Source organism: Niallia sp. Marseille-Q9988, from assembly GCF_976954375.1.
This window is the reverse complement of record NZ_CDRJSZ010000003.1, coordinates 230,685-346,027: the sequence shown is the minus strand read 5'-3', so window position 1 is coordinate 346,027 and position 115,343 is coordinate 230,685. Positions and strand designations below refer to the sequence as shown.

Below are 115,343 nucleotides of genomic sequence, written 5' to 3'. Positions count from 1 at the left end.
CCTTCAAAATACTCCGTAACATCTACTCGTCCCTCTAAATATTGTACCGGAAATAAAGATGGGCTAAGTTCTTTATTTTTATTAAAGTCTGTTGAGTAACTTACGCAAAAACCATGATGATTATTGGAATAATGCGCCCACATTGGTAAATTACTAATCCCTGACTTTGAAAAGGATGCCAATCTTGTATATTTTATTTTATCTTCTACAAAACTTTCATCAAAGAAAAATCCAAATTTGTATTTTTTCAATCTCCCAACATCATAATAATAGGATCGATTATCAAAAGGGTCATTAAAATCACTTGCATATGATAGGTATACTTCTCTGTTTTCTAATGTTGTAAACTTCATATTATTAAGTTCCTCATTGTTAGTTAACGAGTAATATTTATAAACCTCATCAGGAACATGTAATTTTATTATTTTATAAATCGTATTAAAAGCATCGTTCGGGAAACGATTTAGGACTTCTAAAGCTTTTAAATAATCCATTGGATTTTCTTTAATATATTTTTCTCTTTCTTCATTTATATCCATAAGAATCCTCCAACATGTAAAATAGCATTAGGTTAAGACCCTAGAGTTAATCAGAATGCAGTAATAGACAATCATAAACATTTTATTTCCTTTTTCCCTCTTTCATTAAGCGTCCACTTTCATTTAGTTGGATTTTCTTGCTTCGTATATGGAAAGTATAAATTATTAGATTGAATTATGAAAGAGAGTTTTGCTAGCTCGGGCTTTCTCTCTTCTTGTATTAAGTGACCCTGTTTATTAGTTATATGCTGCAATAGTCTAATGAAAGTAAGAGAATAAATTGTAATAGCAAGATTCAACAACTTTTCTTCAAGTACCGGATCAGTTCTTGATAAATCCAAAATAAAAGCAACTGTATTAGGAAGATTCTCAATTGGATTTCAATAAACTTCTAATGAGGAAAAATCTGAATGCTCGTATTTGCTTCCCTCTCTATAAAACATCATGTAGTGAGCAAATAAGAGTTCATCAGTTAAAGCCATTCCCTTTATGTTTAACAGTTTTGTGTCAATACCATCTTGAAGTTTACCTCTAGTTTTCTTTTTTGTTGTAAAGCCTTCATTTTTAAGAAGCTCCTCATATTCTTTTATTCTCTTATCTAACTCTGGAGGGGCTTCCTTAAGCCAGCCATTTTTCAATGCCTTCTTAATATCGTAAAAGAATGAAAGCTCAGCTTTAGTAGGTTGTATCATGTAATTTTTATATCTTTCTCCATCATCATCATTACATAAGTAATCAATTAACATTGCGTTGTTTAGCATTGACCTTACTAATACATAAGCTTCCTCAGCATGGTTATTTTCAATTAATAGCAAAGTACTTTCCAATAAGTTTGATTGTTTTGCATAAAGTGTAATCACTTCACGAAAATACTCATAGCCTTCCATTATGATATATGGATTATCTTTTTGAAGAAACTTTGTAGTAATTTCATCAATTAAATAATTGGCATACTGGATTTTTTCATCCTTATTCATAGAATGGCCTCCACCAATATTTTTACAGGTTTCTACCAAATATGCAGGTGAATTAGTTTTCACCTGCATATACATTACAAATATTTTATTTATTCAATTTAAAGTTTACCCATAATATCAAGCAAACTTTGGTAGCTATCTACATCAAATTCACAACTACTCTCTGTGAGTTTAAATATTCCGATTCCAAACGATACAGTAATCATTTCAAAGGTAGAGCTTCAGGAACTGAAAAAGCTGCAATTAACAGGGGTCTATTGGTCTATGAAAGATCTTGAAAAGAGAGTTAATAGAAAAAGTGAGTGGATAAAGGAAAATATCCTATATCCGACAAGATTCCGAAAGATACTTGACGTTGAAAATGGAGGTTTTGTTTTCTACCCGAAAAGCAAAGGTCAAACATGGTCCTTTCAAGCATCACAAATGGCAAAGTTTTTAGACGAAAATTTTGACCGGATTTTTGCTTAAAACCTATCATTCTACCATATTACCGAGCGCAGCACCTTACTGCGCCTGTTTACCCCAACTATCAATAGTGAGGTGACATCATAGAATGGCAAGTATACAAAAACGGGGTAAAACCTATCAATTTACTGTAAGTCATATGGTAAACGGAGTATCAAAGCTGATAAGGAAAGGTGGATTCAAAACCAAAAAGGAGGCACAAATTGCAGCAGCAGAAATAGAAGCGCAATTAAGTAAAGGAATTTTACCACATCTAAAGCCAATGCCGTTTGATGAGTATTTCGAAAAATGGGTGAATCTTTATAAATCCAATTTAACAAAAACAACAAAGCTTCATTACGATTATACATCCAAAGCAATTAAAGAATATTTTGGCGGTAGGCCTTTACAGGAAATTAAGCGCCATGACTATCAATTATTTTTAAATAAATTTGGCGCGGATAAGGCACGAGAAACAGTAGAAAAAGTAAATACGCATATCCGGGGGTGTGTTCAGGATGCAATTGAGGAGCAAATTATCCAGAATGATTTTACTAGGAAAGCCGTATTAACTTGGACAAATCCTGCAAAGAAACCAGAAGAAAAACATTTAAATTATTTAGAAACTAAAAGATTGCGTCAAGCGATTTACAAGCTGTTAGACCAAGGGTTAGGGTATTATTTAATATTACTAGGCTTGACTTCTGGTGCACGTTTTGGAGAGTTAGTCGGACTAACAAGAAAGGATTTCGACTTTAAACATAACACAATAAAAATTGATAAAACATGGGGTTATGCAAAAAGGCATCCCGAAGGTTTTGGTCCGACAAAAAATGAAGCATCCATTCGTACGATCAAATTAGATATAAAAACAATGGCCACATTTAATAGACTCTTTGAGATATTACCGCCAAATATGTATGGGTTAGTTTTTTATAGCCCTGAGTCAAAATACAAAGTAATCAGTAACACAAATGCCAACAAGCTCCTTCGTAAAACCTTAGAAGGCCTCGGGATTGATCCGATTACAATGCACGGACTGAGGCACACACATGCAAGTGTCCTACTATATAAAAAAGTCTCCATAAATTATGTAAGTGAGCGATTGGGGCATAGTGATATCGAAACCACTTATAAGTACTATTCCCATGTGATTAAAGAACTTCGTGAAGAAGAAGAAAAACAAACGATTAGTACTTTTGAAAATTTGTAAGCTCAGAGACTTAGCTCTGAGCTTTTACTACTCTATAGCTAATTCCATTAAAGTACCCGTATGTACAAGTTGAGTTTAATACTTAAAAGTGTATAAACCCGTCCAAAAATAGAACAGGGTTAACACTTCATGTGACACTTTTTTCCATCCCGGTTATTGGTCACATGATAGCAAATATCATATAGAAGAGGAACACCACGACTCTTTATAAAAAATAGTTAATCCCAATAACAATCACTTCGATTGCCACGATAGCCAAGAGGAAATTCAGTTTCCATTTACTTTTTTTCTCTACATTTTCTAAATCTTCTTTGCTGGACATCCTACTTGAAATCAACCCTAGTATGTCATTACTTTTTTTATTAAGAGCTTCCATATGTTCGTGCCACTGTTGGAGTTCCCGTTTCATATTCTCATGATGTTCAAAATGTTTTGCGTCCGAGTATTCTATTTGCTGGGTAATTTTATTGATGAGTGCTTCTTCTCGAACCGTCAAAATAGTTTTGATCGAATCTGAATGTCTTTGAAACATTTCTTCGTATCGCTTATGCATCTGTTTCAGCTGATTTTCCATATCTTGAAGGGCCGCCATATGAGAAGCAATTTTTCCTTCTGTTAAGGCTAGCTTTTCTTTTGTTAGCGTGACATAGGCCTCGTTTTGCTTTAGAAATTGTATATTTCTCTCGTCTGAATTCGATAGTTTCTTTGTAAATTCGGTTACCTCGCTAGAAACATTTCCAATAGCTTGTAACGTGTGACCCAGCAAATCCTTGGTCCTATTCTCAACAGTTTGCTGCAATTCTAACGTTCTTTCGTTAAATAACTGAATGCTCTTTTGCAGCTCTTCATAAACAAATAATAGCTGAGTCCTTTCTAACTCTAGGAAATCCTGGTTTTTTTGAATGATATGGTTTTGCTTTTCTTCCAAATAGCCTTTTATTTCCTTTTGTTGCGATTCCATCTGACGAAATAACATACTCGCTCGGCTACTTATATTTTCGGCTTCTTTTTTAAAATCGTTTGAATGGCTTACGGTTATTTCAATGAAACTTTTTTCTAGTTTTTCGATTTTGTCTTTAAAATCATCATAAAAAACATCTTCATTTAACTTTTTTAATTCATCGACTGCCCTATCGTATTCACTCTTCGTTGGTAAATGTGTTTTCACCATATGATTTTTCGCCTCAGTTTAAAGATTCAATTATTTTCTTCCCGTCCTGTAATAAAAGCTGCAGATACTGCGATGCAAGCCAGCGTTCCTTCTCATCTCCGTATAGAAAATGATACTGCAGCTCCGCTTTATAATTCATCCAATGCTTAATAAAATAGCTTTGTAACTGTGTCGCATGTTCCCGGTCTTGATTCCACATTTCTAAGATTTCTTGATAGTGGCTTTCAAACCTTCCCTTTTCCTCCTGGTACATTACAAACAGCTTCTCTCGTTTTTTCTTTCTCTCCTCGCTTACAAACTTTAAATCTAAAACCTGTTTCTCCAAAAGTTCTACCTGATTTTTCACTTTATTATAGATGGGCTTAATGAGGTGATTAAAATTTTGATACATCACATTTACCCAATCAAATGCATAGTCCGTCGTCTCATAAAAAGCCTTCTTATAGGTTTTCTCAAACCTAAAAGCATCAAACATTTTTTCAACTTTCGGAATCGGATAAAGATAAGGCAGCTCTAACTGATGGGTACCTGATATTTTTAAGATGCTCGCTTCTTGTTTAATTGCCCTTAGTTTAGCATCCAATTCCTTTTCCAATCCAAGCTGTAATTTGGATGCCGCTTCATTAATAGCACTTGCTTTCCGATCACTATCCGTGTAACGAATATTTTGATGAATCCGGTGCATAATCGCATCAGGATTTACATCTTGAAACCTAATTCTATTCATGAAGTCTTGATAGAGGTCTAACTCCTTACGTATATGCTCGTATTGTTGAACGTCCGCTTCCTGTTCCTGCTCAAACATAAAAGTTTGTCGTTCTATGAATTTCTTATATTTATCTATTTTATCTTGCTGCTGTTCCAACTCTTGTTTACTTGCTTCTTCCGCTTCTTTGTACAATCCCATTAAACGATTGAAAGATAGTTCATTGACTTCCACATTCTCTAAATCCTCTTGCAAATTCTCCAAAATCTCTGCTATGATATATTTCATTTTTTCGTATAAAAAAGGTTCTTTTTCCCGAATCACATTCCAAGAATTACCCAAATCAATCGGATAAATGGTTTTAGAAAGGTCGAGATCCATCTTCAAAACACGATTTAAAACCTTTGCATAATCAGCAATTAAGTCGTCTGCTGAGACAATCAGGCCGTTCTGGATTTTTCTTCGAATGTTATCCAAAGATAATGCCCGTGTAGGGATGACACGAAAATTACTAAGTTGCTCATACCAGTTTTTGATCCCTTTTAAGGTATATTGCGTAAAGGCAGTTAGTTGTGTCGCATCGTCCACCAGTAAACAAACTTCACTTAACGGAAGCCAGTGTTTTATACATTGTTTTACGTGCTCTACTTCTTTTAATTCGGCAGACTCTATTCCCGGTAAATCTACAATATTAATATGAACATCTCTTTCCTCGAAAAAATAGAAAGGAATCTCAACCGTAACCGGTTCTACAGAATAAGCTCCTTCCTGTTCTACATTGAAACGAAGGGAGTGCAATTCTGCTTCTAATTGCTCTCCCGTTAGTCCGACTCTCTCATAATGATTTGGCAGTCGTAAATGGAAATATTCATCTTGCGACCGTTCATAGCGCATCACCGTTACCGTAGAGGACTCGCCTAATTTTCTCCTGCCCCTAAGCCACGTGGATAACTGCTCAAGCTTGTCCTGCTTAATCCCTAACAAATAGAGTATTACCGTCGTCTTCCCTACTTGGGTGGGTCCGTAAACTGATATCAACAGCTCTTTTGAATAAGTGGACTCCGAAATCTCTACATCCAACCTTACGAAATGGTCGATGAATTCCTTTTTCGCTTGAAAGGCCCATTCAAGTCGATTTTGATGAAATTTAGTGAATGTAGGATTCATTTCTAAAAGCCAACTCCTGCATCTCACCGCACAGATTTTGTAAGCGACTGATGCGATGGTCCAATTCATCCAGTAATCCGAAGTTTTTATCCGTGCCTTTTCTCGCGTGGTAGGTATCGATTAATTTCTCTTCCATTTTGTCTAGGATGTTATTAATCGTTGCAATAATAGATTCTTCTTGTGCGTTAGCAAACAAATGAAAGATTTCTTTCGATAGTTGGCTTCGCTCAAATTTATATTTTTCAATTCGTTCTGATCCTTTATTAATTGCAAGGCCGCTACCAACTGCGCCAACAATGAGTAATCCAATTGGTGCAGCCGCTGCTGATGATACGCCTAATGATGTTAACAAACCTGTCAAGGCACCAAATGTATTGACCGTTCCATCCAATGCATCAATTCCAAAAAAGATGGCAGCACCTTTTACCACAGTAGACGTAGATACAGCTAAATCCTGAAACTCCGCAATCAACTTGTTGGATTTATCCAAGATTTCGTTTTTTACATCTTGATCTAACCGATCAAATTTTTCATGTTCTAAAATGAGGCTGGCAACTACCATCTCTTGTGCAATCCCTACCGCCACAATTGGCAAAACTTTTAAATCGTCCCGAGTTAGTGTTATCGATAAGTCACTTACCCCTAAATTCATGTAACGGTCCATATTAGTTAACGCCGTCTCAATCACACTATTAGTATCCACTGCTGCATTGCTTTTTTCCAAAAGGTTTACAGGAGCAAGCAACGGGTTGACGGGTTTTTCGAGTTTTGTCTGAGTGGTTTGCGTTTGTAAGGAACGGGTTTCATTCGCAACAAAAGACTCTAAAGCATTAATTAGTCTTCTTTCTGCCTCCACCTCGTTTTTGCCTTTCCACTTTTCTTTAATCTCATTTTTAAATAGAAGCTGTTCTTCAAAAGTTCTCTGCTTGATAAATGCAGATTTAAACTTATCTAGAGGACTATATTTCTCTGATTTGATTGACTCATCCATTTGAACTGAACATTCGTTCACGTGCGCGGTAAGTGTTCTGTTTACGACATTCCTAACCTCTTTGGTTACCTTTTCGCGATATTGACGGAAGGCATCGCGAATTTCATATAAACCGAGTTGGCTGCTATTCTTCTCATTTTGCAGATGTTTTTTTAGGGTATCTGCTTTAATCGAGTTGATCTCCTCTTCGAATGATGATGATAACATAATGAGTTCACTCGTTAGAGAAGTCAGCATATGCATCTGCATTGCATATCCGCTAGCATTGGTTAAGGAATACTGACGAATCGCATGTATGATTTTTTCCGGATAGTCCTTTAGATCCTCACTTGTCCCGGTAAAAACAAGCCGATCAGCTTCATTGAAAGGGATATTGTACTTACGAGATAAATCGTTTATTAAGTGCTCTCTCTGCTCAGGATTTAGTTCCTCCGCAAAAGATAGAGCAAAGACTGGGGCACTTTCTCTATAATCCAATGCTATTTTTTCAATCAATAATTGTTGATCCAACTGTGCCAGTTTTTTATGGTTAAAAACAAGCACAACTGACGTGGAAAGTTTTAAAAATGTCTCTAAGTACCTTTGAGATTTTTGATTTCGCTCTTTTTCAAATCCAGGTAAAAGAACTAAAGAAATTTCAGTATTGAAATATCGCTGTGGGAGGCGAACTTCAAGCCATAGCTCATCCATCTCATTATCTGCCGCAATCTGATTAAACTCTGATAACGTTACTTCGATATCATGTAGTTCAAACATGTTAGCATGGTTCCGAATGGCACGACGGACGAAATATTTAGGAAAACTGATCCCTTTTGTCTCGGTAAAGAGTACAGGTAATACTTCTCCACGTCCTGCATCGGATGGAAGTAATGTATCGTCTAATTCATATAAATGGCGAAGAATTTTTGTTTTTCCGACGCCTTGTAAACCGGTAATCGATAGGATAGTTTTGTCAATTGTTAACTTGGCCATGTTTAATTTAAAGAATAATTCTTTCATTTTCGTAAGTATGGCATCTAGTTCTGTTGTTTGTTTCACGCGATGTGCTTTTGCAATAATTTCATTTAAGGTTAAACGCATTTGGTCAATGACAATATCAGGGCTAGTACCCAAATGTGAAATGAATTTTACTGTCATAATCAATCCCTCTTTTAGATTAGTTTGTTAGTAAACACATAATTTTAATAGTAAAAGATACCATAACAATATTTTACCATTTCAGTCCCCTTTAGATGGAATAAACCTATTCATTTATTTTTAAACTTTAAAACTGTATAAGAGGGTGTCCCACTAAAGCCGTCATTCAACGACCTGTTGGGACACCCTCTTACCTGTTTATATATTCGCACAATTTTTTAATCGATAAGTACTTGGCACTTATCAATAAGGTTTGCTTTAGAGAAGTTGATTAGGAAGAAATGGCGAAACAGAATATGCAGCATATGTACGTGTGGTTTTATTAAAAAACAGACAAATACTGTATCCGAATTATACTGAGCACTTACTTGTAAAGCCTGAAGAAGACGGTAGAAGAGATTTTGATAATGTTATTGATAAAATCAAGTTTTTATGAAAGAACCACCTTAAGTAACATGTTACTATTAAGATAAAACAATAAATAAAGGATGATCTAAATGGAAGTCAGCCTTTCAGCAACTGGAACTTGGAAAATAGACAACTCAGAAAAAGAGTATTATGGTGACTTGTACCTAAATAAGGATGAAGGAGGAATAGCTCTTTATATTCGAATACCTAACAGTGGACCAATTATGAGTTTTTTAGAACTTCCACTTGAAATACCTTTTATTAAAGGCTCCACAATGAATGGAGCAAAAATAACTTTATTAGACTGTATAAGAATAAAAACTGAGAGTAGAGTTGGTTCAGAAGAAGTTTTTGGATATCAGGCAAATTATATGCTTGATGGCGTTGACTTTGAAACTACGGATGATATTAGATTTTCAAAAATGAGAATAAGCATACCTGGAATAATAGAATGGGGAGATATTTCCAATTATTTAAGGCCAAAATACGATGGTAAAAGTGACATTTTAATAGAGCTAGACATAACTGAACCAATAGAAATTTATTCTAACGATGAATATTCCTTATCATATTTTTTAGATTTCTCCTCTCCAGGTTTTAATCTTACTCAGGAAGAGATTACTTTAAAACAAACTCCTTATCTGATAGTTGAATCTAAGTCTCTTCAGCGATTGAAGTGGTTTATGAGTAAGGCCAAACAAATGAAAAGACTTATTGAAATAGCGATGGCGGAACCTTTTAGTTTTGATAAAGTGATACTAGAATCGCCTGAGATTTATTATGAATTTGATGATGATGTAAAACATAGTAGACCAATAGAGGTTATTCACGCTTTTAAAGAAAGCATCAGCAAAAATAAAAATAAGCGACGCAGACTTAGACATGATTTTCTTTTTAGTTTAAATGAGCTAAGAAATGCTAACTTCTCAAAATGGCAAGAAATATCATCAATCATGGAACCAATAATAGAGTTGTATATAGACAGTATATATAACGAGAAATTATCTATTAGTCGCCATTTTCAAAACATGGTACAAGCACTAGAAACATACCACTCACGTAGAATATGCAATACTTTACCTGATTTTAAGAAAAGGGTTGAACAGTTAATCTCTATTAGGCCTAAAGGCTTTAGGGATGAAGATAGAAAATTTTTACTAAATGGTAGTCATAAGTACGTAACTTTAAGAAGTCGTTTAGCTGATTTATTAATAGCAGACTATACTTTCTATTTTTATACTGTTGATATAAACCATCTTGACTTTCCCAAAGTAATTGCAGACACAAGAAATTATTATACTCATTATGATAAAAAGCTTGAAGATAGAGCTCTTAAAGGTGAAGACTTAATAAATGGTTTCTATATCCTCCGAAATATTTTAGAGTTTTATCTACTAAAAGAATTCGGTTTTGAAGAAGAATTTATTCACGAAAGAATTAGAGAAAGAATCAAGCCTATAATAATAAGTAACGATGTAAAGAAAGCCGATAAAAATAAACAATATTAGTAAATATGCTTTAAAAGCGCTCCTTTTGTCGGAGTGCCTGGTATTTTTTATGTAATCTTTCTAGGAAGTTATTTAGTGGTTGTAGACTGTGGCGAACTGCAACCTTTTTAATCTCTTGATTTTTCTCTCTGTGTAACACCAGAGATATTAGATGGCCACCCTTTAATCAACAAGTGCCTGTCATTAATCAAATTACTTTCCTAATATTGTCAAAGTGGGGAAAAGAACGGTATCAGACAGCAAACGGTCTAGTAAGTTTATTTCTTGGTTACCTCATTTTCCACCATGAAGAATTCTGGGAGTAACGAAGTTTGTATCTTTTGCAATGACAACCACGCGTTTCTCCCCTTTATTCTTCAGCTAATTCAACTTCCCAATCGTCACCAAAATCTTCTCCAAGAAGTTGAGCTATTTCACCCTCAGTATCATCATTTTCTCTTTGCTCCTTGAGATACTCAAACTCTTCAGCTGGAATGAACCATTTCCCACGATTGGATAATTGCTTACCTGAAATCTTTCCGTCCTTAATCCAATTGCGAACAGTTTCTGTTGATACGCCATAATAATCGGCCACGGTTTTGGTATCTATATACCTTACACCATTTTCATCTATTGTTTCCTCTGAAAGTCCAATAACAACTGGTTTTACAGCATGAGATGTGATTGGGTGATAACTGGCTTCAGAATCACTTACAACATCATCTGCATTTTCTGCTAAAAATGTAATAGTGGTGTCTTTTAACCTTACTGTAACAGAATGTTCCTTAAGCGTATTAATGGCCTTTTGCAAACGTAGGCTCTGCTCTTTTTCTTTCGTCCCCTTCAAAACTTCCTCCAAGTCGTGAATGACATCAGCAATTCTTGATTCTCCTTCATTAATCATTTGGCTAGCACCTCCTTATCCCTAGTATAACCAACCAACCAAATAAGCAAAATAAACCAAAAGATTAAAGCCACTCAAATTATATAGTCAATGCCTTTCCTCTCACAAAATCCCTTAGCTATTTCCTTATATTCCAGATCCCGGTAATCATCCCATGTATAAGTCATTCCCAAACGATGGATATTGTCCTTAAATCGTCTGAATGCTCCCTTTCCACGAATTGAGTTGAGTAATACATCCTGCATTTTAACATCCGAAAGGCTATAACAAAAACTTTCCATCATATCATACTCATAAATATCAAATTGAGAAGGAAGTGCAGCATACTTTCCAAAACTCTCTACTATATCCAAGGCTATTTTCACTTCATCTTGTTGCCATTCAGATAAGTGTTCATAGTCCTCACTATCTTCAGCAATTAATAGAGCCTCTTGTGAGACATGGACGATTTCACCAGTATCTAGATTAAGAAATGATCGGTTATCATCCGATTGCATTTCCATTCCCTCAACTATATCTTCAAGCTTCACCCTCATAGACATTTATCCCTTCTAAAAAATAGTTTCGATTAAATCCTTCATTCCAATTTTCTTATCTAACATTTTGAATTCCAATATTCCACAAAAGCTTGATAACCTTTTTCAGTTATAAAATATGGAATCAACTGCTCTCCCTTTAGCTTATATGAATAAATGGAGGGTTTACCCAACCGAAATGCTTTTTCTATTCTGTGATTGCCATCTATGATAGAAAATATTCCAGGACGGATTTCAGCTTGGACTATAATACTATCTATATTAACTGTAGGTAAATGGTCTTCATTTAAAGATGAATGATGTCCATGCCACTTAAACCATTCATTAATATCTACGTATTCTTTATCAACAACTAGTTTCCCACAATGAATGTCTTCCAATATTCTAGATATATTAAAATGAAATACTCCATTTCGAAATATTTCATCGTTTTCCTTAGCAGGACAAGGAACATATAATTTCTTTAGACGAATTTTTCTTGATTGAGTCATCAATTCTATCCCCTTCCAACTATCAAGAACTCCTTCAAATGATGAATCGATGATATTACTTCAAGAAACTGTCTGCGTTTCTTTGAAATTTCTACATACTCCTCGTATATCAATTCTTCATAATCAAAACTTTGGTTGCTATCCATTGTATCGTAGTATTTTTTGTATAAAACGTCCATTACAGCTTCATTCTTTTGTAGTTTTTCTGATACAAGGAATTTTTGCTCCTTGTCTCCCTGATACACATAGATTTCTGAGCTAAGTTCATCTCCTCCTCCAATAATATACCGGGAAAGTTGATATTCAAATAAAAAGTAACTTTCATGCTCCATATAAATAATCATACAGTTTCTAACAGCTTTAGATAAACGATGAAAATCCCGATCATAATCGGAATTTGACTTAGTATTTATTACTATACCTGCTTTTTTACACTCTTTACAAAGATGTTCACGGTGACCTCTACCACTAAATTTTTCATTAGGCAGAAAGTCCCCACATCCTTTGCAGAAATGGCCTCGTTTCTTACTTCTCACTCATAAAACTCCCCATTAATAGTTATTCAAACCTTACCTACTTAATATTTTATCACCTTCGTAAAACCAATACGCTATTAAGCATATTCATTCAGGAACATAGTTGATAAAGTAGATGAGGGAGAAATAAGTATGATTGTCCCTTGGCACTCTGCAGACTGCCTTTTCGATTCATTCGTTTGCGCCGCGGTCCCAAATTCTTGTTCTTATTTTCCTTCTTCTTCCCCATTACTAATAACCTCAAATCTTTATTCACTATTGCAGCATTGTTCAAACAGATTATCTTTTTCTAGCAAAAGCGAAACTCACTTTTTCCAGTTCATCTATAAATGCCGGACGCCTTTTATTTTTTAGTTTTAGCTCATCAATGATGTCAGTTGGCTGTCCTAGACTACAAGCCTTTCTATATTGTTTTATTATGGAAGCAACGCTTTGATATTGCTTCCGATTAGAAGCAGCTTCTGCTTCCTTTCGGATATATTCAATAAAAAGATTGTTCACCTCATCAGGGTATCTTTCTTCTAAATAGGGATAAAGTTCTGTGATCGTGGATGCCTTGGCTTTACAATATTCAAGAATATGCTCCGTTAAATTTTCTTCTTTTATAATAGAAAGGTATGTGTAAGAACGATTCTTTTGGCTTTGGAACCAGGCAATTATATTTTTTAATTTTACTTGCCATTCATCCGGTGAGTAAAGTCCTTTTAATTCTGCATAATAGTTAAAATCGTCGTGTTGTAAAAACTCTAGTGCTAGTCTTTTTTGTTTATCAATGTCACCCATCAGTTTATACGCTTGATAACGATATTCTTTAAACTTTTTAACAGATCCATTACACTGGTTTGCTGCCTCTCTTTCCCCATCTAATGCAAGCTGAATGGCTTTGTTATATTCTCCTTTTTGCATTGCTTTTGTAATTGCCTGTTCACGAAAATAGGGGTGAACAATATTTTCTTCAATAAATCGTTCCGCTTTTTCATCCTCATCAAAATTTTCAATTATCTTTAGCTGAAGTTTTTTCAATTCAATTATTTCATAACTCGAACGCCAAGAATCTGTAGATACGGTTTTCATCATTCTTGATAACCGTTCTTCTAATGTTCTGCGCAATTCCTCTGCTGCACAAAAGTGCACACATACCCTTAATAAATCAATACGCCACTCACACCAATCGTCATATCTTTCGTTCATAGCTTCTTTAATCAGCGTCTCAAAAAGCTCTGCTTTTTCATGTAATGGGAATTCATCTATTCCCTCACAAATAGCCCGATCAATCGTTTCAATACTCCAAGATATGACCATTCCAATTGAACCACTTGAATCATCTGCGTATTCTAACATTTCAACCGCATTCGCTAAGACGGTTATTCCTAATAAAACAGCTGTTTTGTAATTTCCTTCATCCGCTTTCGTTCGGGCTTTTTCCAAGACCATATCAGCCCCCTCAAGGGCGTAATCAACCTGATTCCATTCGATATAGCCCTTTCTACTAGCTCGACGTATATATTCTTTAATTAATCGATCACTCGATAAAAGTTCATTTTCACTTTTTGAATAGATAAATAATAGCCTTTTTTCAATATCCGGGCGTTCATCCGCGATTTCAAGAAGGATACGTATAAGTTCCTCTTTATCTAGACTTTGTAGCAGTGAGGGCAAGTCCTGCTTTATTTCCCCTGGTATAGGAACACCCTTCTGCTCGCGAATAGCAAAAAGGACTGCTGCCATATGTTTGCATAATTGATCGTAGTCGTAAGGACAGTCGCACGAAATTTCAGTAACATCCTCATTCTCACTTATAACCACATGTACATTATACATTTCCGTACCGTCGACACTTGCGACGTAATGATGTCCATCATCTGTTTCAAGACTAGTAATCAATTTACTGTGATAATAATCCAGGCCACGCCCAAGAATATGCTCCTGAAAGTAATTTTCAAAATTTGATAAATGCATCTCATTACACCCCTAGTGAAGATTTATTTCGTTTTTTTCAAACTCTTTGAATCATCGTTTATCATTAAAGAGTTCACAGGCACCAAAGTACCCATGTAATTAAGGAACCGTGGGAAGAGATGAGAAAAGACAATTGATACCTATGAAAATTTACAGGCTTATTTGAAGTTAAGATCATTGTGGTTTATGATATATGAAGGTTCCGATGCACGAACATCGACGTCAGCATCAGTTATTCGCGGTGCTGGTGGCTAATTTAATACTTGCAAGAAATAAGTAACTCACATTACTTTGCGGCCAGGTTATGTTACTTTTTTATAAGTAGATAGAAGTTCTAAGTCGCTTTGTAATAGTCTTATTATAATAATTGGTTACTCTAAGCGTAACTGTTCACAAACTTAACTTCCTGAATTTATATTTACAACAAAATAAGCCCAGTTAACTTTAGCTGGACCATGATAACAGTTATTTGAATTTCACCAGTAAATTATATGCTGCTGACATTTCTGTGTGATGACCATTTAATTTTCTCCAACTTCCATTAGTAACTGGCTAATTAGCTTTTCGGATATCCGAAACTTTTTCGAAACTAACAATTCTATCAGTGGTTTAATTTCATTAATCATTTCTTTTTGTTTCGCAAGTTTTAAAATACCAAAAAGACCTAATGGTTTTAGCATTAATGTTTCAGCAAAATTCCTTGCAGACTTTTCATCAATAATAACAATACTCACACCTAGTTCCTTGGCTCCAACGATTACTTCTAGCTCTCCTTTAATGCAAACGTCCATAAGACTTTACTACAAAACCTTGATCTTTTACTTCATGGACTTTTATTAACCCCTTAGCCACAGCATCTCTTAATTCTTGTTTCCCGATTGCTTGTTCACTACCTTGTTTCACAACTTCATTATAAACTTCTTGTGGAATATAGATATCAAACAGTTCCCACAGAAGATCAAGACGACCAATGATAGATAGCCCAATAATAGGACTAGTATTACAAATCGCTTTCATCTTGTTTTCCTTTACCATCTTCTTTTAGAATAAAATCAATCGTTTCATCATCTTGCTTTTTATGTTCCTCTGTATACTCTGCCCAATGAATATTATGATTAATTAAGATTTGAATAAAATCTGATATGCTTTTACCACCCAGTTCAGCTGCTCGTGCAAGTGTTATTTTCTCGCAGTAAACAAATACAAGGCTAGTGATATATTAACATCTTCATCAATTGAATTTACATGTGCCCCTTTTAGAAAAGGTATGAATTCAGGATTAATTCCAACTTTTGCTTTTGATTCATCCATAGCCAATGGTACATTCCTCCCTTGAACTCCTTCTATCATTACATTATAACAATTAATGAATACTAACAGAAGAAATCTATTCGTAAAAGTCATAAAGTTACAAAAAAAACAATTAACCATGTTCAAAATAAGACCCATTTAGTTGAAATAACATCTCCGAATTGTATTTCAGGTCGGATTTCAGCTTGGACTAAAATACTATCTATATTAGATAGACGATGAAAATCCCGATCATAATTGGAATTTGACTTAGTATTTCTTACTATACCTGCTTTTTTACACTCTTTACAAAGATGTTCACGGTGACCTCTACCGCTAAATTTTTCATTAGACAGAAAAACCCCACATCCTTTGCAGAAATGGCCTTGTTTCCTACTTTTCACTCATAAAACTGCCCATTAATAGTTATTCAAACCTTACCTAATTATATTTTATCACCTTCGTAAAACCCATACGCTATTAAGCATTACTAATTTTTCTTGTGTAAAATTTGTGTAAAATGATTTAAAAACCTACCTTAGTCAGCCGTCTTCCCACAAAACAAAAAACACCCACAAACATTGATATATCAACATTTGTGAGTGTTTTATCGTTTCTTAAATTAACTCGCTTTTACTTGGAGATACCGGTGGTCGGGGTCGAACCGACACTCCAGAAGGAACACGATTTTGAGTCGTGCGCGTCTGCCAATTCCGCCACACCGGCGCGCTTATAAGTTTTGGTAATGCCGAGGACCGGAATCGAACCGGTACGGTAGTCACCTACCGCAGGATTTTAAGTCCTGTGCGTCTGCCAGTTCCGCCACCCCGGCGTAATATAATTAGGAAACTTAATAAGCATTATGGAGGCGGCAACCGGATTCGAACCGGTGGTAAAGGTTTTGCAGACCTCTGCCTTACCACTTGGCTATGCCGCCATAATATTCTTGGAGCGGAAGACGGGATTCGAACCCGCGACCCCCACCTTGGCAAGGTGGTGTTCTACCACTGAACTACTTCCGCAAATGGCTGGGCTAGCTGGATTCGAACCAACGAGTGACGGAGTCAAAGTCCGTTGCCTTACCGCTTGGCTATAGCCCAATACTATTTATATGCAATAAAATAAAAAAAGTGTCAAAAAAAATGGGGCGAATAATGGGAATCGAACCCACGAGTGTCGGAGCCACAATCCGATGCGTTAACCACTTCGCCATATCCGCCATAATAATTAATAAAAATTGGCAGGGGTAGTAGGAATTGAACCCACACCAAAGGTTTTGGAGACCTTCGTTCTACCTTTAAACTATACCCCTGTATAGATGGTGGAGGGGGACGGATTCGAACCGCCGAACCCGAAGGAGCGGATTTACAGTCCGCCGCGTTTAGCCACTTCGCTACCCCTCCGACATAAATGGTGGCTCAGGACGGAATCGAACCGCCGACACAAGGATTTTCAGTCCTTTGCTCTACCGACTGAGCTACTGAGCCATAATTTATTGCTATTGATTTTTTTAAAAATGGCGGTCCGGACGGGACTCGAACCCGCGACCTCCTGCGTGACAGGCAGGCATTCTAACCAACTGAACTACCGGACCAGATTGCGGGGACAGGATTTGAACCTGCGACCTTCGGGTTATGAGCCCGACGAGCTACCAGACTGCTCCACCCCGCGATAATAGTAATGGTGGAGGATGACGGGATCGAACCGCCGACCCTCTGCTTGTAAGGCAGATGCTCTCCCAGCTGAGCTAATCCTCCATAAATATAATGATATGTATTGGTGACCCATACGGGATTCGAACCCGTGTTACCGCCGTGAAAGGGCGGTGTCTTAACCGCTTGACCAATGGGCCATATGAAAAATTAATGGCGGAGAGCAAGGGATTTGAACCCTTGAGACAGGGTTACCCGCCTACACGATTTCCAATCGTGCTCCTTCGGCCACTCGGACAGCTCTCCAATATGGCTCCGCAGGTAGGACTCGAACCTACGACCGTTCGGTTAACAGCCGAATGCTCTACCACTGAGCTACTGCGGAATAATATGGTATGCCTGGCGACGTCCTACTCTCACAGGGGGAGAACCCCCAACTACCATCGGCGCTGAGAAACTTAACTTCCGTGTTCGATATGGGAACGGGTGTGACCTTCTCGCTATCGCCACCAGACTTTTCTCAAGACATATTTTATTATACATGTTTTTGAGATTTTTTCAAGTATAATTTTGAAAAATTATTCCCTGAAAACTAGATTATGAAGTAAAAGAAAGAAATGAGTAATCATTATTGTCCAGCTCCAACGCCGATAAACAGGCGTTGGAGCTTTTCATTTTAGTTAAGTCCTCGATCTATTAGTATCAGTCAGCTCCACATGTCGCCACGCTTCCACCTCTGACCTATCAACCTGATCATCTTTCAGGGATCTTACTAGCTTACGCTATGGGAAATCTCATCTTGAGGGGGGCTTCATGCTTAGATGCTTTCAGCACTTATCCCTTCCGCACATAGCTACCCAGCGATGCCTTTGGCAAGACAACTGGTACACCAGCGGTGCGTCCATCCCGGTCCTCTCGTACTAAGGACAGCTCCTCTCAAATTTCCTACGCCCACGACGGATAGGGACCGAACTGTCTCACGACGTTCTGAACCCAGCTCGCGTACCGCTTTAATGGGCGAACAGCCCAACCCTTGGGACCGACTACAGCCCCAGGATGCGATGAGCCGACATCGAGGTGCCAAACCTCCCCGTCGATGTGGACTCTTGGGGGAGATAAGCCTGTTATCCCCGGGGTAGCTTTTATCCGTTGAGCGATGGCCCTTCCATGCGGAACCACCGGATCACTAAGCCCGACTTTCGTCCCTGCTCGACTTGTAGGTCTCGCAGTCAAGCTCCCTTGTGCCTTTACACTCTACGAATGATTTCCAACCATTCTGAGGGAACCTTTGGGCGCCTCCGTTACTTTTTAGGAGGCGACCGCCCCAGTCAAACTGCCCACCTGACACTGTCTCCCACCCCGATAAGGGGTGCGGGTTAGAATGTCAATACAGCCAGGGTAGTATCCCACCAATGCCTCCACCGAAGCTAGCGCTCCGGCTTCCAAGGCTCCTACCTATCCTGTACAAGCTGTACCAAAATTCAATATCAGGCTGCAGTAAAGCTCCACGGGGTCTTTCCGTCCTGTCGCGGGTAACCTGCATCTTCACAGGTACTATAATTTCACCGAGTCTCTCGTTGAGACAGTGCCCAGATCGTTACACCTTTCGTGCGGGTCGGAACTTACCCGACAAGGAATTTCGCTACCTTAGGACCGTTATAGTTACGGCCGCCGTTTACTGGGGCTTCAATTCAGAGCTTCGCGCGAACGCTAACCCCTCCTCTTAACCTTCCAGCACCGGGCAGGTGTCAGCCCCTATACTTCGCCTTGCGGCTTCGCAGAGACCTGTGTTTTTGCTAAACAGTCGCCTGGGCCTATTCACTGCGGCTCTCGCAGGCTTGCACCCGCAAGAGCACCCCTTCTCCCGAAGTTACGGGGTCATTTTGCCGAGTTCCTTAACGAGAGTTCTCTCGCTCACCTTAGGATTCTCTCCTCGCCTACCTGTGTCGGTTTGCGGTACGGGCACCATCAATCTCGCTAGAGGCTTTTCTTGGCAGTGTGGAATCAGGAACTTCGGTACTATATTTCCCTCGCCGTCACAGCTCCGCTTATGTGGTAATGGGATTTGCCTCATTACCGGCCTAACTGCTTGGACGTGCTAATCCAACAGCACGCTTACCCTATCCTCCTGCGTCCCCCCATTGCTCAAATGATTGAAAGGTGGTACAGGAATATCAACCTGTTGTCCATCGCCTACGCTTTTCAGCCTCGGCTTAGGTCCCGACTAACCCTGAGCGGACGAGCCTTCCTCAGGAAACCTTAGGCATTCGGTGGATGAGATTCTCACTCATCTTTCGCTACTCATACCGGCATTCTCACTTCTAAGCGCTCCACCAGTCCTTACGGTCTAGCTTCAACGCCCTTAGAACGCTCTCCTACCACTGACATCATTAGATGTCAATCCACAGCTTCGGTGATACGTTTAGCCCCGGTACATTTTCGGCGCAGAGTCACTCGACCAGTGAGCTATTACGCACTCTTTAAATGGTGGCTGCTTCTAAGCCAACATCCTGGTTGTCTAAGCAACTCCACATCCTTTTCCACTTAACGTATACTTTGGGACCTTAGCTGGTGGTCTGGGCTGTTTCCCTCTTGACCACGGATCTTATCACTCGTAGTCTGACTCCCAAGAATAAGTATTTGGCATTCGGAGTTTGTCTGAATTCGGTAACCCGATGGGGGCCCCTAGTCCAAACAGTGCTCTACCTCCAATACTCTAAATCTTGAGGCTAGCCCTAAAGCTATTTCGGAGAGAACCAGCTATCTCCAAGTTCGATTGGAATTTCTCCGCTACCCACACCTCATCCCCGCACTTTTCAACGTGCGTGGGTTCGGGCCTCCATCCAGTGTTACCTGGACTTCACCCTGGACATGGGTAGATCACCTGGTTTCGGGTCTACAACCACATACTATTTCGCCCTATTCAGACTCGCTTTCGCTGCGGCTCCGTCTTATCAACTTAACCTCGCATGTAATCGTAACTCGCCGGTTCATTCTACAAAAGGCACGCTATCACCCATAAATGGGCTCTAACTACTTGTAGGCACACGGTTTCAGGATCTATTTCACTCCCCTTCCGGGGTGCTTTTCACCTTTCCCTCACGGTACTGGTTCACTATCGGTCACTAGGGAGTATTTAGCCTTGGGAGATGGTCCTCCCTGCTTCCGACGGGATTTCTCGTGTCCCGCCGTACTCAGGATACACTCTGGAGGGAACGAAGTTTCGACTACAGGGTTTTTACCTTCTACGACTGACCTTTCCAGATCGATTCGTCTACCCCGTTCCTTTGTAACTCCATATAGAGTGTCCTACAACCCCAAGAGGCAAGCCTCTTGGTTTGGGCTAATCCCGTTTCGCTCGCCGCTACTCAGGGAATCGCGTTTGCTTTCTCTTCCTCCGGGTACTTAGATGTTTCAGTTCCCCGGGTCTGCCTTCAGTACCCTATGTATTCAGGTAAAGATTCTATCCCATTACGGATAGAGGGTTTCCCCATTCGGAAATCTCTGGATCAAAGCTTACTTACAGCTCCCCAAAGCATATCGGTGTTAATCCCGTCCTTCATCGGCTCCTAGTGCCAAGGCATCCACCGTGCGCCCTTTCTAACTTAACTTAGTTTCGACCAAAGATAAGCGGCGTATCTCTTCGTCAGCTTCCTTACTCTGCTCCTCACGTACTAGCGTACGCTCCGGTGCTCGCTCGGTCGCTTCCTTGACCTACTTGCTTCTCTTTGCTCTCAAATCTTTGAAAGAGTATTCGATTGATACGATTACTTTTCAAAGAAATAATTCTCTAAAATAGAGAATCTAAGATGGCGATTACTCGGTTTCTTTCTTGTTTTTACTATTCATAATCTAGTTTTCAAGGAACAATTTCGGCTAAAGATAAACTTCGCATCTCTTCGTCAGCTTCTTCGCTCTGCTCCTCACGTACTGTTGTACGCTCCGGTGCTCGCGCGTTTGCTTCCTTGATCTACTCGTTTCTCTTTACCCTCAAACTTATTACTGTTTTTGAGGAATTGCTCCCTCAAAACTGAACAACAAATCGTCAACAATCTTTGATGGAATGTACATTCCATTTTCCTTAGAAAGGAGGTGATCCAGCCGCACCTTCCGATACGGCTACCTTGTTACGACTTCACCCCAATCATCTATCCCACCTTAGGCGGCTGGCTCCAAATGGTTACCCCACCGACTTCGGGTGTTACAAACTCTCGTGGTGTGACGGGCGGTGTGTACAAGGCCCGGGAACGTATTCACCGCGGCATGCTGATCCGCGATTACTAGCGATTCCAGCTTCATGTAGGCGAGTTGCAGCCTACAATCCGAACTGAGAATGGTTTTATGGGATTTGCTAGGCGTCACCGCTTTGCTGCCCTTTGTACCATCCATTGTAGCACGTGTGTAGCCCAGGTCATAAGGGGCATGATGATTTGACGTCATCCCCACCTTCCTCCGGTTTGTCACCGGCAGTCACCTTAGAGTGCCCAACTAAATGCTGGCAACTAAGATCAAGGGTTGCGCTCGTTGCGGGACTTAACCCAACATCTCACGACACGAGCTGACGACAACCATGCACCACCTGTCACTCTGTCCCCCGAAGGGGAACGTCCTATCTCTAGGAGTGTCAGAGGATGTCAAGACCTGGTAAGGTTCTTCGCGTTGCTTCGAATTAAACCACATGCTCCACCGCTTGTGCGGGCCCCCGTCAATTCCTTTGAGTTTCAGCCTTGCGGCCGTACTCCCCAGGCGGAGTGCTTAATGCGTTTGCTGCAGCACTAAAGGGCGGAAACCCTCTAACACTTAGCACTCATCGTTTACGGCGTGGACTACCAGGGTATCTAATCCTGTTTGCTCCCCACGCTTTCGCGCCTCAGCGTCAGTTACAGACCAAAGAGTCGCCTTCGCCACTGGTGTTCCTCCACATCTCTACGCATTTCACCGCTACACGTGGAATTCCACTCTTCTCTTCTGCACTCAAGTCCCCCAGTTTCCAATGACCCTCCACGGTTGAGCCGTGGGCTTTCACATCAGACTTAAAGGACCGCCTGCGCGCGCTTTACGCCCAATAATTCCGGACAACGCTTGCCACCTACGTATTACCGCGGCTGCTGGCACGTAGTTAGCCGTGGCTTTCTGGTTAGGTACCGTCAAGGTACAAGCAGTTACTCTTGTACTTGTTCTTCCCTAACAACAGAGTTTTACGATCCGAAAACCTTCATCACTCACGCGGCGTTGCTCCGTCAGACTTTCGTCCATTGCGGAAGATTCCCTACTGCTGCCTCCCGTAGGAGTCTGGGCCGTGTCTCAGTCCCAGTGTGGCCGATCACCCTCTCAGGTCGGCTACGCATCGTTGCCTTGGTGAGCCGTTACCTCACCAACTAGCTAATGCGCCGCGGGCCCATCTGTAAGTGACAGCGTAAACCGTCTTTCAGCTTTTCTACATGTGTAGAAAAGGATTATCCGGTATTAGCTCCGGTTTCCCGAAGTTATCCCAGTCTTACAGGCAGGTTGCCCACGTGTTACTCACCCGTCCGCCGCTAACTTTAAAAGCAAGCTTTTAAAGTCCGCTCGACTTGCATGTATTAGGCACGCCGCCAGCGTTCGTCCTGAGCCAGGATCAAACTCTCCAATAAAGAGTTGATTAGCTCATTGCTAAACTCTAGCTTTTTATTACTTGTTGTCATTCTATAACATTCGTTATAAAACGATTATTGTTGACGTTTGTTTGTTCAGTTTTCAAAGAGCAATTTAGTTAGTCACTCAAGAAGCGACTTTCCTAATATAACATCTATCAACATTCACTGTCAATAGTTTTTCAAAAAAACTTTTCCCGTCGTTTACTTCAACATTTCGTGTTGTTTCAGCGACGGATATAAATATAACATTATTCCAACATAATGGTCAATACTTTTTTAAAACTTTTTTAGTTTTTTTCTAAAACCTTATAATATCGATGATAAACTCCGGGACTTTTCGTTGAAACATTAACTACCTCTATTAAATGTTTATCGATCAAATATTCTAAAAGCATCCCTAGATCAACTGCATAAATAAAAAGTTCTTCTTTTTCTAATAGCTCATTAAATGTCCAAGTTTCCTTTTCTTTTAATATATCTAGAATATGGCTTGTACTTGATCTCATTCTGGAATGAATTAAGAATTCACTTGCTAAGAATAATAACTCAAGCCTTTTTTCAATCGGCTCATCACTATTTACTAGCTCTACATATAATTTATAGATTTCTGGCTCTATTTGTTTTACTTGGCTCCAAACGGTTACCTCTGGATGGAATCCATTTTCAATCACAGCTAAACGTGCTAAGTGATGTAGGGAGTGAACAATATCATTATAAGCGTCAAGATAATGCTTATTTTCAAAGAAAGCTTTCCCGTCCATATATCGTTTAATAAGCTTAGCGAATTCTAACGCCATCTTTTGTTTTCGTTCGTTAACGGGAAATTCCTTTAACTCATTTTTGAGTTGATAGATATATTCGTTTCGATCGAAAACAACTCTTCCATTGTATATCCATTCAAATATTCTTTTATTATTCCCCAATAAAATCCAATTTCTTAATTGTTGTTCTGTGACAATATGCAAAGCTGCTTTCTTTTCCGCATAAGTATAGTGCTTTATAAAAACAGGGTGTTCTGCTTCTTTTACAATAATTAGCATCACCGTATCAAAAGTATCTGTCACGGTCATTTCATTTTGTTTTTTATCAATGATTAATACGCCCAATGTATTTGTCTGGCTAGCTCTTTCTTGATATATAGGACGAAGAATATCTTCCATCGTTATTCCTCCATCTCCATGAATAAATTTTATTCGTTTCGTATTATTTCGACATTTTCTATTAAAATCCTGCCCTATTTCCATGGCATACATGAAATCTTACTACAACTTCTAAAAAAATAGTATTACTTTTTTTCTTTATATTCCCCATCTATTATTTCCGTATAATGAAGAACCTTCTTTAGGAAAACAGAAAAAAGAGGTATCTTTTTAAGATTAACCTTCGCATGCATTTATACGAAAGCTAATCTTAAAAAGACAACCTCTTCTATTTCTTACATTAGTGCGCTTCTTTTTTAGCACAATCAGGACAAGTACCGTAAATTTCTAGACGGTGGTGACTGATTTTAAATCCTGAAACATGGCTGGCAAATTGTTCGACCTCATCCAGTCCTGGATAATGGAAATCAACTATTTTGCCACACTCTTTACAGATAATATGATAATGGTGAGAAGTAATGAAATCAAACCGACTAGAAGAATCTCCATATGTCAGTTCCTTTACTAAATTTACTTCACGAAAAACTCTTAAATTATTATAAACAGTGGCTACACTCATATTTGGGAATTTACCTTCAAGTGCTTTATAAATTTCATCGGCAGTCGGATGTGACATTGAGCTTATTAAATATTCAAGTATCGCATGACGCTGCGGGGTAATGCGCACTCCTGTTTCTTTCAGCTTGTCAAGAGCTTCCTGTAACTCATTATGCTCGCTATGCTCATTATGTTCCACGGACATGCACCCCATTTCTAAAAGATATTCTTATTTTATAATGTTTATAAATAGTGTACTAATAATAGGTGGGTTTTGTCAATACAGTTACTGTAATAACGCCGTTTATAGATGAATAAACCGTTTAAAATAACAACGATAATGATTATTTAACAATACAAACTATTAGATAATAGCAGTTGCCTGATTGCTATTGATAATACACTTTCATTATATGCATGTCACGCGCTACTTTTCACCAGAATTTTTATCCAATTCTCTTTTTATTCTAAAAAAAGACCAACGAACGCTTCGTTGGCCACCGACATATATATGAGGAGGTATATGCTCACTATACAATATGCTTATCGCTCCCTAATGAGTGGACAAAAGTCCCTAGCTTTAAAATTAGGCTTCGATTTTTTCTAATGCTTGTTTTATTTCGTCTACATGGCCAGCCACTTTCACTTTACGCCATTCCTTAACGAGCTTGCCTTCTTTATCAATCAAGAAGGTTGATCTTTCAATCCCCATATATTCTTTTCCAAAATTCTTTTTCCATTTCCATACATCGAAGCTTTCTGCAACTTCATGATTTTCGTCGGATAGTAATGGAAATGGCAACTCGTGCTTTTCGATAAACTTCTTGTGCCTTGAAATCGGATCAGGGCTAACGCCAAGTACCACTGTATGAAAGCCTTTAAAATCTGCATGGTTATCGCGGAAGTCACAAGCTTCTGTTGTACATCCAGGTGTCATATCTTTTGGATAAAAGTATAAGACTACATTCTTTCCTCGAAAATCTGACAGTTTTATTTTTTCTCCATTATCTGCTTGTAGTTCAAAATCTGGTACTGTATCTCCCAATTGAATCGACATCGTATCCCGCCTTTCTTTTCCTATACCAAGCGTACCGAATTTACTTGGATGAAGCAAGAAAAGGAGTTTGCTAATGATTCAAATCTAGGACGGCTCTTGTGACAAAGGCGGCTGGAATCGTGTAGCCTATTAATGCCTCGATAAGAACGATCATTCTTCCGATTCCAATAGGCATTAAATCACCAAACCCTACAGAGAATAAGGTGACACCACTAAAATAGATGCTAGTGTGTAACGTATGAAAGAAATCATAGTTTAGAGAAGGAGTCTGTCCATCATTATATACAGGGATTCCATTCATTTGAAACAACGTATAGATTAAGCCAAAGCCAATCATAATGGTGATATAAACAAAAATTAAGTACATAAAATTTTCAAAGGATACCCATTTTTCTTTTACGCGGTAAGGAACAAACAATGTTCTTAAGCTCATCGCAATAAAAAAAAGGATTAAAGCTAATAAGACATAAAACATCTCCTTACCCCCTTACTTTATTGCTGCACGTCCTTAAATACTCCATCATTAATATTTATGCTTGTCTAAGGTAATTATGCGTTTATCCAGTTACACCTATTGGGATCGTATGAAAGTTGCCTGTTGTTTAAAAGCTGTTTCCCTTTATCTTCTTTCAAAAAGTGCTAAAATGAGGGAAGGTATTCTATACAGAATGTTACGATTTATAGGAGGTTTATATGTTACATACCAATTCAGAACGATTACATGAAGAAGCTTTAGAGATTATTGTCGGAGGTGTCAACAGTCCTTCTCGCTCTTACAAAGCCGTTGGTGGCGGATCACCGATAGTGATGGAAAAAGGGCAAGGTGCATACTTCTTTGATGTAGACGGAAATCAATATATCGATTATTTAGCTGCATATGGTCCTATTGTGACTGGACATGCTCACCCACATATCACAAAGGCAGTCACTCGTGCAGCAGAAACAGGACTACTATTCGGTACTCCAACACCCCATGAAGTAAAATTTGCAAAAATGCTTCAGGAAGCAATCCCTTCCATGGAAAAAATCCGTTTTATGAATTCTGGAACAGAAGCCGTGATGACAACGATTCGTGTTGCGCGTGCTTATACTGGCAGAAACAAAGTCATTAAATTTGCGGGCTGCTACCATGGTCACTCTGATCCAATGCTAGTTGCAGCAGGTTCTGGACCTTCTACACTTGGCACTCCAGACTCTGCGGGTGTTCCTGCGGTAATTGCAGCTGATGTCATTACTGTTCCTTTCAATGATTTAGATGCCTATAAAGATGCCTTGGATAAATGGGGAGATCAAGTAGCAGCTGTTCTTGTGGAGCCAATCGTTGGAAACTTCGGTATCGTGGAACCTGTGGAAGGATTTTTACAAGGAATCAATGAGCTAACACATGAAGCTGGCGCACTTGTTATTTATGATGAGGTAATCACCGCTTTCCGCTTCACTTACGGTGGAGCACAGGATTTATTAGGCGTTTACCCCGACTTAACTGCCTTAGGAAAAGTAATTGGCGGCGGTCTACCAATTGGCGCTTATGGTGGTAAAAAAGAAATTATGGATCAAGTTGCACCAGTTGGACCAGCATACCAAGCAGGAACTCATGCCGGAAACCCAGCATCCATCCAAGCGGGCATTGCATGTCTCGAAGTATTAAAACAAGAAGGCGTATACGATTATCTAGATAAACTAGGCGCATTATTAGAAAAAGGTATTTTAGAAGCAGCTACTAAGTACAATGTTCCAATTACACTCAACCGTCTAAAAGGAGCACTTACTGTCTTCTTTACGACGGAAAAAGTATACAACTACAAGCAAGCAGAAAGCACAGATAGCGAAATGTTCGGCCGCTTCTTTAAACTATTAGTAGAACAAGGAATTATGCTAGCACCATCCAAATACGAAGCATGGTTCCTCACCATCGCACACACAGAAGAAGACATCGAAGCAACCCTACACGCTGTAGATCAAGCATTCGCTTCATTACAAGAAGAGTATAAATTTTAAATAGTTGTAAGGAAAAAGGTTCAGAGGAATTCTGGACCTTTTTTTATTTTCACAAAGGGGATCTTCCTCTTATAAATTAAAAAGATTAGAAGCTTTTTCTAATTTCCAACCACAGATAAATGAAGCGAACGCCTGTAGCGGAAATCAGCATCCCATTAAAACGTTTCACACCTCGAATATCGTTTAAATCCATTTCAATTTTAACAACAATATGTCCATTTTTTTAAAATCCATCGAAAAAAGAAAAAATCCGGCATTAGTCTATTGAAGTTAGCATCTAATCACTGTATAGTACATTATTGTGTTTACTTTTCGTGTTTTCCGCAAAAAGTAAGGGGTATAAGAAAATATGTTATTACGTTAAAGAAAGGAACACTTATTTATGACATTAGGAGCGCGTATTCTGAAAACAGGAATCGCCATCGTTTTAGCTTTATTTCTAGCACAACTATTAAATGCACCAACTCCTGTTTTCGCAGGAATTTCTGCCATTTTCGCCATACAACCAACCGTCTATCGTTCTTATTTATCTATCATTGAACAAGTGCAAGGGAATATCATCGGCGCCATTATAGCAGTAATATTTGTATTAAGCTTTGGAAACAACGTCTTTATTATCGGACTTGCTGCCATTATTGTTATTACTATTAACTTAAAATTAGGCTTAGAAAAGACGATTACCTTATCTGTTGTTACATTAATTGCGATTATGGAATCACCTACAGATGATTTCATCACATTTGCGATTATTCGTTTCTCTACCGTAATGCTAGGGATTCTGTCTTCATCAATCGTCAATCTGATTTTTCTACCACCTAAGTATGAAAATAAATTGTACAACCAAATTTCCGATATGAGTGAGGAAATAACAAAATGGATTCGCTTGAACATTAGACATGCATCCGAGCACAGTCTTTTAAAAAATGATATTGATAAAATGTCCGACCGGTTAATGAAAATAGACCAGTTATATATACTGTACAAAGAAGAACGGAATTACTTCAAAAAAACAACCTTATTAAAAACGAGAAAGTTAGTGATTTATCGGCAAATGATTGCAACATTAAAAAAATCATTTCAAACATTGAAAAAGATTCATCGCTATGAAAATGAGTTATTGAGTTTACCTGAATATTTTCAAAATATTATTCAGCAACAACTCGATTGTCTGATTCACCACCACGAACATGTGATGCTAAAATTTATTGGAAAGGTAAAGCCACATGTTATTTTTGAAGAAGGTAGCATTTCCCTTGACCGAAACATGCTATTCCAAGAATTGATGCAGTACTACAAGGAGACAGAGTCACTTGTCCACGAAAATGAAGAAGAACTAAAGCAATATCATATGATGCAAATCGTTTCAGCCATTATTGAGTATGATGAGAATGTGGAGCATCTTGATACATTGATTACCTCTATCCAGGTTCATCATAACCATGAAGCAGAGGTAACAATTGAAGAATAAAAAAACGATCCAGAGCGAAAATGCTTCTGGATCGTTTTTTCAATTCCCCAATTGCTGTATTTGAAATAGATCATGATAATGACCTTGTAATTTCATCAGCTCATTATGTGTGCCATCTTCCATGATTTTTCCGTGTTCGATTAAAACAATTCGATCTGCATGGGTAATCGTGGAGAGTCGATGGGCAACAATCAAGGTTGTTCTATCTTTTGCCAGTTCTTCAAGGGATTCTTGAATTGATTGTTCACTTTCCAAGTCTAAAGCAGAGGTTGCCTCGTCCAAAATTAAGATAGGTGGATTTTTCAAGAAAACGCGAGCTATCGCTACTCTTTGTTTCTGTCCTCCACTTAATTTCACTCCTCTTTCTCCAACTTTCGTTTCATAACCTTCTGGCAGCTGCATAATAAAGTCATGGGCATTCGCAGCTTTTGCGGCGGCAATCACTTCCTCTTCCGTCGCATTTGGTCTCCCAATCATAATATTTTCTCTAATGGATTCACTAAAGAGAATATTTTCTTGAAGAACCATTCCAATATGATCCCTTAAGGAACGAGCTTGTAAATCTCTTATATCTTTTCCATCTAAGAGAATCCTTCCACCTGTCACATCATAGAATCTTGGTATAAGACTAATTAACGAAGATTTTCCGCCCCCACTCATTCCAACAAATGCGATAGTCTCCCCTGGCTTAATATGTAAAGAAACATTATCTAATACTTTCGGATCCTTTGTATCATAGGCAAAATCAACCGCTTCAAATGCAATGTCACCTTTTACATTTGCACAAGGAATGGCATTTGGCTTATCCTGAATATCATATTTTTCATCAATCAAATCAAATACTCGATCCATTGAGGCAATCGATTGGGTTAATGTTGTCGAAGAATTCACTAATCTTCTTAATGGATTATACAATCTTTCAATATAGGCAAAAAATGCAATCATAGCCCCTAAAGTTAGATCACCATTTAATACTTGATAGCCAGAATAGGCAATCACAAACAATGGAGAAATATCGGTAATCGTATTAACAACCGCAAATGCTTTAGCATTCCACTTCGTATGATTGACCGCTTTTTCTAAGAAGGCATTATTATATTTTTGAAAATGCTTTTGTTCATGATTTTCCGTAGCAAAGCTCTTAATAACAGAAATTCCTTGTACCCTTTCATGCAAAAAGCTTTGTACTCCTGCTAGCGCCTGTGACCTTTCTCTTGTCAGCGTCCGTAAATTTCCAAAGAAATAACTCACGGAGAAAGCATAGAAAGGCAATAAAATGATGGAAACAAAGGTTAGCTTTATATTCATCGTGAACATGATAGCTATTGTAATCAATATTGTTACGGCATCTAACCATAAATTCATTAATCCTGTTAAAATAAAGTTTTTCGTTTGTTCGACATCATTTATTACACGGGAAATAACTTCTCCTGCCCGGGTATTAGAATAATATTTTAAACTTAATTTTTGAAGATGCATAAATAGCTGGTCTCTAATATCATATAGAATTTTATTAGAAGTCCATTGTGCGAAATATTGACGATAATACTCGATTGGTGGCCTTACTACGATAAAAATAATCGTCATGATGATCATAATCGTCCATAAATTGCTCATTTTAGTTGCCTGTGCTAAGTCTGGATTATTGATTATGTCATCGATTACGTACTTTAATAGCAATGGTATTAATAGCGGGATGGCAAATTTAACAATGCCGATGATAATGGTGCCAATGATTTGCCACCGATATGGCTTTACAAAAGCCATATATCTTTTAATACTGTCCACATATACTCCCCTCTCTATGTTGCCTTTGTTCTATTTCCTTTTTGGTAGTTTTGAAAACTTGTTTTGTGTTTGGCTTTGTTTACAGCTGTTAGGAAAACTTAGTGATTTCCTCTGTTACTTTTTCATTTTTCATGCTGGAATGGGCATGAAAATGTTGGCTTCAGTTACCTTTTGCTGTTTTTACCAGATGAATCGGGCACTGAAATGTTCTCTCTCAGGTTACCTTCCAAACTATCCCAACCACAATGCAAGCATTGATAATAAATCACACAATCTCTTCCATAACTAACTCTTTGATAACAATGAATCATTTTATCATTATTCGAAGCATATGCATAAGAAAAAAGCCTGCTGAATACCAACATGCTTTTTTCAGTCATCCATATTAACTTCTGTACGTTAAGTATCTTTCATACCACAAATCAACAAAATCTGGTGCAAAGGGACCTTTTCTTTGTCTTATCCATTGTATTAATTGATTTACTTGCGACTTTAAAATATGATCGATGACATCTGGATATTTCATTTCTTCACGGTGACGTTCATATTCATCCTCATCTAATAAATTGAATGTCATATCCGGGAAAATTTTGATGTCCAAATCATAATCAATATATTTAAGTGCCTCTCCATCGTATATAAATGGTGAGCTTAGGTTGCAATAATAATGAATGCCATCTTCTCTAAGCATGCCAATGACATTAAACCATTGTTGTGAATGAAAATAACAGATTGCAGGTTCACGCGTTACCCACGTTCTTCCATCTGATTCTGTAACAATTGTACGATCATTACCACCTATAATTAAGTTTTGCGTCCCTTTAAGTATCGTTGTTTCGTCCCAGATTCGATGGATGTGCCCATTATGCTTATAACTGTGAATTTGTATTGGTTCACCCTCGATAGGTACGCCCATTTTTATTTCTCCCCTACTTTCTATTTACGGACGCTTTGTAACCTGTTACATACTAAAAGCGATTCATTATTTCATTTAAGGCAACAAAGTACGATTCCTCTTTTTTCTTATTATAACGGTTATCTGGTAAATTTAAAACAAAAGAACCATTGAAATTACACAATGGTTTCAAATATTCCATATTTTTTTTATGAACTCGATGATAGTTTTAGCTCATTTTCTTGATAGACTCGAATGACTTTTTCTGTTTGCAATTCAAAAATTTGTTGTATTTGCTTAAGTTCTACTTTCATTTTGCCAATTTCTATTTGCACTTCTTTTAATTCGGTTTCTTTTTGCAGCATTTGTAATTGTGCTTCAATTTCTTCGCACCGCTCTAATTCTCCTTGTAAATATAGTAGTTTTTCCATTATTCGCATTTGCTCTCCAACTAAACCGTTAAATACATCCATGAAAAAACACATCCTACTCTTTATTTTTAGGTTCGGTAATACTTTATTTATCATCTTTCTTTAACTATTTCTGTGTATGTATGATTATTCCTTTGACTACTTCTGTAGACAAAGAAGAAGTTTTGTCGAACTATTTTTATTGTAAGCGGCACCGTATATTAAAAAAATTAATAATAGCTATTTCCATAAAAAGCAAAGGGCACTCTCCCGTAAGTGAAGTGCCCTTTGTTTGCATTATTTGCTTGTGTTTTGAGATTTTTTAGCTTCAGCTTGTTGGTTAGCTTTTCTTACTTCTGAAGCGTTTGTTTCGCTTGCAAATTCAGTACCAAATTGACCTTGGCCTGCTTGAGCGTTTTGTTGTTTTACTTCTTGGATGTTAGTTCCTGATTGAGTTACACCAGATTTTTTAGCCATGAATATCACCTCCACGCCTATTAATTTGTCCCAGACATTTCGGTTCTATCCAAAGTTTTTATTTTCCAATAAAATCCAATTTTTTCTCTAAAGAGAAAAAAGAGAATCTTCCTCAGAAGGAAAATTCCCTTTTCTTACTTACACTAATAACGAAATACCACCATCCACAATAATCGTTTGCCCTCTTATCATACTAGCGTCATCGCTTACTAAAAACATAACTGCGTTCACTAGGTCTTCCATTTCCACCATTCTTCCCGCTGGCGTTTTATCTGCTGCCGCTTGAAGCAATTCTTCTCTATTTGGGAAATGTGTTAATGCTTCTGTATCAACAGCTCCACCAGAAACAGCATTAACCACAATATTTTTTGGAGCTAATTCTACTGCTAAATATCTAGTCAACGCTTCTACTGCCGCTTTACTTACCCCAACAGTCGTATAGTTTTCTAAATAGCGAATCGCTCCTAATGAACTGATGCTGACAATCTTGCCGCCTTTATCCATTAATTTCGCCGCTTCTTGCGCACAGAATAATAACGCTTTACTGTTAATATTCATTGTCCAATTCCAATGAGACTCTTCTAATTCCATAATTGGTCGTAACACACCAGATGCTGCGTTATTAACGAAAACATCCAAACGCCCGAATTCTTCTTTCACTTCTGCGAACATTGCTTTAATTTTATCAACATCCCCAACATTCGCTTTTACTAAAAGAACTTTTCTTCCTAATGCCGTTATTTCATCGGCTGTTTCTTGGGCAGCCTTTCTGCTTCTTGCATAGTTAATAACGATATCATAGCCCTCTTTTGCTAATCGAATCGCTGTTGCTTTTCCTATTCCTCTACTGCTTCCTGTAATTAATGCTACTTTGTTTGTCATTCTTTTAATTCCTTTCCCATCCATTTACTTTTCATTTTACCTCTATTAATGCATAGTTCGCAAACAACATTCGCACAATAGATATAGATATGCTTAAGGTAAAGGAAGGTATTGGATAATGTATGTTGGTAGAGATATGACTGAATTAGCAATGATCGCTAAAGGCGAATGGAAGGATAACGAGCTTGCCTACTTCCATCATTCCTTACAGCAAATGACTCCCTATTTAAATAGCGAAGGAGCAAGTATTCATCGTGAAATTATCGTGGAGATTGAAAATAGAGGCGGCTTAAAAAGAAACGAAGCAGATTATACACATGGAACAGAAGTGAACGATGATTAAAAAACAAGGGGACCAACTGTGGTCACCCCTCGTTAATTTGCTCTGATAAAAACTTCAGCATCTTTTGATGAGACACTGGGAATGGGAATGGCTCTATCTCTTCGGAATTCACTTTTCGTAGATCTTCCCTTTCCTCTTTCAAATCAATCAATTTTCCACTATAGACATTGATATTCCAAATCAAATGGGAAAAGACATGTTCAATTCTTGTAATCATTTCGCCAACTTCTACTGTTGCTTGAAAGTCTTCCAAAAGCCTTTCCTCTAGCTGCGCTTTCTCGCTTTTTAACACTTGAACGATTTCCATATTAGGAAATTCCCATAGATTTGCAAGCAATCCTGTGCTAGGTCGCTTATGAATCAATGTTCTTCCATCTTCATCTGTCAAAACGACAGCAGCAAGCTGGATTGACTTTTGCTTCTTGCTTTTCGTCTTAACCGGCAGTTCCGTTACTGTTCCTTCATCAAATGCATGACAATGCTCTCTAACAGGACAAAGCAAACAAGACGGCGAAGTAGGTGTACAAATTAAGGCACCTAGCTCCATTAAGGCTTGATTAAAATAGGATGGATTCTCATGTGAAATCAGGACGCGCACGGCTTCTTCAAAAGTTTTTCTCGTTTTCGGCTTGGCAATATCTTCCCAAATCGAAAGAATTCTAGATAAGACCCTCATAACATTTCCATCAACAGCAGGTTCTGGAACACCATAGGCAATACTTAAAATCGCTCCCGCCGTATACGGGCCTACTCCCTTTAAGCCAGAAATTTCTTTTGGCGAATCTGGCACTTTGCCCTCATACTTTTCATGGACTTCCTTTACAGCGGCATGAAGGTTTCGTGCTCTTGAGTAATAGCCTAACCCTTCCCAAGCCTTTAATACCTTCTCTTCTTCCGCAACTGACAATGCTTCAATTGTTGGAAACTGAGAAATAAATCGGTTAAAATAGGGAATAACCGTATCAACCTTAGTCTGCTGAAGCATTATTTCAGACACCCATACTTTATAAGGATCCTTATCCTTTCTCCATGGAAGATCTCTTTGTTCCTCGGTAAACCATTTTAATAAATCTTCTCTAAATTGCTCTACATTCACTTGGTTCTTTATCATTTCTTGCCTTTCTGTCACCATAAACCTCCATATGTTAATTATTAATTTTTTTGGGAATAACAATGTATAGACTTCTTTTTATTCTATTGGACATAACATGCATCATAGGATGAAATGGGATAGAATGAAAGTATGAAAAATCTTACTAACAAGTGATATCCTAGCCAAAAGATTTGATGTTATTAAAGTAAGTATAAATAAGTAAATTTGTCTCATTTTAAATAAGAGAACTATTTTTTTATAAAAATTATGCGATTGTCCGATGTATATTATCGATTTTTATTATTTAATAACATTATCCGCATTTTTTGTCCTATGCTTTTCTTTAGCTGTTTGTAGTGTATCTTTTGTTAAGAAAAAAGAAAAGCATATTTTAATTGTAATTATGGTGTTTTCATCCAAATAATGCTGGAGAAAAATCAGGGAGGTTTGGTATTTTGGATACAGGAACACATATCGTCATGGGGATTGCACTTGGTGGGTTAGCGACGTTAGACCCGGTTGTTGCTTCAAGTCCTGTAACAGCTACAAGTGTTATGATCGCCACAATAGTGGGCTCTCAAATACCAGATATCGATACGGTTTTAAAATTAAGAAACAATGCCGTTTATATACGTAATCATCGTGGAGTCACACACTCAATACCTGCAGTAATTTTATGGCCATTGCTCATCACCGCGGTCATTTATCCGATTTTCTTAGAAGCAAATTTATTGCATTTATGGCTTTGGTCCTTTTTAGCGGTTTTTCTGCATGTTTTTGTAGATATTTTTAACGCTTACGGTACACAGGCCCTTCGCCCCTTTACAAATAAATGGGTTGCGTTGGGAATTATTAACACATTTGATCCAATCATTTTTTCTATGCATATTATTGCTATTTTATGTTGGATATTTGGCTCCAATCCTGGATATACTTTTTTAACGCTCTTCATCGTTCTAATCGGTTATTATCTGCTGCGAATTATCACACAGCGGCAGGTAAAAATAAATGTGAAAAAGAAGATTCCGAACGCAACTGAAATCATTTTATCACCAACGATGAGATTTAATCACTGGCGTATTGCTGTAATGACTGATGACTCCTTCTATGTCGGTCGATCGCATCAGCATGAAATTGAAATTTACGATAAATTTCATCGCATTCCAATTCCAAATACACCAGTTCTCGCAGCAGCACAAAAAGATAAGAACCTATCTGCATTCTTATCCTTTTCTCCTGTTTTTCGCTGGGAAGTCTTGGAGCTCGATGACCAATACCAAGTCCGTTTCATTGATTTGCGCTATCGAAGCAATGGACATTATCCATTTGTCGCTGTCGTTCATCTAGATTTAAATTTAAATATTATTACCTCGTACACAGGCTGGATCTTTAGTGAAGATAAACTTAAAAAGAAACTCGATATACTAACAAATTAGTATAAGACAGGTCGACTCAAACGTCGACCTGTCTATTATTTAAATGAATTTTCAATGCAATTTCTTTTTATCATCTGTAAGAAATTCTTTATATTTTGGATTTTCTGCGACAAATTCATGTAGCTTTTCTCCATAGTTTTCAATCCACTGACTGACAACTCTTTCAGTTACTTCTTCTCCTTGATATTTCCGACCAGCTTTTGCATAAGTTGCTTCGAAATCTTCCCATAATAATTCAACCCATGTTTGCGCTTGCCCTACTGAAATAAATGAATTAAGCTCCAGTAGCCGTTCCACTAACTTTTTCTGTACTTCATGCATCATTGATTCCTTCTTTCTTTTTCTGTTTTTACTTATAGATTGCAGATGGATAACAAATACTATCCGTAGTAATAAACAAATATACGTTTATTACTGTTTACTTAGTTGATTCTTGGAGGTATAACGATGGGAAATGTAGATAATACAAATGATGTAAAGCTTGAAGGAGAACCGAGAGCTAAAGCAGAATTTGCTTCTAAAAGAGCAAATGGGACAATCAATACACATCCTCAAGAGAGAATGCACGCTTCCTCTCATCGCAGACCGAAAAAATAAGGAAGTACTGTAGGAAAGAGGGAGAGACCATACACGGTCCCTCCTCTCCTTTCCCTCAATCCTTCTTTTTCAATAACGCAATCGGAATACCTTCTTCTTGGCTTCCATCTATTTTCCGTTTTCCCCAGGCAAATACACCATTCATATAATCGATTTGAAAAAGAACTCCAGGATCTCCTTCTATTTCATACACTTCATTCGGTTTAAAATCTTTTGGATTTAATAAATAGGATTTTGCGAGAACTGCTTTTCTTTCTAAGACTGCATACTCATTAATCATTCCAAGCTGTTCCGCCTTTTTTGCTTGATCATTTAAAGTGGATATTTCCATACGGAGCTCATGTTCTGTCATCATGCTATATCTTTTTGTCAGCATTTATATTCCCTCCACTACAAACTAGTGTAATAAAATTAACCAGATTCGGCAAAAATTTAGATTATTTATTTACATTTCCTCTTCCATTTCATCTAAATATTGTTCGATAAGATCCATCGAGAATCCTTTACGGTATAAAAATTGTTTCATTTTCTGTGTGAATTCATAGCCTGTAAATTTTGCAAATTTCCTTCTTGCCTTCTCGCCATGAATCCGAATGGTTTCTAATCCATCGCTATCCATTTCAAGAATCTCTGGCATCCTTTTCACTTCCTGAATAATAGCAGTGGTAAATCCTTTGCGAACAAGTGTCTGCTCTAGCTTCTGTAATAAAATTTTCTTAGAATCCTTTTTCTTCCCCGCTAAAAATTTCACCATTACCTTTTGTGCAGACTGAAGTTGATCTTCATATGCAAATTCCTCCATGGCACGCTCGATCAATTCGATCTGAACGCCTTTTTCTTTCAGCTCTCTTTTAATCGATTCTGGTCCTTTTGTTGTTGTATTCCGTTGGGTGCGCACATAGGAGAAAGCATAATCTTCATCATCGATAAATTTCATATCCTTTAATTTCATCATTACTTCTGATACGAATGACTCGTTTTCCATTTTAGCAAGTAGATGTTTTCTTACTTCCTTTTCCGTCCTTTTCACTTTAGCCAAATACCTAACTGCCAGATGGTAACCTTTTCTTATTTCATCCGTATATTGAATTTCATTTAATAAGAGAGAATCGAGTTCCATCCCTTTCTGCAACTGGTACTTCACTAACACAGCCTCATCTACACTAAATGCATAAACCTCTTTCCCTTGCTTTATCGTAAAAATATTATAACGGTCGTTTAATTCCTTTTGTCTTGTAATTTTACTAATAATCATCCCATCACCACATTATTATCTATTTTGAGATTTTCTTATTCTTAGCTTTAACAGAAACTTTTTATTAACATTCACTTAAACACTTCTCCTTAAAATGTAGCATAGAAAAAAAGGAATAGCAGTACTTTTGCCTTCTTCCACTAATTAATTTACATCCTGTGTGCATCTATATTACCCAACTAGGAAAGAATAAAGAAGATACTTTGGAATGAGAAAGGAATGGTATAGATGGATAGAAAGAAAAAGCAAAAACAAAAACATACACTATCTAGTATGCAGGCAGTAACCTATCAACATGAATTTAAAATGGCTGATCGAGCTGCTAGCAGAAAAGATAATAAATAAGCCAATCTTATCCTTCTTAAGGAGAGAATTTCCGTATATTCTCTCCCCCTCTTTTATGTTAACCCTTACATTTATGTGGATAAAATAACCTTCATCCTGTTGATAATGTGGATAAGACTGTGGAATACTTTATTTTCAGCATTTATCTTGTTAGTAAATAAGTTGATAATCTAACCGTTTTTCCACAGTTAATATTGCGATTATTTTCAGAAATATACAACAAAAAAGGACCTTTCCACTTTATTAATGGCTAAGACCCTTTTTTTAAATAGTATAAGAATTGATATAATAGCATATAAGTCTTTTAAATGATTTCTTCCTTGTTTCTACCTTCTTCCAATAAATTAGCTTTATTATAGTAAAAGATGTATTTTTGAAAATAATGGTTTCTCTCTAAGCCTCCTTTTGCTCGATTCGATTTTTGTGAATATTTAGTAGCCAGCCGTTTACTGTGTCTAATTTTTATTGTTAGTAAAACAGAATTCATCATTTTCCCCCTTCTAACCATTCTTAATAACGAACAAATAATCAAAAAAATAATCAGCTTTATTTTTATATTTTTCTCTTTTTTATTAATTCGTTATTAAGAACATGTTTTGTATATAAACCCCTTTATACTTTTAAATATACTCATATATGTTCTTTATGTCAATGAATTTTCGTTTCTTTTAAAGAACAAATGTCTAAACACCTATTTGTTCTTTATAAGAAATAGCTATTTGGTAAAACTGAAATTTATCATGGTAAAGTACAAGGGTTCAAAAGATAATCTTTATAAAGATCGGATTGAGGAATAGCAGGATAACTTTTTACGCTCTTCTATCCTTTCTATCTGTTTTAATTCCTTTAATAAATCACCTATACAAACTAACTCCATAAATAAATACGTTATTTTCCAATTGTTGTCACTATTTATTTCTTCCTTTAATTCACATGGGAGTAACCTACAACTTTGTATTAAAAGTGTTTTACTTATAGCGGAGTCCAATTCTTTTAAATCGTCCATCTCTATTATTTCTTGTATATGGCCAATTGCATTCATCATTTCTTCTTTCTTTTCATCGCTTAGAGATATTTTTGTGAAGTTTGAAGAGCTTAACAGCCCAAGATGATAAATTAGCTGTCGCAAAATAGCTACCTTTTTATATTCATAATGAAAAAGCTTCATACTTTCTCGACTCGAATGATATAATTTCCACTCCATTTTCTGATAGGAACATAGTGTTTCTATACGATCCAAGTTCTTCCTCAATACATCAAAGGTATTTTTTGTGCTCTTATGTAAAGGCTGTTGGGCTATGATTTCCTTCCCTCTCATTTGAAGAAAGTTTCCAGCTTCTGCAGATAAAAATCTAATTTTATCCATAATCCCTTTTGAATAATCTGGGTGAATGACTAAAAGATTTACCAAAGAAGATACGATTAACCCAATGCCAGTTGTCCCTAATCGAACGAAAAATGATAAAGTATAATGGTCATGAACAGTGGAAATCATCGCTACTCCTGTAAGCGTGGCAACTAAGATACCTGCATGTAATCGTAATTTATGGCATGTAAACAAAGTACCAAGCGCTACGATTGTATACGTGTACGGTTGATCTCCTAACAGATATGTAAAAAGAACAGCATATGCTGCTCCTATTGCGGATGCAGGAAAACGGATAAATGCTTTTTTTATTGAGTCTCTTGCAGTTGGTTCTATCGTCACTATGGCTGTAATAACTGCAAACATTACTGGCCATTCCAACAAATAGCAAAAAACAGAGGTTAACAAAACCGCTATCCCTGTTTTTACGATCCTTCCACCTACTATTTTATTATTTATTAATGCTGTTATCATAGATGATACCTTCTTTATTTATTCATTGATTATCTTTATTATACTGCAGGAAAAATCCTCATAGGGGAAATTAAACATTTTATTTTTAGAAAATAGAGGAGAAACAGAATAATGAACCTATCTTCAAAAAAAGCAAAGAAGTTTGCATATATCAAACTCCTTTGCTTTGGCATTCACTTAGAAAGAAACGCTCTCTCCTGCGAACTTTTTTCGATAATGTTCTTCAATATTACTTCTTTTTCAAGATAACTGGATTTAATTCCAAAGTGGGGTTCTATATGTTCTATCGCTTTATTGCCCATCAATAATAATTTAACTGCTCGATAAGGCATATTAATTCCAGCAAGACAACTATAATGTAGACCCCCAGACATTCGTGGGTTAATCTCTAATAATTTTGGCTTGCCCTCTTTGTATTTCACTTGAATATTATAAACAAAGGGAATTTCTAAAACTTGATTTATTTTCTCCGCCAATGTAATTAATTCTTGATTGTATTCTAGTTCCCTTACTCTTCCTTTTCCCTTTTTCCTTGGAATAGCTACCATTAACTCTCCATCGTATCCTAAACAATCAATACTATATTCTGTTCCATCCAAGTATTCCAACACCATTAAGGGTGGAAATTCTGATTGCTGCTTTAATATACTATAAGCATGATCAAATGTTATTTTATGAGAAATGCCTTTGTTAAATAGTTCTTCAATGCTGTCTAGGCGATCCTGAATGATTCGAAAACCATTCCCACCTTCTCCTATCACAGGCTTAAAGCATACAGTATGTCCTTTATCCTTTAAAGCATAATAAGCTGCTTTAAAAGCTTCTGCATCGCTGACAACAAAGTAATCAGGAATAGCAACATATTCCTTCAGTAGGGAATGTCTCTCTATTAACCGATAGGTAGCTTCTTTGTCATCGAGCTCCTCCATCAAACGAGCATCTGGGCAAACAAGTACCTTAACTCCTAAATCATTGAATTCCTTTATATGCTTGGCAATAAGGACATTTTCCTTCCGCGGAACAAATAGATCAATCGAATGGATACGACAAAATTCTAAACAAAATTGAAGATAATCTTCTCCCGTAACAGTTGGTTCTTTGAAAGCTGCATCACAATAACTTAAGTAAAGGGCATCTTCATTGCTAGAAGTTCCGTATACTTCAAATTCGATTCCATCTGAATTATAACGGATCATATCAATAAAATGTGCAACTGTTGTGAACCATTGGTTAAACCAAATTCTTTTTTTCATTTCTCTATCCTTTCAGCTATACTAATGATTTCCATTTTTTAGCTCTCTGAAATTTTTATTATGGATAACCTATCTTCTTTTTATTCCTATTGTTAAACAAAAATTCGACAACCTCTGTCAAATTCCTGCATCTTGCAGTACCCTTTTCTGAAACTTCTTTTTATTCACTCTGTTTCAAGTTTTTAAATTCAGGGAAAATAGATACAAATAATACTTTTATTTGTATAGACAGATTCTAATTTGTACTATTCTATTAGGCTCATGCTATAATTAATAAATAGTATTAATTTTGTAAAAATGTTAAAAGGAGATCTGTTTATGACAAAATTCACTGGCTACATTGGCACATATACAAAGAAATCGAGTAAAGGTATTTATTCCTTTGTACTAGACACAGATGCAAAAAAAATCACGGATGTTTCGCTTGCAGCTGAAATTGAAAACCCTACCTATTTAACAATCACAAACGATAATCAGCATTTATTTGCAGTCGGCAAAGAAGGCTCTACAGGTGGAGTTTCTGCTTATTCTATTAGTGCTGACGGAATTCTCTCTCTCATTAATCGCGAATATTCAGAGGGAGCATCACCCTGTCATGTAAGTGTAGATGCTGATAAAACAATCGTTCTTTCTGCAAATTATCACAAAGGAACTGCGGAATCCTACTCATTAAATACAGCAGATGGTTCATTAAATCGTGTGGCATCTATTATTGAACATACTGGGACAGGCCCTAATACTGCACGCCAGGAAAAACCGCATATGCATTTCGCTGGTTTTACTCCAAATGATCAATACGCAGTCTCTGTTGATTTAGGTACAGACCGCGTAGATACTTACAAGCTCGTCGATAATAAGCTAGAAGAGGTTAGCAGTTTGTCTGTTAAACCTGGAAGTGGTCCAAGACATATTGCCTTCCATCCTAATGGTAAATTTGCTTATGTCATGACAGAATTAAGCAATGAAGTTATTGCTTTATCCTTTAACTCCGAAACAGGAGCATTTGAAGAATTACAATATATCTCTACTTTACCAATTGATTTCACAGAAAATAGTCAAGGAAGTGCAATCCATCTTTCTTCCGATGGAAACTTTGTATACGCAGGTAACCGCGGACATAATTCCATTTCTATTTTCCAAGTTAATAGTGAAACTGGCCAATTAACCTTTATCGAACGAACTTCAACAGAAGGAAACTGGCCAAGAGATTTTGTTTTGGATCCAACAGAACAATTCCTTCTTGCATCAAATGAACAGTCTGACACTCTTACTTTATTTGAGAGAGATTCTGTTACAGGAAAACTTACTCTATTACAATCAGAAATAGAGGCACCAGAACCAGTTTGTGTTAAATTTTTAAATAATTGAGAAAAGCGAAGGGCAACCGTTTAGGGGCGTGTGGGGTGGAAAAATTGTTCCTGAGATAAAGGAAACATGAAGAGCAATAGCGATTCAATGTTGACTTATCGAAAGGGAAGGTTGAGTAGCCCATCAGCTCCTAGATGCCCGGTGCTAGACAGCAAATTGACTTCAGAAAACTTTACATTCTTAACGTCAAGAAGGAGGCGGCGGATAGCCTTCTCCTTTATTTACAGTCTAAGGTTTTTTTAAGCTAAATATGCTTCCTGAACTTGTTTATTCGTAATGAGCTCTTCTCCTGTTCCTTCTAGTACAATCTCTCCTGTTTGAATAACATATCCTCTACTTGCAATTTGCAATGCTTGGAATGCATTCTGTTCCACCAATAATATCGTCATCCCTTGTTTATTAAGCTCTTTGATAATTTCAAAGATTTGCTCCACAATAATAGGAGCAAGCCCCATTGATGGTTCATCTAACATCAGCACCTCTGGCTGCATCATGAGTGCTCGACCAATTGCAAGCATTTGCTGCTCTCCGCCACTCATTGTTCCACCTTTTTGCTCCACTCTTTCTTTTAATCTAGGAAAATATTCAAACACTTTTTGCATTCTTGTTTCAATTAATTGTTTGTCTTTTACTGCAAACGCTCCAATTAATAGATTCTCTCGTACCGAAAGCTTTGGAAAAATCCTTCTTCCCTCAGGCACTTGTGAAATGCCCATCACAGCTGTTTTATGTGCTGCTATATTAGCAATATCCTTTCCATAATAAAGAATGCTTCCCTTTTTTATCGGCACCTGCCCACTAATGGATTTAAGCGTTGTGGATTTTCCGGCACCATTGCTTCCTATTAGTGTTACAATTTCTCCTTTATTCACATGTAAGCTTATTCCTTTTAAAGCTTGAATTCCACCATACCAAGCTTCGATTCCTGTTATTTCTAGTATCTTTTCCACGCTGCTACCCCCTTTAAGCAAGTGATACCGCTCCTTTTCCTAAATAGGCTTCGATTACTTTAGGATTGGAACGAATCTCTTCAGGACCACCTTCTGCAATTTTCTCTCCATGATCTAGTACGATGATATGATTGGAAATTTCCATGACTAGCTTCATATCATGCTCTATTAAAATAATCGTTAAATCATATTTCTTACACATATCTTGAATTAAATTTGTTAATAACCTTGTTTCCTTTGGGTTCATACCAGCAGCAGGCTCATCTAATAATAAAACGCTAGGCTTTGTGGCTAAAGCACGAGCAATTTCTAATCTCCGTTGTGCCCCATAGGACAAATTTCCAGCTGCTTCATTTAATAGATCAGCAAGCCCTACATATTCTAATATCCGGTATGCCTCTTTCATCGCTTCCTCTTCTTCATGTCTTGCCTTTGGTAATTGAAACAATGTTCCAATCAAGCTTCCTCTAATATGGTTATGCATACCGACCATGACATTTTCCAATACTGTAATATCACTGAATAGACGGATATTCTGAAACGTTCTCGAAATCCCTTGTCTTGCCACAACATGAGGCTTAAATCCAGCAATCGATTTTCCAGCTAGAACTATTTCTCCAGACGTTGGTTTATATACACCTGTTATCATATTAAAAAAAGTAGTTTTTCCAGCACCATTTGGACCAATTACAGCTGTAATCGAATTTTTTTCGACTGACATATCAATATTGGCATTCGCTACAAGTCCGCCAAAAGTTTTGGTTAATCCTTTCACCTCGAGTATATTCACTTGATGCCCCTCCTTAAGCAATTTAGTAGATTATTGTTTTTCCGCTATGCTCTCTTTTAATTTCTTTTCATTAAATTTCTTGTTTTTAGCAGGTATCAATCCTTGAGGACGATATAAGGTCATAACAATTAAAAGTGCACCGAAGATAAATCTTTGCATTTTTGCTGGAGATAAGGCATCTGGAATAGTTGTCACTTGACTTAACCAACCAGTTAATTCTGTTAATACCTGTAAATTCAAAATCGTAACAACTGCAGCTCCCAAAATAACGCCTGGTACGCTTCCCATTCCTCCTAAAATAACCATAACTAGAATAGTCGTAGATTCTAAGTAGGTGAAACTTGTAGGATCAACAAACATCTGCTTGGCAGCAAAGACAACTCCCATCATTCCAGAGAAAGAAGCTCCGATAGCGAATGCTGTTAATTTTGTTTTTACAAGGGGAATTCCCATTGCTTGTGCCGCAATCTCATTTTCTCTTACCGCTTTCCATGATCTCCCTAACTTTGTATGCTCCATTCTAGTAACTGCATAAATAACAATAATGAACATAACTAAGACAATATAATAGAATTGATTTGGCTGGGCTAAGGTGATGCCAAATATTTCAGGCTGTTGAATGCTTGGAAGCCCCATTGCTCCATTTGTTATGTTTACTGGCTTATCTAAGTTATTAAATACAATTCGGATTATTTCACCAAAGCCTAAGGTTACAATGGCTAAATAATCTCCTTTTACCCTCAGAACAGGAATCCCTAATAATACACCAAATAATGCTGCTACAAATAACCCGATTATGATAAAAAACCAAAAGCTGTTTCCAGACAAAGGATAGGTTCCAAAAGGCATGAAATTATTTGCCTGCGCACTAGCAAAAATACCATATGTATATGCTCCTACAGCAAAAAATGCTACAAATCCTAAATCAAGCAAACCGGCAAGACCTACTACAATATTTAAGCCTAGTGCCATACATACATAAATTCCTACCATTGTTGCTACTTCCATATAAGCCTGATAGGAGGGCCCTTGACTAGCTGAAACGGGCAACACAATTACTAAAATAAGTAAGGCTATCCCCCACTTCATTTTATTTCCTAGATTCATATAATAAAGAATCAGAAGTGACAATAGTAGAAGTAAAAAGGCAATAACTGATTTTTGCGAAAGGGCTAAAGCTGCAGTAGTAACTAATACATAGGCAAAGAAAAGAATGATTTGGGCCACTTTATTTGTTTGGATTGTTTTGATCATGTTAGCCATCTTTTCCACCTACACTTTCTCTGCTACGGCTTTGCCAAATAAGCCTTCTGGTTTAAAAATAAGAACGATAATCAATATGGCAAATGCAACAACATCTTTATATTCTGCGCCCATAATACCACCTGTTATAATGGAAAGATTGGCAGCAGTAAACATTTCAATTAATCCAATGAGCATACCACCGAACATTGCCCCACGAATATTTCCAATTCCGCCAAGTACTGCTGCTGTAAATGCTTTAAGTCCTAGTATAAATCCTATATAAGGATCGATTGTTCCATACTGCACTGCAAATAGTACGCCTGTTGCACCACCTAAAGCAGATCCTACAAAGAAGGTCACGGAAATTACTTTGTTCACATTAATGGACATTAAGGAGGCAGTATCTCGATCTTGGGCAACTGCTCTCATTGCCATGCCCCATTTTGTTTTATTAACAAAAAAGTCTAATCCAACCATCAAAATAACCGCGACAATAATGACAACTAGAAAGGAACTTTTGAAGCTTGCTGCATGGGAACCGAAAATAGATCCGATGCTAATCTTATCGGTGAACAGACTTGGTGATGTTAAAATATAATTCCCTTTGAATAATTCTGTGATAAAACGAACGATATCCTGTAATAAAAAGGAGATACCAATTGCTGAAATAAGGGCAATTAGCTTTGGCGCCTTACGTAGCGGGCGATAAGCAACTCTTTCAATTCCCATTCCTAAAAATCCTGTTAGCAGACTTGTAAATAGGAGCATAATAATTAATGATATAACCGCAGGTAACATGGATGTCCATCCTAAGCTTGTTAAAACGATTAAGATACTTGTCCCAATGAATGCTCCTGTCATAAATATTTCTCCGTGAGCAAAGTTTATTAATTCTAATATTCCATAAACCATTGTGTATCCTAATGCAATAACGGCATATACGGCTCCTAATGTTAATCCATCAATTAAAACTTGCGGTAACGTTTGTAAGATTTCTGTTAGCATTTTCTTCCCCACACTTTTGATTTAATTGTGTTTAGTAGATAGATAGGAATTATCATGAAGCCCGTTGATTTCCGCTACAGACACTTGCTTTCCGCGGGAGGGATGGGAGCCTTCTCAGCTTCGCCTGTGGGGTCTCCCATTTCCCTCATTTCCCGCAGGAGTCAAGGTGTCTTCCGCTCCATCAGCTCAGCAATATTAACGTCAATGAGCTTGGCATTTATAGTTACTATCTATCTACTAGAATATATATTCAACCTAAATTGGTAGACTTTCTTAGTTATGTAATGCTTGTAAAAAATAGAAAGGGTACAGGATGATCCATACCCTTTCTATGTTCTTGCTTATTGGCTGATTTCATCCTCTAAATTAGCTGGATATTTTGCTTCGTCAAATTTGTAGATAAAGATTTTCGCATACTTGTTATCGCCTTTTTCGTCAAATCCAACTTCTGTTACTACCCCTTTGTAATCTTGTGTTTCACGTACAGCATTTGTTACATCTTCACGTGATGGTAATTTGTTATCATTATCTTTAATAGCTTTCTCAATTCCTGCTAGCAATACGGCAGCTGAGTCGTATGCATATGCTGAATAGGATTCAATGCTTTTGCCAAAAGCTGCTTGATAGTCTTCAGCGAATTTCGTTCCTTCTTCTGATTTTGTTGTGTCTCCAGCAACAGAAGTAAGGAATGTATTTTTAACAGCATCTCCAGCAATTTCCACAAAAGTAGAAGAGTCTAAGCCATCTCCACCCATGAATGGGATATCTAGTCCTTTTTCACGAGCTTGTTTAACAAGGATTCCCCCTTCTGCATAAAGACCTCCAAAATAGATTAAATCAGGCTTTTTAGAAGCTACTTGGTTTAACACACCATTGAAGTCTTTTTCCCCAACTGTAATTCCTTCATATCCAACAATTTCTGCTCCTAGCTCTTCTGCAGCAGCTCTAAATGCATCTGCTAGCCCAGAACCATATGCTGTTTTATCTTGGACAACAAAAATTTTCTTTGCTCCTAATGTTTCCACCGCATATTGTGCACCTGCTGGACCTTGGAAGTCATCGCGAGCTACAACCCGGCTAACGGTTTTTAAACCGCGATCTGTATAATCTGTTGCTGTACTTGCAGGAGATACACTTACTAGATTATTTTTCTCATATACTTCAGATGCTGGGATGGAAACACCTGAATTCAAGTGTCCCACTACGCCTAATACGGATTGATCTGCTACAACTAAGTTAGCATTCGCCACTCCTTTTTTCGGATCTCCCTGATCATCTTGTGCATCCAATTTAATTTCAAAACCTAACTCAGCAAATTTGTCCTTCTGTTGATCAATTGCTAGTTGTGCTCCTAGTTTAATTGCTTCTCCTAAAGTTGCACTTCCTCCAGAAAGTGGAGATTGTGTAACAATTTTGATTACTTTATTGTCACTAGATCCTTCACTATCAGAGTTTGCATTTGAAGCACAGCCACTCATAAATCCTAGTGCCAATGTTGCTGTCATAGCTAAAGAAAGTACTTTTTTAGATAACATAGTTTGCCCCCCTATAATTGTTTTTATCTATGAAGCTCCGGGAGATTTTCCCAATTGCTCCTGTTCCATGTATGGATTATAATCCTCTTCTAGACAAGTGTCTTTAATTTTGTCAGATATTCTGACACTATTTTTTCTAAAAAGTTAATATATTCTGACACTTTTCTTAGTATTTCGAAATTATTTGCAATAATAGCAACGTTTCTTCTATTTATTCGACTTATTGTTGTGGTGGTAAGTTTATAAATGGTAAAGAGGGAGGAAGATATAGTTATAGAGTCGGCTGAGAGAAAAGGTAATAAGTAGATTATGCAAAATGTGGGGGTTTTAAGTGGAAGAATTCGCTTTGTAAGGGGCGAAAGTGAATAGTTTTGATGCTAAATTGACTGTTTTATAGTTTTATTAGCGATATTCTAGTATTTATATTTAAGATTAAGGGAATCAGAGCTTATAATTAATTGGTTATGGTATGAATCTAGCTGATATCAGCTAATCTTGCACTGATATCAGCCAAACTCGGCACTTTATCAGCAAATCCAGCACCATTTCAGCCAAACTCGGCACTTTATCAGCAATTCCTGCACCGTTTCAGCCAAACTCGGCACTTTATCAGCCATTCCTTCACCATTTCAGCCAAACTCAGCACTTTATCAGCCATTCCTGCACTGATATCAGCCATTCCTTCACCGATATCAGCCAAATCAACACTGATATCAGCCAAACTTATACCGATATCACCCATTCCTTCACCAGGTCAACTTACCCCCAAGGCATTTCTGTACTAATAACATTTGCAAATGCTTTACTATGCTCTCTTCTATCTTTTCGGATTTTAACACGCTGCTCCGCTGTATTGTAGAGCATTGTTTCTTCCTCTGATTGCGGAATAACCTTGGGAATACGCTGTGGCTTGCCATTTTCATCTAAGGCAACAAAGGTTAAGAAGGATGTTGCTGCAAGTCTTCTTTCGCCTGTTTTTAGGTTTTCAGCTATTACCTTCACAAATACTTCCATTGAGGATTTACCTGTATGTGTTACATATGATTCTAAGCATACAGAATCAGTAGGGCTAATAGGAAATAGAAAATCAACAGAGTCTGTTGAAGCGGTAACTACATCACTTCTTGAATGCCTAGATGCTGAAATAGAAGCTACATCATCTATATAACTCATTAGCTTTCCACCAAATAATGTATTATGATTATTTGTATCAATAGGGAATATTCGGCTTGTTTTAACTACCAAAGATTCCTTGCAATATTTTTCTTGTTGAACCATCATCTCCGAACAACCCCTTCCTTTATTTTATGCAAGTAATGGAAATTGCAATAAAAATATTGTAGAGGAACCTTCTGAATTTTGTAAAGATAAATGCCCTCCTTGTGCTTTTGCTAAAAGAAGGCTATATGGTAATCCTAAGCCTAGGCCACGCTCGATATCTTTCTTATTCTTTCCTCGATAGAATCGTTCAAAAATATAATCCTGCTCATCTTCTGGAATACCATAGCCATTATCCTCTACCAAAATGTTTACATTCTGTTGGTCATAGGTTAGGCTGATGGTTATTTTTCCATTTTGCTTTCCCTTGATTGCATGTAAACTATTATTTAATAGATTGACGATAATTTGCTGAAAACGCACACTATCTAGCATAGCATAAAGCGGTTTCTCTGGATTTACAAAGGTTATCTCCGTAGTTGCTAAAGCGCCTCCATGGACAATTTCCCATTGATAAATAATTTCCTTTAACGTGGCCTGTACATTTAGCTTTTCCTTATTCACTTTAATCGAACCTGCACTAAAGCTATTAAAATCTAGTAAATCCTCCACCATATTCTGCAGTCTTCCCGCTTCCTTCAAACTCATTGTTAAAAATTGTTTTTTCTTATTATCAGGTATGACATTGTCATTTACAGCTTGTATTAATGCACTAATAGAAGTGATCGGTGTCTTTAATTCATGGGTGACACCTGCTAGTAATTGGGTCCGCAAACTTTCTAATGCATAGAGCCTTTTTGTCATTTCATTAAACGATAAAACCAATTGGTAAAGTTCTTTTTCCTGCACATCTTCATTTAACTTAATATGATAATTTCCATTCATTAAATGTTGGGCAGCACTGGCAACCTCTTCTACGGGCTTTGCTAGTTTTTTAGACAAGAAATAAATGACAAACCAGCCAAGAAATGCTAAACTCAGCAGCAATAATCCTAGCAATTGATATTCTTCTTTATTTAAATGTTGTAGCTGATTATGAGGCTGAATAATATAGACAGAACCTATTTGCTCCCCTCCATTTATAATGGGAGCAATGACAACAGATGCTCTTTGCTTATTCCATAGCGTTACTTTTTTAATGGTTAATTCACTTACTAAAGGCAAAGACTCAATCAGCTGCTGACTTTCTAGAGAACTTAGAGGAAAATTCTGATTCAGAGAACGGACATTTCCTGAAGTATCTTTAAGAAAGGCATCTAGTGGCTGTCCTTCATTAATAAATTTCTGTCTATCCTGCAAAAACGGTAGCCGAATATCTTTGAGCCTTCCTTCCTCCATCTCATTGGCATGCTCCGCTATTTCCTGGGCAACTAATTTTGTTAGTTCTAGGCGATTCTCCAATGCATTATGGCGAATCCATAATATAGAGACAATGCCAATAATCAAGAGGCCCCCACATAATGTGAGCAAATACCTTTTCGTCCAATAATAAAGAAGAGGCGTTTTTTCTTTATTGTTTTTCCTGAATATAAAATTGATAGCCAAGTCCCCGTAATGTTTTAATTTCGCCATCTTTCGGATCCCACCCATTTAATAATTTCCTTATTCTTTTAATCGCCAGGTCAACTGCCCGATCACTCCCATCATAGTCTCTTCCCCACACATGGTCTAGAAGCTGATCCCTTGTAAAGGTTTGGTTGGGATAACTTGCTAGAAAGAGAAAAACAGCAAGATCACGAGGGGTAAAGGGAACCTCAATTCCATTAAGAAAAACCTGATGTGACACATAGTTGATTTTTAAATCACCATAGTATTTAACACGCTCATCATCGTCTTGATAATGAGAAGACCTTCTTAAAACCGCTTGTACACGCGCAATAACTTCCTCTCCTACAAAGGGCTTTGTTATATAGTCATCAGCCCCATTTTCAAATCCTTTTAACTTCTGTTCTGTATCGGATAAGGCCGTAAGCATAATAACTGGACATGCTGATTTCTTCCGAATATAGGATAGGACACCCCAGCCATCCAAATAGGGCATCATGATATCTAATAGGATTAAAGCGGGCGTTTCTTCTTCAAGCTTTTGTAAAGCCTCGTCTCCATCATACGCATAATCCACATCGTATCCTACGTTTTCTAAATATGCTCCTAGAACCATGGAAATTGCTAGTTCATCTTCTACAATTAGAATTTTTTTCATCTACTTTTTTCCTCATGCTTTATTTTTTCCTAGTGAAATCCATTATACCGCTAATTTAAATAATAAAAAAATAGATCAGACCTTTTCTGCTAACAGATGGCTGATCTATTCCTTTTATTATTGATATCTTAATGCTTCTAGTGGACTTAAATTGGAAGCCTTGTTAGCTGGGAAGATTCCAAATATAACCCCAATCAAGACAGAGAAACTAACCGACCCTCCAACTACCCACCAAGTAATCTGGGAAGTCATATCTAATGTACTAGACAAAATTTCTGCGCTTCCTATTCCAATAGCTGCTCCAAGAATTCCACCTAACGCGCTAAGTACAATTGCTTCAATTAAAAATTGGAGCATAATGTCTTTTTTTCTAGCACCGATTGCCTTTCTAATTCCAATTTCCCTTGTTCTTTCCGTAACCGAAACAAGCATGATATTCATGATTCCAATTCCCCCAACAATTAAGGAAATACTCGCAATACCGGCTAATAATAAGGTCATTGTATTAGAAACAGAATCCAAAGCCTCTGACACAGAAGATTGATTTCGCACAGAATATAAAGTTTCATCTCCATCAAACTGATTGTATAATTTCTGCTTCATTTTTGCCATTCCCATTTCTACTGAATCCTCATCCGTCATCAATACAGTTGCTGATGTAACGTATGTTTGTCCGATAAAACGCTGTGCTGTTGTAAATGGGATAAGAACGGAATCATCAACCGATCCAGTTAACTCTTCTCCTTTTTCTGCAAGCACGCCGATTACTTTATATGTTGTCCCATCAATTTGAACCGTTTGATCGACTGGATTGGTGAATCCGAATAATTCTGTTGCTACATTATACCCGAGGACTACTACTTTATTGCGATTGTCTAAATCAATATCCATCACATTTCTTCCTGACTGTACAGTAATATCCTGCACGGTTTCATAAGAAGTCGTAACACCAGTAACGGTAACACCAGAACTTGATGTTGTTCCATTTTTAAGTGTACTAGAAGTTGTGACTGTTGGAGAAACTGCCTTCACTTCATCATATTCCTCAAACGACATCAGTTCATCATAATCTACAACCTCTTCATCACTCGAATTTCCTGAAAGATTGACAGAAACGGTTGTCGTTCCTAACCCCGAAATTTCATCGGAAACGGAATTAGAGGCTCCCATTCCTAATGAGGTTAATGCAATGACCGCTGCTACACCAATGATGATACCAAGCATGGTAAGCACCGCTCTTAATTTATTCATTGTAATATTTTTAAAAGATATCTTGATTGCTTGTCCTAATCTCAAGAGACAACTACCTCCTTTGTCTCTGCTAACCGGCCATCCTGAATGCGAATAACTCGCTTCGCCTGTTTCGCAATTTCTAAATCATGGGTTATTAATATAATGGTATGCCCTTGTCTATTTAGATCTTTCATTAAATTCATTACTTCTACTCCTGTTTTACTATCAAGGGCTCCAGTAGGCTCATCAGCAAGTAAAATCGGAGGATTCCCAGCAAGAGCACGGGCAATTGCCACGCGCTGTTGCTGACCGCCAGATAATTCTGTTGGTTTATGTCCTGCTCTTTCTAATAGTCCTACTTTTTTCAAAGCTTGTAAGGCAATTTCTTTTCTTTCCTTACTACCAATTCCTCTATAAACCAATGGTAATTCTACATTTTCAAATGCAGATTGTTTGGTTAGAAGATTAAAGGATTGAAAAATAAAACCGATCTTATGATTTCGAACCTCTGCTAACTGTTTGCTTTTTAAGGAGAAAACATTTTGTCCGTCTAAGTAATATTCCCCAGAATCTGGAGTATCTAAGCAACCAATCATATTCATGAGCGTTGATTTACCAGAGCCTGACGGACCAATAATCGCAATAAAATCGCCTTTATTGACAGTGAAACTAACATTATCTAATGCAGTAACCGTTTCTCCTCCAAGCGTATACTCCTTCTTTACATTCTTTATCTCAACAAGTGCATGCTGTTCAATCATTAATTTCCACCTCCAAATCCACCGGAAGGCATTCCGCCACCTTGGCCTCCTTCTGGCATCTGACCTCTACCTTCACCACTTGGCATTTGGCCGCCGCCAGGGAACATACCTTGTGTCTCACTATCACTTGATGATTCAAATGTTGGCAGTACAACAGTTGTTCCTTCCTCTAAACCACTCTTTATCTCTGCTACCTCAGTATTTTCAAGTCCTACTTCAACTGTTTGTTTAGTAGATTCAGTTTCTGTTGTTCCATCTTCATTTGTTGTTGTTCCAGATGCCACTAGCACATAATATTCGTCATCTTCCTTCTGTACTGCTTCAATCGGAACAGTGATGACATCTTTAGCTGTACTTGTTGTGATAGTTGCTTCTGCTGTCATACCAACTAATAACCCACTAGGCTTGCTTATTTTGACCGTTACAGCATACTTAGCAACACTAGTATTATCGCTATTTGCTTCTTTCGCAACACTTGTTACCTTTCCAGTAAATTCTTTGTCTTCAAGTGCGCTCACGCTTATACTTGCTTCTTGTCCAACCTTCACTTTAGAAATATCTAATTCATCTACATTTACAACCATTTCTAGATGATCATAATCCGTAACAGTAACGACTTCTGTTCCCATCGATACATTTCCATCTTCCTCTACATTCAAGGCAGTAATTTCACCAGAAAAAGTAGCTTCAATTGGATCAAGTGTATCATCTTCAAAAGTTACTAGTTCATCACCTTCTTCTACTTCATCCCCAACTTCGACTAGCACTTCATCAACAGTTGCGTTGCCTGTAGAAGTATAGGTTTCTTTATTAATGGTTGCAATGCTTCCTGTCCCACTTATCTCTATTTCTACATCACCAGTTTCAGCAGTCGCCGTTTGGGTTCTAACCTGTGCTCTTACTTCTGTTTGATTATCATTTGTAAAATAATAATAAGATCCAATTCCTGTACCTATTACTACTACCGATACTCCACTAATAATCCACTTCTTTATACTTTTTTTCATCTTTTGCTTCAACCTCTTTCTATTCTATTAAAATAATTATTTATTCGTCTGAATGTCTTGTCCTGCTGCTTACAAGTAATAGAATAAAAAAGAAATGTGTCAGGAATAAGTCAGGGGGAAATTTATTTACAAAAAATTTTTCGTTGGTGAAAATAGTTTACATTTTTTTGGGGATGATGACTCTGGGGAAGTAGTGGTGGAGCTCTATTACCTTTTCCTTCTTTTCTCCTTTGCTTTGGGCTTAGAGAACGGCTTTCTATTACCTTTTTCTCCTTTTCTCCTTTGCTTTGGGCTTAGAGAACGGCTCTCTGTTACCTTTTTCTCCTTTTCCCTATGCTTTGGGCTTAGAGAACGGCTCTCTGTTACCTTTTTCTCCTTTTTCCCTATGCTTTGGGCTTAGAGAACGGCTCTCTGTTACCTTTTTCTCCTTTTCCCCTATGCTTTGGGCTTAGAGAACGGCTCTCTGTTACCTTTTTCTCCTTTTTCCCTATGCTTTGGGCTTAGAGAACGGCTCTCTGTTACCTTTTTCTCCTTTTTCCCTATGCTTTGGGCTTAGAGAACGGCTCTCTGTTACCTTTTTCTCTTCCACAACTGTCTAATGGTAACTGATAGGGATTCTCTATTCCCTTTTGCCCTATTCTCCCCAACCTACGGGCACAGACTCAAGACGCATCGCCCCACTTAATTTCCCACAAAAAAAGCCATCGACAACTTCTACGTTGCAGACAGCTTTACTAAAACTTATCTTTCCCCACCCCACTCCAGCTAACTTTACAATAAAGGCTCGGTACTATCCTTTATGCCTACTAATCCTAAAATTGTTAAAAATAGATTTTGTGGGCCAAGATATGCATCTTTTGGATCAAAGTATTCTTCTAACGTATGAATGCCACCGCATGCTCCTCCTGCTCCTAATGTAACAGCAGGGATTCCTAAACTAATCGGCACATTTGAATCAGTGCTACTAGCAGATGAACGAACAGGTGTTAACCCGATGCTTTTTCCAGCTGCGATAACCGTTTGAACAATCGCAGCCTCTGGATCTTGTGTTCCTGCTGGGCGATTTCCAACTTGTTTTATCACAACCTCAATCGCTGTTTTTTCACTGCTCCAGCGGTTATTTTCCTCTTCTGCCGCTTTTTCCAAAATAGCCAATACCTTTTCCTCTAACTGAAGAAGTTCTTCTTGTGAATTAGACCGTAGATCAACCATCATGCTTGCCTCTTGCGCAATCGTATTGACAGAAGTTCCTCCAGTTATGGTACCAACTGTAAAAGTCGTTTTCGGATCAAGCGGTGTTTCTAAATCTGCCATTTCACTTACAGCTCTACCTAAAGCATGTATCGCGCTCGGTATTCCAAAATCCCCAAAGCTATGACCACCAGAGCCTTTATACGTGACATGATAGCGGTGGCTGCCTGTCCCTAAATAGGTAATCTCTTCTGGCGTACCAGGCTCTAGGGAAATAAATGCATCAATATCCTCCCTATCCTTAAACAAGCCTTTCACGCCGCGCAGGTCTCCTAATCCTTCTTCCCCAACCGTTGCTCCGAAGATAATATCACCTTCTGTTTCAATATTCGTTTTATGAAAAGCACGTAAAACCGTCAACACTGCAGCTAGTCCTCTTCCATCATCCGATATTCCAGGTGCGTACACTTTTCCATCCTTCCACTCTGCTGTAATGACTGTTCCTTCCGGAAATACTGTATCTAAATGGGCACAGACAAAGATTCTTGGTCCTTTTCCTGTTCCATATCTTATTCCAAATACATTCCCATGCCGATCCTGTTGAATATCATCTAAACCAAATGATGCTAATTTCGATTGAAAAAGCTTTCCTTTCTCTGCTTCCTGAAAGGACGGAGCTGGAACTAAGGTAAGCTCAATTTGTTCATTTAATGTGTTCTCATCATCCTCTTGCAAAAACACGAGTCCTTCTTTTACAAGCTGATTTTCAAGCATTTTCGTAAATACACTTTCCATTTTATTCATTCCAATAATCGACATATCTCATTCCTACTCTCTTTGTATTTGGGATTAAAATGCTGATTCTTACTGTCCCATAGCTTCTACTCAAAAGGATTGTAGAATCGTTGACCATCATAAAAGGTAATAACAATACTACTAATAAATAAAATTGCTACTAGTGAAATAGCGAGATAATCTCCTATATCAAATGGTTTTTCCCAGTACCAAGTTCTCGTTTTCTTTTTGCCAAATCCTCTTAGATCCATCACATTGCTTATTGCTTCAATTCGATTTAAGCTTACAAAGATTAATGGAATAATGATTCCCATTGCATTTTTCCCACGTGTTATAAGAGAAGCCTTTCTTGATAAATCATTTCCTCTAGCTTGCTTGGATAAGGCGATATTGCGGTAATCTCTTTGAATATCTGGAATATAGCGCAAGGTTATACTAATTGCATAGGTAATGCGGTAACTTATGCCAATCCGATGAAAGGATGAAGCAAATTCACTAGGATTGGTCGTTAAAATAAATAATAGAGCGATTGGAATAACCGTAAAGTATTTCAATGTCACATTAAACAAATAAAACAGCTGCTCTGTTGTTACCTCATAGGGACCTGCTAGTGAAAAAAGCAAATGCTCCGTGCCATAAATTTCGACGCCTTGTTTCGGTGAAAATAAAAAAATAGCTATATTGTTTAGCAAAAGAAATAAACCAAAAAGGAGTACAACAAAGGAAACTTCTTTCCAGCGAATTTTAGATAATTTAAACAGCGTAAGTCCAATGACTAGCATGAACACTAATATCCGCGTATCATATGTAAGCATGGCTGCAAGGGACCATAGTATAAAACAAAGTAATTTAGTAGCGCCGGCAAGACGATGAATGGGTGAATTTTTGTCTAAATAGGCTAGCATTTCTGCCATGTTTTTCTCCCCTCTTGCTCATATGAAATAAATGCGTCAATGAATTCACTTGGACTTTCCACCTGCAAAAGCTTTGCCATTTCATAGAGAGACGTTTCTTTCAAATTGGCAGCTTTCATTATTTGTGGATTTGTTAATATATTCGCAGGACTGCTATCTGCGATGATTTCTCCATCCGCTAGCACCATCGTTCTACTTGTATATTCCTGAATTAAATGCATATCGTGAGTAATGATCATCAAACTTATTCCTGTGCGATTTAACTCGAGTAAAAAATCCATTATTTCTGTATAATGATATAAGTCTTGTCCTGCGGTTGGTTCATCTAATATCAATATCTCCGGATTTAATACTAAGATGGATGCAATCGTTACCCGCTTCTTTTGCCCATAGCTTAAAGCAGAAATCGGCCATTTCCGATAAGGAAGCAGGCCACATATATTCAGTACTTTCTTTACTCTCTTCTCTATTTCAGTTGGATTCATCCCTTGATTGATTAGACCTAATGCAACTTCCTCCTTAATCAAGTGCTTTGAAATCATATGATTTGGATTTTGGAGGACAAATCCTATTTTTTGCCCCTTTTCTTTAATGGTAAGCTTGGTAATATCCATACCATTTAAGAAGATGGACCCTTCTTTCGGCACTTCAAACCCACTAATTAGCTTAGCAAGAGTCGATTTCCCAGCGCCATTTTTCCCAACAATGCTGACCATTTCTCCCTTTTCTAATGAAAAAGACAAATTTCTTATCCCTCTATTCTGATTTGGATAAGTAAAAGACAGCTTATCTACTTCTAGTAAAGTCGCTTGTTTTTTTCGTTGTAATTCTCGACTTCTCCCTTGAAACCACTTGATTACATTCTGTCTATATTCCTTTAAGGGAATCATAGACAGAGGGTGAATGGGTATATGATTAGGCAAACGAACGCCTGCGTCCTGTAATAGTTTTACATAAAGTGGTTTTCTCAAACGATGCTTATCTAATAAGCTAGAAGTGAGTAATTCCTGGGGAGAAAGATCTGCTATTAAGGTTCCATGATCAATGAGTAAAATCCGATCGACCTCTGCCTCTAATACCTCTTCTAATCGATGTTCAATAATAATAATGGTGTTATTATGCCTTTTATGAATGTCTGCGATTAGATGCATCGCCTGTTTGCCAGCTACCGGATCTAAATTTGCTAGTGGTTCATCAAAAAGTAATATGTCTACTTCTTGTATTAAGACACCTGCTAATGCGACTCTTTGCTTTTGTCCCCCAGATAGTTGATGAATCGAAGCATCTAGATACTGCTCCATCCCTACTAAAGAAGCTGCTTCCATTACTTTTTCTCGCATCAATTTCGAGGAAACCTGATTATTTTCTAATACAAATGCAATATCCTCTCCTACTGTTAATCCAATAAACTGAGTATCTGTATCTTGCAATATAGTTCCCACAGATTGGGATAGCTCATAAATAGTCTCCGATTTAGTTTCCTTCTCTTTTATCCTAAGGCTCCCTGAAATCTCGCCTTCATAAGAAAAAGGTATTAATCCATTTACACAATGAGCCAGGGTGCTCTTTCCGGATCCAGAAGGTCCTACGATTAACACTTTTTCCCCTTCATAGATTGTTAGATTGATATTCGATAAGGTTGGCTGAGACTGACTCCTGTATTTAAAGCCGAAATCTTTAAACTCTATTATTGGTTTATTCATCCTACTCTCCCACTTTTAAAAACACATATCTCGTTGTATTCTCGAAACTCAGTAATTGGGAACAAACTGTCGTTCATATGGTCCACTTCCTATAATTGGCCAATTTGCTAAAATGTCTCTTCTTTTTCTAAGCTATTAGTTTTACTAATTGTTTTGGAGTAAGCATAGATTAATAATGTTCCAAGCACTGCTACTGTAGCGATATTTAAACCGCCTGCAACTAGCCCTTGTAAAATAACTTTATTGATAGGTTCTGCATAAATTAGCACATCCAATAGAGGTGCCAGAACGAACCAGCCAATTGCTTGAACGATTATTTGGACAACATTAAATGTAAGTATCTGTTTCAAGCCAAAAATGCCTTCTTTTATGTTTATTTTTTTCCAAGCTAGACCAAAACCAACTCCGACTATTCCAGATACAATGATCCAGCTCCACCAAGGTGAGCCCCATACTAGAATATCTTTTAATGCGTGACCTATAAATCCTATTAGCCCACCTACGACTGGTCCAAATACTACAGACATTAATGCAAGAAAAGCATAGGAGGTTTCAAAGGATGTATTTGGAACTCCTGTAGGAATAGCGGCAAATCTTCCTAGAATAATAAATACAGCGGCACCAATCCCAATTGCTACAACATTTTTTGTTGATAAAACGGTTTTTCTTCCCATTTTTTTGTCTCCCCCTTATTTTCTTCTATATTATTTTTAATAGAAAAACCAACTTTTTTAACCCTATGTAATCAATTCGATTTATATCTTCCAATTTAATCCAGTTCCTTTTTTATACATGGCACATACCGTCCCATCACTCCAAAGCCAGACTGAAAACGAATGCTCCCATGTTTCATCCTTCCTCTCATTCATGTGTAGTTAACCTATTCTTATGTCACTTTGATTTAAAATAAGCCTTATTATTTGAAAACTTTTATTTTTCTAACAATTAACATTATCTTACAAGATTACAACCTTTCATGCAAGATACCTCTTGGCAATTCGTGTTAGTTAAGAAAGAAATTCAAGAAATCTGAGCGCTCTATTCTATAAAAAAGACCTAAATATACTTGATGTATAGTAAAGGTCTCTTAGTATCTACTTTAAAATAAAAGAAATATTGTTCCTATTGTAATAATCACACAGCCAATCAGTGTGTTTTTCGTCGGCTTTTCTTTTAAGATAATAATGCTTAAAATGACGGTAATGACGACGCTAAACTTATCAATTGGTGCTACGATGGATACTTTTCCAATAGAGATTGCTGCAAAAAAGCAAAGCCATGACAATCCTGTTGCTATTCCTGATATGATTAAGAAAAGATAGCTTTTTCTAGATATTGTTTTTATTTGTGTTTGCGTTCGTTGGAAAAAGACTATTCCCCAAGCAAAAATAATAATAACGATTGTACGAATAAAGGTAGCCACATTTGAATCTACTTCTTCTATCCCAATCTTGGCGAGAATCGCTGTTAATGCCGCAAATACTGCTGATAGCAACGCTAAAAATATGTATGAATTGGAATACGATGTTTCAGCACTCTTTTTAATTTTTCCTATTAAAACAAAAGTTCCTATCGCTATTAGCGTACCGCCGATGACAATTGCCGTCGTCACAGGCTCTCCTAAAAAAACAAACGAAAAAAGAATCGTTAAAATAACACTCGATTTATCAATTGGAACTACTTTTGAAACATCGCCAATTTGGATTGCTTTAAAATAGCAGAGCCATGATAGACCTGTTGTTATTCCTGATAAAACAAGAAAGACAAGAGACTTCTTACTAACAAAAAATATACTATCTAATTGTTTCGTAACCAAAACCATTAATAAAGCCATGATTAATACAACAATTGTTCTAATTGCCGTTGCTAAATTTGAATTTACATCTTTAATTCCTATCTTTGCAAATATTCCTGTTAATGCTGCAAATACTGCTGCTAGTAGTGCCAATATAACACTCATTGAATCACCTCTTGATCTATATATTCCTATCTTAGTTTCAATAAGACTCCCGTTTGCTTATCCGTGTAAAATCGTGTTTATTCATACACAGCCCCTCTCGATGAACAATTATTGGGAAAAATACCGTTTTCACTCTTTTTATTCTTACTTCCTGTTTAAATCGGGATAAAATTCCATTGACGGACATACGGTATCTATTATATGATTATTCACTGTGTGAAAGATATCGTTTAACGTGGTTCGAGACCATCCCACGTAAAAAAACTAAGGGAGAGAAAAGCAAAAATGAAAACAAAAACACTTGCAGTTAACGGCTTGGTGGCAGCATTATATGTTGCTGTTACGATTGCAATTGCGCCAATTGCATTTGGAAACATTCAATATCGCGTTTCGGAATTATTTAATCATCTAGTTGTATTTAACAAAAAATATATATATGGGATTGTCGTTGGCGTATTTTTAGCAAACTTATTCCTTTCAACCATCAAGCTATACGATTTAACTTTTGGGGTTGCTCATTCCATTATTTGTTTGTTAATCACAATTGGTATAAGCAAGTTTGTTAAAAGTCATCTTTTACGAATGATCATTAATACACTTGTATTTACTTTTAATATGTTTATTATTGCCTTTCAATTGCATCTTGCACTTGGATTCCCTTTCTTAATCACTTGGGGAACGACAGCTATTGGTGAATTTGTTGTCATGGCAATCGGAATACCTATTATGCACTTCTTAAATAAACGGATTTCCTTTGGGAAGTTAATGGATTAAATAAACAGATCAAAATAATCTTGCTCATTAAGATTATCTTGATCTTTTTTAGTTTTATTCCTTTTCTTTTATATGAAATATATATTAGTATTTAATATGGACTATTAAAATCCAATCATTCTTTGTTCTCTGAAGGCTTTCCCATGGAATAACCCTGTTCCATGAAATAGGAATAACCACATCCATTTTCTGTATTTTTATACTTAAATAAAGTAAACTTAGTATAATTACGCTGTTTCACAAATAATTAAAACAAACTTTTTCAAGAAAATACTCTTCATTAAAATTCATTTATATAAATCTCTTTAAATATTCGCCAAATATTTTATTCATAACTTTGGGGGTATTTTCTAAATAAACATTAATTTGTTCCATATTTGATTCAAATTTATCAGCGTTTCTTTCATCTGTTGGAAAATCAGATATTCCTTTAATAATAATACATTCAACATTATTCTTCTTACAGATATAAGCAATTGCCCCCGCTTCTGTATCAGCTATTGTTATTTCGTTTTCTTTAAGCTCTAAATAGTCCTTCCACATAACTACTGCTTTATCAGCGGTGCCAATTGTTCCGGTATAAAAACCATTTCCATATTTAGACAAATCTATATCAACTATGAAAGATTGTTTAATAAAAGGCTCGATTTCTTTTACTGTGCAATCATATTGAACGGCTGCATCAGGTACAAAAATATCTAAATTACTGAACCTATCATCAATTCCTGCACATGTTCCAGCAACGATTACTTTCATTAAATTAAATTTAGAAATCATATACTGATTAGCACCAACACCATTTACTTTTCTTACACCAGTACTATAAAAAATAAGTTCGGTATCATTAATAGCTCTAATGAAATACTCCCCATAAGGATAACTAAAGCGTTCATTATCTTTTATGTCGAAATATTCCAATGTCGCTTCAAATTCCCACTTCGTTGCTATACTAATTCCTATCATCACCTTAACACCCTTCCGTCTTTACTCTGTTCACCAACAATTCGTTATCAATATGTAAATATCCTTTTTATTAACTTGCCCCGTCAGTTTACTAAGCTTATAGTAGAAAAAGAGGCTGAGACAAAAGTATTTCAACCAAAAAGATTTAAAAACGAAGTGAAATGGAGCGGAGGACGCTCGACTCCTGCGGGAAATAGAGACGCTTTAGACCCCGCAGCGCAGCGAGGAGACCACTGAAAAACTGATAGCTATTGATGATTGGTCGTAACCGCCTTTTAAACTTAGATGTGTAAATTGTTTTCCGAGGTGACCACTTGCTTTCCATGGGGCGAGCGCCGAGCCGCTTCGTCGCTACGCTCCTGCAGGGTCTCGGACTTTCTCGCTGCTCCCATAGGAGTCAAGCGGTCACCTCTCCAAACCAACTTAATATTCGCTTTCAAATAAATAAATTCTTATTTAATTTGGAAAAACTCCCAAAAAAAGGGGGGATATGCGGAATTTCTCCCCATATTCCCCCTTTTTCTTATATAATGGAAAAAAACGTTGGTGGGGAGTATTTTATGCTTGAAAAACAAGAGACATTAAACTTAAGTCCATATATGTTTATCTACGATTTAGTTGTTCCGAAAGATAACATGCTTCGCCAAATAAATGATTTGGTTGACTTTTCCTTTATCCTGGAGGAACTAACATCCAAGTATTGTTTGGATAATGGAAGAAACGCTATCCCACCAATCCGTATGTTTAAATACCTACTCTTAAAGGTAATCTTTGATTTATCCGATATCGATGTGGTGGAACGTTCTAAGTATGATATGTCCTTTAAATATTTTTTAGATATGGCTCCAGAAGATCCAGTGATCAATCCAAGCTCCCTAACGAAATTTCGGAGAATGCGGCTTCAAGATATTGCTTTATTAGACTTATTAATTGGGAAAACAGTAGAAATCGCAGTGGAAAAGAAGATAATCACGAGTAAAACGATTATCGTAGACGCCACCCATACCCTTTCCCGTTATCGAAATAAATCACCGAAAGAATATTTACAAGAGAAAGCCAAAAAAGTACGAAAGTTAATTTATTCGTTCGATGAATCGATAAAGGAAAAATTTCCGGCCAAACCTACTTCGAATGAAGTAGAAAAGGAGCTTGCCTATTGTTCCGCATTAGTAGAAGTAATAGAACAGGAGGCAAAGGTCGTACACATTCCAGCTGTACGTGAAAAAGTAAATGGATTAAAGGAAATAATAGAAGATTTCCAGGAACAGTCGTCTTATTCCAGTGATGAAGATGCGAGAACAGGTTATAAATCCGCTGACCATGCCTTTCACGGCTATAAAACGCATATTGCCATGTCTGATGAACGTATTGTGACTGCCGCTGTTATTACCTCTGGAGAACAAGGAGATGGAAAGTATTTAAAAGAGCTAGTGGAAAAGACAAATGAAGCAGGAATGAAGGTAGAAACTATCTTAGGAGATACAGCATATTCTGCAAAAGAAAATTTAGAATATACCAAGGAAAATAACATGCAGCTTGTTTCAAAATTACACCCAGTAATAACCAATGGACAACCTCATCGTAAGACGGGATTTGAATTTAACAAAGATGCCGATATGTATGCCTGTCCCGCTGGTCACTTAGCCATTAAAAAAGGAAAAAAGAAACGAGAAAAAGATGAAAACAGAAATCCGCAACTAAAATATTTTTTTGATGTTGAGAAGTGTAAAGTTTGTCCATTTAAAAATGGGTGTTATAAAGAAGGAGCGAAAACAAAGTCGTTTTCCGTTACGATTAAATCCAATACTCATTTGGAACAAGAGGCATTCCAAAAGACAGAAGAATTCAAAAAAATGGCAAAAGAACGATATAAAATAGAAGCGAAAAATAATGAATTAAAGAACAGACACGGGTTGAAAAAAGCAACTTCCTCGGGTTTATTTGGTATGCAGATTCAAGGGGCCACCACCATATTTGCGGTGAATTTAAAAAGAATTCTAAAGTTAATGAACGAAAAATAAGGGGAGGAATTGAAGGATTTAGGAAATCCACCTTTCACATATGGAGATATGGAGATATGTGGAAATAAGACATAAAAAACTAGAAAATAGATTTACCGATGATTTTTAGGATTTAAAAATCATCGGTTTTTCAGTGCCCTCGCAGCGAGGAGGCTTAGCTTCCTCCCCGGCGCATCGTGCGTCTGTAGCGCAATGGAACGACTTAGTTTTTACACTTAACTAGATTTAAAAACATAGATAAAGTAGCTTTATTTAAGAGTTAAATTAAAGATTGTTCGTCTTTAAAGATTAGTTATTTAGTTTTGTCCCAGCCTCTTTTTTACTAGTTTTATATTTCATGTTCTCTCCACAGAAACGGAAGAAATTCAAATTTTTTAATACCTATTATTAGCCGTATCTAATGACTGTTTTAAATTACCTTCTCTTTGGACAATCTCTTGCTCTGCTTGATTTCGTTTTTGCTTGCCTTCTTCTTGGATTTGCAGTGTCTCTTCTAGTGAATTCATCAATTTATACTGTGTTTCTTTTAATGATTCTATTTCCTGCATTGCTGATTGATTTTCATTTGCGATTGTTGCCATCTCTCTTACATTTGATTCTACCCTATTTGTGTTTATTCTCGTTTGCGTTTCCATTGCATACCGCTGTCTTAGAAGCGTTAAAGCAATGGAAACTTGATTTCTCCATAGTGGAATCGCAGTCATAATTGATGACTGAATTTTATCAATCACAGTTCGATTCGTATGTTGAATCAAGCGGATTTGTGGAGCTGTTTGTATGGTAATTTCCCTGCTGACTTTTAAATCGAAAATACGCTTCTCGAGTAATTCAGCAAAGTGAATGAAATCATTTACCTCTTGTAACTTCATCCGATCCCCTGATTCTTCCGCTAACTTTTTTTTCTCAGGAATAAGCTTTTCTGTCATTTCTTCATACTTCATTTCCGCCGCCGCAATATAGACATTCAAATCTTGGAAATATGTTTTATTGTTTTCATACAATTGCTCTAATAGATGAATGTCTGCAGTCAGGACATTTTTGCTGCGCTCAAGACGGACACTCATGCGATCTATTTGCGCACTCGCTTTCTGATAATTAGAAAGGACCTCCTGAACACTTTTAGATGGCCTGCTAAATAATCTGCGAAAAAATCCTTTCTTCTCTACCCGTAATTCATCTGGATTTATTTCATTTAGTCTTTCCATTAATTCGCCAACAACATCGCCTACTTCTCCGACATCTTTTCGCTGAACGTGTTCAATCATCATGTGAGAAAAAGACAGCAATTTCTTCTGAGCTTCTGCTCCATAAGAAATCATAATTCGGTGATTAGTTGGATCAATCTTAGCCGCCAGTTCATATGCCCGTTTCTGATTTTCTGGTGGCAAAACATCAATAAGGCGAACAGTTTCAGCTGTTTCGCCTTTTTTCATCAACAAATTATTGCTTTCTCCTAAAGGGTCAGAGAAATAATCATTTGAAATAGTTTTCATTTCTCGTTCATCTGTCATTTAGGCCGCCTGCTTTCATCTATCAAATCCTTGTCTTTCTCCTTATAAGAAGTATGCTTTACTACATCTAATTCAAAATGCAAATCATCGATATCATCTGACAGTATTTCATGAAGATCGTCTTCTAGCGTTCTGGAAAGCTGCTCTAATGTTCTTCTTGTATCATTTAAAGTTGCCTGTAATGCCCTGTTCTTTTTGGGTTGAGCTGATAACAGTGCATATTTTTCAGCAATCTCCACTAAAGAATCCAAGTGAGAATAATAAAATTTGTCCGCTTTATAAAAACGGCGTGGCTCTTCCTTCGTTAATCGATAGATTTTCTTTGTGACGCGCATTAAATCAATTCTTTGTTTAAAGGAAGGAAAGTGACGAATGGCAAATACGTGTCGATTTAAACGACTAATTTTCTCATTCGCTTCCTTTAATTGCGTCTGGATAAATTTATATTCCTTTCTTGATAATCCTTGCCTTACCATTGACTGATGCTTGATTACACCATCAGAGATAAAATAAGTAACAGCGGTTGCTGCTATCCCATATGCAACGGAAAGGAAGAAATATTGATCAAATCCCACATAACTAATTAACCATGTTAAAGCACCTACAGGAAAAGAGATGCCTGTTCGCACTAAAAACATTAAAAATGAGTTCACTATAATCGACTCCTGCCTTTGTATCCTTTAATTTTTATACGTTCCTAATCAACATTTGTTTCAAAAATGTACGTTTTATTTAATTCTATTTTAACGTAAACAGGCTATTTTTTGCTATAGACTTTAAATGGAATATTGTCTACGACTAAAGACGTATTTTCTTATACTGTCCCTTACATTATATCTATGTGGAAAAGCATAAAAAAATGATTTGATCCTTTTGATTCTATCAATCTAGACTTATATCGTTGATTTCCATTAGGCATGGTATGTAATAATAGAAATGTTGACATTAATTTTCACATTTACGGAGATGGCAAAAGATACTTTGACTCGAAAAGCAGATTCAGTATCTAGGTTTGGAAAACTGGCGCTTTTCTGTGGTCTAATCCCATTCGAATATACCGACCATACTTAATTAAGGTAGTTCACCAATCAGACATAACTTTGTGAACTAAATGCGAATTACATCACAAACATCTTTATTACGTTGGAAATGGTGATATTATATAAGTGTAGTAAGAAACAAACAAGATCTTGTAAAAAGAAATGTGAAATAGTGAACAATATAATCAGATAACTAATCTTAAGGAGATGGAGTAAAATGTTAGACTTATTAAGAAATAATAAAGTGGTTGCCGGAATTTTAGCGATATTTAGAATTTATCTTGGTTATCAATTTATCCATGCAGGCTATGAAAAAATTACAAGTGGTGGCTTTGACGCAAGTGGATTTTTACAAGGGGCAATTGCAAATAGCACAGGTGATCACCCAGCAGTACAAGGATGGTGGGCAACATTTCTAGAACATATAGCACTCCCAAATGCGGATTTATTCAGTTTCATGGTTCAATGGGGAGAAGTTCTAGTAGGGATCGCACTAATCCTAGGTTTATTCACAAGCTTTGCAACATTGATGGGAATGGTCATGAACTTTGCCTTCTTATTTAGTGGAACAGTAAGCACAAATGGACAAATGATTCTATTAGCAATATTCGTTATCGTAGCAGGTGCAAACGCAGGTAAATTTGGTCTAGACCGATATGCAATGCCATATATCAAAAAGCAATGGAACAATAGAAGAAATAATAAACACAAAAAAGAAACAGCAATTGCGTAAGCAGTTAATAGAAAGAAGTCAGTTACGATTATCATAACTGACTTCTTTTCTTTATGCATTTTAGTTTTTACCCAAGGCGATTTGCCAATTCAGGGCGACGTGCCTTTTTCTCTTTCGGTTCTGTCTTCGTATATGGTGGCTGAATAATCAATGTAATAACAAATGAAATCACACATAATATTGTAATAACCGTAAAGGTTGCATGGAATCCTCCTAGTACTGCTGCAATCATAGATCCAGCAAGTGCTCCGAATCCAAAACCTTGATAGATGATTCCATAGTTTTTACTTTGATTTTTCAGACCAAAGAAATCAGCGACAATGGCCGGATAGACGGTAATTACTCCTCCGAAACAGAATGCAATTGCTGCTACACAGGCAAAGAATAGTGGGAAATTTAATGGCACTACATTTAAAACAGTGACTGCTATAGCAGTTACTACTAATGTTCCAGATACTACTTTAATTCGTCCTACTTTATCAGATAATGCTCCAAGAATAATACGTCCAATTGTATTGAAAATTGCTACTAACGCAACAGCGTTGGCTGCTGTCGCAACATCTAAATTAGCTAAGCTGACACCAATATCTTTGACAATTCCAATTAAATACAGTCCGCTCATACATGCTGTAAAGAAAATAACAAAGAGTAGGTATGCTTGTTTCGTTTTCAGCATTTCCTTCACTGTGTAATTCTTTTGAGCTGTTACTGACGCTGTTTTTGTTTCTACTTCTTGCGCTTCTTTTAAGAGGAATGATCCTCCCACAACCATTGCTAATGCGATAATACCCCAGATTAAAAAGGCTGTTGAAACACCAAATGATTCAATAAAACTTGCATTTAAATATTTGAAAACAAGGCTACCGGTTCCATATGCCCCTACAGAAATACCAGATATCAATCCTTTTTTCTCAGGGAACCATTTAATTAAATTTGATAGGGAAGTAATATATGCAGTACCGTCGGCAAAACCAACGATTACTCCTGCAACAAGATATAACATCCATAAAGAAGATACTTGAGAGCTTAACATTAATCCTCCACCGAGGAAAATTCCAGCGATAGCAATTAAGCGACGCAATCCCCATTTATCTTGTAGCTTGCCTGCAAAAAGAGTAGCAAATGCTAGTGCAAAACTTGTAATCGAAAAAGTAATTGCAGTTGCACTTATATCCCAGCCAAATTTATCAACGAGCGGTTGATTGAATAAGCTCCATGTATAAATGGTTCCTAATCCCATTTGAACAATAATTGTACCAATAACTATAAGAAGGCGACTTCCATTTCGTTCTTTCATTCCGATCTCCTCTTTCTACTCGGTTTATAAACAGTATTTTCTACTATAAAAGGTTGTTTATGCTTTCTATTTATAGTTAAATTATACCGCCTGAAAGCTTTTTGAAACCGGTATCAGAATGAAATGCCCTATATTCGGAATGAATGGTAATTACAGATGCATAAGTTGTCGAAATGCTTTCGCTTTACTTCTGCTAACTGGTATTTCTGCCTTCATATCCTTTAATCGAACGAGATAAGTATGATTAAACCATGGCACAATTTCATGGATTTTCGAAAGGTTCACCGTATAGGATCGGTGGCAGCGAAAAAAAGTATCCTGTGGCAATTTATCGTGAAAATCAGAAATGCTCATTTGCATCATATATTCTTCTGATTTTGTATAAACTACTGTTACTTTTTCACTTGCTTCTGCAAAATAAATATCATTTACATCTGTCACAATAATATTTTCATTTTTGCGCAGATTGATACGACGATTTACCTCTGTTGTGACTTCTTCTGATCCCTTACTTTCCCTTTGATATGCTGATTCTAATTTTGCAAGCATCGCTGCTATACGCTTTTCTTCGTAGGGCTTTAAAATATAATCAAATGCTTCTAATTCAAAAGCCTGTGCTGCATGCTCCTTATAGGCTGTCGTGAAAATAATATAAGGCTTTTTGGCAAATTTACTAATATTGCTTGCTAAGAGCATTCCATCTAAAGACGGAATATTAATATCCAAGAAAATGGCATCGACTTCATTCTCTTGTAAAAATTTAAGCACATCTAGACCATCCTCAAATGAGGCAACAATTTCAATACTGCTATGTGTCTTAATTAAATATTCTAATTCGTCTTTTGCTGGAATTTCATCCTCTACAATTATTGCTTTCATGCTATCACCTTCGTTATATCAAAATAAACTTCCGTACCTGGCTCTAATCTTCGAATGATCAAGCCTGTTCCATAGGTTAATTTTACTCGTTGATGGACATTCGTTAAACCGATCTGTTTTGATGATACTTCTTCTTTCGCGAGGCGATCAATTACTTCCTGAGCAATGCCTTCACCTGTATCTCGTACACTAACGCGAACCTTTTCTCCTAAATCTTTGACTGCAATTGTGATAACTCCAGGTCCCTTCCGCTTTAAAATTCCATGAACAACAGCATTTTCCACTAATGGTTGGATAAGCAGACTTGGAAGCTTAATATGGGTATCATCTATTTCATAGTTCACTTGTAGCCTATTCCCAAAACGCGCTTTTTCAATTTGGATATAGTCTCTTACTTGCTGAAGGGCTAGCTGTATATCAATAAGCTCTTCTCCTACCTCTAAGTTATAGCGCATATACCCTGATAAATTAATTATCAATTCTCGTGCTTTTTCTGGATTGCGACGGGTCGTTGAAGCAATTGCATTTAGAGCATTGAATAAGAAATGTGGGTTGATTTTTGTCTGTAAAGCTTTAAGTTCCGCTTTATTTGCCTCTTCCTTCATTTGTTCTACTCGTGAAACTTCCATAAGGGTAGAGATAATTTGTGCTAAGCCAATCGCCATCGTTTGGAGCGTATTTGTAATCGTATAGGCCTTTCGATAATAGATTTTCAAGGTACCGGTTACAACGCCCCTTTCTTCCAATGGAATAACCAATAAACAATGAATTTGTGGGGTGTGATGGTCAGCGATATTATTTCGGATTGTGATTTTCCCACTTCGAATCGTGTCTTTTGTTAAATCACTAATAATTTCTTGGCCAATTTTGTATTTCTCTTCTCCAAATCCAACATATGCAAGAACATCCTTTGTGTCCGTTATTGCCACGGCATCAGCCTGAATATCCTCTTTAATAATGGTACAAATGGTACGTAAGGAATTTCCATTAATGGAACGGAAATACGGCAATGTTTTATTAGCAATATTAAGGGCTAGCTGTGCCTGCTGTGCAGCAATTCTTTCTTTTTCCCCTTCCACACTAGCAATCATTAAGACAATTAACCCGATACTAACTTGTCCTAAAATCATCGGCAAGGCAATTTTGGATACAATGTCTAGTCCTAAATCAAAGGGATCTGCAAAGAATAAAATCAGAATCATTGTTAATATTTCACATAGCATTCCCGCCACAATCCCATATATCCAACGACTATTCTTTTTCACCTGATGATGAATGTAGCCTGATACTACACCTGCTAAAATACTTGTTATTAAACAAGGAACAGAGGTTACTCCTCCAATATCAATTAAGTACCGATGTACACCTGATACAGTCCCTGTTACTATCCCAACCCATGGACCAAACAAGATACCACCTGACATTATCGCAATTATTCGGATATTCACAATCGAACCTTCTACTTCAATACCGGAATAGGTACCAAATAGGGCAAATGCACAGAATATCAGCGTGATTAACGTTAACTCTGTTGGGGAATGATGATCCTTTTGCAACGTTTCTTTGAATTTTGGAACTCTAGTCATAAAAAATAAGGTTAAAAGTAAAAGTGCAGCTCGCTCAAATAACTGAATAAGCATTTGTAATTCAAGGGAAGAGTCCATTCTTCTTCCTCCTTCTGTTTTAAAATCTTTGGTGTTTGTAACGAAATTATATCGTTTATTTTCCATCACAGTAAAATGAATGTTTCGTTATAAAAGAGCCTACTATTAAAAATAACTTTTGACGAACCATTTCTTATCAATTAATAAAGAAAGCATTATCTAACGTGCTGATTTCTCCACTTTCCACATCTATAAAGTAATCACAGTCTAATTTTCCGCATAGAAACCACTTTTTATCATGTGCATCATACACATAGTAGGGAGTTAGCGTGAAATATGGCTTTAGCTTATCAAAAGCTTCCTCTTTACTCACCTTCATCTCAATCGTTTCTTCTTGTTTCGCATCCATTATTTCATCCCATAATTCCTTCTTGTTCATATAATTTACTACCTCTCCATCTGTATCTAGAAAAACGATTAGCTTCCCTGGAAAAAGCGTTGAAGCAGTACTTTGCTCTAGGTATGCATGCAAATAGGAATTTTCCCGAGATAAATAAGTAAGTGTCCATTTCCCTGAATCATTCGGATACTTCATGCGCAAAAAATCTGTTACTTCTTGGATGCATTTTTCTGCAAGTTCATCCGTGATTGGCAAGGAGTCTGGATGCTTCACTTTTAAATAAGCATCCTCTACACTCACTTCATCCTCCCAATGTAAGAACTTTCTCTTAAAGCAATCCTTCTTTGTTTTCTGCCATTTGATTTCTTTGTTGAAATTTTTTTGAAAACCAACATGCTGCTGCATAAATGGCAGCTTACCTTTATCATCATTTCTGATGTATGTTTCTTCTACTCCATATACGATTTTCCTACCATCCTCTTCAGGAAAATTAGCTAAAACAACCTGTTCTCTCGCTATATCCTCTATGGCATCTAGCGATAAGGAATATTCTTCCTCTAATTCTTTCTTATTCGTTAACACACTTATATTTTGCGAATAGAATGTTAACTCTCCGTTTTCATTAAACTCTACATTTATCGAACAAGATGGGGATAACGGAACACCATTCCACTGTTCCTCAAAATAATACCTCCTTTCGTCTGTTTGCTTGCAAACAAAATCTTTCTCAATATTTAACCCAGTGAAAGCAGTGAGCCAATCCTTCACCTCTTTTATATCTTTATATGCAAAAACAACTCCATTTTCCGCATAGGTCACCCCCTGTACAAAAATAACAGATTGGAACTCCTTTGTATGGATGTTTATATCGATAGAAGCTGTCCCTTCAGGATTCTCCTCATCTGTCCAATCGGCATATATATTAGGAAACCATTCCATATTTAAGAGATACAATGTCTCCCCATCTAACATTATCCTTCTAAATAATCGATACCTCCCTAGGTAATATTCCGCTAGTCCCCATTGTTTTTTTGCCAAGTCTACTAGTTCTTTAATCCGCGCGTCCATTTTTCTTTCCCCTTTACTATTATTTTATCTCACTACCTCATTTATCGCATCACATACATCATCTGCCAACATTCCGTAAGATCCCTTTTGGGCAGCTGCCGCATCCCCTGCCAACCCATGAATATAAACACCTAAGCGAGCGGCTTCTCTTTCCCTTAAGCCTTGTGCTAGTAAACCAACAATCACTCCTGTTAATACATCTCCTGTTCCACCTGTCGCCATCCCATTATTCCCAGATGTATTCACATACGTATCTTCAGTACCCTCTGTTACGATTGTTCTTGCATCCTTTAATACACATGTTAGCTTCTTTTCTGCCGCGAATTTTTCTGCTACTTCGATAATATCATCTGCAATCTTGGGAATTGGTTTACCAGTGAGGCGAGACATCTCTCCTACATGTGGGGTCATAATAATTTTTTGTTCATGATCGTGCAAAAGCTCCGGTTCCTTGGCGACAAGTGTAATGGCATCAGCATCTATCACTAGCGGAACTTTGCTAATAGACAGAACTTTGCTTAACAAATATTTAGCTTCCTCTGATATACCCATTCCAGGTCCTATTACAATGGCACTCGCCCAATTAATGGCCTCTGTTAGCCAGTCTCCATCTAGTTGACTTCTTTGATATGTCGTTACAATGGCTTCTGGAAGCAAAGTTTGAAGTATTTGTCGATTTTCTTCTGGAGTCACGATTCTTACTAGACCTGCTCCCATCCGATAAGCTGCTTTTGCAGAAAAATAAGCTGCACCACTCATATTTTTTGACCCAGCAACCACTAGTATTTTCCCATATGTACCTTTATTAGAATAAGATTGCCGTCTCGGAATTCTCTCTAAATCCTTCCTTGTATAGGTATATATTTTAGGAAATCTTCCTTCAAATCCCCTAGCCGTAATCCCAATATCTTTGACCTTCACAACCCCAGCATAATCTGCTCCAGGATAAAGGACTAAACCTAATTTGCGAAATGCAAATGTTACTGTTCGTGTCGCTTTTATAGCGTTTCCCATCACTTTTCCATTATCTGCTGAAATACCTGAAGGAATATCTACAGAGAGGATTTCCCCTTCAGCTTGATTTACTTGCTCTATTATCTCTAGGTATTTTCCACTTAACGGACGTGATAACCCAATTCCAAACAAGGCATCCACAATCGTTGTGTATGGATTATTCTCTATCTTTTTTTCTGAGCTTACCCCATAATACTCGGCTATTTTCTGTTGCTGTTTATTTTCTGTTGTTCGTTTCTGTTCATCTCCTACAAATAAAACATCCACCTTAATATTTTGTAAATGCAATAACCTTGCCACTGCATACCCATCTGCCCCATTATTCCCAGAACCACATACAACGAGTACTCTAGTTAAATCAAATGAGTCCAATTCTTCGACAACAGAAAGAGCAGCTCTTTCCATGAGAACCATAGATGGCATGCCAATTTTTTGAATCGTCGTTACATCACATCTTTTCATTTCTTCACAATTCAGTAAATATTCCATCCTTCTCCACACTTTCTAAAAATTTTCAAAAAGAAATCGTCATATCATTTATGATATTACCTTCTATTTCCCCCATATATTTTCCTCCTATAAGAAGTAATCAATCTTACCTCCCATTAAGCAGAAAAAAAGTACCCCTTTTAGAAGGATACTTTTTAGCTACGCTTATTGTCTTTTCTTCGTTTTTTTATTATTTAATTTCTCCGCTGCTGTTAATGGCTCATTTGCAAATTCATGGTCATATTGACGAGATGTATCATCCTGCACTGCTTGTTTCGCATTTTTATTTTTATTTTTTGCCATGATTGTCACCTCCACCTTTTATTCTTTCTTGACCCAATAGAAATATGTAAGAGGAATTGTGAAATTTTTGCGACAAAAAAAGAGACTTCCTACCATGCTATTTAATGCATACGAAGTCTCTGTCTGTTATTTGCCATGCGTCACTATTTTTACTTTTTGCTTAATGGTTGTTCTAAACACATTTCCTTTTTTATAGGCTATTCCTGTTGCTACTAACAACAACATACCGGTGACGATAAAAACAGATTGTGCAGGGAAAATTCCTCCAAGAAATCCTCCTATCATCGGTCCAAACATTCCGCCTAGCTGAGTTGCTGTTTGGTTAAGACTAAATGCTCTGCCACGGAAATTCTCTGCTGTTGATTTTACAACCAATCCATTCAATGCTGGAAAAACAGCACAAAAGAAAAGGCCAAAAATAAAACGAGTAATCGAGAAGCCCCAAATATTGCTGAATATTATTTGCGAGAATGTTCCAAGTCCTCCACCTAATAATCCAATAAATAAGATACGGTTAAATCCAACCTTATCCGCCCATTTCCCCCAATATGGTGCCATGATGACACTTGCAATACCAGGAAGTGAGAAGATAATCCCCGCTAATAAGGAAGCTTTATCCATCGACCCACCAACCTCTAAAATATAAAGAGGGAGAATCGGTTCAATGGTCATAATAGAACAAGATGTGACCACTGTTAATAGAAGTACTAGCATAAGGGGTCTATTGGAAAAGGCTATTCGCAAGTCATTTCTTACAGATCCTTTTTCTTTACTTGGCGAAAAATTATCCTCTTTTACCCAGAAAATAATCAAGAATGTTGCAATGAAAACAAGAAGTCCTGCACTCGCAAAGGATAGCCGATTTCCAACTAATTGCGAAAGTACGCCTCCAATTAGTGGTCCCATTATACCTCCTGATGCAGATGCTGTAGAGATCATCGACAAAGCATACCCTGTTTTATCTGAAGGGGTATTCGTTCCAATTAATGCAATTGCTCCAGGAATAAAACCAGATAATAACCCTTGCAGTATTCGAAGTACTAATAATTGGTATGGGTTCGTAACAAAAGCGGCTAAAGTATATACCACAAAAAGCACAAATCCAGCTCGAATAATCATCGGTTTTCTTCCATATTTATCTGCTAGCCTTCCCCAAAATGGAGAAGCAAATGCTCCTGCAAAAAACGCTGCACTAAACAATAATCCGGACCAAATTTCTGTGTTTTCGTGAACATTTAATTCTAGAAGAAAAATTGGCAAAAAGGGAATTACCATGTTAAATGATGCAGAGGTAAAGAAAACCCCTATCCATAAAACAAGTAAATTCCGCTTCCAAATTTCCATTTAGTATCGCTCTCCTAAGACATCAGCAATCAAGTACCAAGCCAATGAGATTTATTTTCCTCCATCATAGCATACTACCATTTATTTTTATACCCGAAATTTTTATTATCCGAAAAAATAATAACTGCAAAAGGTACCCGTAGCTAGACACTGAATGAACTTTAAAAACGTATACTTCTTAACCATTAAAAAAGTTGAGAAACTTTATCTCGTTTCTCAACTTTCCAATATTACTAAATTTTAAATTCCTTCACTAGTCCATTTAACTCTACTGCTAAATTAGATAATTCATGTGAACTATCGGCAAGCTCTTGCATCGAGCTGCTTGTTTGTTGAACAGAAGCAGATGTTTGCTCAATACCTGCAGCAGCTTCCTCTGAAATAGCTGCTATATCTTCAATAGAACGATTCATCTCTTTACTTGTTTCTAAAATGGAAGCGAGATTTTCTGAAACAACTTCAATACTATTTGCCATATCGTTTACAGCATTTTTTATTCCATTAAATGTTGCACCCGTAGTTTTGATTTGTTCCGTACCTTTCATTACCTCTTCGTATCCACCTTGTAAAGACTCCGTAACAACACTTGACTCTTTTTGAATACTACCTACGATGTTTGTAATGTCTGTGACGGAGAATGCAACTTGTTCTGCAAGCTTCCTTACTTCATCCGCTACCACTGCAAACCCTCGCCCATGCTCTCCTGCTCGTGCTGCTTCAATTGCTGCGTTTAAAGCAAGTAAATTTGTTTGATCGGCAATTCCTTTAATGACGGAAACTAGCTTCGATATTTCCTGAGACTGTGTATCCAAGCCGCGGACCTTTTCCACAGATTCCTTCATAATTTTATTGATATTATTCATTTGCTCAATAGACGATTCCATTAATTGACTTCCATCATTCGTCATGCCGAGCACTTTATTAGATGATTGATAAATTAACTCCCCTTGTGTATATGCATCACCTATTGTGCCAGAAAAGGATTCCATAGATGCTGCTAAAGCACTTGCCGTATTCGCTTGGCTTTCAGCTCCAGATGATAATTCCTGCATAGTAGTCGCTACTTGCTGGCTTCCGGCAGTCACTTCATTCGTAGATTGGGACAAGTTCTCACTCTGTTTGTTAACAGTGATTGATACTTCTGATATCTTTTGGATGACCATTCGAAGGTTACTACTCATTTTATTCATGGACTGAGCAAGTTTTCCTATCTCATCCTCGCCCTGATAATTAATGTTTTCAGCTGTTAAATTACCATTCGCAATCGTATCACTAACTTGAACAACTTGCTTTAAATTACGAGAAATAATCCGACTGATAATGATAATTAAGATTGTACCAATAATTAGTGCCGTTATCATCGCAATAATTAACGTCTTCGTTGCAACACTCGCACTATCAACCGCATCGCTTGCTGCTTTGGTACGACTAACTTGTACCAATTCTTGCAGTTTATCCAAAGCCGTTATCGTTCTATTACGCATCGTTGTATTCGTTAGGCTTAAGGAATTAATAGCAGATCGATCATTTGCTTGCATAGCAGGGATAATTTGATCGTTAAATAGTTCATTCATTTTCTGATCACGATCGACGATTTCATCAAATAAAGCTTGCTCTTCCTCATTTCGGATATCTTTTTTAATCTCTTCTTCATATTCATTAAATTTCGTAATGCTCACTTGATATTCGTCTACATAGGAAGGATTTTGATAGTCGAGATAATTTAAGATACTAATACTCTTTTCACGAGTAATAGACCCCATCTCTGTTATAAGAAGTGCTCTTTCATCGGTTTTATTCAATTGCTCAATACTGCCATTGATATGGATTAAACGTGTCGTTACTAGAATAGTTGTAATGGTTAAGAGTGCGAAAACAAGCAATATAGTAAATCCATATTTCCAACCGATTGATACATTATTTAACTTATGTAGCTGACGATTATTTAATTTTAACTTTTCAAAAATCTTAAACTTTCCGTTTCTTATCTTGCTAGATTTCTTAGGTTTTTTTTCTTTCTTTGGACCAGTTATTTTCGGTTTTCTAAACTTTATTTTTGCCATTACCAGTTCTCCCCCTTGTAGATTTGGGACCACTTTTACTAAATTTATCTTCTCTTTACTGTTTTATAAAAAAATTCTAATATATTCCAAAATAGTAATTTTGATTCTTTATGATTACTCCCTCCTCTTTCAAAAAAATAATATGCTCTGTCTGTGTCTTCATCTATTTCATTACCCTACCGCTAACTAGTAAAATAGAATTAGATTCGCTAAAAACATGGTACTTTTTTACTTTGTATGTACAATATTAAAGTAATTTACAGAATAATTCAATTTTATTTACAAATAATATATCGGACTTTTTGCTCAATTGTTTATATTTAAATATTTTTTTATGATAATATTTATTTTTTTCAAACTGTTTTCCATAAAAAAATAAAAACTGTGATCAAACTTCTTTTTAAAAGTTTAACCACAGTTTAAAATTTATTATAAATAAAGAACCATTAATGCTTCATCATAATATTTCCCACTAATTTTTAATGCTTTTCGGTCAATTCCATATGTTTCAAATCCTAAGGAATCATATAATTTTTTGGCCGCTATATTATTTGTTACTACTTCTAAATATAGCTGTTCTATGTCATGTAACTCCATTGCTTTATTAATGGCTATTTGCACTAATTGCTTGCCGACTCCTTTGCCCCTGTGTAAAGGGGTAACATAGGCTGCATATAAATGGCCACGATGATTCATTTTTTGTTTCCCATCTTTCATTAAGGTTAAGACACCGATTAGATGATTTTCCGCAAATGCCCCGAAGACATAAGCAGATGAATCCGTTAAGCGGTTCTCTGTTCGACTAATGGGATAGTCTCTTTCTTCCTCATAGCTTGACCCAAATGCTTCAGGATTTGTCTTCAGAGCCTCTAATCTTAGTGCAAAGTATGCTTTAGCATCACGGAGGTGTAATTGCCTGATTTCCATTTGACTCTCTCCCTATCTGTGTAAAACTTTCTTTCGAAATAGATGGAGCTACAGCATTTATTTCTGGCTTTTGTTTTTTCCGCTCAGCCCTTGGTTGTTTAAAGACTACTCCCACTTTTACTTGCTGAACCTCTTTTACCCCTTGTACAATCAGCTGCATCGCAAAAATGGCAATAATAAAGGGAACAAGTATAAATAAATACCAGTACCGTCCAGAAGCAAGTGCGCTTCTGCCAACCTGCCCTATTAATCCAGACCATTCATAGGTAGAGGATTTAGGAGGATCTGAAAACATAGGATCCATGGATAATTTTGTACCTCCAAAGAAATAATCAAAAATGCCTAAATGCATAAAGATTAATAGCACTTGGATAAATTGCTGTCCAAAAAGAATGGTAAGTCTTGGGCCTAAATGGGGGAGAACATGGCGAATAAAAATTTGAAATTTCCCACCACCCATAACTCTAGCACTTGCGATAAATTCATAATCAAGTACACGATTGATTTCTTTTCCTAATAATACAGTGGTTAAAGGGACAACTAGTAAAGTCAAAATCATCGTTTCTAAAAAGACTCTTTCCCAAAAGGAATAGCTGAATCCGTCAAAAGTTGGTAATAGAATCGGTCTTAGCAAAATATAGGCAAGCAAGCTTAATGGCATAAAGTGAATTGAATCCACCATCTTTGCCAGCCATTGCTGTACTTGAGATTTCACAAAAAATGAATAAACTATAGCAAGCAATAATCCACCAACAACACGCAAAAATGCTATAAGCAGGGCAAAAAATAGGGTATACTTTGCGCCAATAACAATTTGATCATAGATACTATAGCCAAGTCTATCAGAACCAAAGAAAAAAGGTTCTGTTGGTGCAAACGGCATGGCAGCAAGGAGGGTCGCTCCATCTTCTGCATACAGTAAGCGCATTTGGTCGACATGATTATTAGTTGTGACAGAGTAAAGAACGCTATACCCAATTACGATGATAAAAAACAAGCTCCCCACTGCAAATTTCCAGTTCTTCATATGGATGCCAAACGTCTTGCCTACCCACATTACTGGACGAAGCAAAGAAAGGCTTTTCCAGCTAAACCGTTGGAATCCGTCCTTTAAATTGATTAAAAATACCTTAAAGGAGGAAACGAAGGATGTAACGGTTATCTTCTCTCTCCACGATTCCTTTTTCAATTCCCGTGCTGGTTCCTTCTCCTCTTTCAATACTATTTCGCCTAACTGAAAAATAATAAAAAATGGCGTAAATATAAGCAGCAAGGAAACAGCAATCGTCATTGGTGTAAAGCTTTCTACTAGAAAATATGTAAATCCATGTATATTAAAGAGTCGTTCAATAATAAATTGACTTGATAGCAATCCCCAAATGATAATTTTCATATGATGAAAGGAAACGGGAATAATATTTCGGAGAATATGTTTCCACAAAATAGGAAAATTATGGATACCTTTACTTCTTGCAAAATTTACATACATCTTCAAATATTCTTCTTCCATCATCAAGATAAGAATTTTGAATAAAGAAACAGCAGGAATAATTGCAAGGGTTAGAATTGGCCCTAAATATGCCTTTTCTGAATAACTGGCTACTTCAAATATCTCTACCCCTGTTTGCACAAAAATAAAGATAACGAAAGATTGCAGAAGTGTTGCTATAATTATATCTGGAATCGATTCAATTAAATCTAAGATTCTTTTTATTGGCTGCAAAAGAAATTTGGGTAGAAAAAAAGAGACAAGTGATAATACAAATGCAGCAATGCTCCCTAATAACAACGCACCAAACAAAATTTCCATCGAATAAATAAACGCCGGAAATAGTATATCCAATATCGGCTTTTCATCTACTCCATTTAAGGAATATACCCATCCATCCTTCTGAAAAAATTCCTCCGATAAAAAAGATAGCAGGGTTGAAAAATATCCCTCTCCCTCTGGAAAATCCCTCATTTGAAAGTATTTTGGAAAAACGCTTAATGCGAGTATCGCCATCGTTCCAAGTAAATAATAGATGATTAATTTCGCAAATTTTCTCATAGATCCCCTTTCCTTCTTATCGCTTTCTATCTAAAAATTTATACTATTCAAATTATATGAATATATCGATTGCTAATCAACCCCATTTTTTCCAAATCAGTGTGAAGGGATAGGGAGATAAGGCTTTCTTAATCTAACATCAGTGAAATTTATGATATACCAGCAAAAATTTCCATTTATCAGCCAATCCATAGGGGTTATCAGCCAAAATTTCTATTTATCAGCCAATCCTCTTCTTCACTTTCATACTTTTTCTACTCCACTAATCTTTTCTGCAAAAAGTATTGTTTTACCCCTTCTGGAAAATGATCTAAAGTTCCAAACACTTCGTAGCCATGATTTTTGTAAAAATCTGGTGCTTGAAAACTGAAAGTATCTAAATAGATAAATGCACACGCATTTTCTTTCGCAGCCTGTTCCATCTTCGCTAAAAGCTTGCTGCCATATCCTGCTTTCCTTAGACTTTCATCCACCCATAAGAAATCAACATGCATATGATGCCAAAACATATGACCCGTAACACCAGCCACGATTGTGCCATTATCATCTTTCACAACAAAACTAATATTTTTATAGGGACTTTTCAATTTTTCTGGCAGCTGCTCCATATTATAAGCAACCAGTTTTTTTCGAATATAATCACTATCCTCTTGAACCCATTGCTGGATTATTTCCATTATTCCCCCCTCCTTATCTCGCTTATTTTTTCTGCTAGTAAACCAAATATTTTTCGGACAGTCTCTGTCGAAATCTCTTGATAAGCATCACCTAAGCTAATTTCAAAAGAAGAAGTATTTTCAGCTAGCTCTTTTACATAGCCACTTATACCAATTCCCATTGTCTCTTGAATATCTGTCAAAATAGTCTCTACTGCTTCTTTTTCCAAATCAAAATGCACATGGAACATATTAGAAACTGGCACAATTGGAAGTGTTCGAATCCCTTCACATCCGTTAAAAAATGCTGCTAGCTGTTTGGCAGATTCATAGTATTCAGCCATTTTATTAGCTCGTTTTTCATAATAATAATCAGCAGACAAAATATAAGGATACAAACTGATTAAGTCACCGCCATATCTTCGTTTCCAAACCTTTGATTGGCTTGTAAATTCCTTACTTCCAGCTAAGATTGCCCCGGCAATCCCTCCGATCCCTTTATAAAAAGACATATAAACACTATCAAATAGCGCACATACCTCGGCTGCTGTTTTTTGATAATAAGGTAGTACTTCCAATAATCTTGCTCCATCGAGATGGAGTTTAATTCCACGCTCTTTGCAATAACGAGAAATCTTCTCTAATGTCTCAAAGCTTGGTAATTGACCACCAATTTCACGCTGCGGCAATTCTAACAGCACACAAGCAACGCCATTCTCCATTTCCATAATATCTTCTAATTCTATTACTCTCGTTTCATCAGCTAATAGAATGGTTTCGATTTTATGAAGCTTCTTTAATCCATCTTGTTCATGAATTTCTAAATGACTTAATGGATGATAGGCAACCTTCCCTAAATCCTTTTCATCACACCATATTCGTAGTGCGATTTGCTGTGCCATCGTCCCACTTGGAAAGAAGACTGCTGCTTCCTTTCCAAAAAGATTGGCCATTTTTTGTTGAAAGTCTTCTATTATTTGTCCTTGTCCATACATATCACTTTCTATATTTCCGTCCATTTCCTGCAATGCTTCTTTTAGTACTTGTACATTTCTTTTGCCATGATTGCCTAATTTATAAGTGGTTTTGTTATATGAATCTCTTAATGTAATTGCCATCTTACTCTCCCTACTCTCGATCAGAATATTTCGACTATATAATAACTATAGCATTTTTTAAAACTAGCAATGGATTTTTATTAGCTTTCTTGAAAATAGGAAACGGGCACTTACAGGGCGACTCTGTTACCTTTTGCTTTCCTTTTTTGACGAAATGGGCTTAAGAGGCGCTTTCTCTAAAAAATCAAACATACGCAAAGAACAGTAATCCTCATAAGAAATACTGTTCTTTGATGTTATTTAAATAGGCTGTGTTTCTTTCTGATTAACAGTTGCCTCTCCAATATCTGCTTCTCGTTTGAATAATCGTGAATATACACCGTTATTATTTTTTAATAGTTCGTTATGTGTACCTTCTTCGACTATTACCCCTTTATCTAATACGATAATACGATCTGCAGATAATACCGTAGATAGTCGGTGGGAAATGATGAAAATCGTTTGTTTCTTCGTCGTTTTTAAAACAGCTTCATTAATTTTTGCTTCTGTAATAGGATCTAGCGCTGAACTTGCTTCATCTAATACAAGGATTGGGGCATCCTTCAAAATTGCCCGCGCTAAAGATAGACGCTGTTTCTGCCCGCCTGACAGTAAGCTTCCTCTTTCTCCAACCTTTGTGTTCAACCCATCTGGAAGGGTTTCTAGTAATTCGCCTAAACCGCTCGCACGGAGAACATCATACAATTCTTTCTCTGTTGCATCTGATTTTCCAATCCGTAAATTATCTGCCAACGTGCCACTTCGCATTAGTACATCCTGTGTAACGATTGCCATTTGCGAACGAAGCCAGTCCGTATCCCATTCTCGAATCTCTCGTCCATCTACTTCAATAGAACCCTTTGTTGTGTCATATAATCGAAAGAGTAAGTCAATAATCGTTGATTTCCCAGAACCACTCGGCCCAACTAACGCTATTTTCTCTCCTGCCTTAATAGCAAAAGAAACACCTTTTAATACGCTCTCTTCTTTATCTGGATAAACGAAGGACACGTCTTTCAAGCGCACATCGCCACTTGCTCTTTCTCCCCTTACCCCTTGCTTCGTTTCTGCTTCTGATACAGGTTGTGAAAGCAAGATATCTGATCTGTCTAAAGCAGGGCCTGTTCGTCTAACTGAAAGCCAATTTCTTAGGAGACGTTGCATTTCATTTGCCGCAATCGTTACTAATCCTCCTGCTGTTAACATTTGACCGCTAGTTAAATCCCCATTCCAGATAAGGAGCGTACTGATAAAATAAACAAGTCCTAATGCAAAACCATTATAGCTTGCAATCACAACTACTGATTGCATTCTTGCTTTTAATTCTCGTAGTGAATGTTTTACAAAAGAATCCCTAATGGAAACGACACTATTTACTTCACTATCGGAAACACCCATTACTCGTGATAGATGAATACCTGTAACAGATTCTCTTAATCTCTCTAAATATTTGGAAGCTTCTGCCCTAGCGTCTGCTGATGCAGCTCGCGTTCTAGCCCCTACATAGTTGGATGCCCAGTAAAACAGAATTCCAAGAACAACACTTGTGATCATTAAATAAGGGTGAATGAACAGCAATACAATACTATAAATCACTACCCCTTGAGCACTTGCCATAAAGGTTGACCCTTCCCATGCTAAAAAATTATGAAGGGTATCTGGATCATCAGAAGTTCGTGCTAATAATTCCCCAGATGAATTATTTTGATAAAACGAAAAAGGGAGTACTTGCAAATGCCCAAATAATCGTAGCTTTTGTCTATTTGTCACAGACTTCGCAGTAATATGGCAAAAGTATTCATCAATGATCATCATGCCTAAATCTAATACAGCAGATAATACCAATAGCCACATTAATCCCCATAGCCAGGTGTTATTCTCACTTGGCAAAATGGTATCAATTAGCCAGCTTAAGGCTAAAGTTGGTATTAACGCAGAAAAGACTTGGCTAATAGCAATAACTAGGGAATCGCCTATGACCCATTTTTTATAAGGCATTAAAAATTGAATAACACGTTTGCCATCACCGATTTTCTTTTGTTTGGAGATATCCAGTTTACTCATCCAATCATCTCCTTCTCCAGCTCGCTATATTGTGCTCGATATAATTGATAATACTGTCCTTTTAAAGCTAACAGTTCTTCATGTGTACCCTGTTCGGCAACCATCCCTTGATCAAGTAGCAGAATTGTATCTGCCTTTCTGACTGTAATCAATCGATGGGCAATCATAATCGTCGTTCTTCCTGGAATTAATTGTTCTAGTGAGTCTTGAACCTTTTCTTCCGTTTCCCCATCTAAGGATGATGTAGCTTCGTCAAAAATTAACACTGGTGGCTGGCGCAAAATTGCTCTTGCAAGGGCAACCCGTTGTCTTTGTCCCCCCGAAAGCTTCAAGCCACGTTCTCCAACAACCGTTTCATACTTATCCTCCAAGGAATCAATTAGCTCTTTTAATCCTGCCGCTTCAACAGCCTGCTCCAGCTCTTCCATCGTTGCATCTGGCTTTCCATAAAGAAGATTATTGCGAAGCGTACTATTTAATAGGAAGGTTTCCTGTGAGACAACTCCAACCTGCCTGCGAAAACTATTGCGATTATAAGCAAATAAATTTTTCCCATCAATGGTCACTGAGCCTTTCTCCGGTTCATAAAGCCCTAGCAAAATTTGAATTAGTGTACTTTTTCCTCCGCCACTTGTTCCAACGATGCCGATATGCTTACCGGATTCCACAGAAACAGATACACCCTTTAGCACTTGCTTATCGCTTCCTGGATAGGAAAACCAAATATTATCTAAATCTATTTTTCCTTGAACTACACCAAAGTTCGGAAGATTTTGTTCATGCTCTTCTGGCAAATCAAAGTATTCGTATATTCTTTGCAATGCTGGAATGGCTTGTTGAATCGTTAAGGCATTTTCTGCTAAGGAACGAACGGGCTGGAACATGATTGGAATAAAGTTCAAGCAAGAAACGAGTGTTCCAACGGTAATATTCCCTTGCCAGATCGATAATCCACCAATTAGCATCACAACACCAGGAGTAGCAATATTAAATAAATTTCCTAGACGCCAATTGACTTTTCCAATTAAAGCCGCCCGAATAGAATAATTTTTCCAATTGGTCAGTTTCTTTTCCTGTGTAGCAATTTCCTCTTTTTGCGTTTGATAGGTTCTTACTAAACGAACACTTTCGATACTTTCCTGCAAATGCTGATACATGTCTGCACTCATATCTCTTTGTACCGCACTCATTTTCCGCATTGTTTTCCCTAATTTAAAGGATGGGAGAATGTAAATAGCAAATACAATGAACATCACAATCGCAGCTGGCCAGTATATCGCAAATACCGTGATAAAAGCTGCTACTGCACTAATTACTTGTTGAAGTATCCGTGGTACAACCGTATTATTTAAATTTTGTATCGATTCTACATCATGGGTTAGTCGATATAGCATATCCCCACGAGGTGTCTTTGAAAAAAAGGACATCGGCGTTCTGTGAAGTCTTTTAAATGCGCGAATTTGCATATCTGTAATCACATCAAAGCCAATTTTCACCTGTACAAATTCTTGTAAAGATTCAAATAGTGCCTTCCCTAAAAATGCTGCTAATATTCCGAAAACAATCCATAAAATAAATGCTATTGCTTTGTCTCCGATTACTTCATCTACCAATTTCCCTACAAGAATTGGAGGCAAAATCGTAAAGGCACCACCAATTAATGAGAAAAATAAAGCAATCAATAACTTTCGCCAATATGGTTTAAAATGCTGTAAAGTAGTTCTTAATAAGTTCATTCTTTTTCCTCCCCACAAAGAGTTATTGTATTACAAATAATGAAAATATTCACTATAATTTACGAAAAAATTTCGGATTATGAAATTTATTTTTGTACATTAAAAAAGAAGGCAGCAATTGCTAACCTTCGCAAAATATTATTCCGATTTTTTTAAGTGATATCTAGGATTGTTTACTATCTATAGCTCTACCACTTTCGATCTGGACAGTTCTTCTTATCTAAGCTAGCACGAAAGCGGACAAAGCATCCGCATTTTCCACATGTATGTTGATTTAGGTGCTTACATTGTTCACATATGCTTAACCGCTGATCTCTTACTTCCTCCTGGGCTAAATCTATTTCGAAGGAAAGCTGTTCTTGAACAAGTGCTTCAACATCTAATCGACTAACTTGTTCCTTTATCTCGCAGCCTACACAAGCCATCTTAATTTTCCTTTGTTAAGATGCTTGCAACACTCATTGGAGGCAATGTAACTTTTAGCGTTTCTTTATCTACTAGATAACTAGTAAACTCTTTTTTTGCTACAACATCTGGTTCTTCAAATGTATTATGTGCATCCATTACATCAGCTGTAATATATTCCGCTTTTAGGACAACAAATTCTCCATTCTTTCTAGAAAGCGTAATTTCTCTCGTTTCAGTTACATCATAGTTACATAAGGAGATCGCTACTTTGCCGTCCTTCTTGGAAGCTGTGTATGTGACATGATTAGTCTCATCGCCATAAGAGTCGACAAGCTCTGCATCCTGATGATGTTTATATAAATCGAAAACATGATAAGTAGGGGTTTTAATCATTTTTTCCCCTTCTGTTAAAATCATCGCTTGTAATACGTTCACCATTTGGGCAATATTCGCCATATGAACCCGGTCTGCATGCTTATGGAAAATATTTAGCGTAATCGCAGTAAGCATTGCATCACGAATCGTGTTTTGTTGATATAGGAAGCCTGGATTTGTTCCAGGTTCTACGTTGTACCAAGAACCCCATTCATCTACGATTAAACCAACTCGTTTTTCTGGATCGTATTTATCCATTATAGTACTATGCTTCGTGATTAACTCGTCCATATACTGTGCATGTTCTAATAAAGAATACCATTGTTCCTCTGGGAAGTTTAAGGCATTTCCTTTATCCTGCCATACTCTTGTTGGAATGGAATAATGATGTAAACTAAGTCCATCCATAAAGTTTGCGGCATTTTTCATTAATACTTCTGTCCAATTATAGTCATCTACACTTGCGCCACAGGCAATTTTATAAATATTATGTTCCCCATACTTGCGGACATATGTCTGATATCTGCGGTATAAATCCGCATAATACTCGGGACGCATATTTCCGCCACAGCCCCAATTTTCATTTCCTACTCCAAAAAACTCTACTTTCCAGGCTTCCTCTTGACCATTCTCTCTACGAAGATTTGCCATTGGCGACTCACCGTTCATCGTCATATACTCAACCCATTCTTGCATTTCCTGAACAGTTCCACTACCAACGTTACCGTTAATATATGCTTCACATTCTAACTGACGAATTAATTCAAAAAACTCGTGTGTTCCAAAGTGGTTGTTTTCTGTTACGCCACCCCAATGTGTATTGACTATTGTACTTCGATTCTCAACTGGTCCAATTCCATCCTTCCAATGATATTCATCCGCAAAGCAACCACCTGGCCAGCGAACTACTGGTACTTGAATTTCCTTTAATGCTGCCACTACATCTTTACGAATTCCATTTACATTAGGAATATCGGAATCTTTGCCAACCCATACTCCTTCATAAATGCATCGCCCTAAATGTTCTGCAAATTGTCCATAAATATGTTTACTAATTTTCGGTCCTTGTTTATCTAATAATAAATTTACTTGCATATTGTTATTCCTCCATTACTGTTTTTTTGGAAAAATGTGAACAGATAATAGGCTACTCTATGTATTAATTCCTCCTTTGCGTCTAACTCATTATCCATTGCCAGTTACATACTTCAAAGATAAACTTACGACTAAAATATATTATATTTTGTAACCGTTGTCAATAACTTAATAGTATACTATTTTAATAATTTTCATCATCTTTGTTAACCATTCGGTTATGTAAAATAATTTATTTTGCCATTAATTTATTCCTGTAGTAATATAAGAATAATAAAAGGGGGAATCACACATGCAATTAGATATTTCGGAAAATTCTATCCCTGTGTACGAGGTTCTATCCAGTCCTACTCGAATCAACATTATTAAATTATTATCCAAGAAAAAAATGAATATTGGAGAACTAGCGAAGGAATTGAATATAAGTAGTGCGATAGTGAGTAGACATATTACAAAAATGAGCGATGCAGGGTTAGTAAAAACCGAAACAATCCCTGGTAAATCTGGTCTGCAAAAAGTTGTTATCTTAAAAGTAGATCGAATTGAAATACAATTTCCACAAAAGATCTACTCTGCTTATGAAAGCTATAAACAGGAAATTCCTGTTGGGCATTATTTTAATTTTGATGTTTATCCAACATGCGGACTTGCTACCACAACACATCCAATTGGCGAATACGATGATCCCAAATACTTTATGGATCCACAAAAAAATCAAGCAGCTATCCTTTGGTTTACAAAGGGATTTATTGAATATCGCATTCCATCTATTTTAAAAAAGACGGATAGGCTAGAGATGATTGATATTGTATTAGAGGCATCATCAGAATTCCCTTTTTCCAATAATGTTTGGCCATCTGACATTACGTTCTCCTTAAATGGAAAAGAGCTGTGTATGTGGACTAGCCCAGGAGACTTTTCTGATACAAGAGGTCGCTTCACCCCTGATTGGTGGCCGAATGAAACCAATCAATACGGCATCTTGCTAACAATTCGCATTACCAAGCATGGTGTTTATGCAGATGGGAAAAAATTATCAGACACTACTATTGACGAGTTTCGTGAAGAACAACGTGGAATGTGGGATTTAAAGGTAGAAATAAAAGAAGATGCCCACAATCTTGGTGGCGTTACTTTATTTGGAAAAGGGTTTGGAAATTACAATCAAGATATTAATTTTATTACTTATTACAGTAATCCTGTGTGATGGAATGGGAAACTCCTCTGTTGAAGAATAAACTGCACGGTTAATGGTTCTTTCGTTTTTGGAGAAAAGCTGTTTAGTAAAGACACTTTTTCTTTTACACTTGTAAATTCGGTTTTCATGCTTGGGATGAAAACCTTTTTTGTTTTTGGCATGAGGTTTGGTGTTCATTGGTTTGGTGAACACTACTTTTCCAGCTTTTGGCATGGATTTTGGTTTTCATCGGCTTGATGAACACCACTTTTCCCTCTCCTTTCATCAATTTTGGTTTTCATCGACTGGATGAACTCCACTTTTTCCTCTCCTGTCATCAATTTTGGTTTTCATCGACTGGATGAACTCCATTTTTCCCTCTCCTGTCATCATTTTTGGTTTTCATCTCCTCCATAAACACCACTTTTCCCGCTTCCCCAAAGCTCCCGGCCTTCATCCAGGATCAATCACCAATCTCCCCCTCTAAACCTCCAAAGCAAAAAGCTGCACCAACATCGGTGCAGCAAAATTATTATTTCAATAAAAGCACAGCAAATTGCTCTAGCTCTAGTGCTTCTTTTACTACTTCTCCGGTTAATAGATTTAGTTTGCCAACAAGCTCTTCTGGCAATTTCTGTATCTTTGGATGTTGATTAATAACAAAATAATAGGAGGAATCTGCTGTGTCTCTTTTCGTAATTTCTAGACCTTTTCCGTTCGTGCAGATTGGTTTTACAGTCGTTTCTGCTATCACTTGATCGAATAAATGGGCAATGCCCTCTTGCTCTACTTGTGTGCCAACATACCAGACATTCCCTTTCCCATACGAATTTTTCGTAATTGCTGGAGTATCACTGTAGAAATCCTCTTTATAGGTGGCAATGGCCTCTGCACCTTCGAGATGAATAATGTCACATAGTAACGTACAGGTATATGCATTTCCATCATTAAATGCAACGGCATTTTTTTGCTCTGGCGCTAATGCATCTATTTCTTCTACCCATATTCCAGCTATTTTGCGCAATGGTCCTGGGTATCCTCCTAGGTATACATTATCTGATTCATTCACAATACCGCTCATAAAGGTAGTGACAAACTGTCCTCCATTTTCAACAAACGCTGTAATGCGCTCTGCCAAGCCTGCTTTCATCATATAAAGAACTGGGGCTACCACCACATCATATTTAGAGAGATCACTATCGACCGAAATCATATCGACTAGAATATTTTCATTATAAAAATATTGATAGTACTGATGGATTTGGTCTACATAGGTTAAATCTTTATTTGGTCCACTCGTATACTCCAGCGCCCAATAATTTTCCCAGTCAAACATGATGCCGACTTTACTTTTTATTGTTGATCCTAGAATTTCCTCTAATTGCTGTAGTTCTTTTCCAAGCTCCATCACTTCTCGAAACACTCGTGTATTTTCATGTCCAACATGTTCAATGACAGCACCATGAAATTTTTCACATGCCCCTACTGAACGGCGTAGCTGGAAAAATTGGATGGTGTCAGCTCCATGGGCAATTGTCTGGTAGCTTTGCGCACGCATTTTCCCTGGTCTTTTTAAGGAATTATAAGGCTGCCAGTTTTGTTGACTTGGGGTTTGTTCCATTAGCATAAATGGTTGCCCATCTTTAAGCCCGCGCATCAAATCATGGCACATCGCTGTATAGCTTAATGGTGTATTATAGCTTGGATAATTGTCCCAGGAAACAATGTCCATCTCTTTTGCCCATTTAAAGTAATCTAAATTTTTGTAAGTACCCATTAAATTTGTAGTGATTGGCGTTTCAGTATCGTATTTCCGAATCGAATCTCGTTCCATCTTGAAATTTTCCAGCATGCTATCCGAGTTGAAACGGCGATAATCTATAGATATTCCTGCAAAAGCGGTTTTATCGCTGCCAATTCCTTCACTTAGTGCATTCGGCAATACTACTTCATCCCATTCATAAATAGTATGACCCCAGAATTCTAAGTTCCATGCTTTGTTTAGTGCTTCAATCGTTTTATAGCGATTTTTTAGCCATACACGAAAGGCCTTCTCACAGTTTTCGCAATAGCACTCGCCCCCATACTCATTATTAATATGCCAACAGGTTACATGGGGATTGCTTCCATATCTTTCTGCAAGTTTTCCTGCCAATTTGCTAGCAAACTTCTGATAAACAAGACTGTTCGGACAAGCATTATGTCTTTGTCCAAACTTATGATGTCTTCCTTCATAATCGGTTCGCGCCACTTCAGGATATCTTTTTACCATCCATGCAGGCAAAGAAGCAGTAGAAGTAGCGAGAATAATGTCATACCTATCCTTACTTAGCATTTCTATGATTTCGTCTAGCTCATCAAAATAATATACTTCTTCCGAAGGCTGAATTTTTGCCCATGAAAAAACATTGATTGTTGCCGAATTAATTCCTGCCTTTTTAAAAATGCGCATATCCTCTTCCCAGATATCCTTTGGCCACTGATTCGGATTATAATCTCCTCCATACAAAAAACGATTAAACAATTTTTTCTCCATATTTCATCCCTCCGCACTTTTTATACATTCATTATAGAAAGGCAAATGGAGAAAAAGTATAATAAGAGTAACTAGTTTATATAAAATTATGAAACTATTGTAAGGGGATACATAAATGGAAGTATATTTTAATTTACTAGATCATTTCAATCCTTTTTCCATTGAAAGCATTGGGTATATGTGGGAACAACCAATGGTCTTAAGAGAAGAGGGATATCCTTACTATCACTGGCTACAAACAGCAGAAGGATTAGGGGAAGTAACGATTGCAAATGAAAAAATCCAATTGCATCCTCAAGAAGGGATACTTATCGCACCATTTGTTCCCCACTTTTATGAATCGATTTCAGCAAAAGGATGGCGCACAAACTTTATGACAATTAACGGTACTTTTTCCGCAAGTATAGCCGAGATACTTGGTACTTCCTCTTACTATCTAGCAAATGACTGTCCTGATTTTTCCTATAGTGATTGGACGCAGAGGATGTTATCACATATAAAAAACGAAAACAAAAACTCTGTACAGCAAAAGCTTTCCGTTGACGTGTATAACTTCTTACTAAATATCCGGGATCATGGTTTACACAGAACGTTTCAAAAGAATGATTTATATCATCAATATATCTCCCCTACTATCGAATGGATTGAAACAAACTATGGAGAAAAATGTGATATTTCCGATATAGCAGGAAGGCTCTTTATATCGCCACAGTATTTGAACAAGCTTTTTAGACGATTTGTTGGCATTTCCGTCTATCAATATGTACTTGCTTATCGAATCAAAAAGGCTAAAGAAATTTTAGTTACAAAAAGAGATGTAAAAATAAAAGACATTACCTTTCTAACTGGATTCAATGATACAAGTCACTTTGTTGCCACCTTTAAAAAAGAAACAGGATATACTCCTAAAGAATTCCGCTCCTTTTATTAGAAAACTCCTCCACTTCAAAATGGAGGAGTTAGAGACAACGAGCAGGCCCCTTTATTAAAAAAACCGCTTCTTCCAAAAGATCAAAGCAGTTACGCCTGATAATAGGAAGGAAATCATAATCGCAATTGTAAAAGAATATGGTACATCTTGATATGGAATATGAACATTCATTCCATAAAAGCTTGCAACCATTGTTGGTAATGACAAAATAATCGTGAAAGATGTTAAGAATTTCATGACAATATTGACATTATTTGAAATAACAGAAGCAAAAGCGTCCATCATCCCACTTAAAATAGACATATGGGTTTCAGCCATCTCAATTGCCTGCTGATTCTCAATAATTACATCTTCTAGCAATTCTTGATCATCTTCATACATTTTCAAATAATTGCTTTTGAGCATTTTTTGCATGACAATATTATTTGATTTTAAGGAAGTGGTAAAATACACCAAGCTTTTTTCGATATTAAGCAAGGAAAATAGCTCTTTGTTTTTCATAGATTGGTGAAGTTCTTTTTCAATAGTATCTGTCTTCTTGCTAATTTGCTTTAAATATTTTAAATAGGCAGTTGCCATACAGTATAATATTTGCAGGGAGAATCGTGTCTTTTTATACGTAAAAAAGCTCTTCATTCTGCCTTCAGAAAACTGGTAAAATATCGGATTATCCTTTAAGCAAACCGTAATAAAGCAATTCTTGGCAATAATCATACCTAATGGGATTGTGTCATAAATAGGCATACTTTTCTCATCAAAGGAAACAAGGGGGAGATTCACGATAATTAAGACATTTTCCCCATCCTTTTCAATTCTTGAACGCTCTTCTTCATCCAAGGGATCTTTCATAAACGCTAATGGAATGTCTAAACCGGTAGCAATTTCTGTAATTTCTGCTTCTGTTGGTGCAATTAAATTAATCCAGCAGCCATCCATCATGTCATCCGTTTCTTTCAGCATTCCTTCTTCAGTAGAAATATAAATTTTTCTCATGTTCTTACCTCCTCTTGTTTAGAGGAAGTCAAAATGCTCTGCCAAATAAAGTTGAATCTTTATCAGCATTCAAACTTCTAAAGGAAGGGTTATTCATGACTCCCTCTTTCATGGCCGTGGGTTCCGGATCAGGTTCCATACACATTCGAGTACTCATAAAAATTCAACTCCTTGCTAGTAATCTTTAAACCTATTACATACTACTTTATATTTTATTTATTGTAAACCGTAAAGGTGCATCTTTCCTAAGCCTCTATCCGACCACCTCTTTGTATTTGAACACAAAAATAAGGAAGAAATTTAGAATTTATTCCATAGATTATTTTCTTAAATATTCGTATAATTTTAAAAAATCCAAAAACACTTCACAACACGGAGGTACATATGAGCGAACTTGCAAAAAAACATCCAAACTATGCCGAACCAACACCGCCTAGTAAAACAAAACTAGTGGACAAGTTTTTAAACATCATTGAACGTGCAGGTAATAAGTTACCTGATCCTATTACCTTGTTTGTCATCATGTCAGCCATTATTTTAGTCGCTTCTTATTTACTATCTTTAATTGGTGTCTCTGCTACTAATCCTAGCTCAGGCGAGACTATTGAAGTAGTTAATTTACTGAATCGAGAAGGTATTATTCAAATCTTAACAAGTATGGTGAGCAACTTTACTTCCTTCCCTCCATTTGGACTAGTATTAGTCATTATGCTAGGGGTTGGTCTTGCAGAAACGACAGGTCTTATTCAAACGGTTATGAAAAGAACGGTGTTAAGTGCACCAAAAAAATTAATCCTTCCTGTTATTGTTTTAACAGGAGTCCTTGGCAATATTGCAGCAGATGCGGCATTTATCGTGTTCCCACCAATTGCAGCGCTTATTTTTATGAGTGTGGGAAGAAGTCCTATTGTGGGTCTTATTGCCACTTATGCAGCTATTGCTGGTGGCTATAGTGCAAATCTGATTCTTAATTCTTTAGATGTATTAGTAGCCGGTATTACAGAACAAGCTGCAAAAACGGTAGATCCTAATTATGTTGGAAATCCTACGATGAATTATTATTTCTTAATCATTTCTACCTTTTTATTAGTTGCTGTCACTACTTGGGTTACCGTAAAATTTGTGGAACCTCGCTTTGGTAAATACACAGGTGTAGTACAACAACTAGAGCAAGTAACTGCAAATGAAAAAAGAGGATTACGTTTTGCCGGTATTACCTTAATCATCTATTTAGCTGTCATTTTATTAATGGTTATTCCAAGAAATGGTTGGCTACGCGATTTAGAGACAGGCTCTGTTATTAACTCGCCATTTATGTCCTCAATCGTTCCACTCATGCTATTTTTCTTTTTATTACCTGCTTTAGCATATGGTATTGGCTCTAAAACGGTTAAAAGTGATAAAGATATTGCGGAAAAACTATTTAAATCCATTGCAGACTTAGCTCCGTTTATCGTGCTAGCTTTTGTCGCTGCACAAATGATTGCTTACTTTAGCTGGAGCAATATTGGTCCGATTCTTGCGATTAAAGGTGCAGAATTGCTTCAAGCGATGAACTTTACTGGTCTGCCAATGATTATTGGTTTCATCATTATTTGTTCGTTTATTAATCTATTAATTGCCAGCGCATCTGCAAAATGGGCATTACTATCTACAATCTTTGTTCCGATGTTTATGTATTTAGGCTATAGCCCAGCATTAACGCAAATGGCTTATCGAATTGGAGATTCTATCACAAATCCAATCACACCAATGCTTGCCTACTTTGCGATCCTTTTAGCTTTTGCTAGAAAACACGATAAGTCGATTGGGATTGGAACTCTAATATCAGCATTGCTTCCTTATTCTATCTTCTTTGCGATTAGTTGGATTTTATTGTTCTCAGTCTGGTATTTATGTGGACTTCCATTAGGACCAGGAGACCCTATCTTCTTAAAATAATTTAGACATTCACCATGTGCAACCTGAAATTTAGGTTGCCATGCTACATATAATTTTAAAAAAATGGAAATGAGGGGTAAGTAACATGGAAGCTTTATTTTCACTCTTAAAAGAATACGAACAGGAGATGATTGAAATTCGTCGTCATCTTCACGAACATCCAGAATTATCCTATCACGAAGTATATACACCTGCTTATATTGCAGAATATCATCAAAAATTAGGGCATGAAGTTAGAACTGGCGTTGGTGGTCGCGGTGTAGTTGCTACACTAAGAGGGAACAAACCAGGTAAAACAGTTGCATTACGGGCAGACTTTGACGCACTTGCCATCCAGGAAGAAAATGATATTCCTTATAAATCTAAAGTAGATGGGGTCATGCATGCATGTGGCCATGACGGTCATACTGCTACTTTATTAGTATTAGCAAAAGCATTAAACAAGCTGCAGGCAGACTTCGAAGGAACCATTGTCTTTATTCATCAATTTGCGGAAGAGCTATCTCCAGGTGGTGCGATTGCAATGATTGAGGATGGATGTTTAGAAGGGGTGGATGTTATTTTCGGTACCCATCTATGGGCAACAGAACCACTTGGAAATATTATGATTAACGCAGGTCCTATTATGGCAGCTGCCGACCAATTCGATATTACCATTCAAGGAAAGGGCGGCCACGGATCCGAGCCACATATGACGAAAGACGCGATTATGATTGGTGCCCAATTTATTACAAATGTACAGCAAATTGTTTCAAGAAGAGTAAATCCATTACACCCTGCTGTTGTTTCTATTGGTAGCTTTGAAGCGCAGAATCCCTTTAATGTTATTGCTGATACTGTAAAATTAAGCGGAACAGCGCGAACATTCCACGATGAAGCTCGTGACTTAATCGAGAAGGAAATTGGAAATGTCATCAAGGCATCCTGTGAGATGGTTGATGCAACTTATGATTATCGTTTTAAACGTGGCTATCCTGCTGTTGTGAACCATCAAGAAGAAACAGACTTTATTATCAAGCATGCAGAACAAATAGAAGAAGTGCAACAAGTAAGAATTTGTGATCCACTTATGGGCGGAGAAGATTTCGCATACTACTTACAGCATGTAAAAGGCGCCTTCTTCTTTACAGGTGCCATGGATCCTAATTGGAAAGAAGTATATCCACATCATCATCCTAGATTCAATATTGATGAGCGGTCACTTTTAATCGCAGCCAAGACACTAGGAACTGCAGCATTACACTATTTAAAGAATGAGTCTGTCGAAATTAAACAAGAAAGCTTGATTAACGAATAAAAGGAAAAAGAAGCTGGGACATATGTATTTTAGCCAAAGACAAAGCCAAACAATTACACGAAAGTTTTCGTATGATTGTTTGGCTTTTCAATAGCTTTTTAAGAGGAATGTTTCCGTAATGCTGTTTGTTAATACTCTTCATTCCCCATCGTTCCTTGTTCTTGTCGTTCATACAAAAACAATGCTACCTTTAAATTAGTTAAGTGGTCTAGATTATCAAAGTCACAGTTCAATTTTTCCTGAATTTGTTGAATTCGATAGTAGACCGTATTTTGGTGAAGATGCATTATTTCAGCTGTTTTTGAGACATTTTTATTCGAATATAAGTAGCTTTGTAAGGTACTCAACCATTCATTTTTTGTTCGATTATTTACTTGGGAAAGAATAGGTCCCAAAATATTTTCTACAAAGTATTCTGCTTCTTCTTCTGGTACATTAAATAAGTAGCGCTTATAGCCAAGAGCTTGAAAGTCAAACACCGATTCCTCTTTTTGAATGGGATCCATCTCTTTCTCTAATAATTCAGCATCTTTATAGGAGATGGGGAGGTGACGCATCGAGTAAACCGGACGGCCAATATAAACGAGTATATCCTTATAGCTCGCTTGTAATCGTTCTATATATTGTCTAACAACTTGAACATTCCCCGAATCTTCCTTCTTTGCGCCTAACAGCAGAAATAGTTTATTTCGATTTGGGAAAATCATCACTGAAAATTCTTTTTTGAATACTTGCCGCATCCCTTCCTCTAGCAAATGAAACTGCGTTAGTTCTTCAAAAGAATGCTGCTTGCTTTTGATTACAAGAAAGACAAAGTACTTGGAAGGAATCATCTCCTGTTTTTTTAAATAGCCTTGAACCTCTGTAGTTAAATTCAAGTTTAAAATATCTTTTAATAAAGCTTCCTTTTCCGCTTGTCTGCTCTTTAATTGTTCTTGGAGCTTTATTTGCTCAATCGCAATAATAGAAGCAGCATGCTGAAAGGAAAGCTCTCCCACAATATCGAGTGGAACGCTTTTTCCTGTAATCACTAAATAACCAATTGTTCCAAATGAAGATTGCACAGATAATGCCTGTCCAAACAACTCCTCCCTTTTATATATTTTCTGTAGCTGCTGGATTTGCAGGACTTTCCGATTTTCCCTAAGCCAGTCGCTTAAAAATGAAACATCGCCGCTAGAGGTTGGATGAGATATATCAAGCCGACCTAATGAATCAAAATAATAAATGCAATCATTTGGATTTCGGGCAAGACTTTTTACAAGTGATTGCATCCCGTTTCCTTCTAGCACTGTCTCATTTAATTGATTATGCAGTTTAAGAATTGTTTCTAACTGTAGAGCTCTTTGTTGTTTTTCATAAAAAGCACGTGCATTTACAATAGAGATGGCTATTTGACTCCCGATTGCTTCTAGAAATCGTAAATCCTCTTCTGTGAAAAAGCCTTCATTTTTAAAGTTATCAATCGTAAGAACGCCAATTTTTTGCTGCTGATAAACAAGCAACACAGACATACAGCTAACTGGCATTAAAGCATGAACCGTCGATTTCAGATAATATTGAAGTGTCTTATTCCGCATATTGGACATTGCTTTTTCAATTTCGTCGATTGTATTGATTAACATGCTTCTACCTTCTGCAAAAACGGTTCCGCTAATCCCTTCTCCTTCTAGCAGCTTATTTTGCAAATAAATATCTTCCTTAAAATTAACGGCAGCCTCAATTTCCAAATACTGATTTTCCTCATTCCAAAGCAATAAAAATCCTGCATCTGCCTTATCAATAGCGCCAATAACGTCTTCGATAATTTGCTGAATCAATTCCTTTAGACTATCATTTGTCGTAATATTTTTCGATACTTGTATAAATGTGTTTAATCGTCGCTCCATATTATTCTCGTTGCTCATTTACTTCCCTCTTTAATACAAATTATTTATTAAGATATTAGTATTATCCCCTTAAATTTATTTTTTGTTAAGAACATTCACGCAAAAAAACAGGACGGCTCGCTAACGAGTAGAACCGTCCTGTATCCATTTTTATACTAACTTATGTCCACAATTGGAGCAAAAATTCCCTTCCCCTGTTTTCGTCCCACAATTTGGACAGAAATTCGGTCGCTGCTTTTTCTCCTGACTCTGTGGTGCTGGTTCCGATGCTGGTTCCGATGCTGGTTGTTGATTTTGCTGCTGATTTTGATTTTGCTTATTCATTTTATCCATCATTTGATTAGCCATATTCATGCCCATCATCATTCCAGCCATGTCAGATGCCGTTCCACCACCAGAATTTTTCCCACTAGACATGCTATCTATCATGGAGATTTGTTGATATTTATCAATATTGCCAACCATTCCATGGGATGCATTTTTATTAATCATATCCTGTACTTCCTTCGGATAGCTAAAGCTCATGATTTGGAAGCCTGTGATAGAAAGTCCGCTTTCGGCCATTTGACTATCTAAATCTTCTCTTATGCCTTTAGCAATTTCAAAGGCATTTGCCTGCAGATTAAACATATCCTTTCCTTCTGTGACAATCCATTTCATAAGAAGCTGATCTAGAACGGAGATAATGCGTATTTTTACATCTTCCACTAAATACTGGTTCTTAATTCCTGCGATTTTATCAATTAAAGAAATATAATCATTTACTTTAAATTGAAAGGTTCCGTTCGCTCGAATTGGCATTCCTCCAGGAAGTCCAGTTGCTGGTATATTTATCGCATTTTTTGTACCCCATTTAACCGTAAATTCCTTTGTATTGACAAATAGCACCTCTACACGCATTCCGCTGTTAAATCCAAATTTGAAACCTTTTAAAGTTGATAAAAATGGGACGATTTGTGACTCAATATCATACTCTCCATCTTCTTGGAATGCTCCCTCTATACTGCCATTGTTTAAAAAGATAGCGTCTTGCCCTGGGCGAATAATTAATTTACTGCCCTTCTTAATTTCACGGTTTTTCCATTTATAGAAGATCATATCTTCTCTGAATTCTTCCCATTCCACAACATTTGCAAATTGATTGCGAAAAAATGACATCGTTCTATCCCCTTTCATTATTCAAATAACTGTTTAGAATTTCCCTCTACTTCCACTATGGGAGTGACCACCACCAGTAATCCCTCCACCACCACCTGAATTATTTTGTGGCTTTCGTTGTTTTGTCACTGTTTTTCGAATAAAGCGATCATGTCTATTTATAATCTTTGAATTTCGTTTATCCATATACGTATTGCCATTTACCGTTACTTTTCCGCCTGATCGGAAGACCATAATACTCACTACAATTCCCGCAAGCACAATAGAAACAATCAATTGGAAGCCCCAATGAGAAAGAAGTCCTAGCATCCCATTTGAACTATTTCCTTCGATATATTCATTTCGAGAGTCAGCAATTCCACTGTAATCATAATCATTTTCTAAATTTGCTGGATCATCAACCAAATAATAGGCTGATTCATGCATAAAGGTTGAGAACGCCTCAAAATAGTCACCTTCAGATAAAGCTGGCGTTATTTGTTCCCGAATATAATCTAAAGTAGCATTATCCAAATTATCTTCTGCCTTTTTAAAGTCGGCCAAATAAATATCCCTTTGTTCCATGTCAATTGCCAAAATAGCTGTATTTCCAAAAGGCTGATCATAGCCAGGTGCCTCATCATCATAATAATCCTCAACGTATTTCTTGATGTCTTTTCCATCTATACCATCTAATGTTAGTACCAATAATGCCGTTTCCGTTTCTTCCCCTAATTCCACTGCCAAGCTTTCTAGTTCTGTTCTTTCCGTATCTGTTAAAAGCATTGCTTGATCAAAAACAAATTGCTTTTGGTTTTCTGAAGCCGCCTTTACTGTCATACCAGAAAAAATGGACATTATTGCCAAGGCAATAAAAAGGAAACTACTATACTTGATTAACAACTTTCTCAAAAGAAGCCACCTCCCATAAAGAAGGAGACACATTTTAATGCTAGGAAGGAACCCGCGGCAATTCCACTAAACCATAATGCCACTTTTCCTTTACTAATTGGCGGTTTTCCTACTACTTTTCCTGTTTGCCCATTCATCGCAAAAATATGCTCTTGGTTTTCATAATCATAGCTTACCATCCATACAGGAAGTAACACATAGTCACTTCGCACCGCTCTCGTATCAATATTTTTATCTCGATAATGAATCGAATGATACCCAGCGAAAGTGGAGTGCACAAAGGAATCAACATAATCACTAATTTTATCTTTTGCTCTCGGCAATAACGCTGAATCTGTATAATTATATTTTTCTGATATAAAGCCAGCAAGATAAGGTGTTTTAAAATCTTTTAGCTGTTCATAAGGAAAAGGCTCTAATTTATCCATTAGCTCGTCATTCATTTTTTCAGAAGCATCTACTGGAATTTTCACATAATCTAAATTTATTTTCCGATAGGCTTCATAATACTTCGTTTCCGTATAAATATAATCCCCACTTGTATAAGTCCGAACCTTCGTACATGATGCTGTTACATCCACATCACTATTTAAATCATAAAGCCAAAATGGAACGTACATACCTGTAATGCTTTTTATCCGATCTGCACTCATAAATCCTTTTGGTGTTAGAAGTCCTTTTCTGCACCATTTTCGAAAGGCTGTGATGGCCTCTTCTTTACTGATGGTAAAAGGAATTACTTTTTTAGGGGCAAGCACACCTGCCAACCGATCGGCGATCACTATTCCCGCACCACAAAAACTACAATTGGTTGCCGTAGTATCTGCTTCTGTTAATAACACTGCACCACAGTTGTCACAATGGTACTCCTTTACTTCATTTTCTTCAAATGATGCAGACATTAAATTGTCTGGATAGTTTTCAATATTCTCTTCATTTCCGCAGCTAGGGCAAGATAAACTGCCAGTATCTGCATTAAAGCTCATGTCTCCCCCACAATTTGGACATTTATAATGAAGGATCAAGTTAATCACCTCAATTTATTTATCTATCAATATACTAATAATAACTTAATTATCCTCTTACTGCTTTCCTACCCTTGAAAAAGGATGATATATACATATACTGATTGGATGTAGAAAAAGTTTCATTTTCCTATTCTCTCCTTAGAATCAAAGCCCAATCACTTCTTATTCTAATTTTCATAAAGAACTGGCATAATAAGGAGAAAAGGAGACAAAAAGCGAACGTTAGATGTGGTGTATCACAATAAACAATTAGGTACTTTCGAAACTTATATATAGGGGGAAAAGAATGAAAAAAGCACTTTTGATTATTGATGTCCAAAATGGCATGTTTCAAAAAGGGAATGTCGTACATAATGGCGAGCAATTACTTCGTCGTATCAAATCTTTACTGGATCAAGCACGCTTCACAAAAACACCTGTCTTTTACATACAGCATCAATCAGCAATTGGTAAACCGCTGGAATATGGTACACATGGTTGGGAAATCCATCCCGAAATCGCTCCAGAAAAGGAGGATATTATCATTCAGAAAACAACGCCAGATGCATTTTTTCACACTTATTTAGAGCAAGAGTTAAATCAATTAGAAATTGAGCAATTAATTATTACTGGCATCCAAACAGAAGCCTGTGTCGATACGACTTGTAGAGGTGCTTTTAGTAAGCATTATAAGATTACGCTTGTTTCTGATGCACATAGTACTTGGGATACTAATTTGTTAACAGCCGAGCAAATTATTGGGCATCATAATGAAGTTCTACGTTGGTTTGCAGATGTATATCCTTGCTCGAAGATAAGTTTTTAGGCGCTATTGCCAGGAGAAAAAGGTTAACTTAGAAGTCTTTTTTTAGCGTATATTTCCACTTGAAATAAACTCCTGTTAATGTTGATGTCACAGTATTATCAGGTTGTACTTTATATTATTTTCAGCTTAACAAGCTACTTTTCGTACAGCATTTTTTACTTTTTGATTATATCGGCTTTAAGATGTAAGATGCCTTCTCTGTTACCTTTTGTTGTTGGTATTCTTGGGTTGGGGCTCAAAGGGCGATTCTCTGTTACCTTTAAAGGGTTCCTTTTTGAGGTACTTTTCTTTAAATGTGTGTCGATTTGACAGTGGCATTGGCAGCGTTATTGGTATATAAAATAGGAAAACTCGCCATTAGGAATTAACGAGTTTTCCCATTTTATATAAAACCTCACTTACTATTGGTACAGTTCACCGTCATGCATTAAAATAAGGATTTCTTAGACTCACTCCCTTTTAAACAAGACGTTTTGTCCTGAATCGAGTAATCGGCAAAAGGGAAATAAGCGGAAGTTTTCCGGTTAAACGCAGAATAGAGCTTTTTTCGGGGTAAATAAGGGAAGTTTTTCCGATTATGCAAAGCAAACTCTCCCTTTTTCGCATTTTTCGAGTCAATAGGCGGAATCTCTCCGTCTATTTAAGCCTTTTTTAATAATAATTACTAAATAAGCGAAATTTTTCCGTCTATTTTTCAACTCAGGTGCTTTCCCCTTATACCCCAACCGACAAGTGCGGACCCTCTCGAACCCTTGATACTCAAAACAGCACTGCAAATGACAGAAGATTAGACATCTTTAACAGTCCCTAAATCATATTGCCGTTAACAAAAAAGCGGACCGCAAATTGCCTTTTTCAGCATTTACTGAAGGACTTTATATTTATTGCATTTAACTCATGTACCACAATAGGTTTTATAAGCTGGATTCACCTTTTGCGGGGCTACTCCGTATTCGATTTGTTCTTTTGTATAAGCATATGGATTAGAAAGCATTTGCAATAATTCTTCCATTACACTTAAATCCCCGTCTTCTGCAGCATCAAGAGCTGCTTCTACAAGGTGGTTACGAGGAATGACGACTGGATTATGCTTTTTCATTTTTTCACGTGCGCCTACTTCCCCACCTTCTTGGCTCTCTATTCTTTCCTTCCAAGCCTTGTGCCAATCAATAAATGCTTGATTTTTACTTAGCTCCAATTTATCTACTTCACCTAATGCTAAAAAGCGGAAAGTATCGGTAAAGTCAGCTCGATTATTTTGCATGATGCCAAGGAGCTTCTCAATTAGTTCTGCATCTTGTTCTTCTTCTTTGGCTTGTAATCCTAGCTTTCCTCTCATGCCATCAAGCCAATGCTCTTGATAATACGTATTAAATGCATATAATTCATTTTGGGCTAGTTCCACTGCTTTTTCCACATTATCATGCAGTAATGGCAACAAGGCTTCCGCAAACCTCGCCAAGTTCCAGCCAGCGATTTTCGGCTGATTTCCATATGCATAACGCCCTTGGACATCGATGGAACTAAACACCGTCTCTAGATGAAAGGTATCCATAAATGCACAAGGACCATAGTCAATCGTCTCTCCGCTGATTGTCATATTATCCGTATTCATAACACCATGGATGAATCCTACCAACTGCCACTTTGCAATTAAGGCAGCTTGACGTTTAATCACCTCTTTAAACATTGCTAAATAGTGATTTCCATCTTTCTCAATCGTTGGAAAGTGGCGGTCAATTGCATAATCTGCAAGGGCTTTTAGTTCCTTCTTCGAATCAAGGGAAGCTGCATATTGAAAGGTCCCTACGCGCAGATGGCTTGCTGCAACTCTCGTTAAAATTGCTCCTGGCAAATCTGTTTCACGAACAATCTTTTCTCCAGTTGCCACGACTGCAAGACTTCTTGTTGTTGGAATACCAAGTCCATGCATTGCTTCACTTATAATATACTCTCTCAGCATTGGCTTAAGAGTAGCTCGCCCATCTCCTCCGCGAGAATACGGAGTGCGGCCAGAACCTTTTAATTGAACATCAACTCTATCACCTGTCGGCGTAATATGCTCACCGATCAACATTGCCCTTCCATCTCCAAGCATCGTTGGATGGCCGAATTGATGCCCTGCATACGCTTGTGCAAGAGGAAAGCCTCCTTCCGGAATCTCATTACCACTTAATACTTGTATCACCTCTGGGCTTTGCAATTGTTCCGTATTTAATCCTAATGTCTTTGCCAAATCGTAATTTAGCTTCACCAAGCTTGGCGAACTGACTGGATTTACCGTCATTTCAGAATAAAAAACACCTGGAAGACGAGCATAGCTGTTATCAAAATTCCAGCCAGCATTTATTTTCATTTCACTATTACTCATATTAGCTCCCTTCCAATCGTTATTTGGATATTTTCTATTATACCCTCTTCATCATATGGAACATGCAATAACCTCTAAATAGGTACGAAATCGTTTATTTTTTATACACTTCTTCTTTTGAATGAAAATCATCTTTTATGATTGTTTCTTCCATATTTTCTTTTGTTACAGCAACTGGTGAAAGCAAGATAGTCGGAACCTCTATTTTCCCATTATTCACCTTATTCTCCACAGGGATCATTTCTCCATTTGCCATCCGAACAGCAATTTGAGCTACTTCTTCAGCTAATGCTTTAATTGGCTTATATACAGTCATCGTTTGAGTTCCTTGGATTATCCGTTGTGCTGCTGGAAGATCGCCATCTTGTCCAGCAACAGGAATTTTCCCTTCTAGTCCATATTTTTTAAGTGCTTTAATGGCACTTCCAGCAGTTGCGTCATTTGCCGCGATAACAGCATCTATTTTATTGTCATTTGCTTTTAAAGCCTCTTCCATGTTACTGTATGCATATTCTGGATTCCAGTTTTTTGACCATTGATCATACACTACGGTAATATCACCTCTATCTATAAAAGGTTGTAAAACTTGAAATACGCCTCTTTTAATAAGATGGGCATTATTATCCGTATCTGCTCCTCCAATGTATACATACTTCCCTTTTGGCACTAATTTTGTAATTGCTTCCGCCTGCAATGTTCCAACCATTTCATTATCAAAGGAAATATATAAATCGACTTCGGCATTTTTTATTAATCGATCATACGAGAGAACCTTTATTCCAGACGAATGAGCTTTGTTCACAATAGTTGCCATTGCTTCTGCATTATGTGGGACTACGACTAATAAATCGACCCCTTTGCTTATTAACGTCTCTGCCTGTAAAATTTGCAAAGCGTCATCACCATTCGCAGCAACGCTTTCTACTTCTGCACCTAGCTCTTCCACTGCTTCTTTAAATAAATCTCTGTCTCTTTGCCATCTGTCTTCTTTCAAGGTATCCATTGAAAATCCTATTTTAAGCTTTTTAGTCTCTTCTTTTGCTTCTATTGTTTTGGAAGTAGCCTTAGACGGCAAATACCCTTCCTGTTTTCCTTGTTCCTTATAACAGCCAGCAAAAATACCTGTTAAGCATAGTAACAGAATGAACAATGTTTGTTTTCCTATCCGTCTCATCCAACTCTCTCCTATTTTAATCACTTTAGCTCTTTCTTCTAATGGTCTTGTTAATCAAAGAAGTATCTAGGACGTCTTATTCGCTAATAATAACTTCCGATATTCCTTTGGTGACATATTGCATAGCTTTTTAAAGACTTTACTAAAATAGTTGGGATCATGGTAGCCAACTTCGAAGGTAATTTCTTTTATACTTTTATCCGTATCTCTTATTAATTCCTTTGCCTTTTCAATTCGACATTCTGTTAAGAAATCAATATAGTTAACCCCTTGCTTTTCTTTAAAAATCTTGCTTATATAAATAGGACTAAGACCGACTTTCCTAGCCAATGAATCTAAGGATATATCTTCTTGAGAGTGGGAAAGAATATATTGCTTCAACTGATGGATCGCATCTGCTTCCAATCGTTCTGTTCTTTGTCTAAAAGAATGAACCATTTCATCGAGTAATCTCGTTGTTTCTACTTGCAATTCCCGATAGTTTAAAGGCTTATATGCATATAAAGGGGGATCTGTCTCCATTCCCAATTCTTCCATCACTCGCGATATAATCCAAAGAATTTCTAATATTCGTTGCTGTGTATGCAATACGTCTGCCGCTTCTTTTTCATAGTGCTGCAGAACATATAAAATATATTTTCGTACATTCTCCCATTGCCCCATTCGAATTTGGTCAGCAAATTCCTTTTTCCGGTGCTCTATTAATCTTCCACTCATCGTATCACTTGAAGATGCTGCTTCTTCTGAATAAAAACGATATTTTGTTGGTAAGGAAATATCCATCGTCGCAAATAGAGCTTCATGGTACGACTGGCGAACCTTCTCTAAGGAATCCGAAACATTCCCTATTCCAATAAAACAATCCGCTTTCTTCGTACGTTTAACAATGGAAAGCACTTGTTGAGCTAGAGAAGTTGCCTGTGAACGATAAGAAACTTTTTCGTCTCTAAACACAATGATAGGAAGATGACTACCATAAAGGGCACCTACCCAGCAATTTTTCGTTTCTCTAATTTTCTCTTTTATGACCGAATAAAGAGACTCTCCCCCTGTTGGCATTAGCACTAGCATGACAAACATTTCCTGTGTAGATGGCGTCTCTAACATTTCTACAAGCATATCAACATGCACTTCGTGGACATGATCGAATAATAATTGTGTTACCACATCAGTCTCCACTAGAGATAACGCTTTCGAAAATGCTTCCTCTTGATATTTTCTGACGATAGTTGCTCTATGTTCCTCTTTAATCTGCTGAAAAACCTTTCCGACCGTTGTAATAATTTCACTTGCTCTACTCGGTTTAAGAATATAATCCTTCACTCCTAGCTTTATGGATTGACGCATATATTCAAACGTATCAAAAGCAGTGACCATAATAAAGCGAACCATTGAATTGCTTGCGATAATCCTTTCCATTGCTTCCAAGCCATTGATGCCAGGCATTTTAATATCCATTAGTATTAAATCAGGTCGAAATGTTTCCGCTAATTCGATTGCCATTTTTCCATTTTTCGCTTGCATTATCTTTGTATCAGGAAAACCTTTTTTTATGATTGCCTCCATTCCATCTCTCTCTATTTGTTCATCATCTACAATGAGGAGTTTTATCATCATCCCACACCCTATTTTTTAATTTGAATGATCACCTTAGTTCCTGAGCCAATCTCACTCTTAATCGTTATGACATCTTCCTCGCCGTAAAACAGTCGTAATCTTTTTACTACATTGCTAAATCCTATTCCAATGCCTTTTGATTTATTTTCAACTAGCTGTGAATCCTCTGTAAGTAATAGGTTTATTTTATCCTTATGTATTCCAATCCCATCATCTTCAATTTCGATTAGGACTGTATCCTTCTCATCGATTACTCTTGCCCAAATCGTTCCACCATCCTCATTTGGTTCCACTGCATGAATAACTGCATTTTCAATAATTGGCTGTAAAGTTAACGACGGAATTTTCCAATCTAGACAGCATTCATCTATCTCCATAAAAAATCGTAATCTATCTGTGAATCTTGCTTTTTGTATATCCATATATTGCCTTACCACCATTATTTCCTCTCGCAGTGTCACCGACCGATCTAATTGCTTTAAATTGTAGCGCAGAATTCCTGCTACACTAACTAATAAATCACTTGTTTCTTCTGAACCTTCTAAATAAGCCTTTTTAGATATCGTATTTAAGGTGTTAAACAGAAAATGGGGACTGATTTGACTCTGTAAACTTTTAAATTGACTTTCTTGCAGTAATAGTTTGCTCTGCTGTAATTCATGTTCTAACTGTGCCTTATGTTTTATTTCTGAAATTAGCATATTAATGTTCTTTCTCATTCGATCAAAGGTTCTCGCTAGAAAGGCAATCTCATCTTTTGTTTCTACTTTCACCTGCAAATCAAATCGGCCCTTAGACAATTCGTTTGCTGCCTGGGTTAGCTTAAATATTGGTCTAGTAATAGTTAGAGAAAACCAATATGTTACCAAAAACAATACACACATGATTAATAATAAAAGGAAGATTCCTAATTTCATTACTTCACCTGACTGTTTAATAATACCTCTATAAAAACGGTCATAGGTCTTTAGCTCTGTATCTACTAAAGATAAAGACATCTCTGAAATATATGTTGATATGCTTGTTACTTCAGAAAATTCCTGAGCTGCCGCTTCACTGTCATTTTCTGATAAAAATAGCAGAAGTCGATTGGTTGTTTCAATAAAACTATCCATTAAATGAACATAGTTTGTTAAGGTAAAATTGTTTTCTTCATTTCTTAGTGTAATAACACCTTGCTTTGCTTCTTCCATTCTCTTCTTACTTTGGTTAAGCTGAGACATATTTTCTTCAGATGGTTTTATCATGTAGTTATTTATATCAGTAATGACATTCTGGCTACTAGTGGTAACTTCGTTTAGTTTTAAATAACGCTGCAAAATCTCATTATACTGTTGTTGCGTCTTGTGATTATAGTAAGTAAGCGCAATCCATATAACAGACATGATAATCAAGACAATGGTTGTGAGCAGAAGAATTTTTTTCTGAATACTATTCATTTGTATTTTCCGCCTTTTGTATCTTTATATCTGTAAGATAGCCATTTTTATCTAACGGAACTTTTTCACCGTTCAGCCATTCCATCATTAACTGGACACTCTGTTCTCCCATTGCTTCAGGAGTTTGCTCTACCATGGCATCTAAGGTTCCCTCTTCTAATAGGGAGATGGATTCCGGTCCATCATCAAAGGAATATATATAATAAGGATCTATTTGGTAACGCTTACTAATTTCTTTAACCAAAGTTCCCAAAACATTTGCATTAATAGCAATGAACGCATTCGTATCAGGTTCCTTATTTAAAATATCCTGTGTTGTCACAACTACTTGCTCTTTCGTTGTATCAATTGTTTTTGCATACACAACATTAATATCTTTATATTGTTTAAGTATCTCCTCTATGCCTTTCAATCGTTGTTTTTGAAAATATTCCTCCTGGGATTCAAGCATGAGAACAACCTTCCCCTTTGATCCCATATCCCTTACTAGTTGCTCTGCAATCATTTTTCCAGCTGAAAATTGATCGGACCCTACATAAGTTCTTCGCAAACTGTCAGCTATCGGAACATCATTGGCAACAGTAATGATAGGAACTCCATAAAAGGAGGCTTTTATTTTTGTCAAATTCTTAAACTCATCCGTATCTAACCCCTGAACAATAATTCCATCTACTTTCGATTGAATCGCTATTTCGACGTTTTTCAGAAAATCTTCCTGATTATGGCTATAGCTCCCCCAAACTTCAAGACTAACTTCTTCAATTTCCGCCTGCTTCTTCGCACCCTTTGCTACTTTATCCCAAAAAGGAGTATCTCTTTCCTGAGTGATTAAGACAAGACGCTGCTGATCTTGATTGTTCATCCTATCATCAGAGGGGAATTGCCAATCCGCACGAAAAACATTTTTTGCTGCATCAAATGTAAAATAACAAAGAATTAGGATGACCGTTAAAAATATAACCATAATTGTTTTTCGCAAAAGATCAGTCTCCTTCCATTAATTGTATCCCACAAACTCATCATAGCATCCTTTGTAGATTGTTCAATAGTTATCTTTTCTGGGAAAAGTAATATCATTTATCTAGTGGGAAATAACAGCAAAAAAGGGATTAGTGAAAAACGTGGCATAGGCTTGTCCTAGTGAAAAAGCGGAAAAGAGGAGAGACCGCTGTCTCTCCTTCTAGTTTATTTTGACTTTCTCGTCATTACATCAAATATAACCGCACCTGCTAAAACTCCGCCTCTAATCATATATTGATAAGATATTCCAACACCTAGTAAGTTCATCCCACTTGAAAGTGATGCCATAACGATTGCACCAATAATAGCACCTGTTACTTTTCCAACTCCTCCAGCAGCTGAAACTCCCCCTACATAGGCTGCAGCGATGGCATCTAATTCGAATAGAGTTCCGGCTGTTGTGGTTGCTGATTGAAGACGAGCCGTGAATAAAATACCGGATAATGCTGCCATCATTCCCATGGATCCAAAAACAATATAAGTAATTTTTTTGACATTAATCCCACTAAGGTGAGCAGCTTCTGGATTGCTTCCGACTGCATAAATATGTCTTCCAAGTACTGTTTTCGTAGTCAAGAAATGATACACAAAAACAACTGCAAGCATTACAATAACGGTCCAAGAGAATCCATTATATCCAGCAAGAATCCATGTAATATAAGCAATAATGATTGAAACAAATGCTAATTTTAAAATAAACATCGGTTTAGACAATACATCGAATTGATAGTTTAATTTGTTCCTTCTATTTGTTATTTCGCTATAAATATAGAGCAGAATCCCTATTAACCCTACCAATAAGGATAAAAAATGCAGTCCATTTACTTCAAACATGGATGGAATATATCCATTGCCAATTGCATTAAATGCATCATTTTGAATAATAATAGTTCCTGTTTTTTCCGTTACTTGCAATAAAGCCCCCCGAAAAATCAGCATTCCTGCTAAAGTAGCCACAAAGGATGGTATGCCTACTTGTGCTACTAACAGCCCATTAAATAATCCTACTACAATTCCTAGAATGAGAATGATGGGGATGGAAATATATACAGATACGCCTGCCTGTGTCAGTAGGATTGCGGCAATCGCCCCGAGAAATCCCGCAACATATCCAACAGATAAATCGATATGACGAATAACTATAATCAATGTCATCGCAACTGCAAGCACGGCTATATATCCTGCTGAGTCTAGTAAATTACTTATATTTCGCGAAGAGATAAATAGTCCGTCTGTCATAATCGTAAACGTAAGAATAATAACAAACAAAGCGATATACATTCCATAATCACGAATATTCGCTCGAATAAGTGCTTTTGCTTCTTGATACATAATCCTTCCACCCTCCCTATTGTGTTGCCAGTTGCATAATGTTTTCTTGATTCGCTTCTTCTATAGACAATTCACCTTTTAATTCTGTTTGCGCCATGACATACACTCGGTCGCTCATGCCAAGCACCTCTCCTAGCTCAGAAGAAATCATGATGATGCTTAATCCTTCTTCAATCAGCTTATTCATAACAGTATAAATTTCAAATTTAGCACCAACATCAATGCCACGGGTTGGTTCATCTAAGATTAATAGTTTTGGGGCAACAAAGAGCCACTTTCCAAGTGAGACTTTCTGCTGATTTCCTCCACTTAAATTACCTGCGAACTGTTCAAGTGATGAAGCTTTTATATGAAGCGACTTTTTATAGGAGTCAGCAACCTTAATTTCCTCATTTTCATTAATGACTCCTTTTTGCGCAATTCCTTTCAAATTAGCAGCGGAGATATTACTCTTAATATCTTGCAGCAAGAATAATCCGTCTCCTTTACGATCTTCTGTTACATACGCTATTCCCGCTTGAATAGCATCACTCGTATGTTTAAATTTTTGCGGTTCCCCATTCAAATACATTTGACCCTGAATCTTATACGATTTTGCATTTCCAAATATACTTAATGCAAGCTCCGTTCGTCCTGACCCCATTAAGCCTGCTATCCCAACTATTTCCCCTTTTTTCACATGGAGGTTAATATTCTTTACCACATCTCTCCCTAATTGAGGATCAAAGGCACTCCAATTTTTCAGCTCTAAAATAGGGGTTCCTTTTTCTTTCTTATTTCGTTTTGGATAAATATCCTCTATTTCTCGACCAACCATGTTTTTAATAATAAAATTCTCTGTAATTTCTCCTTTAGCAGCTTCTAGGGTACAAATTGTTTGGCCATCTCGAAGGACAGTCGCTTTATCTGCTATCGAGATAACTTCCTTTAGCTTGTGGGAAATCATAATACAAGTAATCCCCTGATGCTTTAGTTCCTTTAACAAGCGAAGAAGATTTTCACTATCATCTTCATTTAATGCAGCTGTCGGTTCATCTAAGATAAGAAGCTTTACATCTTTACTTAATGCCTTGGCAATTTCAATTAGCTGTCTTTTCCCGACACTTAAATCTTTTACAAGTGTGTCTGGAGCAACATCCAGTTTTACTTTTTCTAGTAATTTCTTTGACTCTACAATCGTTTGGTTCCAATTGATTACTCCACCTTGCTTCACTTCATTGCCAGCGAAAATATTTTCATACACTGATAAATCAGGAAATAAAGCAAGCTCTTGATAAATAATGACAATCCCTGTTTTCACACTGTCACTAATTTTATGAAACTGTTGAATTTCATCTTCAAAGACAATATCCCCCTCATACGTTCCATATGGATGGACTCCACTCAACACTTTCATCAAAGTCGATTTACCAGCTCCATTTTCTCCTATTAAACAATGAATCTCTCCTTTATTAACCTTGAAATTCACATTGCTTAACGCCTTAACTCCTGTAAATTCTTTTGTGATCCCATTCATTTCAAGAATATATTCACTCATTTTCTTCCTCCTTTAAAAGCTGACAAGGGAATGGATGAAAGGGCCGACCTCCCTTGATATATCAATCACCAAAAGCAATCGATATAGCCAATGGAGGCCGAACATTTTTTTTTGGAAGTCCCTTCTATAAAATTACTTTAATCCTGTAAATTCACTTGCTTCATAATAGCCTGAGTCAATTAATTCTGTTTGGACATTATCTTGATCTACAACAATGACATTTGTTTGCTTCGCACTTACTTCAATCGCTCCATTATCATAAGAACCTGTAGTTTCTGGTGATTTTCCATCTAAGATATCAACAGCAATCCCCATTGCGTCCGTTACTAAGGTACGAACA

General features: G+C 37.0%; 99 protein-coding genes, 15 tRNA genes, 3 rRNA genes and 1 riboswitch (2 of these 118 cut by a window edge). Of the genes, 18 read left to right on the top strand and 99 right to left on the bottom strand.

Annotated features, from left to right (window positions below):
* A protein-coding gene (locus ACWNMZ_RS05885) for a DUF2971 domain-containing protein (protein ID WP_031536472.1) crosses the window boundary here: on the bottom strand, positions 1 to 539 show its 5' portion. Its footprint begins 349 nt before the window's first position; 539 of the gene's 888 nt are visible here — the first part of the coding sequence; the start codon lies at positions 537 to 539; the stop codon falls past the left edge of the window.
* A 380-nt stretch (positions 540 to 919) separates the two neighbouring features.
* Positions 920 to 1,516: a DUF5677 domain-containing protein gene (locus tag ACWNMZ_RS05880; RefSeq protein WP_042356887.1), complete on the bottom strand. Its 597-nt coding sequence runs from the start codon at positions 1,514 to 1,516 to the stop codon at positions 920 to 922.
* A 165-nt stretch (positions 1,517 to 1,681) separates the two neighbouring features.
* On the opposite strand from ACWNMZ_RS05880, the gene ACWNMZ_RS05875 reads away from it, so the two are divergent.
* Positions 1,682 to 1,984 carry a DUF771 domain-containing protein gene (locus tag ACWNMZ_RS05875; protein ID WP_031536474.1) on the top strand — a complete coding sequence of 101 codons (303 nt, stop codon included), beginning with the start codon at positions 1,682 to 1,684 and terminating at the stop codon, positions 1,982 to 1,984.
* 85 nt (positions 1,985 to 2,069) lie between these two features.
* Positions 2,070 to 3,173 carry a site-specific integrase gene (locus ACWNMZ_RS05870; RefSeq protein WP_251629273.1) on the top strand — a complete coding sequence of 368 codons (1,104 nt, stop codon included), beginning with the start codon at positions 2,070 to 2,072 and terminating at the stop codon, positions 3,171 to 3,173.
* Positions 3,174 to 3,378: 205 nt separating this feature from the next.
* Here ACWNMZ_RS05870 and ACWNMZ_RS05865 read toward each other — a convergent pair whose 3' ends face one another.
* Genes ACWNMZ_RS05865 through ACWNMZ_RS05855 form a run of 3 tightly spaced genes read right to left on the bottom strand, consistent with a single transcriptional unit; the run spans position 3,379 to position 8,321 of the window.
* A complete protein-coding gene (locus ACWNMZ_RS05865) occupies positions 3,379 to 4,344 on the bottom strand; it encodes a coiled-coil domain-containing protein (RefSeq protein WP_251629274.1) in 966 nt (321 codons plus the stop codon).
* Positions 4,345 to 4,357: 13 nt separating this feature from the next.
* Positions 4,358 to 6,217 carry a hypothetical protein gene (locus ACWNMZ_RS05860; RefSeq protein WP_251629275.1) on the bottom strand — a complete coding sequence of 620 codons (1,860 nt, stop codon included), beginning with the start codon at positions 6,215 to 6,217 and terminating at the stop codon, positions 4,358 to 4,360.
* Positions 6,198 to 8,321: an SMC-Scp complex subunit ScpB gene (locus ACWNMZ_RS05855; protein WP_109768755.1), complete on the bottom strand. Its 2,124-nt coding sequence runs from the start codon at positions 8,319 to 8,321 to the stop codon at positions 6,198 to 6,200. The genes ACWNMZ_RS05860 and ACWNMZ_RS05855 overlap by 20 nt, the downstream gene beginning before the upstream one ends.
* A gap of 521 nt (positions 8,322 to 8,842) precedes the next feature.
* Between ACWNMZ_RS05855 and ACWNMZ_RS05850 the strand changes: the two genes are divergently transcribed.
* Complete coding sequence (locus ACWNMZ_RS05850; RefSeq protein ID WP_031536479.1) at positions 8,843 to 10,261, top strand: ApeA N-terminal domain 1-containing protein; 1,419 nt, start codon at positions 8,843 to 8,845, stop codon at positions 10,259 to 10,261.
* 349 nt (positions 10,262 to 10,610) lie between these two features.
* On the opposite strand, the gene ACWNMZ_RS05845 is transcribed toward ACWNMZ_RS05850, so the two are convergent.
* From ACWNMZ_RS05845 to ACWNMZ_RS05695, 31 genes are all read right to left on the bottom strand, one after another.
* Positions 10,611 to 11,144, bottom strand: a complete 534-nt coding sequence (locus tag ACWNMZ_RS05845) for a helix-turn-helix domain-containing protein (RefSeq protein WP_051640932.1) — start codon at positions 11,142 to 11,144, stop codon at positions 10,611 to 10,613.
* 74 nt (positions 11,145 to 11,218) lie between these two features.
* Positions 11,219 to 11,680 carry a UPF0158 family protein gene (locus tag ACWNMZ_RS05840; RefSeq protein WP_048717064.1) on the bottom strand — a complete coding sequence of 154 codons (462 nt, stop codon included), beginning with the start codon at positions 11,678 to 11,680 and terminating at the stop codon, positions 11,219 to 11,221.
* A 59-nt stretch (positions 11,681 to 11,739) separates the two neighbouring features.
* Positions 11,740 to 12,171 (bottom strand): hypothetical protein, encoded by a 432-nt coding sequence (locus ACWNMZ_RS05835; RefSeq protein ID WP_251629276.1) that lies wholly within the window; start codon positions 12,169 to 12,171, stop codon positions 11,740 to 11,742.
* 5 nt (positions 12,172 to 12,176) lie between these two features.
* Positions 12,177 to 12,707, bottom strand: coding sequence for a hypothetical protein (locus ACWNMZ_RS05830; protein ID WP_251629277.1), 531 nt, complete (start codon positions 12,705 to 12,707; stop codon positions 12,177 to 12,179).
* Between the two features lie 279 nt (positions 12,708 to 12,986).
* Positions 12,987 to 14,666, bottom strand: a complete 1,680-nt coding sequence (locus ACWNMZ_RS05825; protein WP_251629278.1) for an SWIM zinc finger family protein — start codon at positions 14,664 to 14,666, stop codon at positions 12,987 to 12,989.
* A gap of 521 nt (positions 14,667 to 15,187) precedes the next feature.
* On the bottom strand, positions 15,188 to 15,457 hold the full coding sequence (locus tag ACWNMZ_RS05820) for a DUF3368 domain-containing protein (RefSeq protein ID WP_202908298.1): 270 nt from the start codon (positions 15,455 to 15,457) through the stop codon (positions 15,188 to 15,190).
* Entirely contained in the window at positions 15,441 to 15,683 is a 243-nt protein-coding gene (locus ACWNMZ_RS05815) for a hypothetical protein (protein ID WP_031536486.1), read from the bottom strand. Before ACWNMZ_RS05815 ends, ACWNMZ_RS05820 begins: the two co-directional genes overlap by 17 nt.
* Positions 15,667 to 15,798, bottom strand: a complete 132-nt coding sequence (locus ACWNMZ_RS05810) for a hypothetical protein (protein WP_449598494.1) — start codon at positions 15,796 to 15,798, stop codon at positions 15,667 to 15,669. Before ACWNMZ_RS05810 ends, ACWNMZ_RS05815 begins: the two co-directional genes overlap by 17 nt.
* 47 nt (positions 15,799 to 15,845) lie before the next feature.
* The gene (locus ACWNMZ_RS05805) at positions 15,846 to 15,983 is read right to left on the bottom strand and encodes a hypothetical protein (protein WP_251629279.1); all 138 of its coding nucleotides are present in this window, start codon (positions 15,981 to 15,983) and stop codon (positions 15,846 to 15,848) included.
* Between the two features lie 617 nt (positions 15,984 to 16,600).
* A tRNA-Leu gene (locus ACWNMZ_RS05800) sits at positions 16,601 to 16,682 on the bottom strand.
* A 20-nt stretch (positions 16,683 to 16,702) separates the two neighbouring features.
* Positions 16,703 to 16,788, bottom strand: a tRNA-Leu gene (locus ACWNMZ_RS05795).
* 31 nt (positions 16,789 to 16,819) lie between these two features.
* A tRNA-Cys gene (locus tag ACWNMZ_RS05790) sits at positions 16,820 to 16,893 on the bottom strand.
* A 10-nt stretch (positions 16,894 to 16,903) separates the two neighbouring features.
* Positions 16,904 to 16,978, bottom strand: a tRNA-Gly gene (locus ACWNMZ_RS05785).
* Between the two features lie 3 nt (positions 16,979 to 16,981).
* Positions 16,982 to 17,056, bottom strand: a tRNA-Gln gene (locus ACWNMZ_RS05780).
* A gap of 43 nt (positions 17,057 to 17,099) precedes the next feature.
* Positions 17,100 to 17,175 (bottom strand) — tRNA-His (locus ACWNMZ_RS05775).
* 19 nt (positions 17,176 to 17,194) lie between these two features.
* Positions 17,195 to 17,268 (bottom strand) — tRNA-Trp (locus tag ACWNMZ_RS05770).
* A gap of 7 nt (positions 17,269 to 17,275) precedes the next feature.
* Positions 17,276 to 17,359, bottom strand: a tRNA-Tyr gene (locus ACWNMZ_RS05765).
* Between the two features lie 8 nt (positions 17,360 to 17,367).
* Positions 17,368 to 17,443 (bottom strand) — tRNA-Phe (locus ACWNMZ_RS05760).
* A 30-nt stretch (positions 17,444 to 17,473) separates the two neighbouring features.
* A tRNA-Asp gene (locus tag ACWNMZ_RS05755) sits at positions 17,474 to 17,550 on the bottom strand.
* A gap of 3 nt (positions 17,551 to 17,553) precedes the next feature.
* Positions 17,554 to 17,627, bottom strand: a tRNA-Met gene (locus ACWNMZ_RS05750).
* 10 nt (positions 17,628 to 17,637) lie between these two features.
* Positions 17,638 to 17,713 (bottom strand) — tRNA-Val (locus ACWNMZ_RS05745).
* A gap of 20 nt (positions 17,714 to 17,733) precedes the next feature.
* Positions 17,734 to 17,808: transfer RNA gene (locus ACWNMZ_RS05740), tRNA-Glu, on the bottom strand.
* 14 nt (positions 17,809 to 17,822) lie between these two features.
* A tRNA-Ser gene (locus ACWNMZ_RS05735) sits at positions 17,823 to 17,914 on the bottom strand.
* Positions 17,915 to 17,918: 4 nt separating this feature from the next.
* Positions 17,919 to 17,993: transfer RNA gene (locus ACWNMZ_RS05730), tRNA-Asn, on the bottom strand.
* A gap of 12 nt (positions 17,994 to 18,005) precedes the next feature.
* A 5S ribosomal RNA gene (rrf, locus tag ACWNMZ_RS05725) occupies positions 18,006 to 18,122 on the bottom strand.
* Between the two features lie 162 nt (positions 18,123 to 18,284).
* A 23S ribosomal RNA gene (locus tag ACWNMZ_RS05720) occupies positions 18,285 to 21,219 on the bottom strand.
* Between the two features lie 474 nt (positions 21,220 to 21,693).
* Positions 21,694 to 23,241: ribosomal RNA gene (locus ACWNMZ_RS05715) — 16S ribosomal RNA — on the bottom strand.
* The 16S, 23S and 5S rRNA genes sit together here with 15 tRNA genes alongside, the layout of an rRNA operon.
* Positions 23,242 to 23,531: 290 nt before the next feature.
* A complete protein-coding gene (locus ACWNMZ_RS05710; protein WP_251629702.1) occupies positions 23,532 to 24,404 on the bottom strand; it encodes a nucleotidyltransferase-like protein in 873 nt (290 codons plus the stop codon).
* 280 nt (positions 24,405 to 24,684) lie between these two features.
* The gene (gene perR / locus ACWNMZ_RS05705; RefSeq protein WP_269320393.1) at positions 24,685 to 25,140 is read right to left on the bottom strand and encodes a peroxide-responsive transcriptional repressor PerR; all 456 of its coding nucleotides are present in this window, start codon (positions 25,138 to 25,140) and stop codon (positions 24,685 to 24,687) included.
* 387 nt (positions 25,141 to 25,527) lie between these two features.
* A complete protein-coding gene (gene bcp, locus ACWNMZ_RS05700) occupies positions 25,528 to 25,998 on the bottom strand; it encodes a thioredoxin-dependent thiol peroxidase (protein ID WP_031539768.1) in 471 nt (156 codons plus the stop codon).
* 70 nt (positions 25,999 to 26,068) lie between these two features.
* Entirely contained in the window at positions 26,069 to 26,473 is a 405-nt protein-coding gene (locus tag ACWNMZ_RS05695; protein ID WP_031539766.1) for an ion channel, read from the bottom strand.
* Positions 26,474 to 26,691: 218 nt separating this feature from the next.
* Between ACWNMZ_RS05695 and ACWNMZ_RS05690 the strand changes: the two genes are divergently transcribed.
* Together ACWNMZ_RS05690 and ACWNMZ_RS05685 are read left to right on the top strand one after the other, a co-directional pair.
* Positions 26,692 to 27,996: a glutamate-1-semialdehyde 2,1-aminomutase gene (locus ACWNMZ_RS05690; protein ID WP_031539763.1), complete on the top strand. Its 1,305-nt coding sequence runs from the start codon at positions 26,692 to 26,694 to the stop codon at positions 27,994 to 27,996.
* 382 nt (positions 27,997 to 28,378) lie between these two features.
* Positions 28,379 to 29,464 carry an FUSC family protein gene (locus ACWNMZ_RS05685; RefSeq protein WP_031539762.1) on the top strand — a complete coding sequence of 362 codons (1,086 nt, stop codon included), beginning with the start codon at positions 28,379 to 28,381 and terminating at the stop codon, positions 29,462 to 29,464.
* Between the two features lie 39 nt (positions 29,465 to 29,503).
* Here ACWNMZ_RS05685 and ACWNMZ_RS05680 read toward each other — a convergent pair whose 3' ends face one another.
* The 5 genes from ACWNMZ_RS05680 to fabL all read right to left on the bottom strand — a co-directional run bounded on the left by ACWNMZ_RS05680 (position 29,504) and on the right by fabL (position 33,916).
* Positions 29,504 to 31,252, bottom strand: coding sequence for an ABC transporter ATP-binding protein (locus ACWNMZ_RS05680; protein WP_031539759.1), 1,749 nt, complete (start codon positions 31,250 to 31,252; stop codon positions 29,504 to 29,506).
* Positions 31,253 to 31,637: 385 nt separating this feature from the next.
* A complete protein-coding gene (ntdP, locus tag ACWNMZ_RS05675; protein ID WP_031539758.1) occupies positions 31,638 to 32,168 on the bottom strand; it encodes a nucleoside tri-diphosphate phosphatase in 531 nt (176 codons plus the stop codon).
* 188 nt (positions 32,169 to 32,356) lie between these two features.
* Entirely contained in the window at positions 32,357 to 32,620 is a 264-nt protein-coding gene (locus tag ACWNMZ_RS05670) for a YgaB family protein (protein ID WP_031539757.1), read from the bottom strand.
* 234 nt (positions 32,621 to 32,854) lie between these two features.
* A complete protein-coding gene (locus ACWNMZ_RS05665; protein ID WP_251629704.1) occupies positions 32,855 to 33,034 on the bottom strand; it encodes a gamma-type small acid-soluble spore protein in 180 nt (59 codons plus the stop codon).
* Positions 33,035 to 33,172: 138 nt separating this feature from the next.
* The gene (fabL, locus tag ACWNMZ_RS05660; RefSeq protein WP_031539753.1) at positions 33,173 to 33,916 is read right to left on the bottom strand and encodes an enoyl-[acyl-carrier-protein] reductase FabL; all 744 of its coding nucleotides are present in this window, start codon (positions 33,914 to 33,916) and stop codon (positions 33,173 to 33,175) included.
* A 118-nt stretch (positions 33,917 to 34,034) separates the two neighbouring features.
* Between fabL and ACWNMZ_RS05655 the strand changes: the two genes are divergently transcribed.
* Positions 34,035 to 34,259 (top strand): hypothetical protein, encoded by a 225-nt coding sequence (locus ACWNMZ_RS05655; protein WP_031539751.1) that lies wholly within the window; start codon positions 34,035 to 34,037, stop codon positions 34,257 to 34,259.
* A 22-nt stretch (positions 34,260 to 34,281) separates the two neighbouring features.
* Here ACWNMZ_RS05655 and mutY read toward each other — a convergent pair whose 3' ends face one another.
* A complete protein-coding gene (mutY, locus tag ACWNMZ_RS05650; RefSeq protein WP_031539750.1) occupies positions 34,282 to 35,391 on the bottom strand; it encodes an A/G-specific adenine glycosylase in 1,110 nt (369 codons plus the stop codon).
* 416 nt (positions 35,392 to 35,807) lie between these two features.
* Here mutY and ACWNMZ_RS05645 point away from each other — a divergent pair, with 416 nt between their 5' ends.
* Positions 35,808 to 36,788, top strand: a complete 981-nt coding sequence (locus ACWNMZ_RS05645; RefSeq protein ID WP_235252041.1) for a metal-dependent hydrolase — start codon at positions 35,808 to 35,810, stop codon at positions 36,786 to 36,788.
* 51 nt (positions 36,789 to 36,839) lie between these two features.
* On the opposite strand, the gene ACWNMZ_RS05640 is transcribed toward ACWNMZ_RS05645, so the two are convergent.
* Complete coding sequence (locus ACWNMZ_RS05640) at positions 36,840 to 37,109, bottom strand: YfhJ family protein (RefSeq protein WP_235252044.1); 270 nt, start codon at positions 37,107 to 37,109, stop codon at positions 36,840 to 36,842.
* Between the two features lie 126 nt (positions 37,110 to 37,235).
* On the opposite strand from ACWNMZ_RS05640, the gene ACWNMZ_RS05635 reads away from it, so the two are divergent.
* Complete coding sequence (locus tag ACWNMZ_RS05635) at positions 37,236 to 37,385, top strand: small, acid-soluble spore protein K (RefSeq protein WP_031540334.1); 150 nt, start codon at positions 37,236 to 37,238, stop codon at positions 37,383 to 37,385.
* Between the two features lie 55 nt (positions 37,386 to 37,440).
* On the opposite strand, the gene ACWNMZ_RS05630 is transcribed toward ACWNMZ_RS05635, so the two are convergent.
* The gene (locus tag ACWNMZ_RS05630) at positions 37,441 to 37,761 is read right to left on the bottom strand and encodes a YfhH family protein (protein ID WP_235252040.1); all 321 of its coding nucleotides are present in this window, start codon (positions 37,759 to 37,761) and stop codon (positions 37,441 to 37,443) included.
* Positions 37,762 to 37,830: 69 nt separating this feature from the next.
* Positions 37,831 to 38,640, bottom strand: a complete 810-nt coding sequence (recX, locus tag ACWNMZ_RS05625) for a recombination regulator RecX (RefSeq protein WP_251629706.1) — start codon at positions 38,638 to 38,640, stop codon at positions 37,831 to 37,833.
* 228 nt (positions 38,641 to 38,868) lie between these two features.
* Here recX and ACWNMZ_RS05620 point away from each other — a divergent pair, with 228 nt between their 5' ends.
* A complete protein-coding gene (locus ACWNMZ_RS05620; protein ID WP_235252038.1) occupies positions 38,869 to 38,985 on the top strand; it encodes a YfhE family protein in 117 nt (38 codons plus the stop codon).
* A 304-nt stretch (positions 38,986 to 39,289) separates the two neighbouring features.
* Here the strand turns inward: ACWNMZ_RS05620 and ACWNMZ_RS05615 are convergent, their stop codons facing one another.
* From ACWNMZ_RS05615 to ACWNMZ_RS05605, 3 genes are all read right to left on the bottom strand, one after another.
* Positions 39,290 to 39,472: a hypothetical protein gene (locus ACWNMZ_RS05615; RefSeq protein WP_031540268.1), complete on the bottom strand. Its 183-nt coding sequence runs from the start codon at positions 39,470 to 39,472 to the stop codon at positions 39,290 to 39,292.
* 285 nt (positions 39,473 to 39,757) lie between these two features.
* On the bottom strand, positions 39,758 to 40,825 hold the full coding sequence (locus ACWNMZ_RS05610) for an aromatic acid exporter family protein (RefSeq protein WP_251629708.1): 1,068 nt from the start codon (positions 40,823 to 40,825) through the stop codon (positions 39,758 to 39,760).
* Positions 40,826 to 40,998: 173 nt separating this feature from the next.
* On the bottom strand, positions 40,999 to 42,078 hold the full coding sequence (locus ACWNMZ_RS05605) for an ATP-grasp domain-containing protein (RefSeq protein ID WP_251629710.1): 1,080 nt from the start codon (positions 42,076 to 42,078) through the stop codon (positions 40,999 to 41,001).
* 318 nt (positions 42,079 to 42,396) lie between these two features.
* Here ACWNMZ_RS05605 and ACWNMZ_RS05600 point away from each other — a divergent pair, with 318 nt between their 5' ends.
* Positions 42,397 to 43,446: a lactonase family protein gene (locus ACWNMZ_RS05600; protein ID WP_031539191.1), complete on the top strand. Its 1,050-nt coding sequence runs from the start codon at positions 42,397 to 42,399 to the stop codon at positions 43,444 to 43,446.
* 239 nt (positions 43,447 to 43,685) lie between these two features.
* On the opposite strand, the gene ACWNMZ_RS05595 is transcribed toward ACWNMZ_RS05600, so the two are convergent.
* From ACWNMZ_RS05595 to ACWNMZ_RS05515, 17 genes are all read right to left on the bottom strand, one after another.
* Positions 43,686 to 44,396 carry an ABC transporter ATP-binding protein gene (locus ACWNMZ_RS05595; RefSeq protein ID WP_031539192.1) on the bottom strand — a complete coding sequence of 237 codons (711 nt, stop codon included), beginning with the start codon at positions 44,394 to 44,396 and terminating at the stop codon, positions 43,686 to 43,688.
* 13 nt (positions 44,397 to 44,409) lie between these two features.
* On the bottom strand, positions 44,410 to 45,186 hold the full coding sequence (locus ACWNMZ_RS05590) for an ABC transporter ATP-binding protein (RefSeq protein ID WP_031539194.1): 777 nt from the start codon (positions 45,184 to 45,186) through the stop codon (positions 44,410 to 44,412).
* Positions 45,187 to 45,216: 30 nt separating this feature from the next.
* Positions 45,217 to 46,449 (bottom strand): branched-chain amino acid ABC transporter permease, encoded by a 1,233-nt coding sequence (locus tag ACWNMZ_RS05585; protein WP_031539196.1) that lies wholly within the window; start codon positions 46,447 to 46,449, stop codon positions 45,217 to 45,219.
* Between the two features lie 9 nt (positions 46,450 to 46,458).
* On the bottom strand, positions 46,459 to 47,436 hold the full coding sequence (locus tag ACWNMZ_RS05580; protein ID WP_031539197.1) for a branched-chain amino acid ABC transporter permease: 978 nt from the start codon (positions 47,434 to 47,436) through the stop codon (positions 46,459 to 46,461).
* Positions 47,437 to 47,777: 341 nt separating this feature from the next.
* Positions 47,778 to 48,971 carry a branched-chain amino acid ABC transporter substrate-binding protein gene (locus tag ACWNMZ_RS05575; RefSeq protein ID WP_031539198.1) on the bottom strand — a complete coding sequence of 398 codons (1,194 nt, stop codon included), beginning with the start codon at positions 48,969 to 48,971 and terminating at the stop codon, positions 47,778 to 47,780.
* Between the two features lie 568 nt (positions 48,972 to 49,539).
* Positions 49,540 to 49,671 carry a hypothetical protein gene (locus ACWNMZ_RS05570; RefSeq protein ID WP_285846674.1) on the bottom strand — a complete coding sequence of 44 codons (132 nt, stop codon included), beginning with the start codon at positions 49,669 to 49,671 and terminating at the stop codon, positions 49,540 to 49,542.
* A 59-nt stretch (positions 49,672 to 49,730) separates the two neighbouring features.
* A complete protein-coding gene (locus ACWNMZ_RS05565) occupies positions 49,731 to 50,252 on the bottom strand; it encodes an acyl-CoA thioesterase (protein ID WP_031539199.1) in 522 nt (173 codons plus the stop codon).
* 24 nt (positions 50,253 to 50,276) lie between these two features.
* Entirely contained in the window at positions 50,277 to 51,635 is a 1,359-nt protein-coding gene (locus ACWNMZ_RS05560) for a HAMP domain-containing sensor histidine kinase (RefSeq protein ID WP_251629712.1), read from the bottom strand.
* 64 nt (positions 51,636 to 51,699) lie between these two features.
* Positions 51,700 to 52,392, bottom strand: coding sequence for a response regulator transcription factor (locus ACWNMZ_RS05555; RefSeq protein ID WP_031539201.1), 693 nt, complete (start codon positions 52,390 to 52,392; stop codon positions 51,700 to 51,702).
* A 117-nt stretch (positions 52,393 to 52,509) separates the two neighbouring features.
* Positions 52,510 to 53,688 (bottom strand): ABC transporter permease, encoded by a 1,179-nt coding sequence (locus tag ACWNMZ_RS05550; protein WP_251629714.1) that lies wholly within the window; start codon positions 53,686 to 53,688, stop codon positions 52,510 to 52,512.
* Positions 53,685 to 54,386 carry an ABC transporter ATP-binding protein gene (locus ACWNMZ_RS05545; protein ID WP_235252035.1) on the bottom strand — a complete coding sequence of 234 codons (702 nt, stop codon included), beginning with the start codon at positions 54,384 to 54,386 and terminating at the stop codon, positions 53,685 to 53,687. Before ACWNMZ_RS05545 ends, ACWNMZ_RS05550 begins: the two co-directional genes overlap by 4 nt.
* Entirely contained in the window at positions 54,386 to 55,393 is a 1,008-nt protein-coding gene (locus tag ACWNMZ_RS05540) for an efflux RND transporter periplasmic adaptor subunit (RefSeq protein ID WP_048717298.1), read from the bottom strand. Before ACWNMZ_RS05540 ends, ACWNMZ_RS05545 begins: the two co-directional genes overlap by 1 nt.
* Positions 55,394 to 56,164: 771 nt before the next feature.
* Positions 56,165 to 57,403, bottom strand: a complete 1,239-nt coding sequence (locus ACWNMZ_RS05535) for a M20/M25/M40 family metallo-hydrolase (protein WP_251629717.1) — start codon at positions 57,401 to 57,403, stop codon at positions 56,165 to 56,167.
* Between the two features lie 62 nt (positions 57,404 to 57,465).
* Positions 57,466 to 58,293, bottom strand: coding sequence for an energy-coupling factor transporter transmembrane component T family protein (locus ACWNMZ_RS05530; RefSeq protein ID WP_251629718.1), 828 nt, complete (start codon positions 58,291 to 58,293; stop codon positions 57,466 to 57,468).
* A complete protein-coding gene (locus ACWNMZ_RS05525; RefSeq protein WP_251629719.1) occupies positions 58,278 to 59,996 on the bottom strand; it encodes an ABC transporter ATP-binding protein in 1,719 nt (572 codons plus the stop codon). The genes ACWNMZ_RS05530 and ACWNMZ_RS05525 overlap by 16 nt, the downstream gene beginning before the upstream one ends.
* 107 nt (positions 59,997 to 60,103) lie before the next feature.
* Positions 60,104 to 60,670, bottom strand: coding sequence for an ECF-type riboflavin transporter substrate-binding protein (locus ACWNMZ_RS05520; protein ID WP_251629720.1), 567 nt, complete (start codon positions 60,668 to 60,670; stop codon positions 60,104 to 60,106).
* 425 nt (positions 60,671 to 61,095) lie between these two features.
* Positions 61,096 to 61,956, bottom strand: coding sequence for an EamA family transporter (locus ACWNMZ_RS05515; protein ID WP_031539216.1), 861 nt, complete (start codon positions 61,954 to 61,956; stop codon positions 61,096 to 61,098).
* Positions 61,957 to 62,185: 229 nt separating this feature from the next.
* A riboswitch (PreQ1 riboswitch) is annotated at positions 62,186 to 62,230 on the top strand.
* 11 nt (positions 62,231 to 62,241) lie between these two features.
* Between ACWNMZ_RS05515 and ACWNMZ_RS05510 the strand changes: the two genes are divergently transcribed.
* Positions 62,242 to 62,730 (top strand): QueT transporter family protein, encoded by a 489-nt coding sequence (locus ACWNMZ_RS05510; RefSeq protein WP_031539217.1) that lies wholly within the window; start codon positions 62,242 to 62,244, stop codon positions 62,728 to 62,730.
* A 291-nt stretch (positions 62,731 to 63,021) separates the two neighbouring features.
* On the opposite strand, the gene ACWNMZ_RS05505 is transcribed toward ACWNMZ_RS05510, so the two are convergent.
* Positions 63,022 to 63,693 carry a 5'-methylthioadenosine/S-adenosylhomocysteine nucleosidase family protein gene (locus ACWNMZ_RS05505; RefSeq protein ID WP_031539218.1) on the bottom strand — a complete coding sequence of 224 codons (672 nt, stop codon included), beginning with the start codon at positions 63,691 to 63,693 and terminating at the stop codon, positions 63,022 to 63,024.
* A 560-nt stretch (positions 63,694 to 64,253) separates the two neighbouring features.
* On the opposite strand from ACWNMZ_RS05505, the gene ACWNMZ_RS05500 reads away from it, so the two are divergent.
* Positions 64,254 to 65,714 carry an IS1182 family transposase gene (locus tag ACWNMZ_RS05500; protein ID WP_449598492.1) on the top strand — a complete coding sequence of 487 codons (1,461 nt, stop codon included), beginning with the start codon at positions 64,254 to 64,256 and terminating at the stop codon, positions 65,712 to 65,714.
* Positions 65,715 to 66,088: 374 nt separating this feature from the next.
* Here the strand turns inward: ACWNMZ_RS05500 and ACWNMZ_RS05495 are convergent, their stop codons facing one another.
* Both ACWNMZ_RS05495 and ACWNMZ_RS05490 read right to left on the bottom strand, forming a co-directional pair.
* Positions 66,089 to 67,225, bottom strand: a complete 1,137-nt coding sequence (locus ACWNMZ_RS05495) for a toxic anion resistance protein (protein WP_449598342.1) — start codon at positions 67,223 to 67,225, stop codon at positions 66,089 to 66,091.
* Positions 67,222 to 67,878, bottom strand: a complete 657-nt coding sequence (locus tag ACWNMZ_RS05490; RefSeq protein ID WP_031540291.1) for a 5-bromo-4-chloroindolyl phosphate hydrolysis family protein — start codon at positions 67,876 to 67,878, stop codon at positions 67,222 to 67,224. The genes ACWNMZ_RS05495 and ACWNMZ_RS05490 overlap by 4 nt, the downstream gene beginning before the upstream one ends.
* A 604-nt stretch (positions 67,879 to 68,482) precedes the next feature.
* Between ACWNMZ_RS05490 and ACWNMZ_RS05485 the strand changes: the two genes are divergently transcribed.
* Entirely contained in the window at positions 68,483 to 68,998 is a 516-nt protein-coding gene (locus tag ACWNMZ_RS05485; protein WP_251628371.1) for a DoxX family protein, read from the top strand.
* Between the two features lie 67 nt (positions 68,999 to 69,065).
* Here the strand turns inward: ACWNMZ_RS05485 and ACWNMZ_RS05480 are convergent, their stop codons facing one another.
* From ACWNMZ_RS05480 to ACWNMZ_RS05405, 16 genes are all read right to left on the bottom strand, one after another.
* Positions 69,066 to 70,295: an L-lactate MFS transporter gene (locus ACWNMZ_RS05480; protein ID WP_031536148.1), complete on the bottom strand. Its 1,230-nt coding sequence runs from the start codon at positions 70,293 to 70,295 to the stop codon at positions 69,066 to 69,068.
* A 150-nt stretch (positions 70,296 to 70,445) separates the two neighbouring features.
* Positions 70,446 to 71,174 carry a LytR/AlgR family response regulator transcription factor gene (locus ACWNMZ_RS05475; protein ID WP_312095891.1) on the bottom strand — a complete coding sequence of 243 codons (729 nt, stop codon included), beginning with the start codon at positions 71,172 to 71,174 and terminating at the stop codon, positions 70,446 to 70,448.
* A complete protein-coding gene (locus ACWNMZ_RS05470) occupies positions 71,171 to 72,838 on the bottom strand; it encodes a sensor histidine kinase (protein WP_349204852.1) in 1,668 nt (555 codons plus the stop codon). The genes ACWNMZ_RS05475 and ACWNMZ_RS05470 overlap by 4 nt, the downstream gene beginning before the upstream one ends.
* A gap of 136 nt (positions 72,839 to 72,974) precedes the next feature.
* A complete protein-coding gene (locus tag ACWNMZ_RS05465; protein ID WP_441131046.1) occupies positions 72,975 to 74,246 on the bottom strand; it encodes a hypothetical protein in 1,272 nt (423 codons plus the stop codon).
* A 24-nt stretch (positions 74,247 to 74,270) separates the two neighbouring features.
* Positions 74,271 to 75,749, bottom strand: a complete 1,479-nt coding sequence (locus ACWNMZ_RS05460) for an NAD(P)H-hydrate dehydratase (RefSeq protein WP_449598339.1) — start codon at positions 75,747 to 75,749, stop codon at positions 74,271 to 74,273.
* 165 nt (positions 75,750 to 75,914) lie between these two features.
* On the bottom strand, positions 75,915 to 76,052 hold the full coding sequence (gene sspO / locus ACWNMZ_RS05455) for a small acid-soluble spore protein O (RefSeq protein WP_235250719.1): 138 nt from the start codon (positions 76,050 to 76,052) through the stop codon (positions 75,915 to 75,917).
* Between the two features lie 126 nt (positions 76,053 to 76,178).
* Positions 76,179 to 77,396, bottom strand: coding sequence for an MFS transporter (locus tag ACWNMZ_RS05450; protein WP_349204849.1), 1,218 nt, complete (start codon positions 77,394 to 77,396; stop codon positions 76,179 to 76,181).
* 233 nt (positions 77,397 to 77,629) lie between these two features.
* Positions 77,630 to 79,459 carry a methyl-accepting chemotaxis protein gene (locus ACWNMZ_RS05445; RefSeq protein WP_449598337.1) on the bottom strand — a complete coding sequence of 610 codons (1,830 nt, stop codon included), beginning with the start codon at positions 79,457 to 79,459 and terminating at the stop codon, positions 77,630 to 77,632.
* Between the two features lie 429 nt (positions 79,460 to 79,888).
* A complete protein-coding gene (locus ACWNMZ_RS05440) occupies positions 79,889 to 80,386 on the bottom strand; it encodes a GNAT family N-acetyltransferase (protein ID WP_449598336.1) in 498 nt (165 codons plus the stop codon).
* Entirely contained in the window at positions 80,358 to 82,436 is a 2,079-nt protein-coding gene (locus tag ACWNMZ_RS05435; protein WP_449598334.1) for an ABC transporter permease subunit, read from the bottom strand. The genes ACWNMZ_RS05440 and ACWNMZ_RS05435 overlap by 29 nt, the downstream gene beginning before the upstream one ends.
* 254 nt (positions 82,437 to 82,690) lie before the next feature.
* Positions 82,691 to 83,113, bottom strand: a complete 423-nt coding sequence (locus tag ACWNMZ_RS05430; protein ID WP_449598332.1) for a GNAT family N-acetyltransferase — start codon at positions 83,111 to 83,113, stop codon at positions 82,691 to 82,693.
* Entirely contained in the window at positions 83,113 to 84,210 is a 1,098-nt protein-coding gene (locus ACWNMZ_RS05425) for a threonine aldolase family protein (protein WP_449598331.1), read from the bottom strand. The genes ACWNMZ_RS05430 and ACWNMZ_RS05425 overlap by 1 nt, the downstream gene beginning before the upstream one ends.
* 240 nt (positions 84,211 to 84,450) lie before the next feature.
* Complete coding sequence (locus ACWNMZ_RS05420; RefSeq protein ID WP_031536130.1) at positions 84,451 to 86,253, bottom strand: ABC transporter ATP-binding protein; 1,803 nt, start codon at positions 86,251 to 86,253, stop codon at positions 84,451 to 84,453.
* Positions 86,250 to 87,989, bottom strand: a complete 1,740-nt coding sequence (locus ACWNMZ_RS05415) for an ABC transporter transmembrane domain-containing protein (RefSeq protein WP_441131042.1) — start codon at positions 87,987 to 87,989, stop codon at positions 86,250 to 86,252. Before ACWNMZ_RS05415 ends, ACWNMZ_RS05420 begins: the two co-directional genes overlap by 4 nt.
* 188 nt (positions 87,990 to 88,177) lie before the next feature.
* Positions 88,178 to 88,414: a DUF6171 family protein gene (locus ACWNMZ_RS05410; RefSeq protein WP_441131041.1), complete on the bottom strand. Its 237-nt coding sequence runs from the start codon at positions 88,412 to 88,414 to the stop codon at positions 88,178 to 88,180.
* Position 88,415: 1 nt separating this feature from the next.
* A complete protein-coding gene (locus ACWNMZ_RS05405) occupies positions 88,416 to 89,867 on the bottom strand; it encodes an alpha-L-arabinofuranosidase C-terminal domain-containing protein (RefSeq protein ID WP_441994078.1) in 1,452 nt (483 codons plus the stop codon).
* Positions 89,868 to 90,159: 292 nt separating this feature from the next.
* On the opposite strand from ACWNMZ_RS05405, the gene ACWNMZ_RS05400 reads away from it, so the two are divergent.
* Positions 90,160 to 91,074, top strand: coding sequence for an ArsR/SmtB family transcription factor (locus tag ACWNMZ_RS05400; RefSeq protein WP_031536123.1), 915 nt, complete (start codon positions 90,160 to 90,162; stop codon positions 91,072 to 91,074).
* Positions 91,075 to 91,576: 502 nt separating this feature from the next.
* Here the strand turns inward: ACWNMZ_RS05400 and ACWNMZ_RS05395 are convergent.
* Entirely contained in the window at positions 91,577 to 93,580 is a 2,004-nt protein-coding gene (locus ACWNMZ_RS05395) for a beta-galactosidase (RefSeq protein WP_031536120.1), read from the bottom strand.
* A gap of 115 nt (positions 93,581 to 93,695) precedes the next feature.
* Between ACWNMZ_RS05395 and ACWNMZ_RS05390 the strand changes: the two genes are divergently transcribed.
* Complete coding sequence (locus ACWNMZ_RS05390; RefSeq protein ID WP_031536118.1) at positions 93,696 to 94,511, top strand: AraC family transcriptional regulator; 816 nt, start codon at positions 93,696 to 93,698, stop codon at positions 94,509 to 94,511.
* Between the two features lie 54 nt (positions 94,512 to 94,565).
* Here ACWNMZ_RS05390 and ACWNMZ_RS05385 read toward each other — a convergent pair whose 3' ends face one another.
* Together ACWNMZ_RS05385 and ACWNMZ_RS05380 are read right to left on the bottom strand one after the other, a co-directional pair.
* Positions 94,566 to 95,504, bottom strand: coding sequence for a magnesium transporter CorA family protein (locus ACWNMZ_RS05385; protein ID WP_449598330.1), 939 nt, complete (start codon positions 95,502 to 95,504; stop codon positions 94,566 to 94,568).
* 28 nt (positions 95,505 to 95,532) lie between these two features.
* Positions 95,533 to 95,661, bottom strand: coding sequence for a hypothetical protein (locus tag ACWNMZ_RS05380; protein WP_269320374.1), 129 nt, complete (start codon positions 95,659 to 95,661; stop codon positions 95,533 to 95,535).
* A gap of 227 nt (positions 95,662 to 95,888) precedes the next feature.
* Between ACWNMZ_RS05380 and ACWNMZ_RS05375 the strand changes: the two genes are divergently transcribed.
* Together ACWNMZ_RS05375 and ACWNMZ_RS05370 are read left to right on the top strand one after the other, a co-directional pair.
* Positions 95,889 to 97,445: an AbgT family transporter gene (locus ACWNMZ_RS05375; RefSeq protein WP_048719342.1), complete on the top strand. Its 1,557-nt coding sequence runs from the start codon at positions 95,889 to 95,891 to the stop codon at positions 97,443 to 97,445.
* 85 nt (positions 97,446 to 97,530) lie between these two features.
* A complete protein-coding gene (locus ACWNMZ_RS05370) occupies positions 97,531 to 98,742 on the top strand; it encodes a M20 family metallopeptidase (protein ID WP_031536111.1) in 1,212 nt (403 codons plus the stop codon).
* Between the two features lie 128 nt (positions 98,743 to 98,870).
* On the opposite strand, the gene ACWNMZ_RS05365 is transcribed toward ACWNMZ_RS05370, so the two are convergent.
* The 4 genes from ACWNMZ_RS05365 to ACWNMZ_RS05350 form a co-directional block, all read right to left on the bottom strand.
* Positions 98,871 to 100,649, bottom strand: a complete 1,779-nt coding sequence (locus ACWNMZ_RS05365) for a helix-turn-helix domain-containing protein (protein ID WP_031536109.1) — start codon at positions 100,647 to 100,649, stop codon at positions 98,871 to 98,873.
* 132 nt (positions 100,650 to 100,781) lie between these two features.
* Positions 100,782 to 101,789, bottom strand: coding sequence for an SPFH domain-containing protein (locus ACWNMZ_RS05360; protein ID WP_031536107.1), 1,008 nt, complete (start codon positions 101,787 to 101,789; stop codon positions 100,782 to 100,784).
* A 33-nt stretch (positions 101,790 to 101,822) separates the two neighbouring features.
* The gene (locus ACWNMZ_RS05355; RefSeq protein ID WP_251628342.1) at positions 101,823 to 102,680 is read right to left on the bottom strand and encodes a TPM domain-containing protein; all 858 of its coding nucleotides are present in this window, start codon (positions 102,678 to 102,680) and stop codon (positions 101,823 to 101,825) included.
* Positions 102,677 to 103,705, bottom strand: coding sequence for a TFIIB-type zinc ribbon-containing protein (locus ACWNMZ_RS05350; RefSeq protein WP_251628339.1), 1,029 nt, complete (start codon positions 103,703 to 103,705; stop codon positions 102,677 to 102,679). The genes ACWNMZ_RS05355 and ACWNMZ_RS05350 overlap by 4 nt, the downstream gene beginning before the upstream one ends.
* A gap of 289 nt (positions 103,706 to 103,994) precedes the next feature.
* Between ACWNMZ_RS05350 and ACWNMZ_RS05345 the strand changes: the two genes are divergently transcribed.
* The gene (locus tag ACWNMZ_RS05345) at positions 103,995 to 104,513 is read left to right on the top strand and encodes a cysteine hydrolase family protein (protein WP_031536101.1); all 519 of its coding nucleotides are present in this window, start codon (positions 103,995 to 103,997) and stop codon (positions 104,511 to 104,513) included.
* Positions 104,514 to 105,408: 895 nt separating this feature from the next.
* Here the strand turns inward: ACWNMZ_RS05345 and ACWNMZ_RS05340 are convergent.
* The 8 genes from ACWNMZ_RS05340 to ACWNMZ_RS05305 all read right to left on the bottom strand — a co-directional run.
* Positions 105,409 to 106,884, bottom strand: a complete 1,476-nt coding sequence (locus tag ACWNMZ_RS05340; protein WP_449598329.1) for a protein adenylyltransferase SelO — start codon at positions 106,882 to 106,884, stop codon at positions 105,409 to 105,411.
* 94 nt (positions 106,885 to 106,978) lie between these two features.
* Positions 106,979 to 108,058 (bottom strand): D-xylose ABC transporter substrate-binding protein, encoded by a 1,080-nt coding sequence (gene xylF, locus ACWNMZ_RS05335; protein WP_031536097.1) that lies wholly within the window; start codon positions 108,056 to 108,058, stop codon positions 106,979 to 106,981.
* Between the two features lie 66 nt (positions 108,059 to 108,124).
* Positions 108,125 to 109,672: a response regulator gene (locus tag ACWNMZ_RS05330; RefSeq protein WP_031536095.1), complete on the bottom strand. Its 1,548-nt coding sequence runs from the start codon at positions 109,670 to 109,672 to the stop codon at positions 108,125 to 108,127.
* An 11-nt stretch (positions 109,673 to 109,683) separates the two neighbouring features.
* A complete protein-coding gene (locus tag ACWNMZ_RS05325) occupies positions 109,684 to 111,114 on the bottom strand; it encodes a sensor histidine kinase (protein WP_251628336.1) in 1,431 nt (476 codons plus the stop codon).
* Positions 111,107 to 112,093 carry a sugar ABC transporter substrate-binding protein gene (locus ACWNMZ_RS05320; RefSeq protein WP_235250778.1) on the bottom strand — a complete coding sequence of 329 codons (987 nt, stop codon included), beginning with the start codon at positions 112,091 to 112,093 and terminating at the stop codon, positions 111,107 to 111,109. Before ACWNMZ_RS05320 ends, ACWNMZ_RS05325 begins: the two co-directional genes overlap by 8 nt.
* 206 nt (positions 112,094 to 112,299) lie before the next feature.
* Positions 112,300 to 113,466, bottom strand: a complete 1,167-nt coding sequence (locus ACWNMZ_RS05315; RefSeq protein WP_031536089.1) for a sugar ABC transporter permease — start codon at positions 113,464 to 113,466, stop codon at positions 112,300 to 112,302.
* A gap of 16 nt (positions 113,467 to 113,482) precedes the next feature.
* Positions 113,483 to 115,003, bottom strand: a complete 1,521-nt coding sequence (locus tag ACWNMZ_RS05310; RefSeq protein ID WP_031536087.1) for a sugar ABC transporter ATP-binding protein — start codon at positions 115,001 to 115,003, stop codon at positions 113,483 to 113,485.
* A 132-nt stretch (positions 115,004 to 115,135) separates the two neighbouring features.
* Positions 115,136 to 115,343, bottom strand: partial view of a sugar ABC transporter substrate-binding protein gene (locus ACWNMZ_RS05305; RefSeq protein WP_031536084.1) — the 3' end only. 902 nt of this gene lie beyond the right edge of the window; the window shows 208 of its 1,110 coding nt (coding positions 903-1,110); its start codon lies beyond the right edge, outside the window; the stop codon is at positions 115,136 to 115,138.

Coding starts and splice junctions, on each gene's coding strand:
- ACWNMZ_RS05880 (WP_042356887.1), bottom strand. CDS start 1,516: ATGAATAAGGATGAAAAAATCCAGTATGCCAATTATTTAATTGATGAA.
- ACWNMZ_RS05870 (WP_251629273.1), top strand. CDS start 2,070: ATGGCAAGTATACAAAAACGGGGTAAAACCTATCAATTTACTGTAAGT.
- ACWNMZ_RS05865 (WP_251629274.1), bottom strand. CDS start 4,344: ATGGTGAAAACACATTTACCAACGAAGAGTGAATACGATAGGGCAGTC.
- ACWNMZ_RS05860 (WP_251629275.1), bottom strand. CDS start 6,217: ATGAATCCTACATTCACTAAATTTCATCAAAATCGACTTGAATGGGCC.
- ACWNMZ_RS05850 (WP_031536479.1), top strand. CDS start 8,843: ATGGAAGTCAGCCTTTCAGCAACTGGAACTTGGAAAATAGACAACTCA.
- ACWNMZ_RS05845 (WP_051640932.1), bottom strand. CDS start 11,144: ATGATTAATGAAGGAGAATCAAGAATTGCTGATGTCATTCACGACTTG.
- ACWNMZ_RS05840 (WP_048717064.1), bottom strand. CDS start 11,680: ATGAGGGTGAAGCTTGAAGATATAGTTGAGGGAATGGAAATGCAATCG.
- ACWNMZ_RS05835 (WP_251629276.1), bottom strand. CDS start 12,171: ATGACTCAATCAAGAAAAATTCGTCTAAAGAAATTATATGTTCCTTGT.
- ACWNMZ_RS05825 (WP_251629278.1), bottom strand. CDS start 14,666: ATGCATTTATCAAATTTTGAAAATTACTTTCAGGAGCATATTCTTGGG.
- ACWNMZ_RS05820 (WP_202908298.1), bottom strand. CDS start 15,457: ATGGACGTTTGCATTAAAGGAGAGCTAGAAGTAATCGTTGGAGCCAAG.
- ACWNMZ_RS05815 (WP_031536486.1), bottom strand. CDS start 15,683: ATGAAAGCGATTTGTAATACTAGTCCTATTATTGGGCTATCTATCATT.
- ACWNMZ_RS05710 (WP_251629702.1), bottom strand. CDS start 24,404: ATGGAAGATATTCTTCGTCCTATATATCAAGAAAGAGCTAGCCAGACA.
- bcp (WP_031539768.1), bottom strand. CDS start 25,998: ATGTCGATTCAATTGGGAGATACAGTACCAGATTTTGAACTACAAGCA.
- ACWNMZ_RS05695 (WP_031539766.1), bottom strand. CDS start 26,473: ATGTTTTATGTCTTATTAGCTTTAATCCTTTTTTTTATTGCGATGAGC.
- ACWNMZ_RS05690 (WP_031539763.1), top strand. CDS start 26,692: ATGTTACATACCAATTCAGAACGATTACATGAAGAAGCTTTAGAGATT.
- ACWNMZ_RS05685 (WP_031539762.1), top strand. CDS start 28,379: ATGACATTAGGAGCGCGTATTCTGAAAACAGGAATCGCCATCGTTTTA.
- ntdP (WP_031539758.1), bottom strand. CDS start 32,168: ATGGGCGTACCTATCGAGGGTGAACCAATACAAATTCACAGTTATAAG.
- ACWNMZ_RS05670 (WP_031539757.1), bottom strand. CDS start 32,620: ATGGATGTATTTAACGGTTTAGTTGGAGAGCAAATGCGAATAATGGAA.
- ACWNMZ_RS05665 (WP_251629704.1), bottom strand. CDS start 33,034: ATGGCTAAAAAATCTGGTGTAACTCAATCAGGAACTAACATCCAAGAA.
- fabL (WP_031539753.1), bottom strand. CDS start 33,916: ATGACAAACAAAGTAGCATTAATTACAGGAAGCAGTAGAGGAATAGGA.
- ACWNMZ_RS05655 (WP_031539751.1), top strand. CDS start 34,035: ATGTATGTTGGTAGAGATATGACTGAATTAGCAATGATCGCTAAAGGC.
- mutY (WP_031539750.1), bottom strand. CDS start 35,391: ATGGTGACAGAAAGGCAAGAAATGATAAAGAACCAAGTGAATGTAGAG.
- ACWNMZ_RS05640 (WP_235252044.1), bottom strand. CDS start 37,109: ATGCATGAAGTACAGAAAAAGTTAGTGGAACGGCTACTGGAGCTTAAT.
- ACWNMZ_RS05635 (WP_031540334.1), top strand. CDS start 37,236: ATGGGAAATGTAGATAATACAAATGATGTAAAGCTTGAAGGAGAACCG.
- ACWNMZ_RS05630 (WP_235252040.1), bottom strand. CDS start 37,761: ATGCTGACAAAAAGATATAGCATGATGACAGAACATGAGCTCCGTATG.
- recX (WP_251629706.1), bottom strand. CDS start 38,640: ATGATTATTAGTAAAATTACAAGACAAAAGGAATTAAACGACCGTTAT.
- ACWNMZ_RS05620 (WP_235252038.1), top strand. CDS start 38,869: ATGGATAGAAAGAAAAAGCAAAAACAAAAACATACACTATCTAGTATG.
- ACWNMZ_RS05615 (WP_031540268.1), bottom strand. CDS start 39,472: ATGAATTCTGTTTTACTAACAATAAAAATTAGACACAGTAAACGGCTG.
- ACWNMZ_RS05610 (WP_251629708.1), bottom strand. CDS start 40,825: ATGATAACAGCATTAATAAATAATAAAATAGTAGGTGGAAGGATCGTA.
- ACWNMZ_RS05605 (WP_251629710.1), bottom strand. CDS start 42,078: ATGAAAAAAAGAATTTGGTTTAACCAATGGTTCACAACAGTTGCACAT.
- ACWNMZ_RS05600 (WP_031539191.1), top strand. CDS start 42,397: ATGACAAAATTCACTGGCTACATTGGCACATATACAAAGAAATCGAGT.
- ACWNMZ_RS05585 (WP_031539196.1), bottom strand. CDS start 46,449: ATGGCTAACATGATCAAAACAATCCAAACAAATAAAGTGGCCCAAATC.
- ACWNMZ_RS05580 (WP_031539197.1), bottom strand. CDS start 47,436: ATGCTAACAGAAATCTTACAAACGTTACCGCAAGTTTTAATTGATGGA.
- ACWNMZ_RS05575 (WP_031539198.1), bottom strand. CDS start 48,971: ATGTTATCTAAAAAAGTACTTTCTTTAGCTATGACAGCAACATTGGCA.
- ACWNMZ_RS05565 (WP_031539199.1), bottom strand. CDS start 50,252: ATGATGGTTCAACAAGAAAAATATTGCAAGGAATCTTTGGTAGTTAAA.
- ACWNMZ_RS05555 (WP_031539201.1), bottom strand. CDS start 52,392: ATGAAAAAAATTCTAATTGTAGAAGATGAACTAGCAATTTCCATGGTT.
- ACWNMZ_RS05545 (WP_235252035.1), bottom strand. CDS start 54,386: ATGATTGAACAGCATGCACTTGTTGAGATAAAGAATGTAAAGAAGGAG.
- ACWNMZ_RS05540 (WP_048717298.1), bottom strand. CDS start 55,393: ATGAAAAAAAGTATAAAGAAGTGGATTATTAGTGGAGTATCGGTAGTA.
- ACWNMZ_RS05535 (WP_251629717.1), bottom strand. CDS start 57,403: ATGTCGATTATTGGAATGAATAAAATGGAAAGTGTATTTACGAAAATG.
- ACWNMZ_RS05530 (WP_251629718.1), bottom strand. CDS start 58,293: ATGGCAGAAATGCTAGCCTATTTAGACAAAAATTCACCCATTCATCGT.
- ACWNMZ_RS05525 (WP_251629719.1), bottom strand. CDS start 59,996: ATGAATAAACCAATAATAGAGTTTAAAGATTTCGGCTTTAAATACAGG.
- ACWNMZ_RS05520 (WP_251629720.1), bottom strand. CDS start 60,670: ATGGGAAGAAAAACCGTTTTATCAACAAAAAATGTTGTAGCAATTGGG.
- ACWNMZ_RS05515 (WP_031539216.1), bottom strand. CDS start 61,956: ATGAGTGTTATATTGGCACTACTAGCAGCAGTATTTGCAGCATTAACA.
- ACWNMZ_RS05510 (WP_031539217.1), top strand. CDS start 62,242: ATGAAAACAAAAACACTTGCAGTTAACGGCTTGGTGGCAGCATTATAT.
- ACWNMZ_RS05505 (WP_031539218.1), bottom strand. CDS start 63,693: ATGATAGGAATTAGTATAGCAACGAAGTGGGAATTTGAAGCGACATTG.
- ACWNMZ_RS05500 (WP_449598492.1), top strand. CDS start 64,254: ATGCTTGAAAAACAAGAGACATTAAACTTAAGTCCATATATGTTTATC.
- ACWNMZ_RS05495 (WP_449598342.1), bottom strand. CDS start 67,225: ATGACAGATGAACGAGAAATGAAAACTATTTCAAATGATTATTTCTCT.
- ACWNMZ_RS05485 (WP_251628371.1), top strand. CDS start 68,483: ATGTTAGACTTATTAAGAAATAATAAAGTGGTTGCCGGAATTTTAGCG.
- ACWNMZ_RS05480 (WP_031536148.1), bottom strand. CDS start 70,295: ATGAAAGAACGAAATGGAAGTCGCCTTCTTATAGTTATTGGTACAATT.
- ACWNMZ_RS05475 (WP_312095891.1), bottom strand. CDS start 71,174: ATGAAAGCAATAATTGTAGAGGATGAAATTCCAGCAAAAGACGAATTA.
- ACWNMZ_RS05470 (WP_349204852.1), bottom strand. CDS start 72,838: ATGGACTCTTCCCTTGAATTACAAATGCTTATTCAGTTATTTGAGCGA.
- ACWNMZ_RS05465 (WP_441131046.1), bottom strand. CDS start 74,246: ATGGACGCGCGGATTAAAGAACTAGTAGACTTGGCAAAAAAACAATGG.
- ACWNMZ_RS05460 (WP_449598339.1), bottom strand. CDS start 75,749: ATGGAATATTTACTGAATTGTGAAGAAATGAAAAGATGTGATGTAACG.
- sspO (WP_235250719.1), bottom strand. CDS start 76,052: ATGGCAAAAAATAAAAATAAAAATGCGAAACAAGCAGTGCAGGATGAT.
- ACWNMZ_RS05450 (WP_349204849.1), bottom strand. CDS start 77,396: ATGGAAATTTGGAAGCGGAATTTACTTGTTTTATGGATAGGGGTTTTC.
- ACWNMZ_RS05445 (WP_449598337.1), bottom strand. CDS start 79,459: ATGGCAAAAATAAAGTTTAGAAAACCGAAAATAACTGGTCCAAAGAAA.
- ACWNMZ_RS05440 (WP_449598336.1), bottom strand. CDS start 80,386: ATGGAAATCAGGCAATTACACCTCCGTGATGCTAAAGCATACTTTGCA.
- ACWNMZ_RS05435 (WP_449598334.1), bottom strand. CDS start 82,436: ATGAGAAAATTTGCGAAATTAATCATCTATTATTTACTTGGAACGATG.
- ACWNMZ_RS05430 (WP_449598332.1), bottom strand. CDS start 83,113: ATGGAAATAATCCAGCAATGGGTTCAAGAGGATAGTGATTATATTCGA.
- ACWNMZ_RS05425 (WP_449598331.1), bottom strand. CDS start 84,210: ATGGCAATTACATTAAGAGATTCATATAACAAAACCACTTATAAATTA.
- ACWNMZ_RS05420 (WP_031536130.1), bottom strand. CDS start 86,253: ATGAGTAAACTGGATATCTCCAAACAAAAGAAAATCGGTGATGGCAAA.
- ACWNMZ_RS05415 (WP_441131042.1), bottom strand. CDS start 87,989: ATGAACTTATTAAGAACTACTTTACAGCATTTTAAACCATATTGGCGA.
- ACWNMZ_RS05410 (WP_441131041.1), bottom strand. CDS start 88,414: ATGGCTTGTGTAGGCTGCGAGATAAAGGAACAAGTTAGTCGATTAGAT.
- ACWNMZ_RS05405 (WP_441994078.1), bottom strand. CDS start 89,867: ATGCAAGTAAATTTATTATTAGATAAACAAGGACCGAAAATTAGTAAA.
- ACWNMZ_RS05400 (WP_031536123.1), top strand. CDS start 90,160: ATGCAATTAGATATTTCGGAAAATTCTATCCCTGTGTACGAGGTTCTA.
- ACWNMZ_RS05395 (WP_031536120.1), bottom strand. CDS start 93,580: ATGGAGAAAAAATTGTTTAATCGTTTTTTGTATGGAGGAGATTATAAT.
- ACWNMZ_RS05390 (WP_031536118.1), top strand. CDS start 93,696: ATGGAAGTATATTTTAATTTACTAGATCATTTCAATCCTTTTTCCATT.
- ACWNMZ_RS05385 (WP_449598330.1), bottom strand. CDS start 95,504: ATGAGAAAAATTTATATTTCTACTGAAGAAGGAATGCTGAAAGAAACG.
- ACWNMZ_RS05380 (WP_269320374.1), bottom strand. CDS start 95,661: ATGAGTACTCGAATGTGTATGGAACCTGATCCGGAACCCACGGCCATG.
- ACWNMZ_RS05375 (WP_048719342.1), top strand. CDS start 95,889: ATGAGCGAACTTGCAAAAAAACATCCAAACTATGCCGAACCAACACCG.
- ACWNMZ_RS05370 (WP_031536111.1), top strand. CDS start 97,531: ATGGAAGCTTTATTTTCACTCTTAAAAGAATACGAACAGGAGATGATT.
- ACWNMZ_RS05365 (WP_031536109.1), bottom strand. CDS start 100,649: ATGAGCAACGAGAATAATATGGAGCGACGATTAAACACATTTATACAA.
- ACWNMZ_RS05360 (WP_031536107.1), bottom strand. CDS start 101,789: ATGTCATTTTTTCGCAATCAATTTGCAAATGTTGTGGAATGGGAAGAA.
- ACWNMZ_RS05345 (WP_031536101.1), top strand. CDS start 103,995: ATGAAAAAAGCACTTTTGATTATTGATGTCCAAAATGGCATGTTTCAA.
- ACWNMZ_RS05340 (WP_449598329.1), bottom strand. CDS start 106,884: ATGAGTAATAGTGAAATGAAAATAAATGCTGGCTGGAATTTTGATAAC.
- xylF (WP_031536097.1), bottom strand. CDS start 108,058: ATGAGACGGATAGGAAAACAAACATTGTTCATTCTGTTACTATGCTTA.
- ACWNMZ_RS05330 (WP_031536095.1), bottom strand. CDS start 109,672: ATGATAAAACTCCTCATTGTAGATGATGAACAAATAGAGAGAGATGGA.
- ACWNMZ_RS05325 (WP_251628336.1), bottom strand. CDS start 111,114: ATGAATAGTATTCAGAAAAAAATTCTTCTGCTCACAACCATTGTCTTG.
- ACWNMZ_RS05315 (WP_031536089.1), bottom strand. CDS start 113,466: ATGTATCAAGAAGCAAAAGCACTTATTCGAGCGAATATTCGTGATTAT.
- ACWNMZ_RS05310 (WP_031536087.1), bottom strand. CDS start 115,003: ATGAGTGAATATATTCTTGAAATGAATGGGATCACAAAAGAATTTACA.